Here is a 115,343-nt window from a genome sequence, read left to right as displayed (position 1 = left end):
CACGAACCGATAATATCCGGTCAATCGCGAACACCCGGAAGCTTCTCCGGACGTAACAATACGCCTTCATTTTGCCGTTCGCGAACGAAATCGGCTTTACAATCCGTTGAGTCAGCCTTTGACGGACATCCATGTAAATGATTTCCACCGATTCACCTGTTTCCGCACAACGCATTAGAGATGAAAGCATACGGCTCACCCCGCTTAACAAGAACGTTTGTTCTTATTATATGCGCATGCGGTTTAAAAATCAACCGTGCAGCACGCGGATCGCCCGATCCGGATGGTTCGTGCAAATCGCGATGTTGCCGCTTATTCGGACTACCCTCTCGATATGCTGCGGCTCGTCCGGCGTCCACGCCATGATTTCGATGCCGTTCTCCGCCGCCTCCCTTGCAATGTCGGGAGTAAGCGATGTGTGTGCGATCGACAAGACGGAAGCACCCGTTTCCCGAAAGCGGTCCAAGTTTAGAGCCGGAAGATCGGAATACAGCAGTCCCGTGCGAATGTCGGGCGCCAAGCGGTTCGCTTCAAGCATAACGGGATGATGAAACGAAGTGAAATATACGTCCCGCTCCATTCCCAATTCACGGACGACCCGGATGGCTGCGGCTGCGATTTCAGGGTACAAATTCGCCTTCGTCTTCAACTCAATGTTTACGTGCACACGGCCTTTCATCAACTCCAACGCCTCGCGCAAGGTCGGAACGCGTTCTCCCCTGAACTCAGGCGCAAACCAAGCGCCGGCATCGCACTCTTTGATTTCGGCAAGCGTACGGTCTTTCACCGGACCTTGCCCTGTGGTCGTCCGTTCCAGCGTAAAGTCGTGTATGACAACGGGAACGCCGTCCTTCGTTAGTTGAACGTCCAATTCAATTCCGGAAATTCGCGGTTCCGAGACGGCGAGACGGAAGGCGGCCATCGTATTTTCCGGCGCACTGCCGGACCAGCCTCTATGCGCAACAATCGGGTTCATGAAACTCGGCTCCTTTTAGCTTCCATTGTTTTTTGAAGGGATTCTACACCGGTTTCCTTCTCTCCTTCCCAATCTATGTTAAGAATACATAAATATTTGGAGCAAATTTCGCCGGGACATAGGCGTTTGACCGCGTTTATGAATACCATAAAAGAAAACCTCAAGAAGGGGTGATGAAAAATGATTCGAATTTCGAAAAGCACCACGAGTTTCACGTCCGCGGCGCCGGAAGATGTGACACGGCTGCAGCAAGCGATTTTTCGGGGCCTGCTTTCCCGTCCGGAAACATTCTCGTATCCAAGCGGCCGCGAGCTCAATTTCGAGCTGCGTATGCGGGAACGAACGTTGGAGGCCGCCAGAGCGTTGAATGCAAGCGGAGCCGCTTTCGCCTCGTTTGCAAGAACAAGAGCCAACCCGGAATATTGGACAGTCGAGCCCAACGGAGCGATCCGGCTTCGTCCCGACCGTTCTCCGGCAGCGGCGATCCGCGATATTTTCATTAACGGTCCGCTGTACGCCTTCGAATGCGCCACCGCCGTTGTGATTGTATTGTACAAAGCGGTTCTCGATACGATTGGAGAGGCGGCTTACAACCGATTGTTCGGGAATACGTATCTGTTCCACTGGAACGTCGACCGCGACCTCGGTTTGAGGACGCTGCCGGCAGCGCGCTTTATTCCCGGCGACGTAGTGTACTTCGACAATCCCGAAGTCGATCCCCGCACACCGGAGTGGCAAGGGGAGAATGCAATCTATATGGGTAACGATATGTATTACGGCCACGGTATCGGCATCCGCACACCGGAGCAAATCATCGCCGCATTGAACAATAAGCGCAGGCCGGGCGCCACCATATCCGCATACCTGACGGAGCAGGTTACCCGTCCGAACTATGTTCTTCTGTCACAGAGTTCCGCAAGCTTTACCGGCGGCTCCGGCGGCTATCCGGGGCTGCCCGGGAGCGTATATTTCCGCGCCGCAATCGGTTCCTCGTTATATTTATTCGCTTGACCGCAGGCGAACAATATATCGCCTCCCAAACTGCAAGGCTCTCGATTCACGAGAGCCTTGCAGTTTTTGCGGGATACCGTTCACAGACGGTTTACAGCCTTCTTCAACAACTCCGCTTTATCTGTATGTTCCCAAGTCAAATCAATGTCATTGCGGCCGAAATGTCCGTAAGCGGCCGTTTTCCGATAAATGGGCCGGCGAAGATTCAACATCTTAATAATTCCTGCCGGACGAAAATCGAAGTTTTTGCGCACGATTTCAATGATTGCGTCGTCGTCGATGATGCCGGTTCCGAATGTATCTACGGCTATACTGACGGGATGGGCCACCCCGATGGCATAGGCGAGCTGAATTTCGCATTTTTTGGCGATACCCGCGGCTACAATGTTTTTAGCTGCATAACGCGCGGCATAAGCAGCCGAGCGGTCAACCTTCGTCGGATCTTTGCCCGAAAAAGCGCCTCCGCCATGACGCGCATAACCGCCATAGGTGTCCGCAATAATTTTACGGCCTGTCAGCCCCGCATCTCCTTCAGGACCGCCGATGACGAACCGTCCGGTCGGGTTAATGAAATATTTGGTTTTCTCATCCAACAAATCGGCCGGAATCACGGGCGAAATAACAAATTCGCGAATATCTTTTCTTATTTGCTCTTGGGACGCTTCCGGATCATGCTGTGTTGAAACTACGACGGTATCGATACGAGCCGGCAGATCGTCTTCATATTCGACGCTGACCTGCACTTTCCCATCGGGCCGCAAGTAAGGTATCGTACCGTCTTTTCTTACCTGGGCCAATCGGTAGGCCAGTTTATGAGAAAGAGAGATCGGCAGCGGCATCAATTCTTCCGTCTCGTCGCATGCGAAGCCGAACACCAATCCTTGGTCTCCTGCGCCGATCCCGTCAATCTCGCCGTCTTCCATACTTCCTTCCCGAACCTCTAAAGCTTTATCGACCCCCATGGCAATATCCGGCGATTGATCATTGATTTTTACTAGAACCGAGCATGAATTGGCGTCGAAACCGAGGCCGGATCGTATATAGCCGATGCTTCGAATCGTGTCTCTAACGACTTTCTGGTAATCTACAACCGCATTTGCCGTAATCTCTCCGGTTACTAGAACGAACCCTCGCCCCACGCAGCACTCGCAGGCAACTCTCCCATACGGATCTTTCTCGTAAACCGCATCCAAGATACCGTCGGAAATTTGATCGCAAATTTTATCGGGATGGCCTTCGGTCACTGATTCGGACGTAAAGAGACGGCGTCTTTTTTTCATAGACACTTACACTACCTCCCTAACTATTGACCTTTCATCTATAAATAATCAGAAGAAGTAGTTTTGGTGTTTGAAATCAATCAAAATAGTAAAACAGACTAAAAAGCTAGCATATCTTTCCCGAACTTTGTCTGCGCATATTTTGTACGGCAACGGACAGTTCCTGACTTGCTTTATGCCGCCCCCATATATCCCAAAACTTGACCGTCCCTGAGCTAGGCCGGTACTCCGGCTCCGAAATTTTAATCCTGCTTGGCAGCAAGCAAGAGTCGCCGACAACTATCGCTTCGCCGACACCCAATGCCGGCAGAATATCCTTAATCCCCCCGAGGTTCTCGGGAAGAAAATTTGAAACGGCTGCTTTATCGGATTGATTTGAAAGCCGCAGCGCTATTACATTATTACATTGACTCATAACCGTTGCATTTAGTTCCGACGGCCGCTGACTAATAACCAGCAAGCTGACGCCATATTTTCTGCCTTCCTTCGCAATGCGTTCGAAATGCTCTAATGCGCGCAATTCAGACGCATCGGCACGATTGCTGTTCGGGAGATATAAATGGGCTTCATCGCACACAAGCGCGATCGGATGTCTATTTGGAGCGTCGGACCATTGTTGAACTTGAAAAACCAATCTCGCGGCCAGACTTATGATAATCGGAAGTATATCGGATGGAACCTCGCTGAAATCAATGATTTTCACGCCGGCCCGAGACGGTGAATTATAGTGCATTAACTTATCGACAAGTTTATCGAAATATTCAACCTGCAGTTGTTCGGCCCCCAGACGGAATAAAAATCCATGCCTGCGGTCGCTTCTTTTCGCAGCAAGCCGCGGTAAGAAACGGCTGAATCTTCCGTTGAACGGACCGTTGTTTTCCTTCCCCGTACCTTGATTTAAAACCCTCTCTTTATTCAAAAAATCCAATTCCGCAACAACATGATCCAAATCGTAAGGTACAGGACTATCAATCGTGAAGGTTTGAAGCTCCTCCTTCATTCCCGCTTCCTCCAAAGCTTTACATTTGGCGTCGATAACCGCGGAACTGAACGCCATCGCTTGATTTGGCGCATTATCGTCGGTTCTGTCCAATATTAAAGCCAGCATGTCTTCGTAACCAAGCAGCCAATACGGCAGAAAAATTACATCTTCCTCAGGATTGTCCAAGTCGCCGGGCCCCGCTATACGATATCGTGTAATATTGGGATGTCCGACTAGCGGCGCGTACTCCCCATGTACATCGAAAATCAGCATGTTGGATGAATGAAGGCCTGCGGCTTGCTCGATAATTTTGGCCGCCGCCCACGACTTGCCTGACCCGGTGGAGCCGACAACCATTGCGTGCCGTTGGAAGAATGCATTACCGTCAATGATTGCTTTCGCATCGGGCGCCATGGTGTAATGACCTAAAATCAACGGATTAGCCGTACCGGCAGCTTCTTCAGCAATCATCCCGGCAAAAGCCGTTAAATACGTTCCGGTTAACAAAAAACACTTTGCTCCGATTTCCGGCAATGTTTCGACCGCTCTTGTGAATGAAACCCGATCCCTGCCCCCGCCCGGTCCTTTTAATGTTCCGAGCGCGTTTATGGTTACATCGTTATTCACTCTATACTCATAGACCTCTTCGCCATCTTCCTTATATCCTTGTTGCTCCGATTGCACTCGAATAACCCGATCGATTCTCCCGACCAGCCTTCTGTTAGGATCGGAAGTATTTAGAAGCACATATCCGTTAACATTTATTTTGCGCAGCAATATGTCATCCGGAGCCGTAATGTTAACGCTGTAGGAGTCAACTCTATTAACGGTGCCTGCGAAATAATCCTCGGGCATATTAAACAGGCTTTGCATAATCTTCATCCCCCCATGCCTGACGGAGCAACCCCTTTACAGTCCAATGCTCCGGTTCATCAATGAGGCTTATAGTAACTCTGTCGCTGAAAACTTGACTTTTGTCCCCTGATTGCTGAATTGCGAGATAGTTTCGAATTTCACCGGAATCCGCCATTTTAAAAAAAGACGGGCTAAGACTCTTGGTAATAATCACTACCGGTACGGCAGGATTTCTAAGCTTTGAGAGAAAATTGCTTTGGATATGGATATCGTTAAACCCGAATCCGATGAATATAAGCCCGCTTGCTCTATCAATGGATCGCTTCATTTCCGACAATATATTTGAATACGGTTCAAAGTGGGTTTCTAAATATTTTCCCGTTCCGGGCGTTACGATTACAGGTTTAATTCCAACTTTGTTCAGGTTTTTTAAGTGGTGCGAGGAGATGCCTGTAACCTTCTTTATAGACCCGTCGGGCATTCTGAACCAACTCAGGGATCCATGCGGCTTGTAAATCCTCAGATGTTGAATGATCTCGGCGCTCTGTCGTTTCCCTAGCTTCACGCCTTGCTTCATTCGTGCAGCCAACTCGGCGGAGCTTAACGGCCCGGCAATGGCTCCCTCGTTGAATCCGTCCCAAATATGCCACCCGAAAGCTGCAGCCGACCATTCTATCAGATGATCGTAATTTGTCGTAATTATATTAACGATCTTATTGTTGGAGCCTTTCAAATAGCGAAAGAGTCTGCCGAAACCGGTGGGATCCTCCCCTGCGGCAAAGCGAATAATTAACTCGGCTTCATCCGCTGAAATACAACGCCAGGTCTTATGAACAATCTCCGTTGTAATCTTTAGGCTTAGTTTATCCCCGGCTTCCTGCAGCGCTTGTTCCAATCCCTTCTTCTCAACGACAAGGCGATGCTTTATTTGTTCCCACACAACCGCTTCGGCGGCATCAAAGAGAGCCGTCGATACGTTCTTTACCAAATATTCGGCTAATGCCCCCATCCCGGAGATGCCTGCGCCCGCCGATGATCCGCTTCCTACTATGTATATCGGATTCAAATTTATCGTCTCTTCGATGAATTGGGCGTACTGCTTCATAGAAACCCCTCCCTTGCCTCCGGCATCTTGAGCTTTTTATGCCAAAATGCCCCCTATAACCAATTATCCCCTTTTATTTGCATATCAATTCAAAAAAAGAGTAATCCTCACTGCGATAAAGCAGAGCGGATTACTCTTTTATGGCCTCCAACTGGACTGTATGAATTCTAGCTGAAGTGGACCTTTACGCATACTGGTTTATTCACTACGATAGTTGCATGATTTTTTTGCGGGGGATGTGATTTTTTGGAACGCATGAAAGGAATGTATTACTTGCTCTGTGCTTTTTCACTTGCAGGAACCTCTGTGATTGCCGCTCGGTTCTTTCACAGCGGAAGAAGATCATCTTCTCCCGCGTCTCATGAATTCGTGCTTTTAGCGTATTAATCAGAATCGTAGCGCTGCTCTTTCCACGGGTCGCCGTGACGATACCAAAGCAACCATTCGAGGGATGCTGGAGCTTAACCGGAAACCGGATTCACGCCACGCGCTTCCGCCAGTCCAAAGATTACCTTTAACCCCGCCGCAATATTGGGCTCTTGAGCTCCGTATACAGCCAATGCCGCGCTAACATCGCGCAGAAGCTGCAGCTCATACGGATTGCCCATTGATAGCAGTACATATCGTTTGGACTGGGCGTTCAAGTCGTTTATAAGCGACTGATTGCCAACCCAATCATAAACGCTTTGGGGACTGCGGAATTGGTAGGAGGCTGCGATGACAAAGTCAGCCTCTGCAATGCCTTCCGATATCGCCGTCCGGCTTGATTCACCTTGAATGAACGTATGCGTTGTGAAACGCAGTGGGATGTCGAGAGCCTGCAGGAGGCTCTCAATCAACTCTGCCTGCAAGACATTAGGCGCGACGATTGCAATTACATCATCGCCCATCATTCGGTACGGAAGCTGTCCGCTGCCATCTTGCAATACAGTCACAGCGCTTTCTGCAATACGTTGCTGGGTTGCTCGGTGTGCCGGCGAACTGACGATTCGCCTAACATCTTGAAGCTTCTGCTGCAAAGGTACAGGGGCCTCGAATAATCCGTAGGCATGCTTTAATTTCAGAATACGCTTCACAGATGCATCAATCTGCCGTTCTTCCAGCTCTCCCTTATGGACAGCCTGTATAATCGCATGGAAAGCCGCGGTAATATCCTTAGGCATGAGGATGATGTCCACGCCCGCGGTTGCAGCCATGACGACTGCTTCCTCCTCGCCAAAATGTTCCGATATCGCATTCATCGTGAAGGCATCCGATATGACGACCCCTTGAAAGCCAAGCTCATTTCTTAGCAACCCGGTAACTACTTTATCCGATAAAGTAGCAGGAAGATGAACATTGGAGCCGTCCTTCTTCGAACGCAGCGTTCGGCTCTCGATCGCCGGGAAGGCGACATGTGCGGTCATTATCATATCCACACCTTGTTTAATTGCTTCCCGAAACGGGCGCAGCTCGACCTGCTCCAGCCGCTGCCGGTTATGGGGCACAACGGGCAGCCCAAGATGCGAGTCTTCCGTCGTATCGCCATGCCCGGGAAAATGCTTAGCCGACGCCATAACGCCCGCCGATTGCAGCCCCTTCATGAACGCCGTTCCAAGCTCGGACACAAGATCCGGATCGGAACCGAAGGACCGAATGCCGATAATCGGGTTATCCGCATTCGCGTTTACATCCAGCACCGGCGCGAAATTCAAATTGATTCCAAGCGCTTTAAGCTCCGCTCCCGTCACTTTACCCGCTTCCAGCGACAATGCGGCATCGCGGGCAGCTCCTAGTGCCATCGCGCCTGGAAGGTTCGTTCCGCCAGGAATGCGTTTAATCACACCTCCCTCCTGGTCAATTCCTATGAAAAACGGAACATCGCCGGCAAGCTGCTGCAGCTTATGATTGAGCGTCGTCAGCTGTTCGGTGCCGATGATGTTTTTATCGAATAGGATGAGTCCTCCCAGACGGTGATCCCGCACCGCAGCGGTAATTCCTTCATTGACTTCTACGGTAGGCTTGTTCTGCCACATGCGGATATCGGGCATCAGCATTTGTCCAGCCTTTTCCTCCAGCGTCATCAGCGCCAGCAGCTCGTCCCAATGTTGGGCTGCGATCGCCTGCTGCCGCTTGTGCTGTATCATGCGTGCCAGGAAGACGGCGTATTCCGCCCGATTCACTGCACGGCCAGGGCGGAAGGTACCGTCGGGATACCCGTCCACCAAGCCGTTGGATGCAAGCAACCTGATCGGCGTTTCAGCCCAGTGTCCAGTAATATCGATTAAATTTCCCGGACGGTTACCGGCTGTTATCTTATATGCCCGGGATAATAACGCTGCAGTCTCACCACGGCTGATAGGCGCATCAGGCCTGAATGAGCCATCCGGCAGGCCGCCTGCCAGCCCCTTCTCCGATGCAATTACAATTTCCCGATAGAACATATGCTTCTTCGTCACATCAGTAAAGCTGCTATTGCCGGAAGGATCGGCATCCGGATACAGCTCACGGACGAGATAAGTGACCGCCTGCGCTCTCGTGATGGAATGCAGCGGCTTGTAGATTCCGTTGCCATAACCGACAATTGTTCCCCGGTCGGCCAAATAATGAATGCCGCCCTCAGCCCAGCTTGCCGGCTGCAGGTCCGTAAAGCGGACAGCTTCCGTTGAGCTCGCAGCGCCGGCAGTAGGGTATGCCGCAGCCGCGCCAACTGATACAAACATTGCAATCATCAATAACCAGCGTTTCATTTCCCTCTCCCTTTTATGTTCCTGAACTATTAATAGTACGATTTTGCATGTAATTCCTCCTCTAGAAAACTGCCCGTGAGCTTGATGGATCAGTTGCGGCAAAAACAAAAAAGAAGGGGGATTGGGATTACTCCCCCTTCAGTCAAAATCGTAGCGCTGCTCTTTCCAAGGGTCGCCGTACATGTGGTATCCGTTGCGTTCCCAGAAACCCGGTTTGTCCTTCTCCATAAATTCGATGCCGCGCAGCCACTTCGCGCTCTTCCAAAAATACAGATGCGGCACCACCATCCGAACCGGATAGCCGTGCTCCGGCGTCAGTTCCGTTCCGTTATGCTTTATGCCGAAGAACGTCGTCTCACGCAGGAAATCCTCCATCGGCAAATTCGTCGTCCAGCCGTGTTCGGCATGAAGCAATACAAATTTCGCTTCCGGTTTCACCTTGACGCGTTCCATAACGGTCGCGACCGAAACGCCTTCCCAGACGTTGTCCAGCTTCGACCATGTCGTCACGCAGTGGATATCGTTCCCGAATTCCCGGCGGGGAAGCGCCATAAACTCTTCGTAAGAAAAGCGAACATCCTCCTCCACGAGGCCGAACACGCGCAAATCCCATTGCGTGCGAACATCCGAATACCGCGCCACGTCGCCATGGTGAAGCACGGGAAAGCCTTCCGTCAACGTCTGACCCGGCGGGACTCGGTCGTTTGCCGCTACCGGCGCCTTCTTAATGAACATGAGCGATTCCTCCGTTTAGTTCCTGATGATGAAATTATATAAGATTTTTGCTGCGAACACCAAATTTCGCGGTACGCTGTCCCCACCCCACCGATAAAAACCGAGGAGCAACGAATACCGCAAGCACGAGCAGCAAGGCGCCGACCGAAGCGTTGTAACCGTAAGTCTGCACCCATTCCGGCGCAACCTTCAGCAGCTTGTAGATTTGTCCGCCCAGAGTGGGCCCCAGAAAACCCGTAACGCCTGTTACTGCCGAAAACATCGCAAAATACGTAGGCCGGTCCGCTTTGGGAGTGTCCCCGATTACAAAGTTGAACGCCAGCTGGTTGAAACCGCCCATCCCGATCCCAAGCAAGATGTGCACGGCCAGAAGGGTGACAAACGCCGGAATCCAGATAAGAGCGAGCCAACCGAAGCACGATAAGGCCAAAATCGGCATCGTCCAAAGCAACAGCTTCTGCGCAGGCCATTTGGCGTTCAAATTGCCCCACAGATAGAAAGCGAACATCATCGATATGTTTTGCACGGTTGTAATGACCGATACGTGCGGGAAGTAATTAAGCTTCATAACATCCAGCATGACGTAGGAAAACAACGGAATAACGGCATTTTGCAAAAAAATCCAACCGGCCAAAAATAATGTAGCGCGAAAAAACATCCGGTCCTGCAACGGCTTCATCAGCATTGCCCGGTCCGAAGCCTCCGCCGATTTCTCGAACGGCAAATCCGGGTACAAGAACAAATGATATATATTCACGACCGTAAGCAGCGAGCAAACGCCGTAAATAATCGCAAAACCCGTATCTCCCGGAAAACGTTCCAGCAGCAGCCCCCCGCCGATCAAGGCGAGACAGCCGGCGGCCCAAAGGATCGTGTTTCGGATTCCGAAATAGCGCCCCCTCACCCTCGCCGGCACCAAATCCGAAACGAGGGAGCTCCAAGCCACACTGCCTATTGAACTTAGGGAAAACGATAGCAAGAAAAGCGCAATGTACGTGCCGACCCACCACTCTTTGGGCAGCAAGAACGGAATAAGCCCCGTCAGCATCCAGATGATTCGATGGAAACCGGCAGTGTAAACGAGGAACCGTTTGCGGGATTGTATCCGCTGAATATATAAAGCCGCAAAAATCGTTAATACGTTCGCAAGAGGCGGAATGGCCAGCACAAATCCGATCTGTCCGGAACCGGCTCCCAGATGAATCAAATAGCCGGTTAAGTAAGGACCGGCCAATAGTTGAATAATGACGATCGCGGAAATGCCCTCAACTGTCACGATCCGCAGTCCGCTGCGAGCAGATGACGCTTTAGCCGATGCTTTGGCGTTCCTCTCCGATCGGTGAGGTTTCATGTTTGTGTGCGCCTCCAATGATGTTCTTCATTAATTCTGACGGCGAAGGAAAAGACGGCGGCTCATCCGCCTAGATGAGCGGCCGTCTCTTGTATCGTACGTTGCATCGGCAAATGGTATGGACATTTTTGTTCGCAAAGCGGTTTTTCCTTGCAAGGTTCGTAATCGGCGCATGACAGTATTTTGCTCTTGTGCTTCTCATAGAATGCGGCGCCTCTGGGAAGCAGCCCGAACTTTTCACGAACGGCGCTTGAGATCATAACGTCTGGAATCGGGATTTCGAGCGGGCAGGAACAATAGTTGCATCGGCGGCAGTTATGCTCTCCGAGCTCTGCCGACAGCGCCTCCAATTCTAAGCGTTCTTCCGGCTCCACTTCCCGTTCCATCGCGGCCAAATTTTGTTTCACTTCGGCTGCGCTCGTCATTCCCGAAATTATCGTATGAACGTCTTGGCTGTACGGGTACCGGATCGCCTTATCGACAGGCTGCACAAATCCGCCGGACAGCGGCTTCATCGCCGTCTTCCCCATATTCAAGCGCGTCGCGGTCGGAACAAGATCGTCTTTGGCGAACGGCTGCACAAGACTCAGGTGGAATAACACTTGATCGAACTTCCCGTCGGATATCCACTTCGCAAGAAGCTCCGGACGATGCCCCGTAATTCCGATCCAGCGCACCTTCCCCGCTTCTCTCGCTTCGAGCGCTGCCCGGTAAGCTCCGTCTTCCTCCATGACCTTATTGAACTCTTGCGGATAATTTACATAATGAATCTGAATCACATCGATGTAGTCCGTCTTCATGCGGCTCAAGCTGCGTTCGATCTCCGACCTCGCGTCTTCGTATTTGCGCTGGGCGGTCTTTGTCGCCAAGAAAAATTCGCTTCGCCTGTGAGAAATACATTCACCGAGTATTTCTTCGCTGTTGCGGTATCCCGCAGCGGTGTCGATATAATTTATGCCGTTATCCAAGGCGTAGTTCAAAGCCTCGCGCGCTTGATCAAGAGGCACGCCCGGTAAATTCATCGCTCCGAATCCGAGCGCAGATACGCGGAAGCCGGTTTTTCCGAATTGCGTATAACGCATATGCCCCAACCTTCCCAACAAGAATACCCTACTATTCTAACACAAAGAGCGGATTTTGGATGAAAGACTTCACATTTTGCATGTTTCAATTATAATTAAAGAAAAAATAATCGGACGTGAAGCACACGCCTTTTTTCCGTTGATCGGGATAGCCCGCGAACGGAGACAGGCGTGTTTTTTGCGTTGCAGGAGGTTGTCCGCTTCCTCTATTCGTTTCATTTGAGGGTCGTGGGAAAAATAAAGGAAGTGTAGGGCTCTATTTGCACCGAATGGGACCATTTCCACGAGAAAATGGCCGCATAAGACCCTATACTTCCTCTATAAATCCAGACACCTCAAATACCGCCAAATAAGACCCCGTACTTCCTCTATTTCGAATTACCCTTGTCCTTATCCTGCTTCTTCGCTTCGTTTTCTTTGTTTTTGCCATCGGCTCCGGAATCGTTATCTCCTTGCTTGCCCGACTTTCCGTTTTTTTCAACGCTTAAACCGCGATCGTTTTCGTTATCGCGGTTACTGTCATCGTCATCTGATTTTGTATTCTGTTCCTCGTCTTTTTTTTCTTTGTCCTCTTTATCCTTCTTATCCCGAACGTCATCGGCATCCTCATTGTTGTCGATAACGTCGGGATCTTCTGTAACATCTTCAATAACTTCTTCAACTTCATCTATACTGTCTTCAGCTTCGTCTTCAATGTCTTCCGCATCCTCTACCTCGACTTCAACTCCGGTCTTTTTATCTGCCTTAACTCCCTTGGATTCCTTATCCGGCTTATTTCCCTTGCCGTTATCCTTCGGGTCTTTTCTATCCTCATTGCCCTTTCCGGCATTGCCGGAATTACCGGGTTTATCAGCTTTATCAGCTTTATCGTCCTCGCCGTCTTTGTCATCTTCGCCGTCGTCGCGTTTCTCTTTATCCTTCTTGCGGGCCGCCTTTTCTTCCTTGAGAAGGGCCTTTAATTCTTCCTTCGTGACCTTCCGGACGGAATCCAGAAGCTTCTTCTCTTCGTAACGCTCCGCCGCCTCATGTATCGAAATATTCTTTAGATCCTCGACAGTAACTTCCGCCCCGTCCGCTTTCGCTTTCAAATAAAACGCCATCTTGCCCATCGACAATCCCTGCGAATCCGCTTCCTCCTTCAGTTCGCTCGGAGCGGACCAGACGGTGACGCGGAACGCTTCGATCTTATCCTTATGATGCTGTTCCAGCACATTATGGACTTCTTGCTGCAGCCCGGCGGTCAGTTCCTCTTCAACCAGCTGCGTCTTCTGATCGACGATCACGCTTGTAATGACGATATCGGCCTCGTCGCGGCCTTTTAACACATACAACTCGGCCCGCTCCATTATAAGACGAACGGCCGCGTCAATCGGTTGGCCTTCCACAGACAAGCTTTCCATCAGCCGTTCGCCGTCGGCGTTCAGCTTCTTCACTTCCACTACCCGCTTGTCTTCGTCGATTCCCAGCTCAATGCTCGGATTGATATCAATGGAAACGTAAGCAACCGGCGTGTCCGGCGGAACGGGTTTCGTACCGGGCGAGAACAAACCTCCGGGCAGCAAAGAAACCAGGAACACGAGCGCAAACAGTGCGGCAGCCGACGAACTCCACATCCAAGCCGAACGGCGGGGCAATGATCTGCGCGCTTCCGGGAGGGTAATTTCATCGCCCACCGCAATCGATCCGCGTTTGCGCGTGCGGACGAACGCGCCGGAGTCCGTCAGCACGATCGCTTCGCGCTCTCCGACCTCCATCACAATCCCTTTAGTCATGCTCCCCACTCCCCGTGTTGTTGCGACGCGTTCTCATCCTCGTTCGCTCCCCCTAAGACGAAAGACTTCAGGTGCGGGAACGATCCCAGATAGATTAGCGTTACGGCAATTATATATTTTCGGCCGCGTTCGAGCGTCTTGCGGGACACATCGACCAGCTCCGTCAATTCTTTCAATGGCAGCGATTTCTTCGCAAGCATGGTTGCGGACAATTCCGGGTGACGGCTCAGCAGTGCGCCGATGCCGATCAGCATCCGCCGTGAATCCTCGTGCTTCGGCGAACTATCAACCAAATCCGCGAATGTTATGCCGAAATCCGCAAGCTGTGAGCTCAGCGTTTCAATCTCAAGCCTTCTTTCATCTGCGGCCTGATCCCGCTCGTACCGCTGCACCGCTTCTTTCGCATCAATGGGATCGAAATGCTCGTCGTCGTCATTTTCGATTTCAAAGGCGCTTTGCGGAATTTGGACGGCGAACCGCTGCTCTCTCCTTACGTGGTCGATCAAACGGCGGCGAATGACCCCCTCCGCAAAGCCGAGAAACGATCTTCCCGCTTTGACGTCGAATCCGTTGATCGCTTCGTTGAACGCGGCAAGCGCTATGCTGAATTCATCTGCATCCGGTTGTATATACCGTTTGCAAAATTGGCCAGCTGTCTTGGCGATGAATGGTTGATATTGCCTGATTACATCGTTGCGCAAGACTTCGTCACCGGCTTGAATGCGCTCGATCGCCGCTTCGAGGTCGTGTCGTTCCGTAACCTGAGACAGTGAATCCCGACCTGAGAACCACCGTTTGATTAGTAACAGGATCAACCGTTTCACCTCAGTACTTTAGTATTCGGGCAAACTCCGACGTTTCTGGGGGTGATGAACTCAAGCGGTGAAAAAAAACGTCCCTTCTAGAAGAGACGTTTCTTTCATCCGTTTTGTTGCCGGTAGCCGCCCATCATCTTCTTTCGGCGAAGCTTATCTCTTCGGCTGCTCATTACGCGGAGCCGGTTTTTCAATTGATTCTCCCACTCGATGTCGTCGAGCTGTTTCGCCACGCGCAGCAAATCGAGCGCCATGTCGATTTGATTCGTAACGAGCTCAAGCGGATCCTCGTTCTCGTGGCTTACGCAATTTTCAAATAAATAATCACGCGATTGCGTGTCGGAATATTCATCGAAATCGACTTCGCTCGCACCGTCGCCATGCGCATATTCGGCCAAAATCTCGTATTCGTCTTCTACAAGATGATGGACTTCGATACGGTGACATACCGGGCAAAACAAAATGGGTACATTGTGAATTTGCGTACGAAGGTGCCGCAGCGTTCCTTTCGTACCTACCATACTAGCACCGCAGCAAAAGCTCATGCGCATATCCCCTTTCAAACCGCGTTACTCTTTTCTTATTCGCGGCGTCCTTGTACAATTCCTTTTTCCTCGGACAAGCAGTTTTTAGCAGCCTTAAATTTCTTGAATATGCCAAGTCCGATACGCATAAATGTGAAACATTAATAACTAAAATGGAGTGAGCCGCTAATGCAATCCGTTTCGCTTGATCACAAACAGATCGCATTCGTCACCTTCGATCCGAGCATCGATGCGTTAATCATTCATTTCCATAAAGGGGACTACCGGTCCATCTCCCCCGTGCTGTCGGAAGAATTCGAGACGCTCGCGGCCGCCGACAACAAAGTCGACGTCCTTTGCAAACTAATCGCCGGACGCAACGGTTGGCCCGCGTGAGAAATGTGTACACTGATAATGCGTGTCCGTATAATTATCGATATACTTAATAAAGAAAGAAAAGTTTCTTTTCGAAAGCTTATACTTTCTGGCATTATTAAAAGGATCGGATAGGACGTGGTGCAGTGCCAAGACATCTGGTGACGGGCAACGGCAAAATGCTTATCAATCTCGACCGGAACTGTTACATTAGAGACTTGTATTATCCATATGTCGGACAATTGAATCATGTGAGCGGATACCATTGCCGGGTCGGAGTTTGGGTCGAAGGCCAGTTCGCGTGGCTCGGCGACGACGAGTGGGAACGAACGCTTGCCTACGAAGAAGACTCTCTCGTGACGCGGGTGAGCGCCTTTCACCCCCGGCTTGGAATAACGCTAAACATAAACGACGGCGTCCATCAGCGGGAAAATATCTTTATTCGCCGTTTCACGGTGGAGAACGGAAGCGACAGGGAACGGGAAGTGCGCCTGTTCTTCCATCAAGATCTCGTCATCAGTGAAACGGAAGTCGGCGATACCGCAGCCTACTATCCTGCGAATCATACAGTGTTCCACTATAAAAGAGACCGCTATTTTATGTTTGACGGCACATCCGGTCAAGAAGGCATTTATCAATATACTACAGGCGTTAAGAGATTTCATCAAGCCGAAGGAACTTGGAAAGATGCGGAGGACGGCCATCTGATGGGCAATCCGATTGCCCAAGGCTCGGTGGACAGTACGATTTCTTTCCGGCTGTTCGTTGAGCCGGGCGGCTCCCGGACGATGTACTATTGGATGACCGCCGGCGAAAATTTGGAAGAAGTAAAGAAGTTGAACACATATGTGAGAGAAAGCGGCGCGGGCAACTTGCTCGACCGCACGAAAATATATTGGCAGCGGTGGGTGACGAAACAGGAGCGCGATTTCGCGAACTTAAGCGACGAAGTCGTGAAGATGTACAAACAGAGCCTCCTTATCGTCCGCACGCAAATCGACGAGCACGGCGCGATCATAGCGGCGAACGACACCGATATTCTAAATTACAACCGGGACCATTACAGCTATATGTGGCCTCGCGACGGAGCCCTCGTCGCCTACGCAATGTCCATGGCGGGATATCAGGGCATGATCGTTCCTTTTTTTCACTTTTGCGCGAAAGCGATCACGGACGAGGGATACTTGCTTCACAAATATAACCCGGACGGCACGGTCGGCTCCTCATGGCACCCTTATTTAAACCAAGGGCAACAGCAGCTGCCGATTCAAGAGGACGAGACCGGTCTCGTTTTGTTCACGCTATGGCAAGATTACGCCAAGCACGGAGTCATTGAGCTTCCCCAATCGCTATACCCGAACTTGATCAGAAAAGCCGCGAGATTCCTTTATACATATGTCGATCCGGAGCTGCAGCTGCCGATGCCGAGCTATGATTTGTGGGAGGAACGGTACGGTATATATACGTTCACCGCATCGGCCGTTTACGGCGGCATGATCGCGGCGGCAAACTTCGCCCGGCTGTTCGGCGACGATAGGCGCTGCGCCCGTTACGAGCAGGCGGCGCTCCGCATCAAGAACGGCATTCTAAAGCATCTATGGGATGAGGAAGCCGGGCGCTTCGCGCGCGGACTGTACCGCAAAGACGGACGTTGGCATAAAGATATGACGTTGGAAAGCAGCGTGTACGGGATTTTCGAATTCGGCGTTTTGCCGGCTTCGGACGAGCGGGTCGCGAAGACGATGAATGCGATTAAAGAAGGCCTGTCGATTAAGACGCCGGTTGGCGGTATTGCCCGATATTTTCAGGACTACTATTTCCAACGATCGGCGGATTTGTCGGCGGTCCCCGGCAATCCTTGGATTATATGCACGCTGTGGATGGCGGAATATGAGATTGAAACAGCGGCGTCGCTTGACGAGCTGAGATCTCCCCGTGAAACATTAAATTGGGTCGTTCGTCACGCGTTGGAGAGCGGTATTTTATCCGAACAGCTTGATCCGTTCGACGGCAGTCCGGTTTCGGTCGCGCCGTTGACCTGGTCGCATGCGACGTTCGTGCTGACGGTGTTGAAATATCTCGATAAATACGAGAAGTTGACGAGACATGTTTATACATAACGAAAAGCCGGGCGAGGTGCACCTCGCCCGGCTTGCCGGTTATTACCCTGGAATTAACAATACTATTCGCCGTATGTTTCCTTATATTTGTCGGCGGACCACAGTTTGTTTAACTCGTCGGCGTTTTCAATCTCCACAACGATCATCCATCCGTCGCCATAAGGAGATTCATTGATTTTTTCCGGCGCATCGTTCAAGCCGTCGTTCACTTTGACCACTTTGCCTGTGACAGGCGCATACAGCTCGGATACGGTTTTTACCGATTCGACGCTGCCGAACGGATCACCGAACGTGATGGTATCGCCTACTTGGGGCAGCTCGACGAAGACGATGTCCCCCAGCTCGCTCTGCGCAAAATCGGTAATTCCGACCGTCGCTTGACTGCCTTCGGTCTTCACCCATTCGTGCTCTTCGCTATAACGCAACTCTGCAGGTACGTTCACAATATCGCGCCTCCTTCTATCATAATCAGCCGAGAGGATTCCCACTTCTATAAGTGTTGAGATGAATCGGCTTTTCTTGAATTTACCCGAAAAATAGTGTTGATGTTGTGGGTAAAAATTACAGTGGGAGTATTCATGTATGGAAGGTCAAGCGCTAAGCCTGAGTCCCTTCGCTCGTTCCCAAGATCTTATGCAATCGCTGCTCGACCATGCTTAATCCCTTCTCTCCGGCTTGGAAGTGCCGCAGCTGGGAATTGCCGTCGAACAAGTAGTACGCCGGCACATATTCGTTCTGGAACGCGTCGGTTACGGCATGCTCGTTGTCAATGATGACCGGATGCTCGAGGTTGTATTGCTTGATTGCATCCTTAACGGCGCCGATGTCCGTATCCGCTTCCGAACGCGGCATATGTACGCCGATGACCTGAAGATTGTACTGCTGTTCGTACTTCTTCCGCCATTCATTGATGAGCGGCAAACCCTCCTTGCACATATGGCAGCTTATCGCCCAAAAGTGAATAAGAACCGGTTTGCCGGCGAGATCCGCCTTGGATGCTTCTCCGTTCACCCATTCGGATACTCCTTGAAACTCCGGCAATTCCGTTCTAAGCCTCATCGGCATATGCGTCACCCCTGTTCAAGAGTTAATTTTGTACCATATTATGCCGAAAATCAAGTGAAAAAAACCCTCCGCCCGGCTCGGCTTGAAGCCGCCGTACGGAGGGTCCGTATTCGCGATGGCTCTTACTTTGCAACGAGGGTTTTTTGGCCCGGCTTCCAGTTCGCCGGACAAAGTCCGCCGGATTGAAGCGCCTGGAGCACGCGGATCGTTTCTTCCACGCTGCGGCCCACATCGTTGTGCGTTACGACTTGATACTTCAATTCGCCTTCCGGATCGATGATGAACAGACCGCGGAACGCGATGCCTTCGTTCTCGTCAAGCACGCCGTAATCGCGGGCCACCGTCTTGTTGATGTCGGACGCGATCGGGTAGTTCAATTGGCCGAGACCGTTCTGGTCGCGCGGCGTGTTGATCCATGCGCGGTGAGAGAACTTGCTGTCTGTGCTGCAGCCGAGTATTTCGCAATCCAAGTCCTGGAATTGATCGTATGCTTCGCTCAGAGCGATGATTTCCGTCGGGCAGACGAAAGTGAAATCAAGAGGATAGAAGAAAAACACGAGCCACTTGCCTTTGTAGTCGGACAAAGAAACTTTGCCGAAGTCTTTCCCGTTGCCTAGTGCCGTCTCCATCGTAAATTCCGGAGCTTTCTTGCCAACCAAACGTTCTGCCATGGTTTTACCTCCTATACCTTCATCGCTTATGTATTTTCCCCTTTGTACTTCCCACGATTTTCATATTATCACCAGAAATTAGTGAAGTCAAAAAAGCACACCCCGATCCCGTCAGGATCGAAATGTGCTTCGAAAAATCAAACCGGTTCTTATTTGGTCATTGCCGCTACAATGAGATCGCCCATGGCGGACGTGCCGATCGCAGTCTCATTCTCCGTGGCAATGTCGCCGGTGCGATGCCCTGCGTCGAGCACGTTCTTCACCGCTTTCTCGATAGCGGCAGCGGCATCCTCCCATCCGAAGGAGAGGCGGAACATGAGCGCGACGGACAAAATCGTCGCAATCGGGTTCGCGATGCCTTTGCTGGCGATGTCGGGTGCGGAGCCATGCACAGGCTCATACAGACCCAGGCTTCCTTCGCCGAGCGAAGCGGAGGAGAGCATGCCGATCGAGCCGGTAAGCATCGCGGCTTCGTCGGACAGGATGTCGCCGAACATGTTCTCCGTAACGATAACGTCGAAGCTCGTCGGGCGGCGAAGCAGCTGCATCGCGCAGTTGTCGACGAGAACGTGCTCAAGCTCGACCCCGGGGTAATCGGCGGCGATCCGGTTCACCGTTTCGCGCCATAGACGGGACGTCTCAAGCACGTTCGCCTTGTCGACGGAGGCAAGCTTCTTGCCTCGCTTCAATGCGATTTCGAACGCTTGGCGCACGATGCGCTCCACTTCCATCACGCTGTACACGCACGTATCGACGGCCTCTTGTCCGTTCGCGCCCTCTCGGCGGAATTTCTCCCCGAAGTAGATGCCTCCGGTCAGCTCGCGCACAACGATCAAGTCGGTGCCTTGCAGTACTTCCCGCTTAATGGTGGAAGCGTCGATCAGGCAGTCGAACACAACGGCGGGACGGATGTTGGAAAATAGGCCGAGCGCCTTGCGGATGCCGAGAAGTCCGGTTTCCGGGCGCAGTTCCTTCGGATTGTTGTCCCATTTCGGTCCGCCGACCGCACCGAGCAGCACAGCGTCCGCGCTTTGGCACATGGCGAGGGTGTCGTCAGGCAGCGGCGTTCCGCGCTCGTCGATCGCGATTCCGCCGAACAGGCCGTGCTCGAGCTCGAACTGATAACCGAACAGCTCTTCGGATTTGCGTATGACCTTGATCGCTTCCGCCACCACTTCCGGTCCGATGCCGTCGCCGGCGATTACCGCGATCTTTTTCTTATTCGTCATGTTGGTGTCTCCTTCGCTTAAATTACTTATTATCCTTCTTTGTAACACAAATCCCGTTATTTGAGAAGAATATGAATCCTATTAACTCTATAGACGGTGCCTATGGTGGCCGAGAAAAAATAGCCGCCGAACCATCCATCGGACAGCTCAGCGGCTACATCTTTTATTAATTTCGGATTAAATAATCGAATGCTCCTAACGCCGCAGTAGCGCCTGACCCCATCGAGATGACGATTTGCTTGTACGGACTGTTGGTGCAGTCGCCGGCGGCAAACACCCCGGGTATGCTCGTTGCACCGTGGCTGTCTACGACAATCTCGCCGAAGCGAGTTCGTTCAACCGTATCGGCTAGCCAATCGGTATTGGGTACGAGACCGATTTGGACAAACACGCCTTGCAATTCGATATGATGCTCCGAACCTGTTTCACGATCAACGCAGGTGATGCCGTCGACCTTGTCGGTGCCGGTAATTTCCTTCGTTTGAACGTTCTTGAGAACCGTTACATTCGGCAGACTGTAAAGACGCTTCTGGAGTACGGCGTCGGCTTTCAGCTCCGGCATAAACTCGAGAACGGTGACATGCTTGACAATGCCCGCGAGGTCGATGGCCGCCTCAACGCCGGAGTTCCCGCCGCCGATCACCGCAACGTCTTTTCCTGTAAATAAAGGGCCGTCGCAATGAGGGCAGTACGCAACGCCTTTGTTCTTGAACTCGATTTCGCCGGGCACGCCCACATTGCGCCAGCGTGCACCCGTTGAAATAATGACGGTTTTGCTCTTAAGAACAGCACCGCTTTCCAGTTCGACTTCAATCAGATCCTTCTTCTCCAGACGCTTGGCGCGCTGTAATTTCATCACATCGACGCCGTACTGCTTCACATGCTCTTCAAGACTTGCCACCAGCTTCGGACCTTCGGTATATTTCACGCTGATGAAGTTCTCAATGCCCAGCGTATCCATCACTTGTCCGCCGAAGCGTTCGGCGACAATGCCTGTGCGAATTCCTTTGCGCGCTGCATAGATAGCCGCGCTTGCGCCTGCGGGGCCGCCCCCGACGATAAGCACATCGTACGGATCTTTATTCGTAAGCTCCGAAACATCCGGTCCGCTGCCGATCTTCGCAAGAATCTCTTCAATCGTCATCCGGCCGCTGCCGAAAAATTCTCTGTTCAGGAAAACCGTAGGAACGGCCATCACTTCTCTGCTTTCCGCCTCATCTTTGAACGCCGCACCGTCAATCATCGTATGTGTAATGCCCGGATTGAGGATGCTCATCAAGTTCAGCGCCTGCACGACGTCGGGACAGTTGTGGCAGGTAAGGCTGATAAACGATTCGAAATGATATTCGCCGCTTATGCCTTTAATTTGATCGATTACACTCTGGTCCACCTTCGGCGCTCTTCCGCTAACCTGCAGCAAAGCTAAAACCAATGAGGTGAACTCATGTCCGAGCGGAACACCGGCGAAAGTTACGCCGGTATCTTCGCCCACGCGATTCACGCTAAAGCTCGGCGTTCTCGGCAATTGCGTTCTCTCGACGGAGATCCTGGACGACATGCCGGCGATTTCATCCGCCAGCGCCAGCATGTCGTTGGATACGGCGTCAGTGCCCGCGCTTACTTTGAGCACCACATCGCCTTCCAAGAGTTGAAGATACTGCTCTAGTTGCGCCTTAATATCTGCGTCGAGCACCATCTGTCGCTCCCTTAAATCTTTCCTACGAGATCAAGGCTCGGCTTCAGCGTTGCGGCGCCTTCCTGCCATTTCGCCGGGCAAACTTCACCCGGATTGTTGCGGACATACTGTGCCGCCTTGATCTTGTTGACAAGAATGCTTGCATCGCGGCCGATGCCGCCGGCGTTAATTTCAACGGCTTGGATGACGCCGTCGGGATCGATGATAAAAGTACCGCGGTCTGCAAGACCCGACTCTTCGTTCAGCACTTCGAAATTGCGGGAGATCGTGTGCGAAGGATCGCCGATCATTACGTAGGTAATTTTCCCGATCGTTTCGGAGGTGTCGTGCCATGCTTTATGTGTAAAATGGGTGTCCGTAGAAACGGAATACACTTCAACGCCAAGTCCCTTCAGGGCCTCGTATTGGTTTTGCAGATCTTCGAGTTCCGTCGGACACACGAACGTAAAGTCCGCCGGATAGAAGCAAACTACGCTCCACTTCCCTTTGAAGTCGACTTCGGTAACCTCGACAAACTTCCCGTTGTGGTACGCTTGAGTTTTAAACGGCAGCACTTCTTTTCCAATCAAAGACATACAAATTTTCCTCCTTAGTGTGGTTAAAATATTAATGGGGTTAAATTAGAATTACTCTAAAATAATTATAATTATTATATAATGAGTTTATTTTGTCAAGAAGCAGATTCATATATCCGGAAAAAAGTTAGCGCTTCAGTATAAACTGTGAACCGCAGCATCTACTTGCTCGACTTGTGCGCACACTCTCCCCCGGCTTCAGAACGTCCGATTTTCAGTCCTCGCCTCTCCCCGGCCTCATGTTTCTTAACCTCTTGCGCACATTATCCCATTGGCTCATACATTGAATATTTATCCCTATTATATATTAATGCAGTGGAATCTTCACTGCGTTTCGGACGCAATCCCCGCTATTTCCGAACAGCGGGGATATTGCGGGCTTATCTGAACCATGGGTATAGCGCAAGCAAGGAGTTCGAAAGGGGATACCCCCTTTCATAACGAAACGTTGTCGCGTCGGTCGGCGCCGGAGCGGCGTTTGTCCGCGATCCAACGCGCCGTTGCCGGACGCTTCAGACTCATCCCGACTGCATAGTTTAATGCCTTGAGGCTGCGGTCATATTGTTGACGGCGCTGAAAAGAGCTTTGACGGAAGAGGTCATAATATCCGCGTCCACTCCGGAGCCCCAGTGCTCCTTACCGTTCGCGTCGGTAATCCCGATATAGGAGATGGCTTGGGAACCGGAGCCGATTTCCAAGGCATGCTCGTTATATATTAAATTCGTAAACGAAACGCCCAAATTCGTTTGAAGCGCGTTGCTGATGGCATCCAATCTTCCGTTGCCGTTCCCCGCGAGTTCCTTGACCTCGCCGTCGATCCGAACCGTCACCATTGTCCGATAGTCGTCGCTCTTTTCGAAATGGTATCTGAGGAAGGAGATCGGTTCATTCACATTAACAAACGCTTCCTTGAAGATCGTGAAAATATCTTCCGGCAGCAGCTCCTTCTGCATTTTGTCGGACGCATCCTTCACTCGATAACCGAACGTTTCGCGCATGCGGGCCGGCAGGTCGAGTCCGTACTTCTGCTGAAGGACGTACGCGACGCCTCCCTTGCCGGATTGGCTGTTGATGCGAATGATGTCTCCTTCGTACTCCCGGCCGATATCCATTGGATCGATCGGCAAGTAAGGCACACTCCAATGAGGAGGATTTTGCTCCTCCCGCCACTTCATGCCCTTCGCGATAGCATCCTGATGGGAACCGGAGAACGCCGTAAATACCAGCTCTCCTCCGTAAGGATGACGCTCGCCGACCCGCATTCTAGTCAATCGTTCGTAAACTTTCAAAATCTCGGGCAGATTGTGGAAATTCAGCTTTGGATCAACCCCGTGCGAGTACATGTTGAGGGCAAGTGTGACGATATCTACATTCCCGGTGCGCTCGCCGTTGCCGAACAACGTGCCCTCTACCCGTTGCCCCCCTGCGAGCATGCCGAGCTCCGCGTCCGACACGCCCGTGCCCCGGTCGTTATGCGGATGAAGGGACAAAATGACGCTGTCCCGATAGCGCAAGTTCTCGCTCATGAACTCGATCTGGCTGGCGTACACATGCGGCATCGACATCTGCACCGTCGACGGCAGGTTGATGATCACCTTGTTGTCCGGCGTCGGCCGCCATACGTCGAGCACCGCGTTGCAAATCTCGAGCGCGAAATCGATCTCGGTGCCTGTAAAGCTTTCCGGAGAATACTGGAATTGGAAATTCCCTTCGGTTTCGGACGCGCATTCCAGGAACAGCTTCGCACCTTCCACGGCGATATCGATAATCTCCTGCTTCGTCTTGCGGAACACCTGTTCGCGCTGGGCTAAGGAAGTGGAGTTATAGAGGTGAACGACCGCTCGCTTGGCGCCTTGGAGCGATTCGAACGTTTTTCGAATAATATGCTCTCTGGATTGGGTCAAAACTTGAATGGTGACGTCGTCCGGGATGAGATGTTGTTCGATCAACGTCCGAAGGAACGTAAATTCCGTTTCCGAAGCGGCCGGGAACCCGACCTCGATTTCCTTAAACCCGATGTCGACAAGCATCCGGAAGTACTCCAGCTTCTCTTCCAGATTCATCGGCACGATAAGGGCTTGATTGCCGTCCCGGAGGTCGACGCTGCACCAAATCGGCGCTTCGGTAATATACTCTTTCTGCGCCCACTTCAAGTGCTGTTTGGGAGGCATAAAGTATCCTCTGGCATATTTCTCTGCGTTTTTCATTGGGTTTCCCTTCCTTTCACATTCCGGATCATTAAAAAAGTCTTCCGCCTCCTATAACAAGGAGACGAAAGACTTATCATCTTACGCGGTACCACTCCGACTTCATATCCGCAGGGGGATATGCGCTCAGCGGATCAGGACGAAACTATCCTGCATCCTCCTGTACATAACGGTCAGGCTCCGGCTCCGCCTACTTCGAACGCGTTCAGCGGGCAACTCCGAGGCGAGTTCGGACGATTCCCGCAGCTGCTTCACACCGTCCAGCAGCTCTCTGAGCGCAAGAAACCTCTTACTGGTCCTCTTCAACGTATTTCATTTTTTTTTGATAACTATAGAATGTATAAGTTGTCACGAAGTGAACAGCAATTCTATAGTTGCAAGAAAAACTTCAGCTTAAGGACGTACCCTCTTCTTTGAATGTACTTCGATAAAAGTTTTTCTTATTTTACTTCATAGGATGCAGCGTTGCAAGCGTCCAATCACTTCTTGATCCAAGCCATCATCTCGCGAAGCTGGCGTCCGACTTGCTCGATTTGGTGCTCCGATTCGCGGCGGCGCGTCGCAGTCATGAACGCTTTGTTCGACTGGTTCTCAAGTATGAAGTCGCGCGCGAAACGCCCGGATTGGATGTCGTCGAGAACGCGCTTCATCTCTTTCTTCGTTTCTTCCGTTACGATGCGGGGACCCGTTACATAATCGCCGTACTCAGCCGTGTTCGAGATGGAGTCGCGCATCGTTGCGAGGCCGCCTTCGTAGATGAGGTCGACGATCAGCTTAAGCTCGTGCAAGCACTCGAAATATGCCATTTCCGGCGCGTATCCGGCTTCCACCAACGTTTCGAAACCGGCTTTGATCAAATACGACACGCCGCCGCAAAGTACCGCCTGCTCGCCGAAGAGGTCGGTTTCCGTCTCTTCTTTGAAGGATGTTTCGATGACGCCCGCGCGGGTGCAGCCGATGCCTTTCGCGTAAGCGAGGCCGATGTCGTGAGCTTTGCCGGTAGCGTCTTGATGAATCGCGATCAAGCCCGGAACGCCGAAGCCTTCCACATACACGCGGCGGACAAGGTGACCCGGCGACTTCGGAGCGACGAGAAGCACGTCAATGTCGCTCTTGGGCACGATCTGGCCGAAATGAATGTTGAAGCCGTGAGAGAACAGAAGCGCTGCGCCGCTCTTTATGTTCGGTGCGATTTCCTCGTTGTACACTTTCGCTTGCGTCTCGTCCGGCATCAATATTTGGATGACGTCCGCTTGGCGCGTCGCCTCGGCTACTTCCAAAACTTTGAAGCCGTCGTTTTCCGCCTTTTGCCACGATTTGCCCTTGCGAAGACCGATCACGACGTTCACTCCGCTGTCGCGAAGGTTTTGCGCTTGCGCGTGGCCTTGGCTGCCGTATCCGATAACCGCAACCGTTTTTCCTTTCAATACGCCTAAATCCGCATCATTTTCGTAAAACATTGTTACCGCCATGTGTATGATTCCTCCTTGGATATATAACTGCTTTATTTTTGAAAGACCCGAAAATGGGGTCGAATTCACAACAACGACGTTCTTGCGCTACACACCCCGCGCCATCGCTGTCACGCCTGTGCGCGACAGCTGGACAATTCCGTACGGCTTCATCAGCTCGACGATCGCGTCGATTTTCGCCGTGTCCCCAATAGCCTGTACGATCAGCGTGCTGGGCGAAATGTCCACCACGCTCGCCCGGAACGTATCGACGACGCCTAAAATTTCCGGACGCGCGGTCGGTTCCGCATGAACTTTAATCAAAGCGACTTCACGGGACACCATCGGATTGGCGCTCAGGTCGACCACTTTAATGACGTCGATGAGCTTGTACAGCTGCTTTTGAATTTGCTCCACCGTCGAGTCGTCGCCCGTCGTCACGATAATCATCCGGGAGAGTCCCGGTTCTTCCGAGACCCCCACCGTAATGCTTTCGATATTGAATCCGCGCCGGCCGAACAAGCCCGATACCCGCTGCAGGACGCCGGGCTGGTCGTTGACAAGAACGGAGATCGTATGCCGTGTACTCATTCGTCATCCCCCATTAACATTTCGTGGATGGCCGTGCCCGCTTGAACCATCGGGAATACATTCTCATCCCGGCGAACTACGAATTCGACGAGGACCGGACCCGGATGCGCCATCGCTTCCGCCCATGCGCGGCGCGACTCTTCTTTGTTGGTTGCGCGCAGCCCCTTGACCCCGTACGCTTCCGCAAGCTTGACAAAGTCCGGGCTTCCCGCCAGGTCGATGTGGCTGAACCGTTCGCCGTGAATAATTTCCTGCCATTGGCGAACCATGCCGAGCACCTGATTGTTAATGACGACGATTTTTACGGGAATATTATGAATGGCGCATACCGCCAACTCTTGCGAGCACATCTGCATGCCGCCGTCTCCGTTGATCGAAACGACGAGCTCGTTCGGGTGGGCGACTTGAACGCCGATCGCCGACGGGAAACCGAAGCCCATCGTTCCCAAGCCGCCGGAAGAAATCCATCTGCGCGGCTTGTTGAACCTGTAGTACTGCGCGGCCCACATCTGATGCTGGCCGACGTCGGTCGTTACAAATGCGTCGCCCCGCGTTGTTTCGTTAATCAATTCAATAACCCATTGCGGTTTCAACTCGGTATCCGAATCTTTGTACCGCAGCGGCTGCTCTTGCTTCCATTTCTGGATTTGCGTGATCCAATCCTTGGACTTCGCCGGCTTCGCCTTCTGATTGGCGATTTCCAACACCGCCTTGATGTCGCCCACGCACGGGATCGCCGTCGGGACGTTCTTGCCGATTTCCGCCGGGTCGACGTCGATGTGCGCGATCTTGGCGTGCGGCGCGAATTCGGACACCTTCATCGTCACCCTGTCGTCGAAACGCGCGCCGATGCTGATCAACAGATCGCAGCTTTGCAGCGCCGTGTTCGCCGTCCATGTGCCGTGCATGCCCGGCATGCCCATCCAGAGCTCGTGTCCGCTCGGGAAACCGCCGAGTCCGAGCAGCGTTGTCGTTACCGGAATTTGCGTCTTGTTTACGAATTCGAGCAGCTCTTCTTGCGCCCCGGAGTACACGACCCCGCCCCCGGCCAATATGACCGGCCGCTCCGCTTCCTCGATCGCCTGCAGAAGCTTATTGACCTGCCCCTTGTTCGGCATCACGGTAGGATTGTAGCCGCGAATGCTCACCTCTTTAGGGTAGTGGAACTCCGTCAAGTGCGCCGAAACATCCTTCGGAATGTCGACCAGCACCGGCCCCTTGCGGCCCGTGGACGCAATGTGGAACGCTTCGCGAATGGTGCGGGCCAAATCCCGCACGTCTCTCACCAAATAGCTATGCTTCGTAATCGGCATCGTGATGCCGGTAATGTCCGCTTCCTGAAAGGCGTCCGTACCGATCGCCGTAGTGGCGACGTTGCCGGTAATAACGACCAGCGGCACCGAGTCCATATATGCGGTTGCGATGCCCGTCACGAGGTTCGTCGCTCCGGGACCCGAAGTTGCGATACAGACGCCTACTTTGCCGGTCGAACGGGCGTATCCGTCCGCCGCATGGATGGCCCCCTGCTCGTGCCGCGTGAGTAAATGCTTGAAATCGGGATTGCCGTGCATCGCGTCGTAAATGAATAACACCGCGCCGCCCGGGTATCCGAAGACGCACTCGACACCTTCCAGCAACAAGGAACGAAGCAAAATTTCCGACCCGGATATGCGGTCGGGTTTCAACAGACGGCTGCGCAGCTCTTCACTATCCAGTTTCGCGGCACTGAGTTGTTGTACGCTCACAAGATGACCCTCCATTCGTGGATATAAATTAAAAAAACCCCTCTCATCCCACTACACCGTAACGGTGAGCATATGGGACGAAAGGGGTTGTTCTTTCGCGGTACCACCCAAAATTCGCCGCCATCTTGCGATGACAGCCTCGGCAGGTAACGTTGGCGCGCAAGCGCACAATCGTATCTGCAGCACGGTAACGTGTGCCATTCCGATTCTCCCTAATAAGCAGGCATACAGGCTGGCCGGCCGGCAACTTGCGTTACCGATGTTAAGCTTTACAGCCTTAAAGCGCCGCCTTGCGTTTCAGGAGAACAGCTCCGAGGTGAGCTCGCCTATACGGGAGTTATGGCGCAGGTTTCAGCCGTTCCTATCGCTCTCTGTTCATAAGAGCCCGTATCGCTTCGTCCTCTTCATAGCCGATCAAGGTATACAACAACAGTGTGTACAATTTTCTTACAGCTTATTATATGTTCGAGCAAAATATGCGTCAAGGGCTTTTTCAGAAATCTTGAACAAGGAAAAATGTTCCGCAAACCCTCACAACAGCCACACTATTGAAGCAAAACACTTTGAATAGTTTCAAAAAATGAAGTTATTCCGCATAATCACCCAGGTTCGCTTGAAATAACTTCAAAAAATGAAATTATTCATCCAAAAACGGGCCATTTTCCAACAAAACGGGCAAAATAACTTCAAAAAGTGAAACTATTGCGCTGAACCAGGCAGCCTCGAGCCGAATAACTTCAAAAATTGAAGTTATTTTGTCCGGAAAGCAAAAACCGCCGTCCGTAAGGCGGCGGCGGCTCGTTCGCGCAAGCCGTTCCTTACGCGTTGATTTTCTCTTTCGCTTTGCCCGCAAGCGTGTTGAACGCGTTGATGTCGTTGACCGCGAGGTCGGCGAGCATCTTGCGGTTCACTTGAACGCCGGCCAATTTCAAACCGTGCATCATACGGCTGTAAGACAAACCGTTCATGCGTGCGGCAGCGTTGATCCGCACGATCCACAGCTTGCGGAAGTTGCGCTTCGTCTGGCGGCGGTCGCGGTATGCGTAAAGCAAGGATTTCATCACTTGCTCATGAGCCTTCTTAAACAGGCGGTGCTTCGCGCCGAAGTAACCTTTCGCGAGCTTTAAAAACTTTTTATGACGACGGCGAGTAACGAACCCGCCCTTAACTCTTGCCATGGTAAAACCCTCCTATATAATCTCTGGAAATGCTTGTGTCGAATCTTACTTGATGTTCTTCAATTGCTGCTTAAGGCGCGCATAGTCGCCTTCATGCATAAGCGGCTGCGTGGACAAACCGCGCTTTTGGCGCGCGCTCTTGCCCGAAAGCAAGTGGTTCTTATATGCTTTGTAACGCTTTACTTTGCCTGTGCCCGTCACTTTGAAACGGTCTTTCAGGGAGCTGTGCGTTTTCATTTTCGGCATGACAAATGTTCCTCCTAAATATAGTCAAGATGCTTCGTAAAAGTTATTGTTATTTCGGGGCCAAAATCATAATCATGCTTCGGCCTTCGAGCTTTGGACGGCGCTCTTGCACGGAGATTTCTTCGACTTCTTTCGCCACGCGCTCAAGCACCTTCTGTCCGACGTCGGCATGTGTGATTTCACGGCCGCGGAAACGGATCGTGCATTTCACTTTGTCTTCGTCCTTCAGAAACTTAACCACATTTCGTAGCTTGGTCTGGTAATCGTGCTCGTCGATCGTCGCGCTGAAGCGCACTTCCTTAAGGTCGACGATCTTCTGGTTTTTCCGGTTTTCTTTGTCCTTCTTCTGCTGCTCGTAACGGAATTTCCCGTAATCCATAATGCGGCAGACCGGAGGCTTCGCCGTAGGGGCGATGTTCACCAGATCCAGATTCATATCGACCGCCATTTGGAGCGCTTCACGGAATTGCTTGATTCCGATTTGCTCGCCGTCCGGACCGACGACGCGCACTTCCCGCGCACGAATTTCTTCGTTAATTTGATGTTCCCTGCTAATCGCTTGCCACCTCCAACTAAAATAACGTACCATTGACAAAAATAAAAAGCGAGCACTGCAATCAGTGCCCGCGTTCTGCCGAATAACGCACTTACGTAATCGGGTCGCAATCTCGTGTAGCGGCGATACCGGCCGATTAAACAATCGGACAGGTGAGAAGCGGGCGCTTCTGCTTTGTGCCAAATAAATAAGAAAAACAAAACTCATCCAAAAATATATCACGCAAACGCAAGGTTGTCAATACAACCCGCCCGAATCTATCCGAAACAGTTGCGGCCTAAAACTTCTGCACGTCGTCCAACCGCAGTACCCGTGTATGCTGCGTATGGCTCCACCTCTTGTTGTTTTGGGTAAAGAACGCATGGAACGTAATCGGGTACCAGGACAGCAAGAACAATGGGAACAGCAGCAGCGCGATGTACGGCTTCCACGATTTGACCCCTTCCAGCGCGAGCGCCAACGGGAACTGCATATAGATCAGCAGCATGAATAGCACGCCGGCCGAGGCCGGAACGAAATTGTAAATCGAGATGAGACTCGGGTCCCCCGGACGAGCTTGGTCGATCATCAAAATCACCGTAAATACGAACGCGATCAAGACGTTGTATACCGTAACAGAATAAAGGGCCGTGTCGATTTTCGTAAAGTTTCTCTCCTTCAATCCGGACCAAAGCAGCGGGAAGAAATATCTGCGCGCGACGTCGAAATGCCCCTGCATCCAGCGCAGCCGTTGCCGCGCCGAAGCGTTGAACGTTAGCGGCTTTTCGTCGTAGACTTTAGCGTCATAGTTGAATGTCGGATATACGCCGCGCTGTACGCAACGCATCGTAAATTCCAGGTCTTCGACGAGCGACGTCGCTCCCCATCCCATCTCCTTAAGCAGCTTGGACTCGAAGCACATCCCCGTGCCGCCGAGGAAGTTGGCCATCTTCAAGTTGCGGCGCGGCATTTGCCAAAGCCGGTTGCAGAACCAATACGTGATGCCGTATGCGGACGTAATCCAGGAATCGACGGGATTTTTCGTATCCAAATACGCTTGTACGACGCGGGAGCCGTTGCAAAGATCGTCGTTCATCTCCCGCAGGTAGTTCGGATCGACCAAATTATCGGCGTCAAACATGGCGACGGCGTCGTATTTTTTCGGCATCGCCCAAAGTTCGCGAAGCATCCACTCGATGGCGTAGCCTTTGCCCCGGAGCACGGCATTGAAACGTTCCATCGCATAGACGCCGTGAGCTCGAGCGATATCCGCCGTTCCATCGGTGCAATTGTCGCAAATGACAAAGATATCGTACATTTCTTTCGGGTAATCCATGGCCTTCAAATTGTCGATCAGCGCGCCGACGACCTTCTCTTCGTTATGGGCCGCGACAAGCACCGCAAAAGTTTTCTTCGGCGCATGGCGCACCTTGTCCTTCTTCAATTTCAAACCGAAAAAAGATAACACCAGCTGGTACAGCCCTATCAAAAACAATCCGATCTGCACGGTTAAAACGATTCCGTTCAGCATCATTCTCCCCCTCATATCTTTATTCTCTCTTTACTAACGGAATGGAGACCGGAAATGTTTGTGCATTTGTCCGATTCGCGCATTCCTTCTCCGGGTATTAACTGATTTTGCTTTACATTCCGAATCAAGTCAAAAATCGTATGCATAGCTGTAGACAAGCATAGGCTTAAAAAAGGGGAGCCTCGAAGCCAGGCTGCTCCGGCTCTCCCTTTTTCTCTGGATATGTACTTATTGTATCGTTTTTCTCGCTTTTTATGTCAAATGTATGACGAAATGTTACAGAAATGTTACAAAAGTCGCATGAACAGCGGTCAAGGATGAGGAGAAGGTGCGAGGCGAATAAGAAAAAAGCGGCAAATTTTGCCGCTTCATTTGTCGATAATTATGAAACTTTAGTCCGGCCGGAACCGTTTAAATAATTAGCGCCGCTTGTGTTTGTTCCGCGTGCGGGACGCTGCGGTAAGAGTCGAGCAGGCGGCTGAAGACGCGGTCCCATGACTGGGACATTGCGTATTCTCTGCCGGCTGAGCCGAGCCGGGCTCGAAGACCCGCGTTCCTATACAATTCCAGGAGCGCGCGGGAGAATGCCCCGGCATCGCCAGGCGGGCACAACAACCCAGTGCCGCCGTGCCGTACATTGTCTTTCACTCCGCCGGCGTCTGCGCCGATAACCGGGGTGCCGCTCGCGAGCGATTCGAGCACGACGTTGCCGAACGTTTCCGTTGCCGACGGAAACAGGAATACGTCCGAGGCGGCGTACAGCTCGCTCAGCCGTTTGCCGTGAACGAAGCCGAGCAGCCGGACGTTGGATTTGCCTCCGTCGCCGGCGTATTTCGCGGCGAGATCTTTATATAGCGGACCGTCGCCCGCAATGATCAACTCCATGTTCCGGCGCACATGCTCCGGAAGGCGACGGAACGCTTCGATCAGAACGTCGACGCTTTTCTCCGGCGCGAGGCGCCCCACGAACAAAACGACGAATTTCCGCGGGTCGACGCCGTGCCGTCGCAACACCTCGTCGCGGTCTACATCCGGATGAAACCGCTCGGAGTGTATGCCTCGGCCCCACACTTCCAAGTTGGGGATGCCCCGGCCCTTCAAGTGCTCCAATGCGGAAGGCGACGGCACGTACACCTTGCTGCAATCCGCATGAAACCACGTCATATATTTCCAGAGCATCGGCTCCATCCAATGGAGCTTATAGTACGCCAAATACTGGTCGAAATGCGTATGGTATGAAGCGACCAACGGCACGCCGTGTTTTCGCGCGTAGTGGCTGCCGTACAGCCCTAAGTTGAACGGCGTCGCTACATGGATGATGGTCGGTTTGAATTCCCGCAGCGTTTTCTTAATGTTGATCGGGTTGGGGATGGCGATTTTGCACTCGGGGTATAGAAAGAACGGAATGCTGAAGAAACGTTCGACCACATTGCTTCCGGCGCCCGGTTGTTGCTCTCCGGTCGGCGCGAACACTTTGCACTCAATGCCTTGCGATTCCAAGTAGTTTGCCCAACGCCCCAGCGTCTTGGCAACGCCGTTCACATCCGGTAAAAAAGTGTCGGTAAACAAAGCTACTCTCATGAAGCATCCCCTTTCTCAACCGAATCGCTTTCCTCTACTCGCGGACTGGCTTCTTAGACTGTACTGAGATGAAGATTTTCTCACTACTATATATTGTAGCGAGATTTGTTATCGGAACGTAAGAACACAATTAATTCCTACATAAAATTTTATGAAAAAAATTTATATCCAATTAACAAAAGCAATTTACAATGGATGATGTTATACCTTTCTGTTTAAGGCATTATCGTATACAATTAGTACAGACATGATGAGGAGGAGCTCCTAAGTATGAGCCGTGTGATGGCCTGGTTAAAAACAAGCGACCAGCGTATGTTCTTTTTCGTTAATCATAAATTTAAGCACGCTTTGATCGGAATGATTCTGAGCCGAATCACCCATTTGGGCGGGGCGACCGCTACGATTGCGGCGACCCTGAGCACTTGGTTGTTTGCCCCGCAGCCCTGGTCCAGAATCGGACTGCAAGCATTCATTGCGCTTGCGGCCAGCCATATACCGGTAGCCGTGATGAAGAAGATGTATCCGCGCCTGCGTCCGTATCTGGTTTTGCCGGAGACCATCACTTGCGAGAAACCGCTGAAGGACCACTCCTTTCCGTCCGGTCATACGACGGCGATTTTCTCGGTTGTAGCGCCGTTCGTGGTCGCTTTCCCGCTGCTTGGATTCATCCTGATACCGATCGCTATGATCGTCGGCATGTCCCGTATGTATCTTGGGCTTCACTACCCTTCGGACGTGGCTGCTGGTTGTTTGGTCGGATGTTTGACGGCGTTCGGCACTGTTGCGTTTTTTGGATGATAGTCGTGTATGGCTTCCATGATTTTACTTCATGCACAGTTTTTTTAGACCTTCTCCGGGTCGCAAGAAAAACTTTTTGACATCGCTCCCATGATTTTACTTCAAGAAAAGTTTTTCTTTAGACAATCGTCAGTGTCGCAAAAAAACTGTATGATTAGACTTCCATGATTTTACTTCATGCACAGTTTTTTTTTTAGACCTTCTCCGGGTCGCAAGAAAAACTTTTTGACATCGCTCCCATGATTTTACTTCAAGAAAAGTTTTTCTTTAGACAATCGTCAGTGTCGCAAAAAAACTGTATGATTAGACTTCCATGATTTTACTTCATGCGCAGTTTTTTTTATAATATCGCTATAGTTTAATCATATACTTGTACCGATAGAGCACTAATAGTATAGGTGAGGGTCAGGTGAACTGCCTTGCGTCGAAAGAAACGAATACTCATTCTTTCCGAAGGATTCGGTGCCGGACATACCCAAGCTGCTCACGCGCTGGCGGTCAGCTTGAGGCGGTTGTCGCCTACGGTGCAAACACGGGTTATGGAATTGGGCACTTTTCTTCATCCCACCATTTTCCCGCTCATTTTTAACGCATACAAGAAGACGGTCACATCGCAGCCGAGGTTGTACGGCATGGTGTACCGCTCCCAATACAAGAAGAAAATCGGCCGGTTCTCGCAGCTCGCTCTGCATCGTATATTTTACGCGCACACGGCGCAAATCATCCGGCAGTTGAAACCGGACGCCGTCGTTTGTACCCATCCGTTCCCCAATACCGTCGTGTCCCGTTTGAAACGCGCCGGATTGGAAGTGCCGCTATGCACGGTAATCACCGACTACGATGCACACGGGACGTGGATATCGTCGGAGACGAACAGATACTTGGTATCGACGCCGGAAGTAAAGATGAAACTGATATCGAGGGGCATCCCGAGCAACAAAATTTGGGTGACCGGCATTCCGGTTCACCCGAATTTCTGGCATAAGCACGATAAGGAAGAGATCAGGGCATCGTTCAAGCTGAAAGCGATGCCTACCGTGCTCGTGATGGGCGGCGGCTGGGGACTCGTAAATCAGGAAGACTTGATGCGATACATGGTACAGTGGCGCGACCGGATCCAGTTTATTTTCGTTCTCGGCAATAACCAGAAAGCGTTAAACCGTATGGCGCAAGACCGCGCTTTCCAGCATGAGAATATCCGGCTTCTCGGCTTCACGCGGGAAGTGGACAAATTAATGGAAATATCCGACCTGCTGATTACGAAACCCGGCGGCATGACCTGCACGGAAGCGCTGGCGAAAGGTTTGCCGATGCTGTTTCACAAACCGATCCCGGGACAAGAGGAAGAAAATGCTCAATACTTCACTGCTAACGGCTTCGGCGAGCAGTTGAAATCGCATGACACGGTCGACTACTGGTTCAACCGCCTCGTCACGCAGTACGGCGATGTCGTGCAGCGCCGCGAAACGCTGTCGCGCATGCTGCGGCGGTACAATCCGGAAGATTGCTCGAAGGCGATATTGCAGATAGTGGATTGACGCTCCTGTGGGAGCGTCTTTTTTATATCGTCTCCTGAGTTTCCCACGACGAAATAACATTATTAAGGAAAAAGGTTGTGTGTAAAAGAGCGTCCGATTGCAATAATTGTAACGAATTCCGACGATCCCGCTATGTTATGGCAATTCACTGTTCATAAGCGGTTGTTTAGACGACACATTATGAACATACTATTGCCATACTTGCACAGGCGGACTAATATATCGTCCCATAACATTCACAACGACGACCATTTATGTACATTCCGTTGCCATAGTGATAAAAGCGTTGGACAAACTTACCAAAGCTTAGTAAAATATATCTCGTGAAGCACACATATTCGGACAATTATGTCCGCATACGTGTGCTTTTTCTATTTTGAAGAGGAGGAGTCGAATAATGCACTTAGCTGTCGCCAGGTTTATCGAGAAAGTGGAGGCGGATGCTCGCAGTATCGGAAAGAAGCGATTTAAAATAAACCACATTGAAATTGCGTTTCTGGAGGAGGTGTTCGGTCCGGAATTCAATTATGATTTTGAAGGACTTGAGCCGCAATTCCCCTTTAAAGATTACAAAGACGGCAACCGATTTGTCGACTTCATCTACAGAAAAGGGGTGATCAAGATCATCATCGAAATCGACGGTCTCACATGGCACGTTACTCACATCTCGACGGAAGAGTTTGACGATCATCAAGAGCGGCAAAACGACCTTCTTCTATCCGGGGGATATCTCCTACTGCGCTTTACGGCAAACATGGTCCAAAAGAAGCCGATGTTATGCCGAAGACAACTGATGCAAGCAGTCGGGCGATGCTACACTTCAGCGACAAGCTCTGTTCCGCTTGATGTGAACGATATTTGGTCCTACCGGAAGCACGCAGTCAAGCAGCTTGCAGACAAAACCACCCGGCTTATCAAACCGGCGGACCTCGCCGCAGAATTCAACATCACCCGCCGGACAGCGGTGTATTGGCTGCAACGGCTGAGTAAAGAAGGTTACGTATTACCCGTGAAAAAAGATAAACGGATCGTCGGGTACAAATGGGTGAACCGTTAATTCCGGGGTGCGCCGTCGACGCGGATGACGCTTTTCGCCCGGCGCCGGCCGGCATCCCTACTCGCCTGCTTCGATCCGGGCGCCAACTCGGCGGCGAATTCGGTGTCGCCGGAGACGGAGGCCGATGTGGGTACGAGCTTCGACTCAGGCACCGCCACCGACGCCGGCCCCCCGGCCGCTTCCGCAGCGCGCTTCTCCCGGCGCTCGCGCAGCTCCCGAAGCTCCGCCTTCCGCCGATCGATCGCACGCTCGCCAACAATCGCCTCGCAGCGATGAATGTTCACGCCTTGATTGTGAAATTTCATCTCGTATTCGGTCATGACCATATTCGGCGCGACGCCCGACCCGTGCAAATCGAGCGAGATGTTGCGGAGCATCATCTCCATCTCGGAGAACGAGTTCAACGAAAACTCAAACAGCGAGCGCGAATCCGTCTTCAAGTGAATTTCGCCGTCCTCATTCAAGACATTCCGGTATTTGGCCAGGAACCCCGGATGCGTCAATCTCCGGTTCGCATGGCGCGTCTTCGGCCACGGATCGCTGAAATTCAAATAAATGCGCTCGAGCTCCCCCGGCGCGAACATTTCCTCAATGCCTTCTATATTGCCGAGCACGAGCCGCAAATTGTTCGTTACCGCGTTGCCCGCCGCCGCATACTCCTTGCGCGCCTCCTCCGCCTTCTCGCTTGCTTTGCGGATGAGCTCGTCGTACATATCGATACCGATAAAATTAATATCCGGATACAGCAAGCTCATCCGGCTGATGAACCGCCCTTTGCCCATGCCCAATTCCGCGTGAATCGGACGGTCGTTGCCGAATACTTCTCTCCACCGCCCCCGAAGCTGTTTGGGCTGCAGAATCACTCTGTCTTCCAATGAATGAAGGAGTTCTTTCGTTCCGGATCTTCTTCTTAATCTCATGGCCAATCCCTTTCCGTCATTCTTTCCGCCGTCATTTTGCAATATAATAAGAGCGACCGCGATCATCGGGCGACTGCGGCGCCAAAACCGGCAAACAATGTATATTGTGCCCAATCGGATAAGTTAAAGCAAGCAAGCGGCGGAAAAAAACAAAAAAGAAAGGAACTCTCCCCATACAGAGGAAAGTTCCTGAGGAACCGTTTCGCGATTAATGCTCCAAAACTTTCGATTCGATCGTCTTCTTGACCTTCTTGCGAGCTTCCGTCAACAGATCGGGCTGCTCATTGAAACGGATTCCCGTCAGAGCGATCGCTTCTTTGACCGTCAATTCGACAGTGATCTTCTCTTCACCGTGCGGTACGGCGATTCCTTGATTCATGATCGTCACCTCGTCCATGCGTATTTTTGGGAGGTAATCCTATTGTGCCCTCCCCGCACAAACTGTAAAACTAGAGGCAGGAATAGAGAGAAAAATGTTGTCGCGACACACTTTTAATTTAACACGCCATGTTAGGTTTGTCAAGTGCGAAACCGCTATTATATATAAATCGGGAGGTGTTGGGCTTGGCCGATTTCATGGTCGAAACGCGTGATTTAACGAAGCGCTTCGGCGCAACCGCCGCGGTTGACAAAGCAAACATCCGCATACGTACCGGCGAAGTATACGGATTGCTCGGTCCCAACGGCGCCGGCAAGTCGACGACGATCAAGATGCTTTGCACATTTCTGCGCCCCACATCGGGAACGGCGGCGATCGAAGGATCGGACACCGTGCGCGAAGGCAATCAAGTACGCCGGCGGATCGGCATCATCTTCCAAGATCCGAGCCTCGACGACCGACTGACTGGCCGGGAAAATCTCGAGCTGCACTGCATGTTTTACCACGTTCCGAAGGCCGAACGCCAAAAGCGGATCGAAGAGCTGCTTACGATCGTCGATTTGTCGGCTCATGCGGAAAGAGACGTTCGCACATATTCCGGAGGGATGAAGCGGAGATTGGAAATCGCCCGCGGTTTGCTGCACGAGCCGCGCCTGCTCATCCTCGACGAACCGACGATCGGCCTCGACCCACAGACGCGCAAATCGATTTGGGAATACATTCACGCATTGCAGCGGCGAACGGGTCTCACCATCCTTATGACGACGCATTACCTCGAAGAGGCGGAAGCTTGCCACAATATCGGCATCATGGACAAGGGAAAGATCATCGCCGAAGGCTCCCCCGAATTTCTCAAGCTCCAATCGTCCGTCACCCGCATAACGGTGGAATCGTCCGAGGCGGATCGGATCGTTGCGAACTATGTGCAAGACCGTTCCATCGTGTCGCTCAAACGCGAGCAGCGAAAAATCGTATTCGAAGTCGGGCATGCCGAGAGCTTTCTGCCGACGTTGTTCGCTCTCGGACTGCCCATTGACTCGCTCAGCGTGCAAAAACCGTCTCTCGACGACGTATTCCTCAAGCTGACCGGCAGGCAAATCCGCGAAGAAGAGGCCGATGCGAAAGAGCAAATGAGGAATGTCATGAAAATACGGGGAAGGAGGACGTAACGATGCTGCAGACTAGCGTGTTCGGCACTGCGGTATACGGCATTTGGCTGCGGGACATCAAGAAATACTTCCGCGTTCGTACGCAGCTGCTCGGCGCACTCATTCGCCCCCTGCTCTGGCTTGTCATTATGGGCGGGGGCCTGCGCCCGATCGTTTCGAACGTGCAAGGAGTCGATTACCTTCACTTTATTTTTGCAGGGATCGTATCGATGACGATCATCTTCAGCGCGATGCAGTCCGCCGTGTCCGTCGTCTGGGATAGAGAATTCGGCTACTTGAAAGAAATTCTCGTCGCCCCGATTCCCCGTGTCGCGATCGTCATCGGCAAATCGCTAAGCGCGGCGACCACGGCAACGCTGCAGGGCGTCATCACTCTGGTGTTTCTGCCCGTTGTCGGCGTGCCGGTCGCTTGGTGGACGATTCCGGTGCTCATCGCATGCATGTTCCTCCTCTCGTTAGTCATCGCCGCGCTCGGTCTCGCCATTGCAGGACGCATGACGAGCTTCGAAGGCTTCGGCGCCATCGCCAACTTCCTGCTCATGCCGATGTTTTTCTTGAGCGGCGCGATTTACCCGGTCGATACGGTGCCGTTGTGGCTGAAGCCGTTAATTTTTATCAACCCGTTGACGTACGGAGTCGATCTGATGCGGGAGGTGCTGGTGTCGGCGGGACATTTTTCCGTGTGGGTCGACTGCGTGGTGTTGTTCGGGATCGCCGCGGTGTTAACCGGCATCGCCATTCCTATGTACGAGCGGGAATAACCCTTCCGTCTCCTATCCTTCTCCCCGGAAATTGGGTACAATGGGGAAGAAGGATTTTTTCAATTCAACAAGGAGCACTGTCAAAAATGACGCAATTTACCGAAACGCCCGCCGCCAAACCACTGCAGTGGGGCGACAAGCGGTTTCATACATGGAACTACGAGATGCGCGAGCAATTCGGAACGAAGGTGTTTAAGGTGATGCTGGACGCCGGGTTTACGTGCCCGAACCGCGACGCTGCGATCGCGACCGGCGGCTGCACGTTTTGCAGCGCGCGCGGATCCGGCGATTTCGCCGGCAGCCGGCGGGACGATCTCGTCACCCAGTTCAACTCCGTTCGCGACCGGCAGCATCAGAAGTGGCCCAACGCCCGGTACATCGGTTATTTCCAGGCGTATACAAACACGTACGCTCCGGTGGAAACGCTGAAGGAATACTACGAAGCGATACTGGAGCAGCCGGGAGTCGTCGGACTGTCGATCGCCACGAGGCCCGATTGCCTTCCGGACGATGTCGTGGAATATTTGGCGGAGTTGAACCGGCGCACGTATCTATGGGTGGAGATGGGGCTGCAGACGGTCCACGAGCGAACCTCCGAGCTGGTGAACCGCGCGCACGACACGGACACGTATTACCGCGCGGTGGAGAAGCTGCGCGCCCACGGCATCCGGGTATGCGCGCACATCATCTACGGCTTGCCGCTGGAGACGCATGAGATGATGCTCGAGACCGGGCAAGCCGTCGCGGAGATGGACGTGCAGGGCATCAAGATCCATCTGCTGCACCTGATGCGCAAAACCCCGATGGTGAAGCAGTACGAAGCCGGACTGGTCCGGTTTTTGGAGCGCGACGAGTATGTCGGATTGGTCGTCGACACGCTGGAACGGCTGCCGCCGGAAATGATCGTCCACCGCGTCACGGGCGATGCGCCGCGGGAGCTGCTGATCGGGCCGATGTGGAGCTTGCGCAAGTGGGAAGTGCTGAACGCGATCGACGCGGAGCTCGTGCGCAGGGACACGTGGCAGGGCAAGTATCGGCGGGGAAGGTGAGGCTGCAATAGGCTTTCTATCGATACTATCGTTTGCTCACTCGCTGGTGAAAGAACGGGTGCGCCCCGGAGACATCGCCGTCGACGCCACGGTCGGCAACGGTCACGACACGCTCTTCTTATGCCGGCTTGTCGGTCCCGGAGGGCATGTGTACGGCACCGACATACAGGCGGAGGCGGTAACGTCGGCTCGGGCGCGGTTATGCGAAGAAGGCGTGGCGGCCGGCACATTCACGCTTTGGCAGGCCGACCACAGCCGCTTGGCGGAGCTGCTGCCGGGCGAAACCCAACGCCGGGTCGCAGCCGTCATGTTCAACCTCGGCTATTTGCCCGGCGGCGATCACGCGACGATTACAACCGCGGGCACAACGATTCGCGCGTTGGAAGCGGCTGTCGAGGCGCTGCGCGCCGGCGGCATCGTTACGGCGGTCGTTTATCCCGGACATGCAGGCGGAGAGACGGAAGCCGCCGCCGTCGATGCTTGGATGGCCGCGCTGCCGCAATCCAAGTACCAAGCTTTGCAGTACCGGTTTACAAATCAGCGCAACGCACCGCCTTATGTCGCGGCGGTCGAAAAGCGCGGATAATAAGTTTCATCGTCATGGGAGGAAGAGAGAAGATGTCCGTACAACCTTATCCGCTGAAATTTCGCCCCGAATTTAAAGAGCGCGTCTGGGGAGCGCGCGAGTTGGAACGATTCGGCCTTACGCTGCCTGAAGGAAACATCGGCGAAGCATGGATGATCGGGGAGCATCCGAACGGCACGACGGAGGTCGTTAACGGCGAGCTGGCAGGCAAAAGATTGAACGAGCTGCGCGAAACATTCGGCGTCGAATGGTTCGGCTCGAGGGGCATCTCCCCGAAAACCGGCCGCTTCCCGCTGCTGGTCAAGCTGCTCGATTGCAGCGACGACCTGTCGGTGCAGGTGCATCCGAACGACGATTACGAGCGGCTCGGTCCGGGCGAGCTCGGCAAAACCGAGATGTGGTACGTGCTTGATGCCAAGCCCGGCGCCAAAATCATCTACGGTCTTCGCGAAGGCGCCGACCGGAACGCGCTCGCCGCCGCCATCGCCGAAAATCGCATTATGGACTGCCTGCAGGAAGTTTCGGTACAGCCGGGCGACACGTTCTATATTCCGGCAGGCACCGTGCATGCGCTCGGAGCGGGCGTGTTGGTGGCGGAAATCCAGCAAAACTCGGACACCACCTACCGCCTGTACGACTACAACCGACCGGGTCTGGACGGCAAACCGCGGGAGCTTCATATCGAAGACTCGCTCAATGTGATCGCCTACGACGGCTCCGGGGCGTCGCGAGGGACGACCGTGCTGTCCGGCGACAACAGTTGGCTTACGCTGGCCTCCTCCCCTTACTTCAAGGTGGAGAAAGGCCGCTCCGGCAGCGAATGGAATTTGTCCACGGACCCCGGCAGCTTCCAGATTATTATTGCTTGCGAAGGCGCCGGCGCCATTCATTGGGCCGGGGGCGAAGCCGCGTTGAATCCCGGAGATTGCTATCTGCTCCCCGCGAATCTCGGCGGCTATGCGTTAACCGGCGCCGTGACGGTGCTTCGGAGTTACGTTCCGTAAGATCCGAAAAGCTCATCCCGACAGTTTGGCAAAGCGGTGAAACGCTCCGGCGTTTCGCCGCTTTTTTTTGTCGTCTTCACTTTTATTCTTTAGTAAAATTGAACTTTATTAATCATTTACAAATACGCTTCTTATTGTTCATTTACTAGAATAGACGCAACGTTTACAATAGATACATAACTTTCCAAGAGGGGATTTTGCACGTGATAGCTACTTTTGTGGTAGATCTGGCGTTGTATGTCGCTATCACTCTAATCTTATTAAAAATGAGAGATTTGGCAGCCAATTATCCGAATATAAATTGGAGCTGGTTTCCGACTCTTTCCGCCAGTTTTTTATCTTTTTCCGCCATGCTGCATCCTTATCGGATCGAAGCCCACTACTTCGACTTGAGATATATTCCTCTGCTGCTTTTGTCCTATTTGAAAGGATGGAAAGCGGGACTCGCGGCCGCTCTGCTCCCCGCCGCTTACCGCCTGTATATGGGAGGAGACTCCGCAGCGGCGGAAAGCGTCGTTACGATGGTTCTTCCCGTTTTGCTCGGGGCCATGTTTCACGATAAATCTGAAAAGTCCGAATATAAGTTGCCTCGAATGGCCGACGTATTAATATCCGTCAATTTGTTCTACTTTGTTCATTGGTTCGGCGGTCTCGTATTCACCCAACTGCCTTTGTATCAATGGACTGAAATTTCGATCATCAGCTCCTTGTTCGGCAATTTGTCCGCTATTGCCATCACTTGGATTTACAACGATTACAGCCGAAACAGGATCATCAAGCGCGAATACGAGAAGCTGTCCAATTACGATTCGAAAACCGGCCTGCCCAACATTCGCTTTTTCCACGAGAAGGCCGCAACTCTCGCATCCAATCAACCGATATTTTTGCTAATGATCGATATCGACCACTTCAAGCATTATAATGACGCCCATGGCCATATCATCGGAGACGGCCTGTTATCGCATTTCGGCACAACGATAAAGCAATCGATCGGGGAAAAAGGATTTGTCGCCCGGTACGGAGGAGAAGAATTTGTCGCCGTGCTGCCGGTAGATTCGAAGGATACCGCTTGCGCCATAGCGGAGTGGGTACGGTCGGATATCGAACACACGTCTTTCTCCGGCAGCGAGAAGCAACCGTACGGCAAATTAACGGTATCCATCGGGGTCAGCGGCCCCTCCAACGATCTGTCCACGCTTATTCAGCATGCCGAAGAAGCGTTAATCGTCGCCAAACACCAAGGAAAGAACCGGTATTGCTTCTACGGCGATGTCTCCGCTTTCGTCGATCGCACCCAGCTGGAACAAGAGCGCGACTTCTTCAAGAACCATTACGAATCGATCTTGGAGGCGTCGGGCGACGGCATCTGCGGATTGGACAGCCAAGGAAAAATTACGTTCGCGAACCCCGCGGCCGTGCGTCTTACGGGGTATCCTCAAGATGAGCTGGTCGGCAAGGAAATCCATATGCTGTTTGCGGACGATCCATCGGCAGCCGCGGCCGATTTTCCGATAACGATGACGCTTCGGGACGGCGTGCTCCGCCATCAATTGGATGCGCCGCTGTACCGCAAGAACGATCTCCCGTTGTCCGTCGAATATATTTGCAGCCCCATGATTGATCGCGACCGGGTGTTGGGCGGCGTCGTAACGTTCATAGATATTACGGAACGAAAGAAACTGCAGGAGCTCGCCAGAAAAGCCGACCGCATGGATGTGATCGGAAATACGGCGGAAGGCATCGCTCACGAAATTCGAAATCCGCTCACGACGCTCAAGGGATTTCTCCAATTATGCAAGCCGAAGCTGGATCCGAATCATTTCGAAACGATGCGCAGGGAATTGGACCAAATCGAATTCGTCGTCCGCGAGCTTCTCATCGTATCGAAACCTCACGAGCTGCAGCTGCGGGAGACGGATTTGCTCGATTGCGTCAAGCAGTCCATTCATTCGGCGAAAGGCCAAGCCTTCTTGCAAAAATCGGAAATCCATTTCGATCATACCGACGGAATACCGACCGTTTACGGAGATCCCAACCGGTTGGCCCAGCTTGTCCTTCATCTCATCCGCAACGCGCTGGATTCATTGGAGGAGCAAGGTGACGTCGACGTCCTGTTGACCGCCGATCGCGATGAAGACACCGTTATACTTACAATCCGGGACAACGGCAAAGGAATGCCCGAAGATATCGTTCAGAAGCTCGGGGAACCGTTCTATTCAACCAAGACAAACGGGATAGGCCTGGGGATGACGTTATGCAATCAAATCGTCCAGCAGCACAAGGGGGAATTGATCGTGGAAAGCGCCATGAACGAAGGGACGACGGTAATCGTGAAGTTTCCTTCTTATTCAAAGATATCGGCAATGAATTAGAAAAAAAAAACCGTTCGTCAACCGACGACGGCTCTTTCCATTGGCATAGTAAACACATCGGCATAGGCGGAAGAATCCGGAGAAAACCTCGCGATCAGCAGCGTTTCGCCCGACCGGTCCGCCTGCCCGGAAGCCAACAGCTTTCTCAGGTCCAGAGGAACCTTCTCGATCATCACCTGCTTGTGCAGCTCCCGCTCGCTAAGCCCCAGTGCGGCAAACTCGGGCGACACGTCTTCAGGACACTCGCTCAGCCGGCGCATCCAATGCGAATGCTCCTCTTCCGAGAGCAGCACGTTCCACCAAATTTTTCGCGGTTTGTACTTGTGCTGCGTGAAATAATCGTACTTCATCAGCCCTTCGGCCGCATCGAAATCGTTAATCCGCCGATGCAGCAAAAATTCCCGCAGCCGCAAAAACAAATCCTCCAGCTGGTGACCGATCCGCTCCCACCCGCGCTCTTCCCAGAACGTCCCGAACTGCTGGAAAAAATCGAACGCCGATTCAAACTGACGATCGATCAAATACCGGACGGTGCGGTCCATCCGGTGCGCGTTCCAGTACTTTTCCAACACGTCCTCCGCTTGCTTGATCCGCACGATGTCGCTGAACGAGAGCACGTTGTTCCCCAAAATTTCGTAAGGCGCACGATCCGTGTATACATAACCGTGATCCGCCGCCCTCGCTCGCACCCCGGTTCCGCGCAGCATTTTCAAAAAACCGAGCTGCAGCTCTTCCGGTCCCAACGCAAACACATCGTTGAACGTCTTGCGGAAGGAGGCGTAATCTTCTTCGGGCAAGCCCGCGATCAGATCCAGGTGCTGCGCGATTTTGCCGCTTTCCTTGATCTTCGTAACTGTCCGCGAAAGCTTGGCGAAGTTTTGCCGGCGTTGGATAATTTCGTTCGTCTCGTCGTTCGTCGACTGCACCCCGATTTCAAATCGAAACACGCCCGGAGGCGCATGCTCCGCCAAATAGTCGAGCACCTCGGGGCGCATAATGTCCGCCGTTATTTCAAACTGAAACGTGCAGCCGCCGTGGTTCGCAATAAGGAACTCGAAGACCTCCATGGCATAGTCCCGCTTGATGTTGAACGTCCGGTCGACGAACTTGATAAGCTTCGCCCCCGACCGGATCAAGTGCAGCAAATCCCGCTTCGTCCGCTCGATATTGAAGTAACGGACTCCTACCTCGATGCTGGACAAGCAGAACTGGCAGGAGAACGGGCATCCGCGGCTCGTCTCGAAATACACGACCCGCTTCGGCAGCGACTCCGTGTCCCCGGGAAAATAATGCGGCGAAGGGATGTCGTCGAGCGCGAGCTTCGGCCGTCCCGGATTGACGACGATCGCGCCCTCTTTGCCGCGGTACGCAAGCCCGAACACGAGATGATACTTCCGCGCGCCGTCCGGCGACAGCTCCCGCAGTAGGTGGTCGAACGTCTCCTCCCCTTCTCCGACCACGATAAAGTCAACCTCGGGAATGCGCTCCATCCAATATTCCGTGTCGTACGAAACCTCCGGTCCGCCGAGCACGATGCGGATATCCGGACGTATTTTCTTCAGCATGCGGATGATCGGGATCGTCTCTTCAATGTTCCAGATATAACACGAAAACCCGACAATGTCGGGTGCGCGGCGGAACAAATCCGTCACCACGTTCAATGCGGGATCTTTAATCGTGTATTCGGCGATGTCGATATCGAACCGGCTGCCGCTGAACGCCTTCAAATAACGCAGCGCAAGCGACATATGGATATATTTGGCGTTAAGAGTTGCTAGAACCGTTTTCATGGCAAAATGCTTCTACCTTTCTATGTCCGTCCTTCCCTCTATTGTAGCCAAACCGCGGTCCCCTTACAAAATACGATTTTGTTTGCGCGACTATATGCCGGTTTCCGCTTATCCGGCTTGTATGCGGAATTGCGAGACGAGCGCCTTCATCCGCTTCGCCATTTCCGTCAATTCCTCCGCGTTGGAGGCGATTTCCTCCATCGAAGCCAACTGTTGTTCGGTGGCGGCGGATACGTTTTGCGTGCCGGCCGTCGTTTCTTGAGCCACTAGAGCGATGCCGCGGATCAGCTCCGACAACCGGTTTACGTTAGCCGCCATGCGTTCCATTGACGATCCCGTCTGTTCGACGCCGACGGAAACTTCATTCAAACCGCTCCGGATTTTTTCAAACGATATTTCCGCCGTCGACATGGAGGCGACGCCTTCCGATACTTCCGCCCGCGTCTGTTCCATTACGTCAGCCGCGCGGTCCGTTTCTTCGCCGATGTATCCGATCAGTTCGGTCACAAGCTTGGAAGCGGCCTCCGATTGTTCGGCAAGCTTGCGCACTTCACCGGCGACTACGGCGAAGCCCCGCCCGTGTTCGCCGGCTCTGGCGGCTTCAATCGAGGCATTGAGCGCCAGCAAGTTCGTTTGGGTGGAAATGTCCGTAATGGTTCGGGCCATCTCCCCGATTTGACCGGAGCGTTCGCTCAACCGTTCCAGCGTTTGCCCTAACGCATCCACCGCCCTGCGAATCGATTGCATCTGTATCGAAGCCGCGCTCATAAGGGCCGCCCCTTCTACCGCTTCTTTCCCGGACATCTCCGTAAATCCGGCCAAACGCTGCGATTCTGCCGCCACGTCCTCCGCCGCCGCGCTAACCGTATCGATCGCCTTAACGCATTCGTCCACACTGTTATGCTGTCTTTCCGTTCCGTTCGAAACATCCTCCATCGTAGCGGCAATATGCTCGCTCGCCTGACTCGTCTGCGACGAGCTCGCCGTTAATTGCTGCGAGAAGGACAGCACATGGTCCGACGAGGACTGCAATTCCGCTACCGCGGCGCGCCACTTTTCGGCCATCCGGTTCATCCCGTCCGCCAAGCGGCCGAATTCGTCCGTTGACCGGCTCACAATCGATTCTCCGGTCAGATCGCCGTCCGCCATTCTTCCGATCATCTCCACGGTTTGCCGGAGCGTGCCGGCAACGCTGCGCGTAAGCAGCGCCCCTACGGCTATAACCGCTGCGGTCAATATCGCGATTGCGGCCGCCGTCCAGGCATCGATCCGCCTCTTCGACTCCTCTATCGATCGGATGGTTTCGACAGCGTACGAGTCGATGATCGCCTCCACCAAATCCAGGCTGTCCCTCGCTTTCATGACACTCTCGTCCAACGCCTCAAGCCGGCTTACGGCCGACGCTTGATCGGTAATTTTTCCGGATGCAAGCTCTTTTTCATACGCCGCGCTATCTTGCACCCATTGCTCGAAGTGGAGGAAGAAAGTGTCCAGATGTTCGAATGCGTTCATCGGAGATTCTTGCAAGCGAATGGCTTCCAGCCGCTCCCGCTGCGCTTCGAGAATCGTCCGGGCTTGTCCGACCCGCTCTTTCGTTTGTCCGGCGTTCTCTTCAAACGACTCCCGCCATTGCCCGGACTTCGCGCCGTCAGCCGAAACGTATAGGAGCGTACGCTGGGCGGTAAGCGCTTGGTACAAATCGCGGTCCGCATTCAGCAGCAAATTGTTTGCTTGATACGCCTCTTCATATAGCGTTTGAATGAGGCGGTCCGACGCCATCTTGTTGTAAATCATAAGTCCCACCCCGCTTGCTATGAGGGCAACGATCGGCACCGTCAGAAGTAGGACAAGTTTCATAGAAAATCGTAAGCGCTTCCACATATGTATTCTCCTTGCCTTATAGTTAATCTGATTAACAGTGTAGCGATTGGCGGACGAATAAACAATGAACATTGGCGCGTTTGAAATTTTCGAGCAGTCACTAACTCCGGTTACAGCGCTCATTTTCGGCACGCTGCGCCCTCCTAACCGGAGTAACTCCGGTTACAGCGCTCATTTTCCGCCTGCTGCGCCCTCCTACCCGGAGTAACTCCGGGTACAGCGCTCATTTGCGGCACGCTCCGCCCTCCTAACCGGAGTAACCCCGGTTACAGCGCTCATTTTCCGCCTGCTGCGCCCTCCTACCCGGAGTAACTCCGGGTACAGCGCTCATTTGCGGCACGCTCCGCCCTCCTAACCGGAGTAACTCCGGTTACAGCGCTCATTTTCGGCACGCTCCGCCCTCCTAACCGGACTAACTCCGGTTACAGCGCTCATTTTCGACTACTAGCGCCCTCCTAACCGGAGTAACTCCGGTTCCAGCGCTCATTTTCGACTACTAGCGCCCTCCTAACCGGAGTAACTCCGGTTCCAGCGCTCATTTTCGACTACTAGCGCCCTCCTAACCGGAGTAACTCCGGTTCCAGCGCTCATTTTCGACTACTAGCGCCCTCCTAACCGGAGTAACTCCGGTTCCAGCGCTCATTTTCGACTACTAGCGCCCTCCTAACCGGAGTAACTCCGGTTCCAGCGCTCATTTTCGACTACTAGCGCCCTCCTAACCGGAGTAACTCCGGTTACAGCGCTCATTTTCGGCTACCTGCGCCGTCCTAACCGGAGTAACTCCGGTTACAGCGCTCATTTTCGACTACTTGCGCCCTCCTAACCGGAGTAACTCCGGTTACAGCGCTCATTTTCGGCTACCTGCGCCCTCCTAACCGGAGTAACTCCGGTTCCAGCGCTCATTTTCGACTACTTGCGCCCTCCTAACCGGAGGAACTCCGGTTACAGCGCTCATTTTCAGCCTGCTGCGCCCTCCTCACCGGACTAACTCCGGTTACAGCGCTCATTGTCGGCCTGCTGCGCCCTCCTAACCGGACTAACTCCGGTTACAGCGCGCGGTGAAACGTAGGCTACAACGGGAACACAACTCCATTATCAGCGTTTAATGTGTAAACGTGAATTCGCTGCACGCCAACCGGGGAAAACACCTTTCTGTTCACTAATTCTTTCATAAGTTTCCTAGCAGGCTTGTCAGTTATGGACAGAAGTTTCATGACCTGCGAAAGATTAATCGCAGATCCCTGAGAAAGCGCAAGTTTTACAATTTCTCTTTCCTGTAGATTCAGTTCAAACGGGGAGGCCGGCGAGATCGTCCAACGCCCCATCCAATGCTTCAGAAGATGCTGGCATTCCAGCGGTTTCTTCTTTACGTCGTCGAATGAAAAGCGAATCACGTTCCAGCCTAGGATCTCCAATCCGGGATCCCGTCTGCGTTCATCGGAAAAGTCCCAGCGAGATATATCTCTCAGATGCGGCCCGTATCCGTCCACTTCCATATCAACCAAAAGAGGATAACGGACCAGCGCCTCGTCTAAAAAACGAGTTTTTCCAGCAAAATCAATAACCTCATATTCGGGATGGACATGTTCGAGCGAGCCGTAAAGCGGCCACCAAATATTGCGTAAAAATAGCTTCTCAGGGTAATCTTCATTCCCCTGCTCGTCTTTCTTCTCGGATTTCTCAACGAGACGCCGCTTTCGCTCGCCCGAACTCTGATTAAGGTGCCTGGAAAACCAGCTCTCATAAGCCTGATCGAACGTCACATTCATCTCCTCCAAATAGACCGCAAAAACAAAAACGCCGCCAACCCTTGCTAAGGGTGAGCGGCGCATGCTTTGCGCGTTATAACAAATTTATTAAATTATAACATACTCAACCGGTTTGGGCGAGCAGCTTTTTAATTTCAGCATATAGATCGTCGGGCGACGCGGCGCATAAGTACGATCCCTTGCCGACCTTGGCGATGGCCCCTTTCTTGCAAGAACCGCACCGGCCTAGGCAATCTTTCTTCTTCTGCTTTACATCCGGAAACTCTTGCTTTAACGATTTATACACGGTTTTGCCTTCGCACCGCTTTAAGTTTTTGCAGCAATAATTGATCTTCATGCCGTCTATTCTCCCGTACCTTATCGCTGCTAACAGAAGGACATTGAAGCAGCAGCCCTGTAAGGCAGTATAACTAACAATGATTTTACTGATAACGATTCTCATTGTCAATGAAAATTTATTGCAAAATGGACAGACGCTCGGGAACAGTGTGGAGAATGATCTGCCACCACCGCCAATCACCGACTTTCAGCACGAACAAACGCCGTTATTATGCACAATTGTGTTGCTGAAAGTCGGTGATTGAACATAGCGAATCCTTTATGCTAACACTTACCTCATAATCCACCCTCGCCGCTAATCGCCCCTCCCCCAAATACGAACTAACTCTCCCTCCGGACATTGCAAATCCCGCCGATAAAGTCTACGATCAACTTAACCAAAATGTGCACGGAACAGGAGAGATTTGGAATGCCGCCGGAAACGTTCCATCCGACCATAAAAGAGTGGTTTCGCCGTTCGTTCGGACAGCCGACGGACGTGCAAACAAAAGCATGGGATGCGATCCTCACAGGCGCACACACGTTGATCGCCGCTCCGACCGGATCCGGCAAGACGCTGGCCGCGCTGCTTCCCGGTCTTGATTCCATAGTAAAAAACAAATTGCGCCAGGGCGCCGGTGCCGGTGTAAAACTGTTATACATAACGCCCCTTAAAGCATTGAATAACGACATTCACCATCACATCGTCGGTTTCGCATCGCGGCTGAACGACATTGCGAACGACACGGGCTGCAGCGACTGGCCCGGCATCACCGCCGCGGTAAGAACCGGAGACACGCCCCAAAGCACGCGCGTCTCGATGCTCAAGCGTCCGCCGGACATGCTCGTCACGACGCCCGAGTCGCTCTATCTGCTGCTTCTGTCGGAGAAGAGCCGCGATATACTGAAGACGGTCACGCACATCATAGTCGACGAAATACACGATCTTGCGCCCGATAAACGCGGAGCTCATCTCAGCCTGTCGCTGGAACGATTGGCGGAGCTGTGCTCATTGTATACCGACGGCCGCGGACCGCAGCGCATCGGCGTGTCCGCCACGCAAAAGCCGCTTGAAACCGCAGCGCAATTTCTTGCAGGGTGGAACGACGCCAACGAGCCGCGCAAAACTGTAATTGTAGAGAGCACAATGGACAAAACGTTCGACGTGCTCCTCACCATGCCCGATCCGACCGTACCGGCGCAAGACCGGGACGCGGTGTGGCTGTCGCTGACCAACCGCCTGATGCAGCTGATGGGGGATGCCCGCACGGCCCTCATCTTCGTCAATAACCGCCGTCTTTGCGAGCGCCTCGTCATCCGCCTCAACGACCGTTTCGGGCAAGGATTCGCCCGCTCCCACCACGGCAGCGTGTCGAAGGAGCAGCGGCTCGAAGCCGAACGCATGCTGAAAGCGGGCGAACTCCGGTGCCTCATAGCCACTTCATCGCTTGAGCTCGGCATCGACGTCGGCCACATCGAGCTTGTGCTGCAGATCGACTCGCCGGGAAGCGCCGCTTCCGGCATTCAGCGCATCGGCCGCGCCGGTCACGGCGTCGGCGACGTCAGCGTCGGGCGGATCGTCGTGCGATCGCGAACCCAGCTTCCGGAAGCCGCCGTGCTGTGCCGGCTCATCCGCACGCGCGATATCGAGCCGATCCGGCTGCCGGACGCTCCGCTCGACGTGCTCGCGCAGCAGCTGACGGCGATGGCGGCCGTTGAAGATACGGACGCGGCACGCATCGAATCGATCGTGCGCCGAAGCGCGGTCTACCGCAGCCTCACGCGAAGCGCACTGGAGAGCATTCTCGGCATGCTGTCAGGCTATTATCCGTTCGTCCGCCCGGTGCTCGACTGGAACCGCGATACCGGCGCCGTCACGGGCAGAAGCAATACGCGCATGGCCGCCGTAATGGGAACCGGAACGATTCCGTCCAACGCGAATTACCCCGTCTATCACGCGGACTCACGCATACAGCTCGGCGATCTGGAAGAAGAGTTCGTTCACGAATCGAGAGTCGGAGACGTGTTTCAGCTTGGCGCGCATTCGTGGATGATCCGTGAAATCAAACAAGACCGCGTCATCGTCAACGAAACCGTCAACCGCTTCAGCGAAATACCGTTCTGGCGGGGAGGCGGCGGCGGTCGGTCTTTCTCGCTGGGCGAACGGATCGGCCGTTTCGTGGAGCAGCTTCAAGAGCGAATCGAACGAAACGAGTCCGATGAAGAAACGATCGAATGGCTGCATGACGAATACGGCATGGACTCGCTCGCAGCGGAGGAAACCGTCGATCTTGTCCGGCGTCAAAACGCCGTCTCCCGCATGCCGACCCACCGGACGGTCGTCGTCGAAATGTATCGCGACATTACGAATCAGACGCATCTTGTCATACATAATTACTGGGGGCGGCGAGTCAACCTTGCGTGGCTCATGGCGCTGCAGCACGAATGGGCGAACGTTCTCCCCTACGTTCCTTACGGCAACGCAAAGGACAACGGTATCGAAATCATCTTCAAAGACTGGGAGTCGTCTTGGATTCACCGGCTGTGGAACGTCACCCCCGACAAAGCGAAAAACGCGCTGATCGAAACCGTGCCCTCCTCAGCCATGTTTGCCGGCACGTTTCGCCGGATGGCGGAAACCGCGCTGCTGCTCCAGCGGGGCTTCGCCCGAGTTCCGTCGTGGCAGAAGCGGGTCCGGGCCGAGGAGCTTCTGCGGGAATCGCTGCCTTTTGCTTCGGAGTTTCCATTGTTCCGCGCCGCGCTGGACGAATGCTTGACCGAGCATCTGGACTTGGACAGCTTGCAGCTTTCGCTGCAGCGGCTTCTGGACGGCGATACCGCTCTCGTCACCGTGGAGAGCGATGCGCCCTCTCCCCTCGCGGCGCAATTCGCGATCGATTACGTCGGACAGATGATGTATGAAGGCGACGCGCCGAGTGCGGACCTGCAGCGGCAGCTCATCGGCGTAAGCCGGGAGCTAGCCGGCAGCGTGTTCGGCGACGACACGGGCCGGCGCATCGAGCCCGAAATCGTGGAAGCCGAGAAGAAGCGGTTGGAACTGGCCGGGACGACCGGAAATAAGGCGGATGAGCTTGTTACGCTGCTAAAAAGGCGAGGAGATTTAAACATACAGCAGCTGACGGCATGGGCCGGAAATGAAACAAACGGCTGGCTCGATCAAATGGAAAGAGAGCATCGCATCGTTCCCGTCACAATTGCGGGAGAAACCCGTTGGATCGTCAGAGACGAATCCGACACCTATGAACGGTTCCCTCGCGACGATCTGTCGGTAATGTTTGTGCTGCTGCGCTGGATCGATCAGCAAATCGCCTTTACGGAAGAAGATTTGCGGAGCCGGTACGCATTGAACGGCGATTTCACGCAAAAGTGGATGAGGCGTTGGAAAGAAGAAGAGAGAATCGTGCCTGCGCCGTTCGCCGAACCTGGGGAGACGACGCTTTGGTCCAGCGGCAAGGTTGCCTCCCGCATCGTCCGGATGTCGCTCTCTTCGGTCCGCGATGCGGCAAAGCGCGTGCCGGCACAACGGTGGGTACGGCACCTACTTGCCAAGCACGGTCTGGCCGTTGTGCCTCCTCTTGCCGGAGCCGATGCGTTGAAGCGCGTGATCGGGCTGCTGCAAGGGCTCTTCCTTCCGGTCTCCCAATGGGAGAGCGTCGTTCTTCCCGCCCGGCTGCCGGGATTCCGCAAGGAAGATCTCGACTACCTGTGCGCGTCGGGCGAGCTCGTCTGGGTAGGCCGGAAACCGCACGGGGAGAAAGAAGGCCGCATCGCCTTCTTCTTAGCGGAGAACGCGGCGCTGCCCGGCGCGCTCCCGCAGCCCGCGGACGACCCGGCCCACCCGGAACTGCTCGCGCTGCTGCGCGAACGCGGAGCGTCGTTCTTGACGCGGCTGTCCGCAGACGCCGGCCTCCCTCCTTCGGAGCTTCTTCCGAAGCTGATCGACCTTGTCTGGGAAGGGCGCGTCGCCAACGACAGCTTCGCTCCGATCCGCAACTTCCTGCTCGCCAAGGGCAAGCTGAATCCGAAGCTCGGATCGGGTCTCGGCCGCTGGTACGCAATCGAGCGAGACGCCGGCCATGTGCCTGCCGACGAATGCGCGCTCGCTTGGGCGCGCCAGCTGCTGCAAAGCCACGGCATGCTTACGAAAGACATCGTAGCTCACTACGCTCCATATGGTTGGGACGAGCTGCTGCCCGTATTGAAGCGGCTTGAGGAATGGGGCATGCTCGTGCGCGGCTTGTTTGTCGACGGCGTCCCGGCATTGCAGTTCATGGAGCGCGAAACGATAGAGTCCATCCGCAGGACGGGGGAATCCGCAGCTTCTTCCGAGTCGGCTGACGTCGTCATCATCAGCGCCGCCGATCCGGCGAACCCATACGGCATCGTGCTGCCTTGGCCCGATCTTAAAGGCGCAAACTTCGCCCGAAAGCCCGGCAATCAGTTGATTATTCAAGGCGGATCTTGGGCGTATTGGTTCGAATCGAACGGCAAGCATATCGTCCGGCTCGCCGAAGCAGGTCCGGAGCTCGATCTGCTGCCCGTGTTCCGCCAGCTTATCCGCCGCAACGGCCTGAAACGCATCGTGATCGACACTTGGAACGGTCGGAAGGCGGCCGAAGCATCGGACGCCCTTCCGCTTGTCGAACGGGGCGCCGAACGCGACCGCGGCTCGCTGGTCATCTGGCCGAGTACGCTGAATTGACGAAAGTGCCCTGCGTATAGGGTCAATAATTCACCCTATTGCCGTTACAGCAACAAAAAAGCGAGCAGGCAATGAACCGCTTCCTGCTCGCTTCGTTACTTCGATTCCTCGGCAAAACTCTCCGACTCTCTTTTCTGCACTAACGCCAACAACAGATCTACGCTCGACAAACGCTCTCCGGGTATGGCTCGGTCCGCGTCTTTCGCGTCTTTTGCCACCCTGCCTTCTTCGATCAACCGGTTCACTTCATACAATAACATTTCAAACTGTTCCCCCTTGTATTATCTTCCATCTATTCCTCATTATATTGTAGAACCGTCAATCCTATGTAAAAGGAAAGTGAAAGCCGTGTTAAAAATCCGTTGCGAAATTGTGAACGAACCCGGCTGCCGCCGTTTTTTGAGGCTATATAAAGATGTGATAAAGTGATAAAAAGATGATATTGCAAAAAATGGAGAAGTGCGGAATGGCAAACGAGAAAACGTTCAAAGGCAAAAAAGTACATAGCACAAACGAGAGAAGCGGCAAAAGAACGGACAAACCCGCGGTGACCCAAGCTGAGGCTGACCGGTTAAAGGCCGGGGACACCGTCGTCGTAACGATCAAACGGCTCGGAATTAACGGCGAAGGCGTCGGCTATTATCGGCGCAAGACGATGTTCGTGAACGGCGCTTTGCCTGGAGAAGTCGTCAAAGCGCGGGTGACGAGAGCCGAACCGAACCTGCTGTACGGTACCGCGATAGAGGTGGAGCGTCCTTCCCCCGATCGCGCGAAAGCGTTTTGCCCCATATACGAGGAGTGCGGCGGCTGCCAGTTGCAGCATATGTCCTATTCGGGCCAGCTGCGGGAGAAGGAAGAGATTGTGCGGGAGGCGTTTTACCGGTATGCGGGTCTTCGCTCGGAAGACGTTCCGCTGTCTCCGATCATCGGGATGGACGAGCCTCAAGCGTACCGCAACAAAGCTCAGCTGCAACTGGGCAAAACCGGCGAGGCCGTGCTCGCCGGACTGTATTCGCCCGGTTCGCGACGCCTGATCGACATTACCGGCTGCCCGGTGCAGCACGGGAAAGTGAACCATGTGCTGCGCACGGTCAAAGACATACTTGCTTCCCTTCGCGTCCCGATCGCGGATCCGGCCAAGTTTCGCTCGGGACCGGCTGCGGAGCCGGAGTACGGCGAATTTGCGGTGCGCGCCCCCTCCTCCTCTCTGCCGGCTTCCAGTCATACGCATAAATCGGGCGGCTCGTCGCTGCGCACCGTGGTCGCGCGCGCGTCGTTCGCCACGGGAGCGGTGCAGCTGACGTTCGTCACCACGGGAAATGAGTTCCCGTCGGAGAGGGTCCTCGTGCGCGAGGTGCGCACGCGACTGCCTGACGTTGTGTCGATCGCCCACAACGTCAACTCCGCCGACACGCCGCTCGTGTTCGGCGAGAAGACGCGCGTCGTCTGGGGCGACGAGCGTATGGAGGAACGTCTGGGCAGCTTGACGTTCGAGCTCTCTCCGCGCGCGTTCTTCCAGCTGAACCCCGTGCAGACGGTTCGGCTGTACGACGCGGCGAAAGCCGCTGCGGCGCTCACCGGCGCCGAAACGGTCGTCGACGCCTACTGCGGCGTCGGAACGATCTCGCTGTGGCTTGCGGACACAGCGAAAGAAGTGCGCGGCATCGAGGCGGTGCCCGAAGCCGTGGAGGACGCCCGCCGCAACGCGCGGCGCAATAACATCGCCAACGCCTCGTTTCACGCCGGCTTGGCGGAGGAGCTGCTCCCGCAATGGGCCCATGCGGGCTTCAAACCCGACGTAGCCGTCGTCGACCCGCCGCGCTCCGGCTGCGACCGGCGGCTGCTCGACGCGCTCACGCGCACGAAGCCGAAACGCATCGTCTACGTTTCGTGCAACCCCGCCACCTTGGCCAAGGACGTCAAGGTGCTGCTGGACGGGGGCTACACGCTCGCCTCCGTCCAACCGGTCGACATGTTCCCGCACACGGCGCATGTAGAGTGCGTAACCGAATTGAAGCGGACCGACACGTAGAATGATGCAAGCAGAAAGGAGCGCCCTTGCATGAATAAGATCCTCATCGTTGAAGACGATATCGAAATCAACCAACTCATAACGAAATATTTGAAAAAAGAGGGCTTCGACATTCACTCGGCTTATGACGGAAAGGAAGCGCTCTCCTATATTTCCAATCACGAATACCAGCTTGCGATTTTAGATCTGATGCTACCGCACATAGAGGGACACGAAGTGCTGCGTAACATCCGGGAAAAGAAGACGATCCCCGTTATTATTTTGTCGGCGAAAGACAGAGAGATGGATAAAATCATGGGATTGGAGCTTGGGGCCGACGATTACATAACCAAACCGTTCACAATCGGCGAGCTAATTGCTAGAGTGAAGGCTCAGCTTCGCCGCTATACGGAATTTAATTCCGACGCTTCCGGCTCCGAGGCCGTGATCCTCAAGCATGGAGAATTGGAGCTGAATTTGAACACATTCGAAGTGACTGTCGCAGGACGGATCAAGACTTTGACGGCAAAGGAATTCGGCATATTAAAGCTGTTTCTAGCCAATCCCGCCCGTGTATTCACTAAATCGCAAATTTTCGAAAGCGTTTGGCGGGAAGAAAGCATATCCGACGATAACACCGTTATGGTTCACATCAACAGGCTGCGGGCGAAAATAGAGAAAGACCCGTCAAATCCGGTATATATTCAAACGGTGTGGGGATTCGGCTATAAGCTCGGCGAGGGGTGATAAGCGTGTTGGCTCTGATTCTCGTAATCATCCTAATCTTACTTTGTTGTTTTATCTTTCTCCAACACCGCCATTTGATTAATGAAATAAACAGGATAACTCAGACAACGGAAGAAATCCGAACAGGCAATCATAACCTGCGTTACCGGCTGCATGCCCCGCATAGAACTATCGAGAACTTAGGCGGAGAATTAAACCGTCTGATCGATTACTTTCAACAGACGTTCGAGCGTACCCAATTTTTAGAGGAGGAACGCAAGCGAATGATCGCCAGCATTTCTCACGACCTGCGCACTCCGCTGACCTCTTTGCTGGGATATATTGAAGCAATGCGATGCGACCATTCACTTACCGACGAAGAAAAACACAAATTTATCGAAATAGCCGCCGACAAAGGCAACGCTTTGCTTGAAAGACTTCAGGAATTTTTCGAACTGGCGAAATCGGAAGCCGATGATTCGCAACCCGAGCTTCATAAAGTCAACGTAACAGACTTTATCCAGGAAGTTTTGCTCGGGTTTTATCCGGAATTTCAGAAAGCCGCGATTACGCCCGCGATTCACATCCCTGATTTTCCTTGCTTTGTCATGGCCGACCGTGCACAGCTGCGCCGTGTATTGGAGAACCTTTTGTCCAATGCGTTGCGTTACGGTCAGGAAGGTAAAGAGATCGGCATTGCCGTTCGGGAGGAGACGGATTTTGTTTGGGTGGATATATGGGATCGCGGCCAAGGAATACCTGCACAAGACTTGCCCCGGGTTTTCGAGCGCTTTTATACGGGTGAGACTTCAAGAAACGCCTCCCTCCGAGGCACGGGCTTGGGACTTACCATTGCGAAGAACTTGGTCGAAAAACAAGGCGGCCGGATTACCGTATCCAGCAAGCCGGGCGAGATAACCGTATTTTCATTTGGGCTCAACAAAGGCTGACCGGCTTGAAAATTAAGATCTTTGTTAGAAATATTAAAAAGGCATGTTAGATCGCGGCTGTATATTGGACTTCAAAAGGAGGAAGTCAAATGAGAGAATTTGAAGCCGCGTTGCTTGTTATGAACTTGCTTGCCTTGTTTGTAGGCCCAAGCAGAAAACTGTCCAAGTCCGTTTTGTTAGGAATCGCAGGTCTGAACGGCGTTATGCTTTGCCTTCACGGCGTAATCGAAGGATTCCGCTATCAAATGATGTTCGCCTACATGTTTGTCCTTCTGTTTGCTGTTTACGCTGCAGTAAAAGCAAAGATCCGATTTTCGGAAACCAAATTCACCAAAATCCTCAAGGGAACCGCCGTCGGCATGTCCGCCCTGCTCCTTGCCGCCACGTCTCTTGCGGCTTACGCCCTTCCCGTGTTCAAGCTCCCTGCACCCACAGGAGATTATGCCGTCGGCGTTCAATACGTTTACCTTACTGATGAAACGCGTGAAGAGCCTTTCTTGGACGGATCGACGGCCAGGAGGGAGCTGCCGGTCAAAATATATTATCCGGCAATCGAAGATAAAACTAAGCCGTATACCGCATATTTTCACGATTCTCCTGCGCTTATAGAAGCATTCGCTTCGGGCTATCAAATGCCCGCCGGCATATTCAGCCATTTGCGGCTCGTCAAGACGCATTCGCGCGAAGGGCCGGCAGTGTCCGATCAACAGGCGAGCTATCCGCTCATATTATTTTCCCACGGCGGCGGTACGACAATGGAAGTGCATACGTCCCAATGCGAGGATTTGGCAAGTCACGGATACATTGTAGCTGCCATAAACCATACCTATGTATCGTCGGCAACCGAGCTTCCCGGCAGAATCGTCACGGATCGGGATGCGACGGTACACTTTGAAGGCGACCCGCTAGCGAGCGTAACACAAATCATGGCGGACGACGTCAGCTTCGTAATCGATAAGCTAACTGAAATGAACGACGGGAAGACGGATTCCATATTTGAAAGCAAACTCAATCTGGAGCAGGTCGGTGTCGTCGGTCATTCGCTGGGCGGAGCGGCGGCGTATAACCTGGCGCTCAACGAAAGCAGAGTAAAAGCCGCGATAAATTTGGATGGCGCCGTTTATATCGCTCGCGGCACGAAGCCGATCGCTCCTTTTGTCATGCTGGCGAATGACGAGTACGGTCTTGAGGCGATTATGAAAGGCGAGCCGTTCATGATAAAGCTGGAAGATATGCCTGCCGAAGAACGGGAAGCCGTCGCATCGGCTTATGGAGGCAAAGAAGCCTATATGGACATTTATAAGAAACAGGAACAAGCCATGACCGGACTTGCCGAAACTTTAAAAGCATCCGACAGCTTATACGTAATCGAAGGCAGCGCGCATATGAAATTCACCGATATCGGACTTTATATAGGCGCCGGGTTCCACCGCTTCATAGGAATTAATGGGGACACTTCATCCGAAGAATGTCTGGACATTGCAAAATCCGTGACATTGGCATTTTTCAACCGGCAATTGAAGAATGAAACCCGGGATTCGTTGGAATCCGTGCTTCGCAAATATCCGAAACTGCAAAAAGCCAGTCGGATGTAAAGCAGCTGCAATATTCAACGAGGAGGTTTGCTTGTGAGCTGCATTTTGCGGACCCATCATCTGACGAAACGTTATGGCGAAACAGCGGTTGTCAACGACGTGAATATGACGGTTAAAGCCGGCGATATTTACGGCTTCTTGGGAGCCAACGGCGCGGGGAAAACGACGACGCTTCGGTTGATTACGGGGCTTATTCGTCCGTCGGCGGGAGATATCGAATTATTTGGCGCTCCAGTGCTCGGGAACAAAAAGAAAGTGTTGGAGCGTATCGGATCCATCATTGAGCATCCGGGGTTCTATCTGAATCTGAACGCAAAGGACAATTTGGAAATCCACCGCCGTCTGATGGGCATGGGCAACAAAGAATGCATAGACGATATTTTAGCTGCCGTCGGATTGCTTGATGCAAAGAAGCAAGCGGTTAAAAATTATTCGTTAGGAATGAAACAGCGGCTTGGAATTGCCCGTGCCCTGCTTCATCATCCCGAGCTGCTCATATTGGACGAGCCGACAACCGGTCTGGATCCCGGGGGAATCAAAGAAATACGGCAGCTCTTTTTGGAGCTTGCCAACAAACGAGGCATCACATTTTTGATATCCAGTCATTTGTTAAGCGAAATCGAACAGTTGGCGAATAAAATCGGCATCATCCATAAAGGAAGTTTACTTGAAGAAATAGACCGCGAAACCTTGCGGAAGAAGACCCGCCACTATATCGAAATTAAGGTGACCGACGAACGGAAAGCCGCGTTTATTTTGGAACAAAAGCTGGCAACCACCGACTATGTCGCAGCCGGCTCCGGCGTCCTGCGCGTGTACGAGCATCTTGAGCAGCCGGACCGGATCAGTTTTACACTGGCAAACAACGGGGTCGGCGTCAAAGAGATGGTGCTGTCGGGAGACAGCCTCGAGGACTATTTTCTTAAGCTGACAGGGGGCGAAAGATTTGCTTAACGTTTTCCTGACTGAAATAATGAAATTAAAGAACACGAAGATTCATTGGCTCGTTCTTCTTGGCGCAATACCGGCGAACCTGATCACTTTGTCAACGTTCTTGCCGAAAGTTTTGCCCGAGGGCACCCCTATAGGAATTGACTTGCAAGACATGTTTTATCGGCAAGGGATGGCGGTCACCATTTTGGCGCCGTTCATGTTCGCCTTAATGACAGGCTATATTATCTCGCGCGAATATCAGGAACGCACCATCAATCAACTGTTTTCCTATCCCATCCCGAGATTCAGGATTCTCGCTGCAAAACTGGCAACCGTGTTTTTGCTGATCGTAATCACCTCAGCCATATCGTGCGTTTCGGTAACTGTTACCGGACTTATATCGTCTTTCACTCAGCAAAGCGATTTCGCAATCTTTTGGTCGGGAATCCGAATGAATATTTTGGCTTGCCTGCTTTCGTTCGGCACCGTACCAGTGGCAGCAGCTCTAAGCATGGTTGGCAAAAGCGTTATACCTTCGGCAGTATTGGGAGTATTCGCAACCGTCGTCACCCTGATTGGAGAAATGGGACACAGCATGGACAGTGTACTTTTTCCGTGGCTTATGCCTTATTGGCCGGTTCGGGAGCTGGCTCAAGGCTTGGCGCAAACCGGCCCAAACCCTTACGTATGGCCCGGAACGGTAATTCTTGCAACAACCTTTGTTGTGTCACTTATTTTCTGCATCGTTTATTACGAAAGAGCGGACATCCGCAGCGGTTCTTGAAACATCGTATAAACGACAGCATGAGAGGCCGAACCGGCCTCTTTTTTATCGTTTTTGCTTATGATATCGTCTGCAAAATTTGTGCGATTTCTTTCTCAATAACGGAATCGTCACAGCTGTCAAGGTATTCAGGTTTAATCAGCTGATACTTCTTCATCTTGTAAAAATCAACGAGCGCTTGCTTCAAAGTCAGATCGTATTGTATGGAAAACAACGGTTCCATGATGCGCCGAAGGACGGCATCGTCTTGAACCATGAAAAGCACAGCATTCAATCGATTAAATATCCCCCGCTCCATACCGGATTCAAAAAAATCCTGCAGGTTTTTATTGCGAATTTGTTGGGCCGCCGCAAGATTTTCATATAGGTCGGGATACGAATCTTTAAGATCCTGCAAAAACATATCCGATACATAAATTACGCATTTCAATGATTGTTCGTACGTTTTCTGGAAACGTTCGATGAAAGAGACGGAATCATCCTTCACAATGGTGTCGGCCTCAAGCAAGTATCCGGTATAATGCTCCACAACCGCCCCGATCACTTCGTCTTTGGATGAAAAATGCTTATAGAGCGTCACTTTGCTTATATCCATATACTTCGCTATATCATCTATCTTTAATTGACTAAATTTGATTTTTCTTAATACAGGTTTAATTTTCTCAATGTATCTCTCTGCGCTTACCGCTTTTCTCACTAAGAGGAGCCTCCCTTGCCGGTCTTAAAAACATTATATCGTATTTGCGGATATGCCAAACAATATTTATAAAACATAATATCTTTACTAATTTAATTAAATTAGTTTACTTTATTAATCCCGCGTTGTATAATTTTCCTGTACCTGCTAAACCCGAGGGAGGAAAAAAGATGAAAACCATTTTAATCACAGGCGCTTCTTCCGGTATAGGAAGAGCAACGGCAAATTATTTTTCAGAGCAAGGATGGAATGTGATCGCAACGATGCGCACTCCGGAGAAGGAAACGGAATTGAATCGACGGGAGCGCGTATTGGTCACGAAGTTGGATGTCGTGGAAAAGGATACGGTTCAAGACGCTATTTCCAAAGGCATTGAACATTTCGGCAAAATTGACGTTCTGCTGAACAACGCCGGTTACGCGGCATTCGGCGCATTTGAAGCTGCGTCCGACCGGCAGGTTAGAAGGCAATTTGATGTAAACGTGTTCGGCGTCCTGCATACGATCCAATCCATTCTCCCCCATTTCAGAAAAAACAATAAAGGCATGATCATTAACATTTCATCCGTCGCCGGAAGAGCAGCCTTTCCGCTTCTATCCCTGTATCATGCAAGCAAATGGGCGATTGAAGGGTTTTCGGAATCGCTCTTCTATGAACTTGCAGCTCTAAATATCAAGGTGAAAGTTGTCGAACCCGGAAATGTCGCAACGGATTTTACCGGCCGGTCGCTCGATTTCATAACGGATGATTCCTTGGAAGTATACAGAGCTTATACTGAAACGGTAATGAAAAAGCAAATGGAGCTTTTTCAAACGAACGTCTCCTCCCCCGGTCTGATTGCTAAGACGATTTACGAAGCCGCTGTCGATCCGTCGAACCGCTTTCGATACGTTGCCGGAGAAGACGCTAAATTTCTGATGAAGACGAGAGCAGAAAACTCCGATGACAATTTTATGGCCTTTATTGCAAACAGCTTTCGTTGAAGTAAAGCGCGCAGCCATCCCCGCGTCCGCAGCGGTATTTTTTGCCGCTATACAAGACAATGCAATTTTCTCCACTCTCTAGTGGCAACTTTTGCCTCTGTAGAAGTGGCTAACTGTAGTTTGCGTACAATCCGTCGAATGCAGAGGTACTTTTTGCCGCTACGGTCCAACGAATATCCGAACTCGTTCCCCAGCGGCAACTTTTGCCGCTTCATTCACCTCATCAATCGGCACAAAGAAGCCCGATCAGCCATAAGAGGCTAATCGGGCTCGTTCTTTTTCCTCCGGCTTATTTGCCTCTCGCCTGCCTCGGCCACCGAACCGGTTCGACCCGCTCGATCATCGTATGGAATACTACTCCCCACTGATTTTCGTTCAATGTGCAGACCGGTTTATTCCGGTGGATCCCCAAGCTGCCGAACAAACGCTTCATCTGGGGCGGGGTAAAAATGCCCGCGAAAGCCGCATGCACCGGTAATTCCGGAACCTTCAGCGAATACCCGGCCAACGCCGCAAACCGATACAGCTGACGCGGCTCGATGATGGAAACCTTCCTCCTCTTCACCGAGAAAACGGCAGCCTCCACGCTCGGAGGCGGAGAGAACCGGTCTCTGTATACGGGCGCAACCAACTCCAACCGAAACGCCATCCGCCATACTAAAATGCGGGGATTTTTGACGGGATTGTCGGTGAACCGTTTGGCCGCACCTTTTTCCAGGATTAGCACAGCGCTCTGAAAACCATGGCATGTCGGATCGAGAAGCTTCTCCAGAATCGGCGTCGTAATCGCGAACGGGATGTTCGAAACGACGCAGAACGGTTCTTTTGGGAGCCGTATTTCCAGCAAATTTTTCTCTATAACGGTTACATTGGGATGCTCCTCCGACTTTACTCGAAGTATCGCTGCAAGCGCCGGATCATTTTCGACTGCGAGAACTTTGCCCGCTTTCCTAGCCAGAGAAAAGGTGATAAAACCTTTACCCGCTCCTAAATCCAGTACTGTATCCGTGGGACGAATGCCCGCGTGCCGGATCATTTCCCGCACAACCCGTTTGTCATGCAAGAAATGCTTTCCGGAGAAATTGGGCTGACCGGACGCGCGGGACCCCTCCCGCTTCAGGCACCGTTTATATTGTTTTTTCATGAAATGAGAGTCCTCCGTGTTCATTTATCCTGAGTCCCTCTGTACACAGACAGAGACTTTGAGCATGATTACAACGACAAGCGCAAAGTTCTTAACCGGATAAAATGTTGTGCCACACGAAACTCTCCTTTCATGAATTTGCCAACCAGGCCTTACGTTTGAACCACGAACTTCCGATGCTTCACATAATCGACCTTTTTGCATTCCAGCGTCAGTTTCGTACCGTTCTCCACATAGCTGGTGGCCAGGACTTGCGCATGGTTATTGAAATAAGCGAGCAGCCTTCCTTGATCGAACGGAATCAACATCTCGCATTGAACATAATCGTGAAAGATGCGTTCGCGGATCAGCCCGGCCAGCTCATCGATCCCGACATGTTGTTTGGCGGACATGTACACACAGTTGTTTTGAACAAACGGCAATTCCAGATCAGCCCTTACCTCCGCCTTGTTGTAGGCATAGACAACGGGAATCCCGTCAGCACCCAATTCCTTCAGCGTCTCTTTGGTGACGGCAATCATCCGCTCATAGCCGGGATTGGAATAATCGACGACATGAACGAGCAAATCCGCTTCCGACACTTCTTCCAAGGTGGAACGGAAAGCCTTAATCAGATAGTGGGGCAGCTTGCTGATAAATCCTACAGTATCGGTTAACAGGAACATTTTGCGATCGGGCAGTTCGATGCTTCTTACCGATGTTTCCAGGGTAGCGAACAGCATGTCTTTCGCAAACACTTGCTTATCGCCCGACGGACTGAATGCGTCAAGCACGGCGTTCATGATCGTCGATTTCCCCGTGTTCGTATATCCGACCAAGCAGACGACGGGCACATCGTTTCTCTTGCGCCGTTTCCTCTGAATCTGACGCTGGGATACGAGAGCTTCCAGCTCCTTGTTCAATGCGACAATCTTTTCTTCAATCCGTCTTCGGTTCAGCTCGAGCTTCGTTTCGCCGGATCCCCGGTTTTTCGTGCCTACACCGCCCCGTTGACGTCCTAACGATTCCTTAAGACCGACCAGACGCGGGAGCATGTACTGCAGCCGGGCGATTTCCACTTGAAGCTGGGCTTCTCTTGTTTTGGCGCGCTCCGCGAAAATATCGAGCACCAGCAGCGTCCGATCGATCACCTTGCATTCCAACGCCGCCTCCAGATTGCGGATTTGGGACGGGGACAGCTCGTCGTTGAAAATCGCCATCTGCGCATCGTGCTGCTTCAACATCGCCGAAAGCTCCTGCACTTTGCCGGTTCCGATGTAATGCGAGGCGTTCACGCGGTTCATCCTTTGCGTAACTTCGCCGACGGTCTCCACGCCGCACGCCGCCGCCAGATTGCGCAGTTCCTCCATCGAATACTGAAATTGATGCTCATCGTTTAAGTCGACGCCGACGATGACGGCGGTTTGTTTTGGTTCCATCATAGTTGAATCGTCCTCCTTCGTTAGATAACACAAAAAAACACAGGCGTCTGCCTGTGTTTTGGATGTTCCGATATTTCACGACAAAATAAATGAACTTAAAACCGCACGTAAAGACGATGGATCAAACCATCATAATACGAGGGGGTCCAAACGGTTCATTCATCCGTTATGAAATGTTAGGGTTACCGTGTGATCGGGCATACCTATCCGGTGTCCTCTGCCACAGGCAGAGCTTTCGCGCTATTCAATTAGCCGCGCAAAGACCTAATCCGGATAGAATGCAACATACGTAACCCTCCGTTCCTCAAATGTAAGCCGATCATAACATAACCGTTTCTGTCATTCAATGGAATGGGTCGGTAAAGTTTGATTATAGCCGATCTTTCCGTCTGCTCATTCGCCGTTTATTTCACAATGATTTTATCGGATATTTGAATATGAAACGGGATCAATCGAACAATTTATCAATCCATAGGGATCTTCATCTTTCGAGCGCGCTTTTGCTTACCTGCCGCTTGGCACAGTAAAACCGATCATGCCGTTGGGGATGGCGTCCAATTCCGAAACTTGCATGCAATAGATATAAGTAAATGCCACCTCGTTCGAAAAATGTAAGCACACATACTCACTATCATTTACCATACATTGAATCTCGTTTCTTCTGTCCATGAACAACCGGTTCGCTTCCCGAATTCCCTTAACGTTTTGAAATGAAGACGTTACAGCGACTCCGACGAAATTTTTCCGTTCCAGACTAGCGATTTGAACATAATTGTCGCTCATTATCACATTATCCGTCGGATGCCCCTCCTTATTGCCTCTAATTACTTTCACCAAGCAAGCAATTTGTCGCACCGAATGTTATGAACATGAGCGAACTGTTTGGCGGGAGTGCCTCCGCCTCGTTTGGACAACGTGCATGCCATGCCTTCGTCGCTGATCCGGTCAATCAGAAAAAGACTGATCCGATTGTTCGTGTTCCATGTTTCCGCCAACTGCTCGGTCCAATTGATTTGCTCCATTTTTTACAAGTCTCCTTTGTCTATTTATTCGTTCGAGAGACACTGCATCTTCTCATTGTAAACCATCTTCACTGACAATATCGGTCACTCAACGTTTCAACTTCACTGACCGCGGATGTCAGTGAAGTCTTTTTATTATTAAACATGCAGATTAATGAGTGATTTGGGAGGAATACGCATGTTTGTGAAAATCGGAGATTTTATTTCGGAATGGTCCCGGGAGGCCGAGCTTACGGAGAAAGTGCTGGATGCATTGACCGATGAGTCGTTGGAGCATAGGATCGGAGGGGAATACCGGAAGTTGGGACAGATCGCTTGGCACTTGGCGAAGTCGATTGAGTATATGTCAATGATGGGACTTTCATTTGAAGGATCCGGCAAAGACGATCATGCCCCCGCATCGGCCGCTTACATTGCGCAAGAATATCGCCGCCTCAGCCGTTCCATGCTGCAAGCAATGGAGACGCAATGGACGGACGCAACGCTGCAAGAATCAATGTAAATTAACGGCGAAGATTGGACTAACGGCGCTTCATTGAGATTTATGATTTTGCATCAAGCGCACCACCGCGGGCAAATGACCGTGCTCATGCGCCAGGCCGGATTGCGCGTACCCGATGTGTATGGTCCGACATTTGATGATTGGATCGATAAAGGACAGCAACCTCTGGTTTGATTTTCTGCGGCGCTATTGTCATGATAGAGTTAAACCCGTGGAGAAGGCAGGTATAGGCGAACTATGTCCAAAGCGGATAACATGCTTTCCATCCTATGGCTGTTGAAGTCGGGCAAACGAATGACCGCTCAGCAGCTGGCGGATGAACTGGAGGTACATATTCGAACCGTATACCGCTGCATCGATTCGTTGTGCGCCAGCGGAGTTCCGATTATTGCGGACCCGGGGCATTACGGCGGGTACAGCATACTGGGCAATTTTGTAGAAGCGCCGTTATTTTTCGATATGGACGAGCAGAAGGCGCTTATTCACGCTTCCGTCTTCGCTAAAGAGGCGGGTTATCCATACACGGAAGCATTGAACCGGGCGATCGGCAAATTAAAGCGCTATACGAATGAAGAGCAGCTTGATCATATCGAGCGCCACGCCGACGGTGTGTCCGTCATACATCCGCCGGTTGATCCGGCTCAGCAATCTCTTCTTCAATTATTGGAAGACGCTGCGGCGAACGGCCGGTCGATGGAGATGGAATATAACAAGCGTCAAGAAACCGGTTCCCGCACGCGCGTCATCGATCCCTACGGCATTGTGTACTGGAAGGGCAGCTGGTATGTCGTCGCGTTTTGCCATCTTCGGAAGGAGGTGCGCAGCTTCCGCGCAGACCGAATCGCGCGTTTGGACGTGTCCGAACATCGTTTCGAACGGCCCTCCGATTTTTCCGCGAAACAATTTCTGATGAACAGTTTGCTTCCGGAGTCTCTTCATGCGGAGTCTCCGCTGACCGTAACGATACAAGGACACGAATACGCGCTTAACGAATTGTGCAAGCACTGGCTGTTCGGTCATGCGCTCGCGGAACGAACGGCCCGGGAGGCGCAATTCAAGCTGGGCGTGCAATCATTGTTATCCTACGTTCCGTATTTTCTTCTCCCATACGGAAAGTCGATAACGATTCTGGAGCCCGACATATTAATCGACAAGATGGCGGAGGTTGCTGCCGGGATGGCGGATCACTACCAAAGCATGCATAAAGGGGCCTTATAGGCCTCTTTATTGTTCGAAGGCGCGAAGGCCGATCCTCGCGTCTTCTTTGTCGTTCCGGGGAATAAAAAGCGCATTGTTATGCATAATAAGCCAAACGGTTTCAGGAGGTAAAAGATGCTAAATAAAGTGATACTATGGTCAATGATCGTCATCCCATGGCTTTCGCTTCTATTGTTGAGACGAGACGTTGTTAAACGATATATGCCTGTAGCGATCTTCACCTCTCTGTTAATGACCATATATAACGAAATCGCTTTTACGCAAAATCATTGGCAAATTAAGGTGAAAATAATTCCGCAGCTCGTTTCTATGGCTCCATTCGTATACGGCGCTTTTATCCCGCTGGTCATTTGGATTTTCTGCTTTACCTTCCATCAATTTTGGTTGTATTTAATAACGAATATCGGTTTGGACCTGTTGTTTGCCTTTCCGGTCGATTACTTCTTCCAGGCTCGAGGGATATACGAACTGGTCAACATCACCCAAACTCAGCGGTTTATGCTTTTTGTGACGCTCGCGATCGTGATATACGGGTATCAACGTTGGTTGGAGAGTGTTTTGAAAAAAGCGGAACACCATGATAAAAGCATGTTTGATATAGATCCCAGAAGATGGTTTGGCGCAAGAGAGCGTACAAGGTAGCCGCCACAACGCGGTGCGACCGTTAATGACGGTGTTTCAGTGTGTAACAAATGTTTAGCAACCGGATGTTCTCGTAAGGGGACGTCCGGTTTCCGTTATAAGAATAAGAGAAAAAAGGGGACATACAATGGCTGACACCTACGTTTACACTAAGCGCGAGGAAATCGCCAACGCCGTCACGCACGGCGTCGGAGCGGTATTCAGCATCGTGGCTTTGACGCTACTCATTGTTTTCGCCAAATTGAAGGGAACCGAATGGCACGTATTCAGCTATACCGTCTATGGGGTAACGATGCTGCTCCAATATACTTCGTCGACGCTGCTTCACGCCTTCCCCGAAGGCAAAGTGAAGGATCTGTTCGAGAAGCTCGATCATTCCTCGATCTATCTGTTCATTGCAGGCTCGTATACGCCGATTTTATTGACCGCGATGCGCGGTCCGCTTGGTTGGACGTTGTTCGGAATCGTGTGGGGAATGGCGGCGGGAGGAATTGTATTCAAGGTGTTTTTTACAAAGAAGTTCTTATACACTTCAACGTTTATTTATGTCTTTATGGGCTGGCTCATCGTATTCGCATGGGGGCAGCTAAGAGTCGTCTTGAGCGAAGAGAGCATCCGTCTGCTCGTTGCGGGAGGACTATTTTATACGTTGGGAACCGTCTTCTATGTATGGCGCGGATTTCCGTTTCATCACGCCGTGTGGCATTTATTCGTGCTCGCCGGATCCGCGCTTCATTTCTTCGCGATTCTTTACATGCTTTGACTGGGTAATTTTTAGAGAAGGGGGAAAAAATATCGCGAATCATTACATGCTGCAGAGGAAAAAATGGAAAGCTATAACGGATGTTCGTTGACGTTTGTCCGAAAAGAATAGAAGAAGTTTTTTCTTGTTCCATGTGACTTGCTCGCGCAAGGGGGTTTGAAGACATGCCGTACATATTCGAAATATCCGCTATCATCTTGCTCATCGCCGCAACCGCATTTTTCGTCGCCACCGAGTTTGCCATCATCAAGCTTCGGCCGAGCCGCATCGACCAGCTTGTCGCCGACGAGAGACGCAACGCCCTGTCATTGCGCAAAGTGACCACCAATCTGGACGGCTATTTGTCCGCTTGCCAATTGGGGATCACGATGACGGCGTTAGGGCTTGGCTGGCTCGGAGAACCGACAATCGAATCGGTGCTGCACGGCGTATTCGTCAACGTTCCGCTGCCTCCGGGCGTTACGGATACGGTGTCGTTCGTGCTTGCTTTCGCGATTGTTACTTTCCTGCATGTGGTGGCCGGCGAGCTGGCGCCGAAGACGCTGGCCATCCAAAAAGCGGAGCCGGTAGCTCTCGCCACCGCCCGGCCAATCATTGCGTTCTATACCGTCATGTATCCGTTCATTTGGTTTTTGAACAGTTCCGCCACCTGGCTGGTCCGCCTGTTCGGCCTTCGCCCTGCGAGCGAACATGAAGAAGCGCATTCGGAAGAAGAATTGCAAATCATTCTTAACGAAAGCTATAAGAGCGGCAAAATCAATCAAGCCGAGTACGGTTATGTGAGCCGCATCTTTGCCTTCGACGACTTGGTCGCGCGCGAAATCATGGTGCCGAGAACGGACATGTTTTGCCTGTATGCCGAAAAGCCGCTTGAAGAGAACATCGCGATCATGAAGCGCGAGCAATACACCCGTTTCCCCGTCGCCAAAGAAAACAAAGATCAAATTATCGGCTTCGTCAATACGAAGGAATTTTTCTTGGGCTTGGACGACGACCCGAATGTGAAGCTGGAGTCGTTCATACATCCCGTGCTGACGGTTCCCGAAATGACTCATGTGCAAAGACTGCTGAAGATGATGCAAGCCAAGCGCGAGCATATGGCCCTCCTGACCGACGAGTATGGCGGCACATCGGGTTTGATTACGATTGAAGACATCCTCGAGGAAATCGTGGGTGAAATTCGCGACGAGTTCGACGCGGAGGAGAAGCTGGAAATCGAGTCGCTCGGCAGCGGCCGGCTGCTGGTGGACGGCAAAGTTTCCTTGACGCACCTCAGCGATTTCTACGGAATCAGTATCGATTACGAAGATGCGGATACGATCGGCGGATGGCTATTAAGTCAAATGACGGAACCGAAGAAAGGATCGGAGATCCAGTACGAAGGGAATAAGTTTATCATTCGGGAAAAGGACAGGCATCGAATCCGCAGGGTGGAGATCGTAATCGACGCTACTGACGGCGAGCCCAATTATGAATCTCTTCAATAACCGGCTTTAACGCGACCCCCTTGTCGGTAAGGACATATTCGATCCGGACCGGCGTTTCAGGATATACGTAACGCCGGACCACTCCCGCTTCCTCCAGCTCTTTAAACCGTTCGGACAGCATCCGGTCGCTCACCCCCGGGACTTTGTCCGCGACTTCCTTAAACCGCCGGTGTCCATTCAACAGTGCATGAATAATTTGTCCGGTCCAACGTTTACCCAACAATTCGAATGCTGACTCCAGTTTCGGCGATATCTCTGTATCCTGCTTCAGCATCGGCCGACCCTCCCGTTTCAAGCGCCCTGCAAAGAAGGGCAACGTGTTGTTCCGCCAACGGCTTCACCTCTTCGAAGCTTTGGCCGAAATGAATGCAATACGATATGAATCCGTGCAGCGCCATGAACAAATTCCACGGCAATGTAAATTGCAGATGTTCCCGGTTCGGATGCTTCGTTACGGCATCCCTCACGACTGAAGCGAACAAATCCAAACTTTTCGCCTGCTCGCTGCGGGAAAACCGCTGAAGCTCGCTGTCGCGTATGAGGAACATTATCTCGTAATGATGCGGGTTCTCCAGTCCGAAGCGGATAAATTCGAACATGAGCTGTTTCAGCGCGTCCATGTCCCGCCTCTGTATACGCAATAAGAGTTCGGATTGCTTCGAGATCAATAGATTGAAATCTTCGACGACCAATGCATAAAACAAATCCGCTTTATCCTGAAAATAATAATAAATCGAACCGTGACTATACCCGAGTTCTTGCGCGATCTTCCGCATGGACACGGCACGGTACCCATGCGTTACAAACAACTCTCTCGCTGCAAATAAAATGCGCTCCCTGCTCAGTTCTTGTTCAACCGCTCTTCTGGCCACTGTCATCCCTCCTGTTTGTATAATTATACGGTATGACGCATTAACGCTTCAACACTTTTTTGCGTAAACGCATTAATGCGTTATTTTAGCGAGGGATTTCTTCATGCGTGCGGTATTCCGGTTCCAACGTCCGAACGATGCCTTGCCCTTGTGTCAAATCAGTCATCCAGGCGATAAAACGCTCCGCATCTCCCGACACCGGCATACATAAAATCGTAACTTTATCCGTAAATCGGGTATCTTCTACAAGCACACCTCTCCCTCGAAGCTCGTTATCGACCTTTCCGTGCCACGTATAGTCGATTTCCACTTCAACCGGCGTATGCAGGACGCGGTATACAGGCTGCGCTGCGGCCAACCCCGCAACCGCTCCGTCGGTATATGCCCGTACGAGGCCGCCCGCACCGAGCATAATGCCGCCGAAATACCGGGTTACGACTACGACGACATTTTTTAGCTGCTGGTTTTTGATCACTTCCAATATCGGCTTGCCCGCCGTTCCGCTCGGTTCCCCATCGTCGGAAGCTTTCTGATGCTGGTCGCGCTCCCCGACGACATAAGCCGAACAGTTATGGGTGGCCATGCGGTGACGTTGTTTGATCTCCTCGATGAAAGCGGCGGCTTCCTCTTCCGTCTCGGCCCCCTTGGCGTAACCGATAAATCTCGACCGCTTGATCACGATTTCAGCTTCTCCGTATGAGCGGACCGTCTTGTAATAAGGCAGCATGCTGGCATCTCTCCTCTTGTGAAAAAAGCAGCCCACCGTATTCGATGAGCTGCGTGTCGTTAATATTATGCTATAACATCAGAAAGTTAAAGTTTTATGACAAACACGCCTTTCTGATGTTGCAAGAAAACTTCCTCTAATCGCCGTCTTGCTTTTAATCTTACATATCGCGCAGCCGGGCTTCCAGCTCCGCCTTCTTCGCTTCGTAGCCAGGTTTGCCGAGCAGCGCGAACATATTGACTTTGTACGCTTCCACGCCGGGCTGGTCGAACGGATTGACGCCTAGCATGTAGCCGCTGATGCCGCACGCCTTCTCGAAGAAGTAGACCAAATGTCCGAACGTGTAGGGCGACAGATCGGCGAGCGTGACCACCGTGTTCGGCACTCCGCCGTCCGAATGAGCGAGGAGCGTGCCCTGGAACGCTTTCTTGTTCACGTAGTCGATCGTTTGCCCGGCAAGGAAGTTCAATCCGTCCACATTGTCCGGATCGGTCGGGACGGTCAGTTCGAGCGGCACTTTGCCGACTTGGAGCACCGTCTCGAACAGGTTGCGGGCGCCTTCTTGGATGAATTGGCCCATGGAGTGCAGGTCCGTACTGAAATCGACGGCTGCCGGGAAGATGCCCTTGAAGTCCTTGCCTTCGCTCTCGCCGTACAATTGTTTCCACCACTCGGAAACGAAGTGGAGGCTCGGTTCGTAATTGACAAGAATCTCGATCGCTTTGCCTTTGCGGTAGAGGGCGTTTCTTACGGCTGCGTATTGGTAGCTTTCATTTTCTTCGATGCTCGGGTTTGCGTAGAGCCGCTGTGCATCCGCCGCGCCGGCCATCATCGCTTCGATGTCGACGCCCGCGACGGCGATCGGCAGCAAGCCGACGGCGGTGAGCACGGAGTATCGTCCGCCTACGTCGTCCGGGATGACGAACGTCTCGTAGCCTTCGGTGTCTGCGAGTTTCTTTAATGCGCCTTTGCTTGCGTCCGTCGTTGCATAAATTCTCTTGCGAGCTCCCTCTTTGCCGTATTTTCGCTCGAGCGCTTCTTTGAAAATCCGGAACGCCACCGCCGGCTCGGTCGTCGTTCCCGACTTGGAGATGACGTTGACGGAGAAGTCCTTGCCTTCCAGCGCTTGCAGCAGCTGCGCCATATATGTAGACGAGATGTTATTTCCTGCATAAAAAATGTTCGGCGCGTTGCGGGTTTGTTTATCCAGATGCGCTCCGAACTGGTGCGTCAGCATTTCGATTGCGGCGCGCGCACCCAAGTACGATCCGCCGATGCCGATGACGACGAGCGCGTCGGAGTCGTCTCTGATGTTGCGCGCCGCCGCTTGAATGCGTCCGAATTCCTCTTTGTCGTAGTTGGTCGGCAGTTCCACCCAACCGAGATAGTCGGAACCGGCTCCCGACCCGTTGTGAAGCATGTCGTGAGCGAGACGAACCGCACCGGCCGCATAATCCAGCTCGTGCCGCCCTACAAATGGAAGCGCGGGTTTATAATCGTATCTAACAGGCATAGTCACGTATGATCCTCCTCCGTAAGGTTCTTTCTGAATCTTTTTCAAGCATACTGTAACGCTTTGTTACATTGCAAGTATTCGGACGGCCCGCCGTTCACCCCTCTTTCGTCTCACACGCTTTTTGTTAGTTCGCCTCTCTCTCTCTCTCTCTCTCTCTCTCTCTCTCTCTCTCTCTCTCTCTCTCTCTCTCTCTCTCTCTCTCTCTCTCTCTCTCTCTCTCTCTCTCTCTCTCTCTCTCTCTCTCTCTCTCTCTCTCTCTCTCTCTCTCTCTCTCTCTCTCTCTCTCTCTCTCTCTCTCTCTCTCTCTCTCTCTCTCTCTCTCTCTCTCTCTCTCTCTCTCTCTCTCTCTCTCTCTCTCTCTCTCTCTCTCTCTCTCTCTCTCTCTCTCTCTCTCTCTCTCTCTCTCTCTCTCTCTCTCTCTCTCTCTCTCTCTCTCTCTCTCTCTCTCTCTCTCTCTCTCTCTCTCTCTCTCTCTCTCTCTCTCTCTCTCTCTCTCTCTCTCTCTCTCTCTCTCTCTCTCTCTCTCTCTCTCTCTCTCTCTCTCTCTCTCTCTCTCTCTCTCTCTCTCTCTCTCTCTCTCTCTCTCTCTCTCTCTCTCTCTCTCTCTCTCTCTCTCTCTCTCTCTCTCTCTCTCTCTCTCTCTCTCTCTCTCTCTCTCTCTCTCTCTCTCTCTCTCTCTCTCTCTCTCTCTCTCTCTCTCTCTCTCTCTCTCTCTCTCTCTCTCTCTCTCTCTCTCTCTCTCTCTCTCTCTCTCTCTCTCTCTCTCTCTCTCTCTCTCTCTCTCTCTCTCTCTCTCTCTCTCTCTCTCTCTCTCTCTCTCTCTCTCTCGTCGGTTCACACGCTTTCTGTTAGATGGTAGAATGGAATTATTTGATAGCGGAGGTGTCTTTATGCGCGCAGTCGGTTTCATCGGTTTAGGAACCATGGGGTTTCCGATGGCGGAAAATTTGCTGAAGAAGGGTTACAGCGTCATTGCTTATAATCGAACAAGCTCCAAAGCGGAGAAGCTTGCCGGACTTGGGGCCGAGACGGCTTCGACGCCTCGGGACGTGTTGCGCGACGCGGATGTTGTCATTACGATGCTTGGCGACGACCGGTCGGTCGAAGAAGTATACTACGGTTCCAACGGGATATTCAGCGGCATCCGGCCGGGCGTTACCGTAATCGACAGCAGCACGATCTCGCCCGGACTGGTTCGCAGAATCGCAAGCGATATGGAGGATCATCTCGCCGATTTCTTGGATGCTCCGGTAACAGGCAGCACACCGGCCGCCATTGACGGAACGCTGCTGTTTATGGTCGGCGGAAAATCCGAAGCGCTGGACGGTGCGCGGGACATATTGTCGGCCATGGGCAGAAAAATCATCCATATGGGCGTTTCCGGCTCCGGAGCGTACGCGAAGCTGGCGCATAACGCGATGGTCGGCATTCATGCGGCGGCGCTTGCAGAGGGACTTTCGATTGCGGCGAAGTCGGGGATCGATCCGGAGAAGTTTTTGGAAATCGTTCGCGGAGGCGGCGCAAACAGCCGTCAAGCGGAGCTGAAGGGCGACAAAATATTGGATCGCGATTTCAGCATTCAGTTTTCATTGAAATTCATGCTTAAGGATTTGATTCTCGGCTCGGGATTGGCGAACGATTTAAGCGTGCCGGCGCCTATGCTCGAGAACGCGAAAAGCCTGTTTCAGATGGGTTACAGCAAAGGGTTGGGCGACTTGGACTTGAGCTCGGTCATTCAATGCTACGAGGACTGGATCGATCTGAAGGTGGAGCGGCGGAAAGCGGATGATCAGGCGGCGGCGTCCTCGACTGCGGGCGCGGGTGCCGCCGGGGCCGATGCCGGAGAGCAGGATCGGCGCAAAAAACCACGGGTTCCGATCAATATCGATCTTCAAATTTCCGTGTATCAGTGGGAGCAAGAAGGAGCATTCTCCGGACAGCAAATCGACGCGCAGATGTATGACTTATCCGAAGGCGGGCTGCAGATCCGTTCGAAATTTCCGCTGGCTGCCGATATGTTCGTCGTCATCCACTTCCCGCGCGAAGCGGAGCTGCCGCCCATCACCGCCAAAGTGATCCGGGTGACGAACGACGGGGACATGTTCCGGTACGGCTGCATGTTGTCGGGACTGCCGCCGTACGTACGATTGAAGCTCGAAGATTATTTGCGGCAGAAAGCGGCGGCGGCGGCGGATGTGAGATAGGCCTATTCAACGCCCGAGAGGAAATAAAAAGCCCGTCCTCCCGTCGCTAGCCCCAATAGGGCTGCGGAATGGGATGGACGGGCTTTTCTTTGGCGTTATTCTCTGAAGACGACGAACATTAAGTCATTCACAACGTAAATCTGAGAATTCTCAGTTTTCTTCACGCCGGAAATGGTAATGCCGTAGCTTCCAGATTGCCGCAAATCGCTTGCTTGGATAACCAATGAAGCCGATTGATAAACAGAAGATGTTACTGTTGCAGGCGATCCTCCGGCAGGCGTTATTGTGACCGTTGCTTGACTAAAGTCGAGCGTACCGTTCACTGTGTTGCTTCCTACAGTATCGCTAAGCCGTACTACTAAATAACCTAGGTCAGAGTCAAGAACGATTGCAGGAATTACATATTGATCGTTTCCATTCTTGGCAAGAGGACCGTATACGCTTTGCGTAACGGATGCGTCACCCGATGTAAGGGCGCTGTAAACGTTCATCGTTACTGTCGGGAATGCGTTAACCGTAACATTGAAAGTGGCTGTCAATCCGCCGTACGTTGCCGAAACTACCGTGCTGCCGTTCGACACCGCGGTCAACAATCCGTTGCTTTCATTAACCGTCGCTACGTTCGCCGCACTGCTGGTCCACGTTGCCCAATTCGTCACATCCGCGAACGAACCGTCGCTGAAGTTGGCCGAAAGCGAGAACTGATAAGTGGCGCTCGTTACGGTTACAGAACTGTCATACACCAGCCCGGTTACCGTAGCCGGCGGAAGAACAGTTGCCACTGTGATCGTATACGTTTTCTTCGTAATTCCGTTGGCAGCCGTTACTATCACTTTATCTCCTGAGGCGATGGTTCCTGTTTTCACCGTAACTCCGTCACCCTCGAATACTTGGAATGCCGCTGCGTGAGCAGGGGTCAATCCCAGTTTGAAGGATTCAACTGGCGTTCCGGCAGGAACATTGGAGATGGAGCCGGTCGAATGGTTTACCATATAGATGCTCGAATCTACCGTAGCCACATTGACTTTCGGACCGCGAGCTTCCGTCTCCGTGCCGAACAATTGATTGATCTCGGTAAAGGAAACGCCGGAATCGCTCACCGTCATTTCAAATACGGCCCAGTAACGCTCGGAGCCTTCTCCGGCGGGTACGCGATACGTACGAACGGGCTCCGTGCTGTTTCCGCGATATACTCTTACCTCGGCTCCTGATGTTCTTGTAGTTTGAGAGCCGGAATAATGATGAACATAGAAACGATAAGTACCGTTCACATCATGACGGATGGTTGTCGTTTCCGGTCCATATGAGCTGACGTCATCAAGATCTAAATCATCATATAGAACCGAGTTATAAAAATACTTTTCGTTGCCATACCACGTATGGAATTCATCCGCAGCGTCCGGCCGAGGGCCGACCAAGTGAGAATCCAAATCCCGTGGATTTTCGCCCCATACAAGTACGATGCGTGTTTCTTCCGCAGCGGCGATACGGATCGCAGTCGCGTTTTCGGACATATTATACGCATTGGTTGCCGCTACGCCGACTAAGTACGTTACTATGAATCCATCTCCCGAAATTTCGCCGGTGTAGGAACCAGGAGGAAGCGTTACTTTGTAACGGCCGTTGGCATCCGTAGTCACAGCAGAAACAACCGGTCCAACCGTACTGCCGATACCTGCTCTGAATTTGATAGTCATTCCGATAACCGGTCGGTGGTCGACGTCGGTAATCGTACCTTCAAAACCGGTAATCGTTATTTCCGCTGTTTTGGAACCGAGGAACTTCGTTGAGCTCGGAGCCGGTGCAACCGTTATCTTCAACAATTTCAAAGCATGTTGGTCCGCCGGAAGCGATTTGAAAGTGAATTTCTGCTCCACGCCGTGATATACCAAATCTTCTAACTGATAAGCTTGTCCGTTTAATGTTGCGCTTACGTTAAAGTCGCCATGTAGCGCATCTGTTATCGTGCGGTTAAATGTTAATCCGATTGCGCCGTTCGAAACGGTAATGTACCGCAGTTGATTGCTATTCTCAGAAGGTTCCGATTGGCCAGGCCCTTCGACTCCTTCGCCTAAGTGAACTTGATTCGGCATGCGCTCGAAGCTCGTTCCGGAAACATTAATTTGTGCGTTCTCCACAATACCGGTTCCCGTAATTGCGGCAATCGCGTCCAAGACCAAAGAAGCAATTGTGGCATTACCCAAGTCAATGGCAGCATTGGCCGCTTCAGCTCTTACATTAAGAGCATTAACAAATCCGGAAGGGATGCTCACCGCGATATTTGTGGCGTAAACATCTACCGTTTCAAAAGTACCTCGCAGCGTGACAGTAGAGTTCGCAGGCATGTTGTTTGCAAGACTTACATTTTGGAAGCCGCCCAGCGTAAGCGTTTCGGACTCTTCAAGAATGACATCCGATTGGAGCGTTACCTGTTGAACGGTCGTTTCGCCTTCCACAACCAGGCGAACCGCTCCGGTCCGCTTGTCTACGATAATGCTTACCATTACAGTATCTTGAAGATGTATACTGTTCTGACCGCCGCCGCTTACTACGGTTTGTCCGTTAACAGTAACTTTTTTCAGTGTGACGTCACCTTCACCGATCTGTTCGCCTAACACGAGATTACCGGTAATGACCGTATTCTGCAGAACGACGTCCGCAGCTTCGACATAGAGATTACCGTCGATTTTAGCCGTTCCGGAAGCAGGACCGAATGTGCCCGCTTTAGTTACTGTGAAGCTTCCCGTGTAAGTTGAAGCGTCAATCGCAGACAAAGCAGTCGCTTTACCTACGAACGTTTTTCCTGTATCCTCACCGTTATAAGAAAGCTTGTAGGTTTGACCGACGGTTTGAGGGCTGGTAGTTAAAACTACCGTATTCGTCCCAGCCTTCGCTTCAGCGTTTACAATCGACAAGCCCCCGTCAATGCCGAACTCTTTAACATAAACGGTTTTTTTAATGTCTGCATTCAAAGTAACTTCAACCGTACTGTTATCAAGAGCTTGTACCGAATCCACGGTAAACTTCTGGCTTCTGTCACTCGAAGGAATGGTAGACGGCGTTTCATTAGCGGTCTCCTCGAGCTTTTCGCCCGCAATCTCCTTTGCCTTCTCCACAAACGTCGAACCGTTCGTCTTAAACTCGTAAGCAAGACGCGCAAGCGCTTGACGTTCGGCGTATTCTTTAGGACTGAACTTCAGTGCGCCTTCCGTCTCAACGCCATTAATAAAGCCAATCTTGAAAGCGAGCGATACATGAGCCTTCGCCCAATCCGAAACTTCGTTCAGGTCGGCCAACGTAGCGTCGGCTTCCAATTTCCCGGCAGTTTCCTCCAAACCCATTGCCCGAATGAAGAAGACCGCAAGCTCTTCACGGGTCACTTTGTTCTTTGGAGAAAATGTTGTAGGTGAAGTGCCTTGAGTAATTCCGGACTCAACTAATGCACCTACATAACCACGGTGCCAGGCATTAGCTCCGACGTCTTGAAAAGAAGCCGCTTTTTCCGGATTTTCCTTCAGACCCAAGGATAAAACGATAATTTTGGCAAGCTCCGCGCGAGTTATAGCATCGCGGGGCCGGAACGTGTTATCCTCGTAACCGGATATGATACCGGCGTCGGCCAAAGCCTGAATTTCTTGTTGCGCGTAGGAATCGGCTGTGTCTTTAAACTGTGCGGTTTCAACGCCGAATGCCGTCAATGGCATCAGCAGCGTGCACAGCAGCGAAAAGACGAGCAATAAGCTGAGCCTACGTTTTCCTGCTCGTGGATGCATTGTACTCTTCCTCCTAATTATGTAGTTTTCAAAGTGCATGAAACGATATTCCCAGACCTCAAGAACTAATTCTGGAAAAGCACCTCCAGAAATGGAGTATATATTAAATTGCGTGGGATAACCACTACAAAAGTCCCATATCATGTCATTTTTCGATAATTTTATTATCTTTCTTTCACTGAATTCGCATATATTAGGTTAAAATTCGACAAATATCTGCCATTTTCCTTTATAAAATAGGTATATATCAGCAATTGACTTACAACTTATGGCCCACTAATGAGCTGCGGTAGAGTAGGTAGTGTGATGTGTAAGTGCGGCATAGTGCCGGTACGGTCTGTAGAACTCCGCTCATCGCCGGTAGACCTTGCCATCGCTCCAATAAGGTCAAAAATTGACCCTATCTTTCCGAATAAGGTCAGTTTTTGGCCTTATTTCTTCTCTTGCGGCTATTATCTGCGCAAATAGGCTCAGTTTTTGACCTTATCCACTCTGAATCTTCTATTTCCGAAGCTCAAATGAACTTGATAGGGTCAATTTTTGATCCTTTCGCAAACAATAGGGTCAATAATTGACCTTACAGGATGATCTCTCTCCCCATTCGAGTTAATTCGTAGTAACGTATACGGAGCTTCCCGGCGTCAACGGGCTTCACAAGCTGCTTATCCAGCAGTTCTTTAAGTATTCGTACCGTCGTATTTTTGCTGACGTCCAAATATGCGGAGATTTCCACCGGTGCAATCGGCGCTCCTTTCATCCGTGCAAAACGAAGCAGCTCTTTTTCCTTCAGCGACAACTTCGCTCCTTCATGTTTACCCTCGCGTCCCCACACGATTTGCCGAAGCAGCTGCTGAGCTTGTCTAGGCCGATATTTAATCACGTCGGACGAATAATGTACCACCGTCCATCCGTCCGCAATCAGATGGGAGTCCCGGAGCAAGTTGTCGGCGTGGACCCATCTGTCCACATCTCTGATATGAGGGTTAAAACCGTCCGCTTCCAATACGAGTTTCGTTGACAACGGCTTATATGCATGATCCAGATAACGTTTGCCGTCGTTGTAATCGCGCACTTCATACTCAGGGTGTAAATCGTCGAAACTTGTGAACGCGGGCCACCATATGTTTTTCAGAAAAAGCTTCTCCAAATAGTCGTGGCCTTCTTCCAGACGCTTCAGACGGTCGCCGGTTCTCCTCCGCTTGTGCGACTCCAACCACTCTTTATGCGCTTTCTCAAACTGCTCCACTTGTTCCTTGTTCATCACAGGCACATCCTTTCGATTGTTGATCTCGAATAACGGCAACAAAACTTTAATCGCGACAGCTTCAATAGAGCGGGTCCGCCAAAAAAATACGCCGTCCGCCCCATATCAGGGCGAACGGCGTGTGCTTCACGCGTGCGTGATGTTTAATTTACTTCAACAAAGCTTTCACTTTCGCGGCGATGTTCGCAGCGGTGAAGCCGTACTCTTCCACTACCTTCGGACCCGGCGCGGAGGCGCCGTATGTCGTGATGCCGAGCACGTCGCCGGCGTCGCCGACGTACTTGTGCCACCCGAACGGGGAGGCCATCTCTACGGCGAGGCGCGCCTTCACGTCCGGCAGCACAACCGAGTCGCGGTACTCGCGCGGTTGTGCATCGAACAGCCCGGGGCTAGGCATCGAGATCACGCGGACGTTGATGCCTTCGTCAGCGAGCAGCTTCTGCGCGGCGACGGCGAGCGACACTTCCGAACCGGTCGCGATGATTTGCGCGACAGGCTTCACGCCGGCTGGTGCGTCCGATAGCACGTAAGCGCCGCGCGCGAGTCCGTCGCGTGCGAGCTCCGTCGTGCCTGCAAGCACGGGCAGGTTTTGGCGCGTCAGGATGAGCGCGACCGGCTGCTCTTTCTGTGCAAGCGCGTAGCGCCATGCCGCCGCTGTCTCGTTCGCATCTGCCGGGCGCAGCACGGTGATGCCGATCATCGTGCGGAGCGCCGGCAATTGCTCGACCGGCTCGTGCGTCGGGCCGTCCTCGCCGACCGCGATCGAATCGTGCGTGAACACGTATACGACCGGAAGCTTCTGTATGCCGGCAAGACGAATGGCCGGGCGCAAATAGTCGGAGAACACGAAGAACGTTCCGCCGAACGGGCGCACGCCGCCGTGCAGCGCCATGCCGTTCATCGCCGCGCCCATCGCGAATTCGCGCACGCCGAAGTAGACGTTGCGGCCGGAGTAATCCTCGGCGTGGAATGTGCCCGTATCGTTCAAGTGCGTATTCGTCGACGATTCCAAGTCGGCGGAACCGCCGAAGAACGCAGGGAACTTCGGAGAAATCGCGTTCATCACTTTACCGGAAGCGGCACGGGTCGCAAGCGGCTTATCCTCGGGCGAGAACGCCGGAATGTCCGCGTCCCAGCCGTCCGGAAGCTCGCCGGCGAACGCCTGCTCGAATTGCCGCGCCAGCTCCGGATGAGCCGACTTGTATTTGGCGAACAGCTCGTCCCATGCTTTCTGCGCCGCCTCGCCCTTCGCCTTCAATCCGGCGAAATGCGAGCGCACTTCCTCGGGGACATGGAACTCTTCATGCGGCCATTGGTACGCTTGCTTCGTCAGCTTCGCTTCATCGGCGCCGAGCGGCGAACCGTGCGGTCCCGCGTGGCCGCCCTTGCCCGCCTTATTCGGCGAGCCGTATCCGATGACCGTCTTCACCTCGATCAACGTCGGCATGTCGCTCTTCTGCGCCGCCGCCAAAGCCCTGTTGATCTCGGGCAAATCGTTGCCGTCCTCCACGCGCAGCACGTTCCAGCCGTAGCCTTTAAACCTGTCGGCCACATGCTCGGAGAACGCCAGGTTCAAGTCTCCGTCCAGCGAAATATCGTTCGAATCGTACAGAACGACCAATTTGCGCAGCTTCAGATGCCCCGCAAGCGAAGCGGCCTCGCTGGAGATGCCCTCCATCAAGTCGCCGTCGCCGCAGACGACATATGTGAAGTGATCCATAATGTTGAAGCCGTCGCGATTATATACCGCAGCCGTGTGGGCTTCGGCCATCGCCATCCCGACAGCCATCGCAAGGCCTTGTCCGAGCGGACCCGTCGTTGCGTCCACGCCCGGCGTATGGCCGAATTCGGGATGACCCGGCGTCTTCGAACCCCATTGACGGAACTGCTTGATTTCCTCCATAGGAAGGTCATAGCCGAACAGGTGAAGCAAGCTGTACAGCAGCATGGACCCATGGCCCGCAGACAATACGAAACGGTCGCGGTTCACCCAACTTGGCTCGGACGGATTGTGAGCCATAAATTTGGACCAAAGCTCATACGCCATCGGCGCCGCCCCCATCGGCATTCCCGGGTGGCCGGACTTCGCTTTCTCGATCGCATCGATCGCGAGCGTGCGGATCGTATCGATAGACAATTGTTCCACGGACTTGTTGACAGTTGATGTCACTTGGTTTTCTCCTCCTTGATATGCGCATAAGCGGAAACATTTTGACTTATTGTACCACTGGAGCCCCCGCTTTGCCACCACCAGGAGCGCAACAATACAGTCTTAAAGCTCCCCGCGAAAAGCATACAGCGATTCCAATGGACATCATCTTCCTGTTCAGCGGTGCGGAATGACGCGAAAGCTGCCTGTTCCGATCGAGCCGGTCTTGCCGGCATCGTCTTGAACGGTCGCTTGGACCGTCAGCGTCGAACGCGACTGGTGCAGCACCGTAGCGGTCGCAATAAGCTTCCCGGTGCCGAGCGGCGCTACAAAGTGGACGTTCAAATTTGTCGTCACGGTGCTCTCCCCGGGCCTCGCGCTCATTGCGGCGATCCCCATCGCGTTGTCCAGCAGCGACGAAAGTACCCCGCCGTGAACGATGCCGATGCCGTTCAAGTGATGCTGCTGCGCATCCAACGCGACGACGGCGCGGCCGGGTTCGACGGCTTCCACCTTGCAGCCGATCAACTCCCAGAACGTGCCCTTCGCGCGTTCGGCCAATTGCGCAAACCATGCTTCCCGCTCAATGCTCTCTTTATGCTCCAATCCAGTCCCTCCGTTATTATTAGCGATATTTGGATGGCACCATTGTACCCCGGTATGAAAATGCCCCGCAAGCGCTCGCCTGCAGGGCCTCAACACAAAATAAGGGATATGCACGTACTTATTTTGAAGCACGAATACCGGCCGAGGATGCACTAAGGGATTTTTGGCCGCTTATTTTATCGGAAAATGCCCGAAATTGTGTGAATGCGAAGAAATAAGACCTTCAAAATCCCTTATGTGCTAATGATGTGACTGTTATGCAGGCAAATAAGTACGCGAAAGTCCCTTAAACTACCGCTCCTCCTCAGCCGCGGCGGCGGCGTCCTCCTCGGCGATGCGGGCGCGCTCCTCCTCGATCAGCGCGCGGCGCAGCACTTTGCCGATCATCGTCTTCGGCAGAGAATCGCGGAACTCGTACAGGCGCGGAACTTTGTAAGATGCGAGCCGCTGCCTGCACCACGTCTCAAGCTCCGGTCCCGTCAATTCCGCCCCGTCCTTCAACACCACATACGCCTTGACCGTCTCGCCGCGGTATTTGTCCGGCACGCCCGCAACGACGCCTTCCTTGACGGCCGGATGCTCGTAAAGCACCTCTTCGATTTCGCGGGGATATATTTTGAACCCGCTCGCAATGATCATCTCTTTCTTCCGGTCGACGATGGAGCAATACCCGTCCGCATCCATCTTTCCCATGTCGCCGGTGTACAGCCATCCGTCCTTCAGCACCTTCTCCGTCTCGTCCGGCCGGTTCCAGTACCCCGCCATCACCTGCGGCCCGCGGACGATCAGCTCGCCGATTTCACCGGCCGCTTTCTCTTCTCCCGTGTCCGGATCGACGATCTTCGCTTCCGTGTCCGGGAACGGGATGCCGATCGTTCCGATTTTGCGCCGTCCCCAAATCGGATTGGCGTGCGTGACGGGGGACGCTTCCGTCAATCCGTACCCTTCGATCAGCCGGGCGCCGGACAGCTCTTCGAACCGCTCCTGAACTTCAAGCGGCAGCGGAGCCGAACCGCTGACGCACACGTTGACGGACGACAAATCGTATTCGCGGATGCGGGGGTGGTTCAACAGAGCAATGTACATCGTCGGCGCGCCGGGGAAGATAGTCGGCTTCAAGCGGTGAATCGTCTTCAGCACCGTCTCCGTCTCGAACCTGGGCAGCAATATGAGCATGCCCGCGCGAAGCGCCGCTTGATTCATAAGCACCGTCAAACCGAACACGTGAAACAGCGGCAGCGCCGCCAAAAACCTCTCCTTTCCCTCCTCCGCTTTATAGCACCAGTTGCTGATTTGATACGTGTTGGCGACCAGGTTGCGATGCGTGAGCATGACGCCTTTGGCGATGCCCGTCGTTCCGCCCGTGTACTGCAGCAGCGCTATATCTTTTTCCGGATCGACCTTTTCGTCGACGGGGGACGCCGGGGAGCGCGAGAGAAACGTTTTGAAAGATAATACGTCGTCGCTGTAGGGAATATTGACTTGTTGGCCTTCGCGCTTCATTTTGACCGGGTATAACAAGTTCTTGGGAAAAGGTAAATAGTCCGCGATCGAAGCGATAATGACGTGGCGCAGATCCGTGCGCGGCAAAACGGTCTGAACCCGCTTAAACAGCAAATCCAGCGTCACGATCGCTTTCGCGCCGGAGTCGGCGAGCTGGTGCTTCAGTTCGTTCTCTTTATAAAGCGGGTTCGTCTGTACGACAATGGCGCCCGCCAACAGAGTGCCGAAATAGGCGATGACGGCCGGGGGACAGTTGGGGAGCATGACTGCGACACGGTCCCCTTTGCCGATGCCAAGCCTCCTTAAACCGTTGGCAAAACGGTAAGCCGCTTCCCTCAGCCGGCGGTATGTGAGCCTTTTGCCTAAAAACTCCAATGCCGGACGTGACGGATGGCCGTCCGCGGCATCCAGCAAAAATTTCGCGACATTGTGCTTCGGGTAGTAATATGTCGGAGCGATTTCGTCGGGATAGGATGCGAGCCACGGTTTGTACGTTTCCATAACGCTTTCTCATCCCTTTCCGCCGCAGACGGCGTAACAGTATGCATTCGCATTCGCTGTAGGACATTGTTTGCGCCGCTTAACCTTAACCGACGTATTTTTCCGTTTGAATGACGCGTGCCGCAATTTGCCGCTTCAACGCCACCGTATTCACGGGCTGGTAGCGGGAGAGCTTCTTTAGAACGGACAATTGGGTGCGCAGCGTATCGCCTTCGGCCATGGCGGCAAGCGCTTCTTTAGCGATGGACTCGGCGCGGTCGAACGCTTCCTGCACATATACTTGGGTCATTTGGATCGCTGTTTGACTTTTGTCCTCGCCCGCGGCGCCGATGCGTTTCTTTGTGCGCAGCAGCGCGCTTTCTGCAGCGTAGATGAGGATCATGAGGTCCGCCAAGCTGCTCAGCGCCTCCTGCTCTTTCTCCAGATTGACGCCGTATTTTTGCACCGCGATCCCGCCGACCATGAGAAAAATGTTCTTCATCATGTTCACGAGGTGCGTTTCCTGCTGCAGTGTTCCTTCATGCGACGCGGGCGGTGTCAGCGAGAGCAGCTCGCTCTGGAATTGCTGCGCCTTCTGCATGAGGGGAAGCTCGCCCTTCATCGCTTTCTTCAGCAGCGTGCCGGGGATCAACAGCCGGTTGATCTCGTTCGTTCCTTCGAAGATGCGGTTAATGCGGGAGTCGCGGTAGATGCGTTCGATTTTGTATTCTTGCACGTATCCGTATCCCCCGTGGATTTGCACGCCTTCATCGGCGACAAAATCGAGCGCTTCGGAAGCAAACACTTTGTTGATGGAGCATTCGAGCGCGTATTCGGCGATCCCTTTAGCCGATCTCAGGCCCGCGTCTGGAGCGCCGTAGTCCAAGTCTTTGAGGATGCTGTCTATGAGTCCGGCGGTGCGATATACGACGCTTTCCATGACGTAAGTTCGGATGTTCATGTCGGCGAGCTTTTTGCCGATGAGGGGGAAGCTTGAGATCGGCTTGCCGAACTGCGTCCGCGTGTTGGCGTATTTGCTTGCGAGGGTTATGGCTTCTTTCGCTCCGCCGAGGCAGCCTGCGCCGAGCTTGAAACGGCCGATGTTGAGGATGTTGAACGCGATCAGGTGGCCTTTGCCGGGCTCGCCGAGCAGGTTTTCCGCCGGAATGCGGGCGTCCTCGAAGTAGAGCGGCACGGTGGAGGAGCCTTTGATGCCCATTTTCTTCTCTTCGGGACCGGTGGTGAATCCGGGTGTGTTTCTTTCGACGATAAACGCCGAGAAATCCGTGCCGTCAATCTTTGCATAGACGATGAAGACATCGGCGAATCCGCCGTTGGTGATATAAATTTTGCTGCCGTTTAGAATCCAATGCTTGCCGTCTTCGCTCAATCTTGCGGTCGTCTTCGCGCCGAGGGCATCGGAGCCGGACGACGGTTCGGTGAGGCAGTATGCGGCGATCAGTTCGCCGGTGGCGAGCTTGGGCAAGTATTTTTGTTTTTGCTGCTCGGTGCCGAAGAAGACGATAGGCAGCGTGCCGATGCCGACGTGGGCGCCGATCGACAGCGCGAAGGAGGACGCCTTCGCGAGATTTTCGCTGATAACGGTGGAGCTCACCTTGTCGAGGCCGAGACCGCCGTATTGCTCCGGCACGTCCGCCCCGAGCAGGCCAAGCTCGCCGGCTTTGCGCATGAGCTTGACCGTCAGCCCGTAGTTAAGCTTCTCGATTTCTTCGTCGTGCGGGAGGACGTCCTGCTGGACGAAGTCGCGGGTCGTCTCCGCGAACATCATTTGTTCTTCGCTGAAATCTTCAGGCGCGGTGACGAGTTCGGGGGCGACATCTTCAATGACGAAGCTGCCGCCTAGGATACGGTTGTTGTTGGTCATGGGATCGATCCTCTCCTTTGCGGGGGATTACAGATGGTTACTCGGGTGCGGCGGTGTAACGGGAATTTATTCGCTTGCTGCAAACACACACGTATTTCCGTTGTAGTGTGAGTTTTTCCGCTGGCCGTAACCGGAGTTCCTCCAGTTAGGAGGCCATAGTTGACCGAAATTGTGCGCCGTAACCGGAGTTTCTCCGGTTAGGAGGTGATAGTTGGCCGAAATGGTGCGCCGTAACCGGAGTTTCTCCGGTTAGGGGGCGATAGGTGGCCGAAATTATGCGCCGTAACCGGAGTTTCTCCGGTTAGGAGGTGATAGTGGGCCGAAATTGTGCGCCGTAACCGGAGTTTCTCCGGTTAGGAGGTGATAGTTGGCCGAAATTGTGCGCCGTAACCGGAGTTTCTCCGGTTAGGGGGCGATAGTTGGCCGAAATTATGCGCCGTAACCGGAGTTTCTCCGGTTAGGAGGCCATAGTTGGCCGAAATTGTGCGCTGTAACCGGAGATTTTCCGGTTAGGGGGCGATAGTTGGCCGAAATTGTGCGCCGTAACCGGAGTTTCCCCGGTTAGGGGGCGATAGTTGCAGCGGCCACAGCGGCAAGATCGGCCGGCAACCGCCTACTCCGCGCCGTACACTTCAAACACGCCGGCCGCGCCCATTCCGCCGCCGATGCACATTGACACGACGCCGGTCCCGCCGCCGCGGCGGCGCAGCTCGTGCACGAGCGTAGCGGTCAACTTCGTGCCGGTGCAGCCGAGCGGATGGCCGAGCGCGATCCCGCCGCCGTTCACGTTCACCTTCGACTCGTCGATCCCGAGAGCGCGCACAACGTGAACGCACTGCGCGGCGAACGCTTCGTTGATTTCAAACAAATCGACGTCATCCTGCGCGATCCCCGCCATCCGCAGCGCTTTCGGGATCGCTTCCACCGGGCCGACGCCCATAATTTCCGGATCGACGCCGGCAAGCGCGTATGATTTGAACGCTGCAAGAGGCTTCAACCCGAGCGCCTCGGCGCGTTCGCGGCTCATCACCAGCACAGCCGCCGCGCCGTCGCTCATCTGCGACGTATTGCCGGCGGTTACGGTGCCTCCGGCGGCAAAGGCCGGGCGCAGCCCCGACAGCGCTTCGAGCGACGTATCCGGACGAACGCCTTCATCGGTGTCGAACGTAAAGACGCGTTCCCGCACCTTGCCGCCGCCGTCCGCATCTTCCACCTCCGCAAGCCGCGCCGTCATCGGCACGATTTCGTCCCGGAAACGCCCCGCTTCGATAGCCGCAGCCGCTTTGCGGTGCGACTCGACCGCGAACCGGTCCTGATCCTCCCGCGATATCCCAAACCGGCGCGCCACTTCCTCCGCCGTGTGCCCCATGCCCATGTATACTTGCGGCATCGAAGCCACTATGTCCGGATGCGGAGCGGGTTTGAAGCCTGCCATCGGCACGTGGCTCATGCTCTCCACCCCGCCCGCGATCACAATGTCGGCCGCGCCGAGCATAATGCGCTCCGCCGCGAACGCGATCGACTGCAGCCCCGATGAGCAAAACCGGTTAATCGTAATCGCCGGCACCGTCGAAGGATAACCCGCATAAAGCGACATGATCCGGGCGAAGTTCAGCCCTTGCTCCCCTTCAGGCATCGCGCAGCCGATAATAATATCGTCCACGTCTTCCTTCCGCACTCCGACGCCACCGCCGACCACGCCACCGCCGCCGCCAGTCCCGCCTCCGTCGCCGGCCGCAGCACGGTCTATAACCGCGTTCAACACGACGCGCCCCATATCTTCCGCCCGCGTTTGCGCGAGCGAGCCTTTCTTCGCCTTGCCGACCGCCGTCCGGGCAACCGACACGATGACGGCTTCCCTGCGCACATTCGAAAAATAACTCATAACCGGTACACCCCCCTTAATTCCGCAACGGCTTGCCTTTGGCAAGCATGTGCTGCATGCGCGCCTGCGTTTTCGGTTCCCCGCATAGGCTTAAGAAAGCTTCGCGCTCCAAATCGAGCAAATACTGCTCGCTTACCGAAGCGCCGGATGGAACGTCGCCCCCGCACAGCACGTGCGCCAGCTTCCCCGCGATCAGCAGATCGTGATCGCTGATATATCCGCCTTGACGCATCGTATACGCCCCCATCTGAAGCACCGCCTTCCCGTCTCGGCCGACGACGCGAATCTTCTCCTCAGGCGGCAGCGCATACCCGGCGGCGTCGAGCGCGAGCACCATCCGTTTGGCCTCATACACACGGTGCGACTCGTTCACGACAACGCGATCGCCGTCCCGCATATAACCGAGATCGCGCGCGTTCGCGCCGCTCGTCGTCACCTTCGCCATCGCAATCGTCTCGAACGCCTTGTTGATCGCAGGCTGCAAATCGTCCTCCGGAGACAGCGCCGCCGACGAGACGCGAAGCGCCATCTCTTTGCAGCCGCCGCCGGCCGGAATCAATCCGACGCCCGTCTCAACCAACCCGTAATACGTCTCCGCAGAGAACAACACCGCATCCGCCGGCAAACACGCTTCCACGCCTCCCCCGAGCGTCATCCGATGCGGAGCGGCCACGACCGGCTTCTCCAGCCTCTTCAACGCCATCATAGAGTCTTGGAACATCTTGATGATCCGGTCCACCTCATCCCAAGCTTCGTCCTGCGCCTCCATCAACAGCAGCATTAAGTTCGCGCCGACGCAAAAATTGCGTCCCTCGTTCGCGACGACAAGCCCCCGCCAATTGCGGCGAACTTCTTCGGCGCTCTGCGCGATCATCGTCAAAATATCCCCGGCGATCGCGTTGTTCGGCGAATGAAACTCCAAACACGCCACATCGTCACCGATGTCGATCAAGGATGCGCCCGCGTTGGAACGGATCACCCTGCCCGGATCCGACTTGCACTCCCGAAGCGAAATTTCCCTCTCCGACCGCTCCAACCGCGCAAATCCGCCATTCGAAACGTAAAACATTTTGCCCCCGTCGCTCTTATAAAACGTCTCATTCCCCGCAGCCAACCACTCGTCAACCCACGCAGGCACGAACAACCCTTCCGACTTCATCCGCTCCGCGGAAGCACGGACGCCGATCGCATCCCACGTCTCGAACGGCCCGAGCTCCCAGTTGAAGCCCCATTTCATCGCGTTGTCGATGTCGACGACGGAATCTGCGACTTCGCCGAGCTTCTCTGCCGAATACACTAACACCGGAGCGATCACGTTCCATGCGAGTTCAGAGTACTTGTCGCCGCCGCCGAGCAGCGCCTGCAGCTTCGCCCGTGCCCCCTTGGCCGCTTTCGCCGCCTCCAGCGATGCTCCGCCGACCTTCACGCTGTCCGCATACTCGAGCGTTCCGAGCTGAAGCGCCTGAATGACCGATCCCCCGCTGCCTTTTACCTTCTTATAAAAGCCTTGCCCGGACTTCTCCCCGAGCCATCCGCGCCCGACTAATTCACTTATTGCAGGCGGCACTTCGAAAACCGCCTTCTCCGCCGCATCGTTCACGTTGTCGCGGACATTTTCCGCCACATGAATGAACGTATCGAGCCCGACCAAGTCAAGCGTCCGAAACGTGGCGCTCTTCGGCCGCCCCATCGCCGGCCCCGTCACCGCGTCGATCTCTTCGACGGTATAACCCTTCTTCGCCATCTCTTGCAGCGTGACAAGGATGCCGTACGTGCCGATCCGGTTGGCGATAAAATTCGGCGTATCCTTCGCGACGACGACGCCTTTGCCGAGCCGCCGCTCGCCGAACTCCCGAATAAACGCAACGACCGCCGGATCCGTCGCCTCCCCCGGAATCACTTCAAGCAGCTTCATGTAACGGGGAGGATTAAAGAAGTGCGTACCGAGAAAATGCTTCCTAAACTCCATACCGCAGTCCGCCGACATCGCATTGACGGATATGCCGGAGGTGTTCGTGCTGACGATCGTTCCCGGCCGGCGGACGGATTCAATGCGCTGCAGCAGCGATTTCTTGATATCCAGCCGCTCGGTTACGACCTCGATGATCCAGTCCGCTTCGGACAACTTGGATAGATCGCCTTCAATTTCACCCGGCGTGATGTATGCCGCATATGACGGGCGGTATAGCGGGGCGGGGTTCGTTTTGTGCAGTTTGGCGATCGCTTTCTCGGCGTATTCCTTCTTCACGTCGAGCATGAGCGTCGGGATGCCGGCGTTCGCCAGATGCGCGGCAATGCCCGAGCCCATGACGCCAGAGCCGATGACCGCCGCCTTCCGAATCGTAAATGCCATACGTATTAAACCTCCTATATGTTTAACTTTGTTACATTAATTGGCGGGTCCTCCTCCGAACACCGATAGTTCCAGCAGCTCCGCAACGTCCCGCGCTTTCACGCTGTCATCGACATCTTTCAGCTTCGTGCCGTCCTCCATCATGGTGAGACAGTACGGGCACGCCGACGCGATGACGGTCGGATCCGCCGCAAGCGCCTGCTCGGTGCGCTCAACGTTCACGCGCTTGCCCGACGTCTCCTCCATCCACATGCGCCCTCCTCCCGCGCCGCAGCACATGCCGTTTTCGCGGTTGCGCTCCATCTCGGCGAGCTCGACGCCCGGGATCGCCCGCAGCACGTCGCGCGGCTGCTCGTAAACGCCGTTATAGCGGCCGAGGTAGCATGAATCGTGGTACGTAACGCGCTCCCGCACATCGAACCTCGGCTGCAGCCGCCTTTGCGCCAGCAGCTTTGCCAGCAGCTCCGTATGGTGCAGCACTTCAACGTCCGGCGAGAGCCCGAATTCCGGGTACTCGTTCTTGAGCGTGTTGTACGTGTGCGGACATGCGGTAACGATGCGGCGGACCCCGTACTTCTCGAACGTTGCGATATTTTCCGCAGCCAGCTGTTGGAACAGCATCTCGTTACCCATCCTTCTCGGCGTGTCGCCAGAGTTGCGCTCTTCGTTGCCAAGGACGGCGAAGCTGACGCCGGCTTCATGCAGCAGCCTCACCAGCGCCCGCGTCACCTTCTTGCTGCGGTTGTCGTAAGAGCCCATGGAACCGACGAACAGCAGCACCTCGAATCCGGGATTTTCCTTCACTGTAGGGGCCCGGGGCATGCTATCTCCGAGCTCCTCCACCCACTTCGCCCGGTCGCTGCGCGACATGCCCCACGGATTGCCCTGCCGCTCGATGTTTTGCATCGCCCGCTGCCCGTCGTGCGGCATGCTCCCTTGCATCAGGACGAGGTGCCGCCGCATGTCGACGATTTTGTCGACGTGCTCGTTGCCGACCGGACATTGGTCTTCGCAATTGCGGCACGTCGTGCACGCCCATATTTCCTCCTCGGTCATGACGTCGCCGATCAGCTCTAATTCTCCCGGTTGCCGGTCCGCTGTCATGATCCATGACGCTTTCTGCATCGCCATGGAGGTATCGACGCCGGTGCCGGCCGCCGGTGCCGGTGCCGCAGACGGCGTTGGAGTCGATGCCGGAGTCGATGCCGCCGCCTCCGCCGCAGCCACACCCGGTGCCGCCGCCTCGAGCGTCATCGCATGAGCGCCGCCGCTTCCGCTTAGCGCCGGCACCCACGGCGACTTCGACGTGATCGCCGCTCCCTTCTCGGTCAGATGGTCCCGCAGCTTCACGATCAAATGCATCGGCGACAGCAGCTTGCCCGTGTTCGAAGCGGGGCACACGTTCGTGCATCGGCCGCACTCTACGCAAGCGTAAAAATCGAGCATTTGCTTTTGCGTGAAATCCTCGATTTTGCCTGCTCCGAAGCTTTCCGCCGTCTCGTCTTCGAGATCGAGCTTTCGAAGCCGCCCGGGCGGTTCGGTTCGCTGCAGCAGAATGTTGATCGGAGCCGTAATGATGTGAAAATGTTTCGACTGCGGCACATAAACCGCGAAAGACAGCAATATGAGCAGATGCGCCCACCAGGAAAAATAGAAGGCTGCGGTCGCGCCGGTTTCCCCCATTCCTTCGAATGCAGCGGCGATTGCGGAGGAAACCGGAGCCGTCCAAGCCGCCTCTTCGCCGTAACGCACCCGGTCGAAAGCGAGAGTAAACAAGACGGTAAGCATGAGCGCGTAAATAAACCAAGTGACGATGCTCGGCTTCCATCCGCGCTTGAGCCGCTTGAGCTTCTCGCCGTACCTGCGGTATGTCGCGTATGCCATTGCCAACAGCACAAGGACGATCGTCGTTTCCTGCATCAATTCGAACACTGGATAACCGGGAACCGGCAGACGGATAGCGAACAAGCCCCTTAGGATGATGTCAATCGCTCCGAACTGCAAAATAATGAAGCCGTAGAAAATGACAACGTGCATAATGCCGCTCTTCCGGTCTTTCAGGAGCTTTCTCTGCCCGAACACCTGCGCCGAAAAGTCCCGCAAGCTGCGACCGAGCGCTTCCTTCACCGCATCCTTCAACTCGCCGCCCGGCGCCGCGCCGAGCTTGACGTAAAGATACCGGTGATACACGACCCGCCAGAACAAGTACACTCCGCCGCCGGTCACTAGAAGAAACAGCAATAAATTAACCGTTGTCGAATTCACTAACGAACGACCTCCCTTCTGCTTGGCCCAAGAGTTGACGGACAAGCGATAAAGCGCTTTCATATCGAACGGTGCTTCTTTCAACTATTGTATTTTGCTCTGCATGTCCTTTACGACTGGAACTTCCCGTTGCAGCATTCGATAGCGGACTTTCGTGTACTTATTTCTGCTGCTCAGGCTCCGGTCAGCTAGCGTTAGCGGACTTTCGTGTACTTATTTCTGCAAATCCGCCTCCAAATCCGTTCAAACCCGCTATTTAAGTACATGAAAATCCCTTAAACAACTTGCCGAAGCCTTCTGCGGCGCAAATAAGTACATCAAAATCCCTTAAACGTCCCGACCACCCGAATGTGAATCTGTCCGCCTTGCCGTTCACCGTTCCCACCTTACCGCATACCGTTTCCACCTTACCGCACACCATCTTCCGCCTTGCCGTACACCGTTTCCACCTTACCGCACACCGTTTCCACCTTACCGCACACCATTTCCGCCTTACCGCACACCATCTTCCACCTTGCCGCACACCATCTTCCACCCTGCAATCAGCGCTCCATTTTTCCCAATCCCGTTGACTTTACCCCATCGTTATCCTATGATGAAGAAAATAATGAATGAGTATTCATTCATCCCTTACATGTATATTATCACCGGAGGGATTTCCTTGACAAGGCCAAAAAACGAAAAATACTACGCCATACTCGCCGGCGCGTTGAAGACGTTCGCCGAGCACGGGTACCACAAATCGCAGGTGTCGAGGATCGCAAAAGCTTCGGGAGTCGCTGACGGCACCATCTATCTTTATTTCAAACGCAAAGAAGATATTCTCATCGAGCTGTTCCGCGAAAAACTGGGAGAACTCGTCGCCAAATTTCACGCGAGCATCGGCGATACGGCCGACGCTGCGGAAAGCTTGCGCAAAGTGTGCGAAATTCATTACGGCGAACTGGAAAACAACGTCGATTTCGCATATGTGACGCAAATCGAGCTGAGACAAAGCGATTTGGAGCTGCGGCGAGAAATAGGAGCGTCATTCAAGCCATATATTGTACTGATCGAGAATATACTGCGCAAGGGCGTGGATCAGGGCATCTTCAGAGCCGATCTCGATTTGAAGCTGGCGCGGCTGCTCGTGTTCGGCGCGATGGACGAAGTCGTGACGTCGTGGCTCATTTCGGGCCGAAAGTATAGTTTGAGCGCACAGGTTGACGGGACGGTGTCGTTTTTTCTGCAAGGATTGAAGAGTTAAGAGGTTCTCTGAAAAATGGTCCGCAAACCGCACGGAAGGAGCAATCGCGATGAACATTGTGGTGTTGGTGAAGCAAACGTTCGACACGGAAGAAAAGATCGTCCTCGAAGGAGGCGCGGTCTCCGAGGATGGGGTGAAGTTCGTCATCAACCCGTATGACGAATATGCGGTGGAGCAAGGTATTTTGATGCGGGACGCGGCGGGCGCCGGGAAGGTGACGGTGCTGTCCGCAGGTCCGGCGCGAGCAGCCGAAGCGCTGCGTACAGCTCTTGCGATGGGCGCGGATGAAGCGGTGCTGATCGACGACAGCCGCATACCGGCAGACGAGTATTCCGTATCGCGCGTGTTGGCGGCGTATTTGACCGGGCTCGCGGAGCGCGGCGAAGCAGCCGATGTGGTGCTCGGCGGCAACTTCTCCGTCGACAACGGCGCGGGGCAGGTGGCGGTGCGTCTGGCGGGACTGCTCGGACTGCCGCACGTCGCGTCGGTTACCAAGCTGGAGGTGTCTGGCGGCGTCGCCACGGCGCATCGGGACGCGGAAGGCGACACGGAAATCGTCGAGGTGTCATTACCCGCTCTGTTCACGGCGCAGCAAGGATTGAACGAGCCGCGCTACCCGTCGCTTCCCGGCATTATGAAAGCGAAGAAGAAACCGTTTGCAACGATTGGGCTGGACGACCTCGGATTAACGGTTGAACAAATTGCGGCGAAGACCGAGCGTATAAGCGTGTCGCTGCCGCCGGCGCGGGCGGCGGGCAAGAAGCTCGCAGGCGACGCGGCGGCGCAGGCTGCGGAGCTCGCGCGATTGCTGCGAGAAGAAGCGAAGGTGCTGTAGGCGATTCGCGAATCAGCTGGAGCGGCATTTTTTTCCGCTGCATTCAACATGATCGTCGTTAGACGATCGATACGGAGGGGATATCCATGGGCAAAACATGGCTAGTGGTGGCGGAGGCGCGCGGCGGATCGCTGCGCCAGGTTTCGTTCGAAGCGCTCGGAGCGGCGCAAGCGGTCGCTGCGGACGGCGACACGATCGCCGCCGCGATCATCGGCGCAGGCGCGGGCACGGCCGCCCTCGCCGGCGAACTCGCCGCGCACAGCGCGCGGCGCGTATATGCCGCCGACCGCCAGGACTTGGCGGCGTACAATCCGGAGGCGCACCTCGGCGCCCTCCGCAGCATTATCCAGGCCGCGCAACCGGCCGGGATCTTCTTCGGCCACACGGCGGTGGGCCGAGACTTGGCGCCGCTCGCAGCGGCGGCGCTCCAATGCGGCGCGGTCACCGACGTGACCGCGATCGAACCCGGCGCCGCACCCGGCGGCGGCCCCGTGTTTGTGCGCCCGCTGTACGCCGGCAAGGCGCTGGAGCGTCGAACGGCCGCCGAGCCGTTCGTCGTCACGGTGCGCCCGAACAACATTCGGGCGCCGCAGCGCGCGGAGGGACAACCGGCGGCCGACATCGTCAATGTCGACGCCGCCTCCCCTTCCCTTCGCGCAATCGTAAAGGACGTCGTCAAGAAGACGTCCGGCAAAATCGATCTCAGCGAAGCGAAGATCGTCGTCTCCGGCGGGCGCGGCGTCAAGAGCGCGGACGGCTTCGCGCCGCTGCAGCAGCTCGCGGACGTGCTCGGCGCCGCGGTCGGCGCCTCCCGCGGCGCATGCGACGCAGGGTATTGCGACTACGCTCTGCAGATCGGTCAAACCGGCAAGACGGTTACCCCCGAGCTTTACATCGCCTGCGGCATCTCCGGCGCCATCCAGCACTTGGCCGGCATGAGCGGCTCGCGCGTCATCGTCGCCATCAACAAAGATCCCGAAGCCCCGATATTCAAGGTTGCCGATTACGGCATCGTCGGCGACCTGTTCGAAGTCGTGCCGCTCCTTACCGAACAATTTCGAAAGCTGCAATCCGGCAGCTAGCGGAACCCAGCCCCTCGCATCGCCAAACAGGCGCTGCCGGGGGTTTTTTTTATTGAAGCCGGTACGTTCATTAGCGGAAGCTTTTACTTGAACCATACGTATTTTCCTTTTTTTCCTAAAAAATAATCGGCTCTCATGTTATAAAGTCACATCTTACGTGAAGAATGATAATGAGTCGTGGTTTCGTAACGTGCATAAAGGAGCAATCATACGGTGAACAAAATCCCTCCGTTCCGTTATCCAAGGGCGTATCTCTCTGCTTTTACAACAAATCAGCTGCATTTAAGAAATCCTTGGGTTGTCGCATTTTTCGCTTTCTCTTATCCAGGCTTCGGCAATCTCATGCTCCACCGGTACGCGAAAGGGTTCATCCTTATTTTGTGGGAAGCTTTCATCAATTACATGGCGAAAGTGAATCTTGCGATCATGTATTCTTTGCAGGGACATTTTGATAAGGCGAAACAAGCGGTGGACGAAAGATGGTTCCTTCTGTACATCGCACTCTATATGTACGCAATATGGGACAGTTACCGCTCAACCATAGATATAAACAAGCTTTATTTGCTCGCCGACAGAGAGGACGCCCCCATTATAAAGGTTAAAATCGATGCTTGGGATATGAATTACTTGGATAAAAGAAAGCCTTGGGTCGCCTTGGCATGGTCCGCTTTATTGCCGGGACTCGGGCACATGTACGTCCATAAAGTGATCACGGGGCTGTTCATTTTCGCATACACCATAGCCATCATGTACTTCTCCCGTTTGCCGGTAGCCGCTCATTATTCGCTGATCGGCGATTTCATGCAATCGAAAACGACGGTCGACATGCAGTGGCTGTTATATTTGCCTTCGATTTATTGCTTTATCTTTTACGACGCTTATACCTCCGCAATTGAATTAAATAAACTTTTTGAAAAGGAACAATCGAAATATTTACGGGAGCGGTATCAAGATCCACATTTTGAGATGCCTGTTTGAGGAAGGGATCGCGGATGCACGTTTTCGCAACATTCGAACAATCGATTTTCATAGAATTGGCTATATCGGCATTGGAGCAAAAAGGCGTTCCTAAAAGCGACATTTTGGCTGTTCCCATGGACAAAAGAACGGAGCCGCGGAAGCTGTTCGATACCATCCACCGGGCGGACGGCTTCAGCATGTTCGACGCGTCGGCAATATTAGGAACGGTTTTCATGATCCTAGGCGCCATTTACGGGTTTGAATTGGAATGGGGACCCATTATTTGGGGAATTATCGGAATCGTATTCGGGATGCTTATCGGCCTCCTTTTAAAGCTATGGATCATAAAAAAGAAAGATAAAGGAACAAAGCATATCACGTCGGAAGTTGTGCTCATTATTCGCTGCGAAGACCATCAATGGGAAACGATTGAAAAAATACTATGGGAAAATACCGCTTTGGGAATATCGAGAGTGTTCCGCCGGGTTTGAGCGGTGCGGCAGTGCGGAACATCTGCGATTTCTTGATTATCTTCTGCAGCTTTTCCTTGCCGAACGGCTTCACCTAGACATTTACGATCAATTTTGCATGACTCAAGTTAATTGCTGTAAGAGTTCAGTCCTGAACTCTTACAGCGATTCGTCAGACTATCCTTATACCGCGTTAGACAGCGTTTTGAAATCCTCGTCGCTAAGCTCAATTCTGGCCGCTCCGATGTTCTCATCCAAATGAGCAACTGTCGATGTTTCGGGGATAGGCAGCATGACCGGCGAACGCTTTAGCAACCAAGCAAGTGCTAGTTGGGACGGTTTTGCGCCATGCTGCTTGGACAACGCATCAAGAGGGCCGTTCCTTGGCCAATGCGCCTGTTGCCAACGGGAACCAAGGGATAAATGCAATATTGTTTGCTTCGGCATAATCAAGAACCGGCTCTGCGTCGCGTTTAGCAAGATTGTACAAATTTTGCACAGAAACGATTTTTGCGATTTCGCCTGCGGCTTTCAACTCGTCCACGCTTACTTCACTTAGTCCGATATGCCGGATCTTGCCTTCTTGTTGTAATAGCAACAGTGCACCAAGCTGCTCGGCGAGTGGAACCTTAGGGTCGATGCGGTGCAATTGTAATAAGTCAATCCGTTCCAGTCCAAGGTGGCGAAGATTAAGTTCAACCTGTTGGCGTAAGTATTCAGGACGGCCAACCGGACTCCAATCGTTAGGTCCGGGTCGTGTAAGGCCTACTTTCGCGGCAATGATAACACCGTCGGCATATGGGTGAAGAGCCTTTTTGATGAGATGATCCGTAACGAATGGACCATATGCATCAGCCGTGTCGATGAAATTCACACCAAGCTCCACAGCGCGACGGAGAACTCGTACGGCTTCATCCGGATCGCGTGGGTCACCCCACACATTCGGCCCGGTTAATTGCATCGTACCATAACCTAGGCGATGAACCGGCAAATCTCCTCCAGCAAGCGGCCTCGATGGATTGGATTTGAAAATTCTCACCGGGTCCCACTGAAAAGTTGACCAAAGAGCAACAAGAACAACTGAGGCATACGATCATTCACTCGCTCCCTAGTGATGTAGGGTTCACGGTAAAATTTAATTGGACACTTCAATTGATTGCAGAGTATATCAAACGAGAATTCGACCAAGCGTCGGCAATAGACTCAGACGGTCTGATCCTCAGTTCTGATGCTCTCCCCGACTTCACGTTTCGTTCCTCCTCTTGCGTGCACTCTCCTAGATCCCAGCTTTTTTCGCACTGCCTGCATTTCGTTCTTCGACGCTTGCCTTTCTCTGAACCAGAGGGATAGTGCCCGCAAGAATTGAAAAAGGACCGCCCCTCAACCGAGGAACAGTCCTTCAAGCAGTTTAATGCACTTCCAACCTGCCGGCTCGCGCTGCCGACGGCTCCGGCCGTTCCGCACTCGTCCCGACTTCCGCATCAAGCTTGCGGAATCGTCCGACCGCCGAATAGAGCGCCGGGACAAAGATCAACGTCAACAGCGTGGAAGTCGTCAAGCCGCCGATCACAGTGATGGCGAGACCTTTGGATATAAGTCCCGAAGTCGATTCGGAGACCGCCATCGGTATTAGCGCAAAGACTGTGGCGAACGCCGTCATCAATATCGGGCGCAGGCGCGTCTTGGACGCCTCCACGATAGCCTCATTCAACGTCAAGCCTTCCTTGCGGTTCTCCTCGATGCGCTGCAGCAGAACGACGGCGTTCGTGACAACAACTCCGATCAGCATCAGCAAACCGATCATCGCCGACATGGACAACGTCTGCCCGGCAATCAACAAACCGGTGAACGATCCGATCGGGACGAAGATCAACGACGTGAGAATGACCGCCGGCGTGAGCAATCCGCCGAACGTGACGCTGAGCACCAGGAACACGAGACCTACGGCTGTGACCATCGCCAGACCCAAATCCGCGAAGCCTTCGGCAATCATCTCCAATCCGCCGCCGACTTCCAAGCCGACACCGTCGGGCAAAGAGAGCGCAAGCACGTCTTCTTTAACTTCGGTTGAAACCGCGCGTGTATCGCTCGACTCGATCGTTGCCGACACGCTTGCGTTCATGCGGCCTTTCTCGTGCCGGATGCTGACCGGTGCGGTCGACTGCTCTATATCCGCAATGTCGCCAAGCTGTTTCGGCCCAACAGGGGTCATAATCGCAATGTCTTTGAATTTGTCCAGGCTGTCGATCTTCTCGTCATATTCAATCGACACTTCCCAATCGGCGTCATTCCACCGGTACGTATCGACCGCCGTCGGGCGAAGCCGTTCGCTCACCGCCGCCATAACGGCGAAGGCATTCACGCCCGCCGCTTCCCCTTCTTCGTTCAACCGCACCACCCACTTCGGCTGAACGTCGCTAAGGGAATTGGCGACATTTTTCAATTGATCGTTTGATTTCAAGTAATCTTCAATCTGCCGGGCGGCTTCCGCCAAATGCTCGCCGTTGCTGCCGTACAACATGATATCGACGTTATTCCCGGACGGTGGCCCCTGCTGAGCGACTTCATTGACGCTTACTTCCGCACCAGGGTACTCCTTTGCCGCAAGCTCCGTGAGCTCCGTATTCACACGGTCGATGAACTCCGCGGCTTCCGCGCCTTCCTTCAGTAGAAGCGTGAAAGATGCGGTGTCGTTCGACGCCGGACCGAACATCGCTTCCCTATTGTTGCCGATGCCGATCCGCAAATACGTGGATTCGACTTCATCGACACCGGCCAGATACTCTTCGGCCTTCTCCGCGATCGCCTTCGTCTGCTCCAATCCCGCTTCGGCCGGAAGCTTCACATTGGCTTGAACCGACACTTCCCCGCCAGCCGGCAGGAACGAGACGCCGAGCAGCGGAATGACGGCGAACGAACCGGCCAGCAGCAGCACTGAAAGCGTAAACACGAGCCTTTTCCGGCGCAGCGCCGAGCGCAGCACAGGCTCATATCTCCGTACGAGGAAGCTTTCTTTCTCTTTATGCTTCACATTTCGGAAGAACCGGCTTCCAAGCACCGGAATTAATGTTACCGCCACCAGCAGCGAACATAGAATCGATGATACAACCGCAATTGCGAACGGGGTGAAAAATTCGCCGATAATGCCGCTGACGAACGCCAACGGCAGGAATACGACGACCGTTGCGATGGTGGAGGAGGCAACCGGGCCGAGCACCTCTTTGGCCGCGCGATACGCCAGCTCTCTCCCGCTCATCGATGAACCTTTTTCCTGACGCCATCTGAAAATATTTTCTATAATCACGATACTGTCGTCTACAATCCGGCCGATCGCCACCGCCAAACCGCCAAGCGTCATAATGTTCAACGTGTTGTCCGTGATATCCAAGATCGAGATCGTCATCAAGACGGACAGCGGCAGTGAAAGAACGGCGATGACGGTCGCACGGATATTGCGGAGGAAGATGAAGATGACAAGTACGGTGAACAGCGCGCCGTACCCGCCTTCCTTGATCAGCGTAGCGACCGAATGCTCGACTTCTTCACCCATATCGGTGATGACTGCAAACGACAACCCGTCGGATTCCTCGTATTGCGCAAGCGCATCCTTCACTTCATCCGCAACCGCCGCCGTATTGGCGTCCTGCTCCTTCACGACGGTAATCAGGAAGCTGTCCTTGCCGTTGTAGCGCGCAATTTCTTTCCGCTCCGTTACGACATCCACTTCGGCTACTTCGGACAGCTTCACTTCTTTCGGCTGGGGCGCAACGGCTCCTGCGGCTCCTGCCGGCGCTTGCTGCGGCATCACCGTAAACGAAAGGTTCTTCAATTCCTCTATGCCGTCGATACCGCCCGCCAACCGGACCGGGATCGAGACTCCGTCTTCGGTGACGTTCCCAAGCGGCAGCGCGTAATCCTTATTTTTAATCGCGTCGCGTATGGACGACAGCGTCAAGCCTTGCGCTCTCGCTTTCTCTTCATCCAGCCGGATGACGATTTCCGATTCGCCGGCTCCTGCCAGCTCGACGGAGCTCACTCCGGCGATTTTCTCAATGTCCGGAACAACTTCTTCAGTCAACAATCTTTCAAGTTGTTCCGCAGTTTCTCCTTCGGCTGTGACCGCCGCTTCGTAGATCGGCGTCGAATTCGGCGACAGCCGCCTCACGGTCGTCTCCGCTTGCTCCGGCAAATCCGCCTTCTCAATGGCGGACTCCACTTCCGCTATCTTCTCGTCCATGTCCGTGCCGAACGGGTACATAATGAAGATCGCCGAAGAAAACTCGCTCGTTGTGCTGGTCAAATCGTCGTACCCTTTGAGCGGCAGCAGCTGCTCCTCAAGCGGGATGGTCACCGCCGTTTCCACTTCTTCCGTCGAAGACCCCGGATACACCGTCTGCACGAACGCCGCCGGGAATGTGACGTCCGGGAACGTCTCCACACCTATGCGACTCGTGGAAAATACGCCTGCCGCGATCACCAGCAAACAGAGAATCATAACCGCGACCGTATTTTTCAAACTGAATTTCGTCAATCGACTCAAGTACGCTCCACTCCTTCTAATCTGAAAAATGAACAGATTAAACGATAGCGGAGAATTATGAACAAACTATGAATCGATTGTGACATTTCCCGGAATAATTACCGTGAAAACCGTCCCTTCACCGGGAATGCTGCGAACGCGGATATCCCCGCGATGCAGCGCAACGATCCGATGCACGATGGCCAGCCCGAGCCCGTTGCCGCCTTTCGTGCGTTCCCTTGACGGATCCGCGGTAAAAAACCGCTCGAATATGCGGGGTAAATCTTCCTCGGAGATCCCGATGCCGGTATCGGCAAACTCTACAATCGCGCGGTCTCTTTCTGTCTTTAAGGAGATTCCGATCCGGCCGCCGTCGGGCGTAAACCGTATTGCGTTGCCCAGCAAATTCGACCACACCTGCCAAAGCAAATCCTCGTCCGCTTCCACGCTCATTTCGTTTACATCCATATCGACGGCAATATGTTTGCGCTGCCACTGCGGTTCGTGCGCAATCACTACGCGCATCAACTGGTCGTCCAGCTTGAACCGTTTCGGAATGAGCGCCACCCGGTCTTGATCAAGCGCCGCAAGGCGAAGCAAATTATCAGTAAGTCTGGCCAGCCTCCCGCTCTCATCGGCAATGATCGATAAATACGATTTTCGCATTTCATCAGGCAGGTCGTTATCCTGCAGCGCTCCGGCAAACCCTCGAATCGACGTAAGCGGCGACTGAAACTCGTGCGAGACGTTCGAAATAAAATCTTGGCGCATCTTATCAAGCTGTTTCAGCTCACCGGCCATGGAGTTAAAGCTTCGGGCAAGAGTGCCGAGCTCATCCGTCGTCGACACCGGCACCCGGTAATCGAAGTCGCCTTTGGCCAACCGCTTGGTCGCCTCCGTAAGCGCACGAATCGGCCTGACGAGATGACGGGCGGAAACCAAGAACAATAGGCTGCCGAGCGCCAGCACAATGCCCAACACCGTGAGCATCACGGTTCGAAATGCCTCGAACTCATCCCTCAAGCTCGGAAGTAAAAACAACGCGAACCGCTCCTCCCCCGTTTCGAACGGGAACCCGACCCAGCCGTGCGGACCCGGTCTGTCACTGCCGGGCTTCAATCCTCGGTAGATACCGCCTTGCAGCACGCGCGATATTGCCTCTTGCGGAATTGCCGGTATTTCCGCTACCCGTTCCCGCCCGCTAAAGAAAGAGCTTTGCCCGTCGGGGCGGAAGACGACGATATCGTATTTTTCAAGCTCCGCCACAGCGCTTAAAAAATCATTCAAATCTTTGGAAGGCGCCCGTTCATATAAGCTCGCGATCGTTTTGCCGTCTTCCAGCAGCTCCTCTTCGAAATGGTTCAAGATGGTGCTGCTGTGCAAATATAAGGAGACAAAAAAGCCAACCGCCAAAGACACTGCCACAACGCCTAGAAACAACAGCACAATCCTTATATATAGAGTCCGAATCACGGCGAATCCGCCTCCAAGCGATACCCTTTGCCCCACTTCGTTGCAATTTTCACCGTGTCCGTAACGCTGTCGAGTTTCTCGCGAATCCTTTTGACATGAACATCGACGGTCCGTTCGTCTCCATCGAAATCGTACCCCCACACCTGCTGGATCAACTGATCCCTCGTCAGTATTTGACCGGGATAGCTGGCAAGCGTGAACAGCAGATCGAATTCTTTGTTCGGGAGGGACAATCGGCGGTCGCCGCAGCGAACCTCATACGTGGTGCCGGTCGATTAAGAGCTCGCCGACCCGGATGATTTGCGAAGCATTGATGCGGTATCTTTTCAGCAGAGCCTTGGCTCGCATGACGAGCTCCATCGGTTCGAACGGTTTTACCAGATAATCGTCCGTCCCGGTCTGAAAGCCCCGGATGCGGTGAACGGGCTCGCCTTTCGCCGTAACCATAAGAACCGGAATATCCCACGTTTCCCGGATCTTCTTGCACAGCTCGAACCCGTCCAGCTTGGGCATCATCACGTCTATAATGACACCATCCACCTCGGTGTCAGCCAGCAGCCGAAGCGCTTCTTCCCCGTCGCAGGCTTCCGTAACACGAAACCCTTCTTTCGACAAGTAGAACCGTATTAATTCACGTATATGGGGATCGTCATCCACCACCAACCACGACGTTGACAATCGTTTCACCTCGTCTGCTTTTTTGCCGCTCTTTGCGCGGACTCCCGCCACCAACGATTATACCGCTTTCTGAAGTATAAAAAAAAAAGCCGCAGGAGTATATTCATACCCTTGCAGCTTCCGTCGGACAGCATTAGCTGAATACAACCGTTTTATTTTCATGAACGAGAATGCGATCCTCAAGGTGCCATTTCACCGCGCGGGCCAGAACGGTCCGCTCGATCGTGCGCCCGATGCTCTTGAGCTCATCGACGTTGTCGCGGTGCGTTACGCGCTGCACGTCCTGCTCGATGATCGGCCCTCCGTCGAGCTCTTCCGTCACGTAGTGAGCCGTCGCTCCGATGATCTTCACACCGCGGCGGTACGCTTGCGCGTAAGGCTTGCCGCCGACGAACGCCGGCAAGAACGAGTGGTGAATGTTGATGATCCGGTTTGCATGGCTTTCGATAAACTTCGGAGACACGATTTGCATATAACGGGCGAGCACGAGCAAATCCGCTCCGTGTTCCCGCACCGCTTCCAACTGGCGCCGTTCCGCCTCCGGCTTTGTATCCGGCGTCACCGGGACGTAAACGTACGGGATGCCGAACGGCTCCACGATCGGCGCCATATCGGGGTGATTGCTTACCACTACGGAGAGGTCCGCATACAGATCTCCCGACTGCCATTGCCACAGCAGCTCCAATAAGCAGTGCTCTTCTTTGGAAACGAACACAGCGACGCGCTTCTTCACGCTTGCCAGCGTTACGCGCCAGTCCATGCGGAACCGCTCCGCAATCGGCGCAAAATCCGCCTCCAGAGACGGCAAACGCGCCGCCAACCGTTCCAGATCGAACTCGATGCGCATAAAGAACATGCCGCCTTCGGGGTCCATCGAATACTGGTCGGACTGGACGATGTTCGCTCCGTGATCGAATAGAAACTTCGACACGGCGGCGACTATTCCAGGGCCGTCGGGGCATGCGATCAGCATCCGTCCGCGGTCGGGACTTACGATCTTCTTCGTTGACGATTGAAGTGGTAACATGGATGTCTCTTTCTCTCCTTCTCCTATACAACGATAGCGCCTCCCTCGGGAGGCGCACGGTTATGTTTTTTAAGATTCTAGAATTAATAAGTTTTCACGAAGTGAACATCAATTCTAGAATCGCAAGAAAACCTTCCGCTTATCGCGTTCTTGCTTCTTTGAATTGGCCTCGAAAGAGGTTTTCTTACGGTTACGCCGTCGTCTTCACATTGACGCCGGCAAGCCATGCGGTCAGGCGGTGGTTGATCTGTTCCTCCGTCAAGTCGGTGAACAGCTTGCCCTCCTCGACCATATCGTACAAGCGGTCCATCGGTTCGCGAGGATCCGCCTTCTTCGCTTTCGCGTCGTTCTTCAGCGTTTCCCACGTGCTGACAATAAAGTCGCGGTGGTGAACGTCTTTGCCGCTGAAATAGTGGCCGAGCTTCTCCACATGCTCAAGGAAATCGCTGCCGAACCGCGCTTCATGGTCGCCTCGGAGCAGCGCGATTTCCGCCTCGTACATCGGACGCTGATTCGCGTCCTCTTTCCCGATCCACGGAGTCTCCAGCACCATCGGGAGATGAACGAGCTTCTCGTGATCGACGATCCGCTTCATCGCGTCAAATCCGATCCAACCCGCTCCGACCGGGGCATGGCGGTCTTTGCCGGCTCCGCGCGGATTTTTGCTGTCGTTGAGGTGGATCACCGCGAGCCTGTCCAATCCGATGACGCGGTCAAACTCTTCCAACACGCCGTCCAGATCGTTTACGATATCGTAACCCGCATCATGCACGTGGCAGGTGTCAAGGCAGACGGTCAAACGGGAGTTGTCCTCGACGCCTTCCATAATGCGAGCGATTTCTTCGAACGAACGTCCGATTTCCGTACCTTTCCCCGCCATTGTTTCCAAAGCGATCTTCACGTCGGTTTCGGAGGTTCCTTTCAACACTTCGTTCAAACCTTCCGCTATGCGAGCAATGCCGTAGTCAAGGTCCTTCTCCGTGTAAGCTCCCGGGTGGAGCACGATGTTCTTCACGCCGAGGTAGTTCGTCCGCCGAATTTCTTCTTGCAGGAAATCTACGGCGAGCTCGAACGTATTGCGTTTGTACGAGCCGAGGTTAATGATGTACGGTGCGTGCACGATGATCTCATCGATGTTGTTGGCCTTCATCACTTCGCGGCCTTCCTCGATATACTGCTCCTCAATCGGCTTGCGTCTCGTGTTTTGCGGCGCTCCCGTGTATATCATAAATGTGCTCGAGCCGTAGCCCACCGCTTCGTTGGCGGCATTCAGCAATCCCTTATCGGAAAATGACACGTGAGAACCGATCTTCTTCGACATTATTGATACTCCTCCCTATGAAACCGACACTATTTACAATATTGTACCTTAATTCACGATAGTTTGGAAGGAACTTTCGGCTGGCGGGCGGTGGTTGGTTCACAGTGAAACACGGTAGTGCGCGGATGAACCACGTGGTGCCGATGTGAAACAGCGACAGCGTACGGACCGCCTCTAGGTTCACAGTGAAACACGGTAGTGCGCGGATGACCCACGTGGTGCCGATGTGAAACAGCGACAGCGTACGGACCGCCTCTAGGTTCACAGTGAAACACGGTAGTGCGCGGATGACCCACGTGGTGCCGATGTGAAACAGCGACAGCGTACGGACCGCCTCTAGGTTCACAGTGAAACACGGTAGTGCGCGGATGACCCACGTGGTGCCGATGTGAAACAGCGACACGCGTACGGACGGCCTCTAGTTTCACATTGAAACACGGTGGTGCGCGGATGAACCACGTGGTGCCGATGTGAAACAGCGACACGCGTACGGACGGCCTCTAGTTTCATAGTGAAACACGGTAGTGCGCGGATGAACCACGTGGTGCCGATGTGAAACAGCGACAGCGTACGGACCGCCTCTAGTTTCATAGTGAAACACGGTAGTGCGCGGATGAACCACGTGGTGCCGATGTGAAACAAAAACCATGTTCAGACTATGAAACTTACACCGCAGACCGTCGCGCGCTTGCCTATGAGTCCGCAGGATGTTACCATTTTGACTTGAGGTGAAGCGAGCATGAACCAAGGGTTTGCTTGGTTTATTTTTATATGGGTGTTCATATTGATCGGTCTTATGTCGATCGGCGGCTACTTCATGTTCCGCAAATTTTTGAAGGTGCTTCCTAAAGCCGACGGCAAATCGACGCTGGATTGGCAAAATCATTGGGTCGAATCGAGCCGCCATCTGTGGACGGATGACAGCAAGGCGTTTCTCAATCGGTTGGTGGATCCGGTGCCGGCGGCGTTTCGCGATATCGCCAAGCATACGATCGCTGCGCGCATCGGACAATTGGCCATGGAGCGAGGCGCGCATGAGGTTACGCGGGAGCATTGCATCGAGGGGTACATACTCGCGACGCCCCGGCGCGACTATAAATTTTTGAAGAAGTTCCTCGATGACGAAGGAATCGATTACAGCAAGTTCAACCACTTGATGAAATGAACACACTTCCGGTACAAGTTCTTGTTGGATGAACGATAAGAACTTGTACCTGGTTATAATTTTTTGCTTAATATATCCAATTGAATGTTTACCATCTTAATCAAATGTTCATGATAGCTGCCCCAAGTTCTGTTCAATACAATTCCTAGCCTTCTCACCCCTATCCATAATGCCCAGAGGTCAATTTCGATTTGGTCATCGTAAGTGAGAGCTTTAACCTCGTTATATCCTTTTACCAAGGAATGATAACCGGCATATCGCCGGCCGTCATGCATTTTATAATGCCCTAAATCATATAGCGGACTGTTTCCTTCAATCTCCCCAAAGTCAATAATGCCTGTGAATTTCCCGTTATGAAAGAAAATATGCGAATCGTCAAAATCTCCATGGCTTAAATAAGATTGGTGACTTAACATCTGTGCTGTTCCGGTATTCAAAGTGCTTTTAATTCGGGATGTAACATTCTTATTGAAAACATTCTCTGATAATAAAAATAAATCTTCGTCTAAATATTCATAAATGTAATCGTGTAACGAGTTTTTCTCGCCCCGTAAAGCAATTCCATATTCTTCTTTACCTCTTTTAATCGGACCGAAACCATCAACCTTCACTTTATTTAATATTGCAATTTGTTTTCCAGCCTCGAAAAGTATGCCCTCGTATTCGTTCATTGACGAACAAGCTTCAACACTGGAACCATGAATTTCTTTGACAAGCATCACTGACATGCCTATTGCTTCATTATGATGTTCAAAATATATGACTTCCGGAACTTGAACTTCTTTTTCTCTTAACAATGAATGTACATGCACTTCCACGCCAAAACTCAAATTGTGCTCCGGAAGAATCCGAAGATAAAAGATATTCCCGTCAAAATGCACACGATATACATAAGTAGATACGCCGCTTAATACTCTTTCGAGCATAAAGGCTTTGGAATTAAGGCAATCGCTTACCAGCTGTTTTACTAAATCAATATGCGGAGCATCCTTTTTTATCAATAGCATTGTCCTCTCTAACGTTCATATTTAAACAAATTATACACGAAGCGACCTCTTGACAGAAACAGCCAATTGCGATTAACTATTCAATATTTAGATAATTATCTAATTATCGAAACCACAGACGCCGACACTTACCACCCGATAAAAGGAGGAGAACACCGGCATGCCGATCAATCAAGCGTTCAAAGCGCTCTCCGATCCGACACGCAGAAAAATTCTCGATCTATTGAGGGACAGAGACCTGACCGCCGGGGAGATCGCCGAACATTTTGACATGACCAAACCGAGCATTTCCAACCACTTGAACATCCTCAAGCAGGCAGAGCTCGTTTGGGACGAGCGCAAAGGCCAGCATATCGTGTACTCGTTGAACACGACCGTGTTTCAAGATGTGATGAAATGGCTGTTAAACTTTCAAAGCGGAGAGAGGAATGAATCGAAATGAGAAAATGGATTTTACCGTTAGCTTTATGGCTGGCGACGGTCGGCGTAAGTATTTACGGTTACTTTACGCTGCCCGACGTCATCGTTACGCATTTCGGGTTCGACGGCGAAGCCAACGCGGATGGATGAGCAAATCCGCGGCACTCACACTGCTTCCCGCCATCATGCTTGGCGTCATCGTATTAATCCTTGCATTGCCGCGATTTGAATCCGACCCATCCAAGCGCCAACGAATGGAACAAGGCATCGCTGTCATTGCCGGAGCGATCGCCGTCATAATGTTTGTGCTGCATACGGTTCTAGTCATTTATAATCAAGGTTTTGCCGTGTCCATCGATCGGATTATCGCCCTGATTGTCGGCATATTCTTCGCGGCTATCGGCAACGTTGCCCCCAGGCTTCCTCAGAGCAGCATGAACCTTGTAAAACTGCCGGAACCGGTCTACAAGCGAATGTCCAGACAAATCGGGCAATTAATGGTCATCTCAGGCATCCTCATCGCGTTAACGGCGGCGATGCCTTCCGCATGGCTGCCGGGGGTCACCATCGTTTGCATCCTCGTCTCGTCGCTCGCCACGGCGGCCTTTTCCATCTACCACTTATCCAAGGCTTGACCAACCAATCGCGAGACGATCGGCTTCCCGTCCCAGACGATCTCGGAGGCCGATCTCCGCGAACGGATCTGCTCCTCTTCGAGCATTAGGAAGAAGTTTTTCGTCGGCAGCTGTCCAAGGCGGTGCTTCACGCACAACCGGTCCAAATACTTGCGCATCACATCCTGTTTCCCCGATTGATTATCGCCGCCTTTCGCCGCGAACGCGTACAACGTTCCCGCACGGGGCACCTTCTTCACGCGATGCCCTTCCATCACGCGCAATATCCAATCCCAGTCCCAATAGTTCCGCACTTCGACGTCGAACGGTCCGAGCTCGTCGTGCAGCTCGCGCCGGTATAACGAGCCGGAGGCCACGTATGTATTGAACTGTCTGATCAGCGCCGGGTCATGCTCGTATGCGAATAAGAAGCGGGCGGTCGGCAGCCGCACCCCGTCGCGAACGATATAATCGAATATCTCCACATCGCTGTACGCCAAATCCGCGCCGTCTATTTGTTCCGCCATATGCTCCATGTGGTCGGGCACGATCAGATCGTCATCGTCGATCGGCATGATGTATTCGCCGCGAACGTGAGGAATTGCCGCATTGCGCGCCCACACATGGTACGAATTGACAGGCAAGTCGATCACTCGGATATCCAGCTCAGGATACAATGCCGCTACGCCGTCCGCCGGCTCTCCGGCGTCGTTAACGATGATGATTTCGAAATCTTGGAATGTCTGGCGCAATAACGCCTCCAGCAACTCGGCCAAAGCGTGATGCCGATTGAATGTAGGAATAATAACGGACACCATGGGCGGCACTGCATTTCATCCTCTCGTACCATAGTCGGAAAAACAAGTGTTCTCCAAACCATTGTACCCGGACGTCCAAACTTTGCCAACGTATGATGCGGACCGGGGGCGATATTTTTTTACGGTTAAAACGTTCCCCGCCGACACAAAATAACACGAAAGGGGGCGGACTGCGCATGATGCAGCAATATCGGTTTGCGGAACTTTCCGAAGGCGCGATTGATGAAGTTCAACAATTGGAAACCAGGCTTCAGACTGAACTTGGCGAAGAAGTAACCTTGATTGCATATTCGAAAGACGGACAACGCGAAGCTCCGGCCTGCAGAGCCGATCTTGAAGGGGAGTGAAACACATGGGCAAAAATGACGCCGAACAACCTCAAGCGCGCGGGGACGTCGAGTTTCGTCAGCCGGCCGCAAAGCTGGTAGCGGAGCGGCCGGGAGACGACGAGCTGGAGGAAATCAACAAGAAGCTGCAAGACGACGACGGCTTCCCTCATCATTGCGGAGGAGCGTAACCGTTACTGCCGCATCAGCAGCTTCACGCCTTTATATACGTTCCAAATCACGACAATGAGCGACACGAGGCCAAACAGACCCAACACTATGAAGATGCCTGCTAACGCGGCCGGACTCTCGCTGCTGACGGCCATCCAGCCGATGCCGGCGAATGCAATAAATACGGCGATACCGAAACCGACGGGAATACAGTGAGAAATGAATGCAGCCAATGCGTGCCGCCTTACTTCGGGGTGGTTCGTGACAAAGAATAATACCGCGGGAAAGATGAATCCCAAGAAAAAGACGCTGAAATACGCAAGCGCCGATAACGCCCGCTCCGTTTGGTTCATCGTCATGCTTCAGCACTCCTCATTCATTTGATTGTCATATGTTACTGTATACGCAACAAAGCCCCCGCGAGATTCACGCAATCGTGAGTTTCCCGCGAGGGCTGTTCATGTTATGTATGGTGCGGTCGAGAGGATTTGAACCTCCACGAGCTTGCGCTCACTGCCGCCTGAAGACAGCGTGTCTGCCGTTCCACCACGACCGCATGAAAGAAAAGAGACAATGATTATAGTAGCACGCCCGCTTGAAAAAGTAAAGAGACGGTGAAAAGTTCCAGCGGCTAATTGATTTCCGACAAACAAAAAAACCTTGCGTGAAGCGCAAGGAATCGTGTATGTATGGTGCGGTCGGTGGGATTTGAACCCACACGGGT

The 115,343-nt window shown here is 53.3% G+C and carries 98 protein-coding genes, 1 tRNA gene, 4 pseudogenes and 1 other annotated feature (1 of these 104 running past the window's edge); of the genes and pseudogenes, 38 read left to right on the top strand and 65 right to left on the bottom strand.

What is annotated here, in order from left to right; translation table 11 throughout:
• Both JET16_RS09010 and JET16_RS09005 read right to left on the bottom strand, forming a co-directional pair.
• On the bottom strand, nt 1-190 hold the 5' portion of the coding sequence (locus JET16_RS09010) for a WYL domain-containing protein (protein WP_199615497.1). The gene continues 29 nt to the left of window position 1, outside the view; 190 of the gene's 219 nt are visible here — the first part of the coding sequence; the start codon lies at nt 188-190; its stop codon lies beyond the left edge, outside the window.
• A gap of 60 nt (nt 191-250) precedes the next feature.
• On the bottom strand, nt 251-976 hold the full coding sequence (locus tag JET16_RS09005; RefSeq protein WP_199615496.1) for a glycerophosphodiester phosphodiesterase: 726 nt from the start codon (nt 974-976) through the stop codon (nt 251-253).
• Nucleotides 977-1,156: 180 nt separating this feature from the next.
• Here JET16_RS09005 and JET16_RS09000 point away from each other — a divergent pair, with 180 nt between their 5' ends.
• The gene (locus tag JET16_RS09000; protein ID WP_199615495.1) at nt 1,157-1,987 is read left to right on the top strand and encodes a protein-glutamine gamma-glutamyltransferase; all 831 of its coding nucleotides are present in this window, start codon (nt 1,157-1,159) and stop codon (nt 1,985-1,987) included.
• 80 nt (nt 1,988-2,067) lie between these two features.
• On the opposite strand, the gene metK is transcribed toward JET16_RS09000, so the two are convergent.
• From metK to JET16_RS08950, 10 genes are all read right to left on the bottom strand, one after another.
• Nucleotides 2,068-3,267, bottom strand: a complete 1,200-nt coding sequence (metK, locus tag JET16_RS08995; protein ID WP_199615735.1) for a methionine adenosyltransferase — start codon at nt 3,265-3,267, stop codon at nt 2,068-2,070.
• 106 nt (nt 3,268-3,373) lie between these two features.
• Entirely contained in the window at nt 3,374-5,122 is a 1,749-nt protein-coding gene (locus tag JET16_RS08990) for an ATP-binding protein (protein ID WP_199615494.1), read from the bottom strand.
• Nucleotides 5,106-6,209, bottom strand: coding sequence for an SIR2 family protein (locus JET16_RS08985; RefSeq protein ID WP_199615493.1), 1,104 nt, complete (start codon nt 6,207-6,209; stop codon nt 5,106-5,108). Before JET16_RS08985 ends, JET16_RS08990 begins: the two co-directional genes overlap by 17 nt.
• Nucleotides 6,210-6,670: 461 nt before the next feature.
• On the bottom strand, nt 6,671-8,938 hold the full coding sequence (locus tag JET16_RS08980) for a glycoside hydrolase family 3 N-terminal domain-containing protein (RefSeq protein ID WP_199615492.1): 2,268 nt from the start codon (nt 8,936-8,938) through the stop codon (nt 6,671-6,673).
• A gap of 138 nt (nt 8,939-9,076) precedes the next feature.
• The gene (locus JET16_RS08975; protein WP_199615491.1) at nt 9,077-9,673 is read right to left on the bottom strand and encodes a sulfite oxidase-like oxidoreductase; all 597 of its coding nucleotides are present in this window, start codon (nt 9,671-9,673) and stop codon (nt 9,077-9,079) included.
• Nucleotides 9,674-9,707: 34 nt separating this feature from the next.
• On the bottom strand, nt 9,708-11,024 hold the full coding sequence (locus tag JET16_RS08970) for an MFS transporter (protein ID WP_199615490.1): 1,317 nt from the start codon (nt 11,022-11,024) through the stop codon (nt 9,708-9,710).
• A 62-nt stretch (nt 11,025-11,086) separates the two neighbouring features.
• The gene (locus JET16_RS08965) at nt 11,087-12,106 is read right to left on the bottom strand and encodes an aldo/keto reductase (RefSeq protein WP_199615489.1); all 1,020 of its coding nucleotides are present in this window, start codon (nt 12,104-12,106) and stop codon (nt 11,087-11,089) included.
• A 368-nt stretch (nt 12,107-12,474) separates the two neighbouring features.
• Nucleotides 12,475-13,878, bottom strand: a complete 1,404-nt coding sequence (locus JET16_RS08960; protein ID WP_199615488.1) for an anti-sigma-I factor RsgI family protein — start codon at nt 13,876-13,878, stop codon at nt 12,475-12,477.
• A complete protein-coding gene (gene sigI / locus JET16_RS08955) occupies nt 13,875-14,693 on the bottom strand; it encodes an RNA polymerase sigma factor SigI (RefSeq protein ID WP_199615487.1) in 819 nt (272 codons plus the stop codon). The genes JET16_RS08960 and sigI overlap by 4 nt, the downstream gene beginning before the upstream one ends.
• A 104-nt stretch (nt 14,694-14,797) precedes the next feature.
• Nucleotides 14,798-15,238, bottom strand: coding sequence for a hypothetical protein (locus tag JET16_RS08950; protein ID WP_199615486.1), 441 nt, complete (start codon nt 15,236-15,238; stop codon nt 14,798-14,800).
• Between the two features lie 168 nt (nt 15,239-15,406).
• Between JET16_RS08950 and JET16_RS08945 the strand changes: the two genes are divergently transcribed.
• A complete protein-coding gene (locus JET16_RS08945) occupies nt 15,407-15,613 on the top strand; it encodes a hypothetical protein (RefSeq protein WP_199615485.1) in 207 nt (68 codons plus the stop codon).
• A gap of 125 nt (nt 15,614-15,738) precedes the next feature.
• Nucleotides 15,739-17,712 carry a glycoside hydrolase family 15 protein gene (locus JET16_RS08940; RefSeq protein WP_199615484.1) on the top strand — a complete coding sequence of 658 codons (1,974 nt, stop codon included), beginning with the start codon at nt 15,739-15,741 and terminating at the stop codon, nt 17,710-17,712.
• Nucleotides 17,713-17,774: 62 nt separating this feature from the next.
• Here the strand turns inward: JET16_RS08940 and gcvH are convergent, their stop codons facing one another.
• The 16 genes from gcvH to JET16_RS08860 form a co-directional block, all read right to left on the bottom strand.
• Entirely contained in the window at nt 17,775-18,155 is a 381-nt protein-coding gene (gene gcvH, locus JET16_RS08935; RefSeq protein WP_199615483.1) for a glycine cleavage system protein GcvH, read from the bottom strand.
• A 154-nt stretch (nt 18,156-18,309) separates the two neighbouring features.
• Nucleotides 18,310-18,771 carry a redoxin domain-containing protein gene (locus JET16_RS08930; protein WP_199615734.1) on the bottom strand — a complete coding sequence of 154 codons (462 nt, stop codon included), beginning with the start codon at nt 18,769-18,771 and terminating at the stop codon, nt 18,310-18,312.
• 128 nt (nt 18,772-18,899) lie between these two features.
• Nucleotides 18,900-19,448 carry a peroxiredoxin gene (locus JET16_RS08925; RefSeq protein ID WP_199615482.1) on the bottom strand — a complete coding sequence of 183 codons (549 nt, stop codon included), beginning with the start codon at nt 19,446-19,448 and terminating at the stop codon, nt 18,900-18,902.
• Between the two features lie 149 nt (nt 19,449-19,597).
• Nucleotides 19,598-20,677 carry a 3-isopropylmalate dehydrogenase gene (leuB, locus tag JET16_RS08920; protein ID WP_199615481.1) on the bottom strand — a complete coding sequence of 360 codons (1,080 nt, stop codon included), beginning with the start codon at nt 20,675-20,677 and terminating at the stop codon, nt 19,598-19,600.
• 166 nt (nt 20,678-20,843) lie between these two features.
• The gene (gene ahpF, locus JET16_RS08915) at nt 20,844-22,373 is read right to left on the bottom strand and encodes an alkyl hydroperoxide reductase subunit F (protein ID WP_199615480.1); all 1,530 of its coding nucleotides are present in this window, start codon (nt 22,371-22,373) and stop codon (nt 20,844-20,846) included.
• 11 nt (nt 22,374-22,384) lie between these two features.
• The gene (gene ahpC, locus JET16_RS08910) at nt 22,385-22,948 is read right to left on the bottom strand and encodes an alkyl hydroperoxide reductase subunit C (RefSeq protein ID WP_199615479.1); all 564 of its coding nucleotides are present in this window, start codon (nt 22,946-22,948) and stop codon (nt 22,385-22,387) included.
• Nucleotides 22,949-23,484: 536 nt separating this feature from the next.
• Nucleotides 23,485-25,155: a 2-isopropylmalate synthase gene (leuA, locus tag JET16_RS08905; RefSeq protein ID WP_199615478.1), complete on the bottom strand. Its 1,671-nt coding sequence runs from the start codon at nt 25,153-25,155 to the stop codon at nt 23,485-23,487.
• Nucleotides 25,156-25,212: 57 nt separating this feature from the next.
• Nucleotides 25,213-25,470, bottom strand: a binding site (T-box leader).
• Between the two features lie 164 nt (nt 25,471-25,634).
• The gene (gene ilvC / locus JET16_RS08900) at nt 25,635-26,627 is read right to left on the bottom strand and encodes a ketol-acid reductoisomerase (RefSeq protein WP_199615477.1); all 993 of its coding nucleotides are present in this window, start codon (nt 26,625-26,627) and stop codon (nt 25,635-25,637) included.
• Nucleotides 26,628-26,714: 87 nt separating this feature from the next.
• Nucleotides 26,715-27,197: an acetolactate synthase small subunit gene (gene ilvN / locus JET16_RS08895; protein WP_199615476.1), complete on the bottom strand. Its 483-nt coding sequence runs from the start codon at nt 27,195-27,197 to the stop codon at nt 26,715-26,717.
• Nucleotides 27,194-28,942 carry a biosynthetic-type acetolactate synthase large subunit gene (ilvB, locus tag JET16_RS08890; protein ID WP_325176653.1) on the bottom strand — a complete coding sequence of 583 codons (1,749 nt, stop codon included), beginning with the start codon at nt 28,940-28,942 and terminating at the stop codon, nt 27,194-27,196. The genes ilvN and ilvB overlap by 4 nt, the downstream gene beginning before the upstream one ends.
• A 51-nt stretch (nt 28,943-28,993) precedes the next feature.
• Nucleotides 28,994-29,143 carry a hypothetical protein gene (locus JET16_RS08885; protein WP_199615474.1) on the bottom strand — a complete coding sequence of 50 codons (150 nt, stop codon included), beginning with the start codon at nt 29,141-29,143 and terminating at the stop codon, nt 28,994-28,996.
• 617 nt (nt 29,144-29,760) lie between these two features.
• A complete protein-coding gene (gene rplT / locus JET16_RS08880; protein ID WP_199615473.1) occupies nt 29,761-30,120 on the bottom strand; it encodes a 50S ribosomal protein L20 in 360 nt (119 codons plus the stop codon).
• 45 nt (nt 30,121-30,165) lie between these two features.
• Nucleotides 30,166-30,366 (bottom strand): 50S ribosomal protein L35, encoded by a 201-nt coding sequence (gene rpmI, locus JET16_RS08875; RefSeq protein WP_199615472.1) that lies wholly within the window; start codon nt 30,364-30,366, stop codon nt 30,166-30,168.
• Nucleotides 30,367-30,415: 49 nt separating this feature from the next.
• Entirely contained in the window at nt 30,416-30,955 is a 540-nt protein-coding gene (infC, locus tag JET16_RS08870) for a translation initiation factor IF-3 (RefSeq protein ID WP_199615733.1), read from the bottom strand.
• Between the two features lie 244 nt (nt 30,956-31,199).
• The gene (locus tag JET16_RS08865; protein WP_199615732.1) at nt 31,200-32,432 is read right to left on the bottom strand and encodes a glycosyltransferase family 2 protein; all 1,233 of its coding nucleotides are present in this window, start codon (nt 32,430-32,432) and stop codon (nt 31,200-31,202) included.
• Between the two features lie 411 nt (nt 32,433-32,843).
• On the bottom strand, nt 32,844-34,013 hold the full coding sequence (locus JET16_RS08860; RefSeq protein ID WP_199615471.1) for a glycosyltransferase family 4 protein: 1,170 nt from the start codon (nt 34,011-34,013) through the stop codon (nt 32,844-32,846).
• Nucleotides 34,014-34,283: 270 nt separating this feature from the next.
• On the opposite strand from JET16_RS08860, the gene JET16_RS08855 reads away from it, so the two are divergent.
• The 3 genes from JET16_RS08855 to JET16_RS08845 all read left to right on the top strand — a co-directional run bounded on the left by JET16_RS08855 (nt 34,284) and on the right by JET16_RS08845 (nt 37,406).
• Complete coding sequence (locus JET16_RS08855; RefSeq protein WP_199615470.1) at nt 34,284-34,811, top strand: phosphatase PAP2 family protein; 528 nt, start codon at nt 34,284-34,286, stop codon at nt 34,809-34,811.
• 419 nt (nt 34,812-35,230) lie between these two features.
• The gene (locus tag JET16_RS08850; protein ID WP_199615469.1) at nt 35,231-36,349 is read left to right on the top strand and encodes an MGDG synthase family glycosyltransferase; all 1,119 of its coding nucleotides are present in this window, start codon (nt 35,231-35,233) and stop codon (nt 36,347-36,349) included.
• 397 nt (nt 36,350-36,746) lie between these two features.
• The gene (locus JET16_RS08845) at nt 36,747-37,406 is read left to right on the top strand and encodes a DUF559 domain-containing protein (protein ID WP_199615468.1); all 660 of its coding nucleotides are present in this window, start codon (nt 36,747-36,749) and stop codon (nt 37,404-37,406) included.
• Here JET16_RS08845 and trmB read toward each other — a convergent pair.
• Nucleotides 37,403-38,392: a tRNA (guanosine(46)-N7)-methyltransferase TrmB gene (trmB, locus tag JET16_RS08840; protein ID WP_325176652.1), complete on the bottom strand. Its 990-nt coding sequence runs from the start codon at nt 38,390-38,392 to the stop codon at nt 37,403-37,405. The genes JET16_RS08845 and trmB overlap by 4 nt on opposite strands.
• Before the next feature lie 142 nt (nt 38,393-38,534).
• Complete coding sequence (locus JET16_RS08835) at nt 38,535-38,705, bottom strand: hypothetical protein (protein WP_199615467.1); 171 nt, start codon at nt 38,703-38,705, stop codon at nt 38,535-38,537.
• A gap of 185 nt (nt 38,706-38,890) precedes the next feature.
• On the opposite strand from JET16_RS08835, the gene JET16_RS08830 reads away from it, so the two are divergent.
• The 6 genes from JET16_RS08830 (at nt 38,891) to JET16_RS08805 (ending at nt 45,646) form a co-directional block, all read left to right on the top strand.
• Complete coding sequence (locus JET16_RS08830; protein WP_233531300.1) at nt 38,891-39,874, top strand: ATP-binding cassette domain-containing protein; 984 nt, start codon at nt 38,891-38,893, stop codon at nt 39,872-39,874.
• Between the two features lie 2 nt (nt 39,875-39,876).
• The gene (locus JET16_RS08825) at nt 39,877-40,635 is read left to right on the top strand and encodes an ABC transporter permease (RefSeq protein WP_199615466.1); all 759 of its coding nucleotides are present in this window, start codon (nt 39,877-39,879) and stop codon (nt 40,633-40,635) included.
• A gap of 86 nt (nt 40,636-40,721) precedes the next feature.
• Nucleotides 40,722-41,684, top strand: coding sequence for a TIGR01212 family radical SAM protein (locus JET16_RS08820; protein ID WP_199615465.1), 963 nt, complete (start codon nt 40,722-40,724; stop codon nt 41,682-41,684).
• 58 nt (nt 41,685-41,742) lie between these two features.
• Complete coding sequence (locus JET16_RS08815) at nt 41,743-42,270, top strand: class I SAM-dependent methyltransferase (protein ID WP_325176651.1); 528 nt, start codon at nt 41,743-41,745, stop codon at nt 42,268-42,270.
• 32 nt (nt 42,271-42,302) lie between these two features.
• Complete coding sequence (locus tag JET16_RS08810; protein WP_199615464.1) at nt 42,303-43,274, top strand: type I phosphomannose isomerase catalytic subunit; 972 nt, start codon at nt 42,303-42,305, stop codon at nt 43,272-43,274.
• Nucleotides 43,275-43,477: 203 nt separating this feature from the next.
• Complete coding sequence (locus tag JET16_RS08805; RefSeq protein ID WP_199615463.1) at nt 43,478-45,646, top strand: diguanylate cyclase domain-containing protein; 2,169 nt, start codon at nt 43,478-43,480, stop codon at nt 45,644-45,646.
• A gap of 17 nt (nt 45,647-45,663) precedes the next feature.
• Here JET16_RS08805 and JET16_RS08800 read toward each other — a convergent pair whose 3' ends face one another.
• The 4 genes from JET16_RS08800 to JET16_RS08785 form a co-directional block, all read right to left on the bottom strand.
• Nucleotides 45,664-47,436: a B12-binding domain-containing radical SAM protein gene (locus JET16_RS08800; protein ID WP_199615462.1), complete on the bottom strand. Its 1,773-nt coding sequence runs from the start codon at nt 47,434-47,436 to the stop codon at nt 45,664-45,666.
• A gap of 108 nt (nt 47,437-47,544) precedes the next feature.
• A complete protein-coding gene (locus JET16_RS08795) occupies nt 47,545-49,317 on the bottom strand; it encodes a methyl-accepting chemotaxis protein (protein WP_199615461.1) in 1,773 nt (590 codons plus the stop codon).
• A 1,070-nt stretch (nt 49,318-50,387) separates the two neighbouring features.
• The gene (locus JET16_RS08790; protein ID WP_199615460.1) at nt 50,388-51,080 is read right to left on the bottom strand and encodes a DNA-binding response regulator; all 693 of its coding nucleotides are present in this window, start codon (nt 51,078-51,080) and stop codon (nt 50,388-50,390) included.
• A 109-nt stretch (nt 51,081-51,189) separates the two neighbouring features.
• Nucleotides 51,190-51,423: a DUF1450 domain-containing protein gene (locus tag JET16_RS08785; protein ID WP_199615459.1), complete on the bottom strand. Its 234-nt coding sequence runs from the start codon at nt 51,421-51,423 to the stop codon at nt 51,190-51,192.
• A gap of 384 nt (nt 51,424-51,807) precedes the next feature.
• Here JET16_RS08785 and JET16_RS31070 point away from each other — a divergent pair.
• Together JET16_RS31070 and JET16_RS31240 are read left to right on the top strand one after the other, a co-directional pair.
• Nucleotides 51,808-54,273, top strand: a pseudogene (locus tag JET16_RS31070) (DEAD/DEAH box helicase); the annotation flags it as partial.
• Between the two features lie 522 nt (nt 54,274-54,795).
• Nucleotides 54,796-56,127 carry an Lhr family helicase gene (locus JET16_RS31240; RefSeq protein ID WP_456093979.1) on the top strand — a complete coding sequence of 444 codons (1,332 nt, stop codon included), beginning with the start codon at nt 54,796-54,798 and terminating at the stop codon, nt 56,125-56,127.
• A 95-nt stretch (nt 56,128-56,222) separates the two neighbouring features.
• Here JET16_RS31240 and JET16_RS08775 read toward each other — a convergent pair whose 3' ends face one another.
• Nucleotides 56,223-56,387 carry a hypothetical protein gene (locus JET16_RS08775; protein WP_199615457.1) on the bottom strand — a complete coding sequence of 55 codons (165 nt, stop codon included), beginning with the start codon at nt 56,385-56,387 and terminating at the stop codon, nt 56,223-56,225.
• Between the two features lie 206 nt (nt 56,388-56,593).
• Between JET16_RS08775 and rlmD the strand changes: the two genes are divergently transcribed.
• The 6 genes from rlmD to JET16_RS08745 all read left to right on the top strand — a co-directional run bounded on the left by rlmD (nt 56,594) and on the right by JET16_RS08745 (nt 63,126).
• A complete protein-coding gene (gene rlmD, locus JET16_RS08770) occupies nt 56,594-58,159 on the top strand; it encodes a 23S rRNA (uracil(1939)-C(5))-methyltransferase RlmD (RefSeq protein WP_233531299.1) in 1,566 nt (521 codons plus the stop codon).
• Between the two features lie 30 nt (nt 58,160-58,189).
• Entirely contained in the window at nt 58,190-58,885 is a 696-nt protein-coding gene (locus JET16_RS08765) for a response regulator transcription factor (protein WP_199615455.1), read from the top strand.
• A gap of 263 nt (nt 58,886-59,148) precedes the next feature.
• Entirely contained in the window at nt 59,149-59,814 is a 666-nt protein-coding gene (locus tag JET16_RS08760) for a sensor histidine kinase (RefSeq protein WP_199615454.1), read from the top strand.
• Nucleotides 59,815-59,903: 89 nt separating this feature from the next.
• Nucleotides 59,904-61,409: an alpha/beta hydrolase family protein gene (locus JET16_RS08755; RefSeq protein ID WP_199615453.1), complete on the top strand. Its 1,506-nt coding sequence runs from the start codon at nt 59,904-59,906 to the stop codon at nt 61,407-61,409.
• A gap of 33 nt (nt 61,410-61,442) precedes the next feature.
• Nucleotides 61,443-62,363: an ABC transporter ATP-binding protein gene (locus JET16_RS08750; protein WP_199615452.1), complete on the top strand. Its 921-nt coding sequence runs from the start codon at nt 61,443-61,445 to the stop codon at nt 62,361-62,363.
• Nucleotides 62,356-63,126 carry an ABC transporter permease gene (locus tag JET16_RS08745; RefSeq protein WP_199615451.1) on the top strand — a complete coding sequence of 257 codons (771 nt, stop codon included), beginning with the start codon at nt 62,356-62,358 and terminating at the stop codon, nt 63,124-63,126. The genes JET16_RS08750 and JET16_RS08745 overlap by 8 nt, the downstream gene beginning before the upstream one ends.
• 58 nt (nt 63,127-63,184) lie before the next feature.
• Here JET16_RS08745 and JET16_RS08740 read toward each other — a convergent pair whose 3' ends face one another.
• The gene (locus JET16_RS08740) at nt 63,185-63,823 is read right to left on the bottom strand and encodes a TetR/AcrR family transcriptional regulator (RefSeq protein ID WP_199615450.1); all 639 of its coding nucleotides are present in this window, start codon (nt 63,821-63,823) and stop codon (nt 63,185-63,187) included.
• Nucleotides 63,824-63,993: 170 nt separating this feature from the next.
• On the opposite strand from JET16_RS08740, the gene JET16_RS08735 reads away from it, so the two are divergent.
• Complete coding sequence (locus JET16_RS08735; protein ID WP_199615449.1) at nt 63,994-64,806, top strand: SDR family oxidoreductase; 813 nt, start codon at nt 63,994-63,996, stop codon at nt 64,804-64,806.
• A gap of 289 nt (nt 64,807-65,095) precedes the next feature.
• Here JET16_RS08735 and erm read toward each other — a convergent pair whose 3' ends face one another.
• From erm to JET16_RS08715, 4 genes are all read right to left on the bottom strand, one after another.
• A complete protein-coding gene (gene erm / locus JET16_RS08730; protein WP_199615448.1) occupies nt 65,096-65,950 on the bottom strand; it encodes a 23S ribosomal RNA methyltransferase Erm in 855 nt (284 codons plus the stop codon).
• A gap of 152 nt (nt 65,951-66,102) precedes the next feature.
• Entirely contained in the window at nt 66,103-67,371 is a 1,269-nt protein-coding gene (hflX, locus tag JET16_RS08725; protein WP_199615447.1) for a GTPase HflX, read from the bottom strand.
• A gap of 504 nt (nt 67,372-67,875) precedes the next feature.
• The gene (locus JET16_RS08720; protein WP_199615446.1) at nt 67,876-68,154 is read right to left on the bottom strand and encodes a GyrI-like domain-containing protein; all 279 of its coding nucleotides are present in this window, start codon (nt 68,152-68,154) and stop codon (nt 67,876-67,878) included.
• Between the two features lie 47 nt (nt 68,155-68,201).
• The gene (locus JET16_RS08715) at nt 68,202-68,393 is read right to left on the bottom strand and encodes a hypothetical protein (protein WP_199615445.1); all 192 of its coding nucleotides are present in this window, start codon (nt 68,391-68,393) and stop codon (nt 68,202-68,204) included.
• Between the two features lie 154 nt (nt 68,394-68,547).
• Here JET16_RS08715 and JET16_RS08710 point away from each other — a divergent pair.
• The 5 genes and pseudogenes from JET16_RS08710 to JET16_RS08690 all read left to right on the top strand — a co-directional run bounded on the left by JET16_RS08710 (nt 68,548) and on the right by JET16_RS08690 (nt 73,005).
• Nucleotides 68,548-69,069 (top strand): annotated as a pseudogene (locus tag JET16_RS08710) (DinB family protein).
• A 63-nt stretch (nt 69,070-69,132) separates the two neighbouring features.
• Nucleotides 69,133-70,113 carry a helix-turn-helix transcriptional regulator gene (locus JET16_RS08705; RefSeq protein WP_199615444.1) on the top strand — a complete coding sequence of 327 codons (981 nt, stop codon included), beginning with the start codon at nt 69,133-69,135 and terminating at the stop codon, nt 70,111-70,113.
• 114 nt (nt 70,114-70,227) lie between these two features.
• On the top strand, nt 70,228-70,755 hold the full coding sequence (locus JET16_RS08700) for a hypothetical protein (protein WP_199615443.1): 528 nt from the start codon (nt 70,228-70,230) through the stop codon (nt 70,753-70,755).
• 127 nt (nt 70,756-70,882) lie between these two features.
• Entirely contained in the window at nt 70,883-71,518 is a 636-nt protein-coding gene (gene trhA / locus JET16_RS08695) for a PAQR family membrane homeostasis protein TrhA (protein ID WP_199615442.1), read from the top strand.
• A 164-nt stretch (nt 71,519-71,682) separates the two neighbouring features.
• Complete coding sequence (locus tag JET16_RS08690; protein ID WP_199615441.1) at nt 71,683-73,005, top strand: hemolysin family protein; 1,323 nt, start codon at nt 71,683-71,685, stop codon at nt 73,003-73,005.
• Here JET16_RS08690 and JET16_RS08685 read toward each other — a convergent pair.
• From JET16_RS08685 to JET16_RS08665, 5 genes are all read right to left on the bottom strand, one after another.
• Nucleotides 72,968-73,279, bottom strand: coding sequence for a winged helix-turn-helix transcriptional regulator (locus JET16_RS08685; RefSeq protein WP_199615440.1), 312 nt, complete (start codon nt 73,277-73,279; stop codon nt 72,968-72,970). The two genes, JET16_RS08690 and JET16_RS08685, sit on opposite strands and share 38 nt — an antisense overlap.
• Nucleotides 73,218-73,877 carry a TetR/AcrR family transcriptional regulator gene (locus JET16_RS08680; RefSeq protein WP_199615439.1) on the bottom strand — a complete coding sequence of 220 codons (660 nt, stop codon included), beginning with the start codon at nt 73,875-73,877 and terminating at the stop codon, nt 73,218-73,220. The genes JET16_RS08685 and JET16_RS08680 overlap by 62 nt, the downstream gene beginning before the upstream one ends.
• An 85-nt stretch (nt 73,878-73,962) precedes the next feature.
• Complete coding sequence (locus JET16_RS08675) at nt 73,963-74,604, bottom strand: YigZ family protein (protein WP_199615438.1); 642 nt, start codon at nt 74,602-74,604, stop codon at nt 73,963-73,965.
• Nucleotides 74,605-74,764: 160 nt separating this feature from the next.
• Entirely contained in the window at nt 74,765-76,123 is a 1,359-nt protein-coding gene (locus tag JET16_RS08670; RefSeq protein ID WP_199615437.1) for a glucose-6-phosphate isomerase, read from the bottom strand.
• Between the two features lie 121 nt (nt 76,124-76,244).
• Nucleotides 76,245-76,958 carry a hypothetical protein gene (locus JET16_RS08665; RefSeq protein WP_199615436.1) on the bottom strand — a complete coding sequence of 238 codons (714 nt, stop codon included), beginning with the start codon at nt 76,956-76,958 and terminating at the stop codon, nt 76,245-76,247.
• Between the two features lie 22 nt (nt 76,959-76,980).
• Between JET16_RS08665 and JET16_RS08660 the strand changes: the two genes are divergently transcribed.
• Nucleotides 76,981-78,324, top strand: a complete 1,344-nt coding sequence (locus tag JET16_RS08660; protein ID WP_407673111.1) for an NAD(P)-binding domain-containing protein — start codon at nt 76,981-76,983, stop codon at nt 78,322-78,324.
• A 95-nt stretch (nt 78,325-78,419) separates the two neighbouring features.
• On the opposite strand, the gene JET16_RS08655 is transcribed toward JET16_RS08660, so the two are convergent.
• From JET16_RS08655 to JET16_RS30535, 10 genes are all read right to left on the bottom strand, one after another.
• Nucleotides 78,420-82,097 (bottom strand): S-layer homology domain-containing protein, encoded by a 3,678-nt coding sequence (locus JET16_RS08655; protein ID WP_199615434.1) that lies wholly within the window; start codon nt 82,095-82,097, stop codon nt 78,420-78,422.
• Nucleotides 82,098-82,674: 577 nt separating this feature from the next.
• Entirely contained in the window at nt 82,675-83,358 is a 684-nt protein-coding gene (locus tag JET16_RS08650) for a helix-turn-helix domain-containing protein (protein ID WP_199615433.1), read from the bottom strand.
• Nucleotides 83,359-83,509: 151 nt separating this feature from the next.
• Entirely contained in the window at nt 83,510-85,531 is a 2,022-nt protein-coding gene (gene tkt, locus JET16_RS08645) for a transketolase (protein WP_199615432.1), read from the bottom strand.
• A 156-nt stretch (nt 85,532-85,687) separates the two neighbouring features.
• Nucleotides 85,688-86,116: a PaaI family thioesterase gene (locus tag JET16_RS08640; RefSeq protein ID WP_199615431.1), complete on the bottom strand. Its 429-nt coding sequence runs from the start codon at nt 86,114-86,116 to the stop codon at nt 85,688-85,690.
• Between the two features lie 291 nt (nt 86,117-86,407).
• Complete coding sequence (locus tag JET16_RS08635) at nt 86,408-88,120, bottom strand: long-chain-fatty-acid--CoA ligase (RefSeq protein ID WP_199615430.1); 1,713 nt, start codon at nt 88,118-88,120, stop codon at nt 86,408-86,410.
• Nucleotides 88,121-88,205: 85 nt separating this feature from the next.
• The gene (locus tag JET16_RS08630) at nt 88,206-89,984 is read right to left on the bottom strand and encodes an acyl-CoA dehydrogenase family protein (RefSeq protein WP_199615429.1); all 1,779 of its coding nucleotides are present in this window, start codon (nt 89,982-89,984) and stop codon (nt 88,206-88,208) included.
• A gap of 613 nt (nt 89,985-90,597) precedes the next feature.
• Nucleotides 90,598-91,869, bottom strand: a complete 1,272-nt coding sequence (locus JET16_RS08625; RefSeq protein ID WP_199615428.1) for an acetyl-CoA C-acyltransferase — start codon at nt 91,867-91,869, stop codon at nt 90,598-90,600.
• A gap of 16 nt (nt 91,870-91,885) precedes the next feature.
• Nucleotides 91,886-94,222 carry a 3-hydroxyacyl-CoA dehydrogenase/enoyl-CoA hydratase family protein gene (locus JET16_RS08620; protein ID WP_199615427.1) on the bottom strand — a complete coding sequence of 779 codons (2,337 nt, stop codon included), beginning with the start codon at nt 94,220-94,222 and terminating at the stop codon, nt 91,886-91,888.
• 36 nt (nt 94,223-94,258) lie between these two features.
• The gene (locus JET16_RS08615; RefSeq protein ID WP_325176650.1) at nt 94,259-96,487 is read right to left on the bottom strand and encodes a (Fe-S)-binding protein; all 2,229 of its coding nucleotides are present in this window, start codon (nt 96,485-96,487) and stop codon (nt 94,259-94,261) included.
• 407 nt (nt 96,488-96,894) lie between these two features.
• A complete protein-coding gene (locus tag JET16_RS30535) occupies nt 96,895-97,029 on the bottom strand; it encodes a hypothetical protein (protein WP_267908672.1) in 135 nt (44 codons plus the stop codon).
• Nucleotides 97,030-97,148: 119 nt separating this feature from the next.
• Between JET16_RS30535 and JET16_RS08610 the strand changes: the two genes are divergently transcribed.
• The 5 genes from JET16_RS08610 to JET16_RS08590 all read left to right on the top strand — a co-directional run bounded on the left by JET16_RS08610 (nt 97,149) and on the right by JET16_RS08590 (nt 101,101).
• On the top strand, nt 97,149-97,733 hold the full coding sequence (locus tag JET16_RS08610) for a TetR/AcrR family transcriptional regulator (protein ID WP_199615425.1): 585 nt from the start codon (nt 97,149-97,151) through the stop codon (nt 97,731-97,733).
• 49 nt (nt 97,734-97,782) lie between these two features.
• Nucleotides 97,783-98,568, top strand: a complete 786-nt coding sequence (locus JET16_RS08605; RefSeq protein ID WP_199615424.1) for an electron transfer flavoprotein subunit beta/FixA family protein — start codon at nt 97,783-97,785, stop codon at nt 98,566-98,568.
• 86 nt (nt 98,569-98,654) lie between these two features.
• A complete protein-coding gene (locus JET16_RS08600) occupies nt 98,655-99,650 on the top strand; it encodes an electron transfer flavoprotein subunit alpha/FixB family protein (RefSeq protein ID WP_199615423.1) in 996 nt (331 codons plus the stop codon).
• 213 nt (nt 99,651-99,863) lie between these two features.
• Complete coding sequence (locus JET16_RS08595) at nt 99,864-100,628, top strand: hypothetical protein (RefSeq protein ID WP_199615422.1); 765 nt, start codon at nt 99,864-99,866, stop codon at nt 100,626-100,628.
• A 14-nt stretch (nt 100,629-100,642) separates the two neighbouring features.
• Nucleotides 100,643-101,101, top strand: coding sequence for a hypothetical protein (locus tag JET16_RS08590; protein ID WP_199615421.1), 459 nt, complete (start codon nt 100,643-100,645; stop codon nt 101,099-101,101).
• A gap of 162 nt (nt 101,102-101,263) precedes the next feature.
• Here the strand turns inward: JET16_RS08590 and JET16_RS08585 are convergent.
• From JET16_RS08585 to JET16_RS08560, 6 genes and pseudogenes are all read right to left on the bottom strand, one after another.
• Nucleotides 101,264-102,041: pseudogene (locus JET16_RS08585) on the bottom strand (aldo/keto reductase).
• Nucleotides 102,042-102,488: 447 nt separating this feature from the next.
• Nucleotides 102,489-105,620, bottom strand: coding sequence for an efflux RND transporter permease subunit (locus tag JET16_RS08580; RefSeq protein WP_199615420.1), 3,132 nt, complete (start codon nt 105,618-105,620; stop codon nt 102,489-102,491).
• Between the two features lie 66 nt (nt 105,621-105,686).
• The gene (locus tag JET16_RS08575) at nt 105,687-107,072 is read right to left on the bottom strand and encodes a sensor histidine kinase (protein WP_199615419.1); all 1,386 of its coding nucleotides are present in this window, start codon (nt 107,070-107,072) and stop codon (nt 105,687-105,689) included.
• A pseudogene (locus JET16_RS31065) lies at nt 107,069-107,750 on the bottom strand (response regulator transcription factor). The gene JET16_RS08575 and the pseudogene JET16_RS31065 overlap by 4 nt, the downstream one beginning before the upstream one ends.
• A 133-nt stretch (nt 107,751-107,883) precedes the next feature.
• Nucleotides 107,884-108,777: a formyltetrahydrofolate deformylase gene (gene purU, locus JET16_RS08565; RefSeq protein WP_199615418.1), complete on the bottom strand. Its 894-nt coding sequence runs from the start codon at nt 108,775-108,777 to the stop codon at nt 107,884-107,886.
• A 190-nt stretch (nt 108,778-108,967) separates the two neighbouring features.
• The gene (locus JET16_RS08560; RefSeq protein ID WP_199615417.1) at nt 108,968-110,098 is read right to left on the bottom strand and encodes a deoxyribonuclease IV; all 1,131 of its coding nucleotides are present in this window, start codon (nt 110,096-110,098) and stop codon (nt 108,968-108,970) included.
• Between the two features lie 739 nt (nt 110,099-110,837).
• Between JET16_RS08560 and JET16_RS08555 the strand changes: the two genes are divergently transcribed.
• Complete coding sequence (locus tag JET16_RS08555) at nt 110,838-111,263, top strand: DUF2621 family protein (protein WP_199615416.1); 426 nt, start codon at nt 110,838-110,840, stop codon at nt 111,261-111,263.
• A 53-nt stretch (nt 111,264-111,316) separates the two neighbouring features.
• Here JET16_RS08555 and JET16_RS08550 read toward each other — a convergent pair whose 3' ends face one another.
• On the bottom strand, nt 111,317-112,264 hold the full coding sequence (locus JET16_RS08550; RefSeq protein WP_199615415.1) for an aminoglycoside phosphotransferase family protein: 948 nt from the start codon (nt 112,262-112,264) through the stop codon (nt 111,317-111,319).
• A gap of 166 nt (nt 112,265-112,430) precedes the next feature.
• On the opposite strand from JET16_RS08550, the gene JET16_RS08545 reads away from it, so the two are divergent.
• The 3 genes from JET16_RS08545 to JET16_RS08535 are packed head-to-tail and all read left to right on the top strand — an operon-like array spanning nt 112,431 to nt 113,325.
• A complete protein-coding gene (locus tag JET16_RS08545; RefSeq protein ID WP_233531296.1) occupies nt 112,431-112,712 on the top strand; it encodes an autorepressor SdpR family transcription factor in 282 nt (93 codons plus the stop codon).
• On the top strand, nt 112,709-112,840 hold the full coding sequence (locus tag JET16_RS08540) for a DUF1648 domain-containing protein (protein ID WP_199615414.1): 132 nt from the start codon (nt 112,709-112,711) through the stop codon (nt 112,838-112,840). Before JET16_RS08545 ends, JET16_RS08540 begins: the two co-directional genes overlap by 4 nt.
• Nucleotides 112,837-113,325, top strand: coding sequence for an SdpI family protein (locus JET16_RS08535; RefSeq protein WP_199615413.1), 489 nt, complete (start codon nt 112,837-112,839; stop codon nt 113,323-113,325). Before JET16_RS08540 ends, JET16_RS08535 begins: the two co-directional genes overlap by 4 nt.
• Here the strand turns inward: JET16_RS08535 and JET16_RS08530 are convergent.
• Entirely contained in the window at nt 113,304-114,131 is an 828-nt protein-coding gene (locus JET16_RS08530) for a glycosyltransferase family 2 protein (RefSeq protein WP_199615412.1), read from the bottom strand. The two genes, JET16_RS08535 and JET16_RS08530, sit on opposite strands and share 22 nt — an antisense overlap.
• Nucleotides 114,132-114,298: 167 nt before the next feature.
• On the opposite strand from JET16_RS08530, the gene JET16_RS08525 reads away from it, so the two are divergent.
• Complete coding sequence (locus tag JET16_RS08525) at nt 114,299-114,469, top strand: hypothetical protein (RefSeq protein ID WP_199615411.1); 171 nt, start codon at nt 114,299-114,301, stop codon at nt 114,467-114,469.
• Nucleotides 114,470-114,474: 5 nt separating this feature from the next.
• On the top strand, nt 114,475-114,639 hold the full coding sequence (locus JET16_RS08520; RefSeq protein WP_199615410.1) for a hypothetical protein: 165 nt from the start codon (nt 114,475-114,477) through the stop codon (nt 114,637-114,639).
• A 3-nt stretch (nt 114,640-114,642) separates the two neighbouring features.
• Here JET16_RS08520 and JET16_RS08515 read toward each other — a convergent pair whose 3' ends face one another.
• Together JET16_RS08515 and JET16_RS08510 are read right to left on the bottom strand one after the other, a co-directional pair.
• A complete protein-coding gene (locus tag JET16_RS08515) occupies nt 114,643-114,978 on the bottom strand; it encodes a hypothetical protein (RefSeq protein WP_199615409.1) in 336 nt (111 codons plus the stop codon).
• 111 nt (nt 114,979-115,089) lie between these two features.
• Nucleotides 115,090-115,175: transfer RNA gene (locus JET16_RS08510), tRNA-Leu, on the bottom strand.
• Between the last annotated feature and the right edge of the window lie 168 nt (nt 115,176-115,343).

This window comes from Paenibacillus alkalitolerans (assembly GCF_016482785.1).
Classification (GTDB): domain Bacteria; phylum Bacillota; class Bacilli; order Paenibacillales; family YIM-B00363; genus Paenibacillus_AE; species Paenibacillus_AE alkalitolerans.
Note: the sequence above shows the minus strand (reverse complement) of the source record. Positions and strands in the feature narration are given on the sequence as shown.

Excerpts from the sequence above, each read along its gene's own strand:
- JET16_RS08560 (WP_199615417.1), bottom strand. The coding sequence starts at position 110,098 with ATGTCGAAGAAGATCGGTTCTCACGTGTCATTTTCCGATAAGGGATTG.
- JET16_RS08845 (WP_199615468.1), top strand. The coding sequence starts at position 36,747 with ATGCACTTAGCTGTCGCCAGGTTTATCGAGAAAGTGGAGGCGGATGCT.
- trmB (WP_325176652.1), bottom strand. The coding sequence starts at position 38,392 with ATGATCGCGGTCGCTCTTATTATATTGCAAAATGACGGCGGAAAGAAT.
- rplT (WP_199615473.1), bottom strand. The coding sequence starts at position 30,120 with ATGGCAAGAGTTAAGGGCGGGTTCGTTACTCGCCGTCGTCATAAAAAG.
- JET16_RS08765 (WP_199615455.1), top strand. The coding sequence starts at position 58,190 with ATGAATAAGATCCTCATCGTTGAAGACGATATCGAAATCAACCAACTC.
- rpmI (WP_199615472.1), bottom strand. The coding sequence starts at position 30,366 with ATGCCGAAAATGAAAACGCACAGCTCCCTGAAAGACCGTTTCAAAGTG.
- erm (WP_199615448.1), bottom strand. The coding sequence starts at position 65,950 with ATGAAAAAACAATATAAACGGTGCCTGAAGCGGGAGGGGTCCCGCGCG.
- JET16_RS08835 (WP_199615467.1), bottom strand. The coding sequence starts at position 38,705 with ATGAATCAAGGAATCGCCGTACCGCACGGTGAAGAGAAGATCACTGTC.
- JET16_RS08990 (WP_199615494.1), bottom strand. The coding sequence starts at position 5,122 with ATGCAAAGCCTGTTTAATATGCCCGAGGATTATTTCGCAGGCACCGTT.
- JET16_RS08655 (WP_199615434.1), bottom strand. The coding sequence starts at position 82,097 with ATGCATCCACGAGCAGGAAAACGTAGGCTCAGCTTATTGCTCGTCTTT.
- JET16_RS08700 (WP_199615443.1), top strand. The coding sequence starts at position 70,228 with ATGCTAAATAAAGTGATACTATGGTCAATGATCGTCATCCCATGGCTT.
- purU (WP_199615418.1), bottom strand. The coding sequence starts at position 108,777 with ATGTTACCACTTCAATCGTCAACGAAGAAGATCGTAAGTCCCGACCGC.
- JET16_RS08635 (WP_199615430.1), bottom strand. The coding sequence starts at position 88,120 with ATGGAAACGTACAAACCGTGGCTCGCATCCTATCCCGACGAAATCGCT.
- JET16_RS08930 (WP_199615734.1), bottom strand. The coding sequence starts at position 18,771 with ATGAGGCTTAGAACGGAATTGCCGGAGTTTCAAGGAGTATCCGAATGG.
- JET16_RS08960 (WP_199615488.1), bottom strand. The coding sequence starts at position 13,878 with ATGACTAAAGGGATTGTGATGGAGGTCGGAGAGCGCGAAGCGATCGTG.
- JET16_RS08825 (WP_199615466.1), top strand. The coding sequence starts at position 39,877 with ATGCTGCAGACTAGCGTGTTCGGCACTGCGGTATACGGCATTTGGCTG.
- JET16_RS08820 (WP_199615465.1), top strand. The coding sequence starts at position 40,722 with ATGACGCAATTTACCGAAACGCCCGCCGCCAAACCACTGCAGTGGGGC.
- JET16_RS08885 (WP_199615474.1), bottom strand. The coding sequence starts at position 29,143 with ATGGCACACGTTACCGTGCTGCAGATACGATTGTGCGCTTGCGCGCCA.
- hflX (WP_199615447.1), bottom strand. The coding sequence starts at position 67,371 with ATGATGGAACCAAAACAAACCGCCGTCATCGTCGGCGTCGACTTAAAC.
- JET16_RS08735 (WP_199615449.1), top strand. The coding sequence starts at position 63,994 with ATGAAAACCATTTTAATCACAGGCGCTTCTTCCGGTATAGGAAGAGCA.
- JET16_RS08865 (WP_199615732.1), bottom strand. The coding sequence starts at position 32,432 with ATGCTGAACGGAATCGTTTTAACCGTGCAGATCGGATTGTTTTTGATA.
- trhA (WP_199615442.1), top strand. The coding sequence starts at position 70,883 with ATGGCTGACACCTACGTTTACACTAAGCGCGAGGAAATCGCCAACGCC.
- JET16_RS08810 (WP_199615464.1), top strand. The coding sequence starts at position 42,303 with ATGTCCGTACAACCTTATCCGCTGAAATTTCGCCCCGAATTTAAAGAG.
- JET16_RS08625 (WP_199615428.1), bottom strand. The coding sequence starts at position 91,869 with ATGAGTTATTTTTCGAATGTGCGCAGGGAAGCCGTCATCGTGTCGGTT.
- JET16_RS08520 (WP_199615410.1), top strand. The coding sequence starts at position 114,475 with ATGGGCAAAAATGACGCCGAACAACCTCAAGCGCGCGGGGACGTCGAG.
- JET16_RS08675 (WP_199615438.1), bottom strand. The coding sequence starts at position 74,604 with ATGCTGCCTTATTACAAGACGGTCCGCTCATACGGAGAAGCTGAAATC.
- JET16_RS08965 (WP_199615489.1), bottom strand. The coding sequence starts at position 12,106 with ATGCGTTATACGCAATTCGGAAAAACCGGCTTCCGCGTATCTGCGCTC.
- JET16_RS08800 (WP_199615462.1), bottom strand. The coding sequence starts at position 47,436 with ATGAAAACGGTTCTAGCAACTCTTAACGCCAAATATATCCATATGTCG.
- JET16_RS08660 (WP_407673111.1), top strand. The coding sequence starts at position 76,981 with ATGGAATTATTTGATAGCGGAGGTGTCTTTATGCGCGCAGTCGGTTTC.
- JET16_RS08515 (WP_199615409.1), bottom strand. The coding sequence starts at position 114,978 with ATGACGATGAACCAAACGGAGCGGGCGTTATCGGCGCTTGCGTATTTC.
- JET16_RS08600 (WP_199615423.1), top strand. The coding sequence starts at position 98,655 with ATGGGCAAAACATGGCTAGTGGTGGCGGAGGCGCGCGGCGGATCGCTG.
- JET16_RS08630 (WP_199615429.1), bottom strand. The coding sequence starts at position 89,984 with ATGACCAACAACAACCGTATCCTAGGCGGCAGCTTCGTCATTGAAGAT.
- JET16_RS08605 (WP_199615424.1), top strand. The coding sequence starts at position 97,783 with ATGAACATTGTGGTGTTGGTGAAGCAAACGTTCGACACGGAAGAAAAG.
- JET16_RS08760 (WP_199615454.1), top strand. The coding sequence starts at position 59,149 with ATGATCGCCAGCATTTCTCACGACCTGCGCACTCCGCTGACCTCTTTG.
- JET16_RS08545 (WP_233531296.1), top strand. The coding sequence starts at position 112,431 with ATGCCGATCAATCAAGCGTTCAAAGCGCTCTCCGATCCGACACGCAGA.
- ilvN (WP_199615476.1), bottom strand. The coding sequence starts at position 27,197 with ATGAGTACACGGCATACGATCTCCGTTCTTGTCAACGACCAGCCCGGC.
- JET16_RS08720 (WP_199615446.1), bottom strand. The coding sequence starts at position 68,154 with ATGAGCGACAATTATGTTCAAATCGCTAGTCTGGAACGGAAAAATTTC.
- JET16_RS08685 (WP_199615440.1), bottom strand. The coding sequence starts at position 73,279 with ATGCTGAAGCAGGATACAGAGATATCGCCGAAACTGGAGTCAGCATTC.
- JET16_RS08690 (WP_199615441.1), top strand. The coding sequence starts at position 71,683 with ATGCCGTACATATTCGAAATATCCGCTATCATCTTGCTCATCGCCGCA.
- leuB (WP_199615481.1), bottom strand. The coding sequence starts at position 20,677 with ATGACGAATAAGAAAAAGATCGCGGTAATCGCCGGCGACGGCATCGGA.
- JET16_RS08535 (WP_199615413.1), top strand. The coding sequence starts at position 112,837 with ATGAGCAAATCCGCGGCACTCACACTGCTTCCCGCCATCATGCTTGGC.
- JET16_RS08795 (WP_199615461.1), bottom strand. The coding sequence starts at position 49,317 with ATGTGGAAGCGCTTACGATTTTCTATGAAACTTGTCCTACTTCTGACG.
- JET16_RS08705 (WP_199615444.1), top strand. The coding sequence starts at position 69,133 with ATGTCCAAAGCGGATAACATGCTTTCCATCCTATGGCTGTTGAAGTCG.
- rlmD (WP_233531299.1), top strand. The coding sequence starts at position 56,594 with ATGGCAAACGAGAAAACGTTCAAAGGCAAAAAAGTACATAGCACAAAC.
- ahpC (WP_199615479.1), bottom strand. The coding sequence starts at position 22,948 with ATGTCTTTGATTGGAAAAGAAGTGCTGCCGTTTAAAACTCAAGCGTAC.
- JET16_RS08590 (WP_199615421.1), top strand. The coding sequence starts at position 100,643 with ATGCACGTTTTCGCAACATTCGAACAATCGATTTTCATAGAATTGGCT.
- JET16_RS08970 (WP_199615490.1), bottom strand. The coding sequence starts at position 11,024 with ATGAAACCTCACCGATCGGAGAGGAACGCCAAAGCATCGGCTAAAGCG.
- JET16_RS08715 (WP_199615445.1), bottom strand. The coding sequence starts at position 68,393 with ATGGAGCAAATCAATTGGACCGAGCAGTTGGCGGAAACATGGAACACG.
- JET16_RS08540 (WP_199615414.1), top strand. The coding sequence starts at position 112,709 with ATGAGAAAATGGATTTTACCGTTAGCTTTATGGCTGGCGACGGTCGGC.
- JET16_RS09000 (WP_199615495.1), top strand. The coding sequence starts at position 1,157 with ATGATTCGAATTTCGAAAAGCACCACGAGTTTCACGTCCGCGGCGCCG.
- JET16_RS08755 (WP_199615453.1), top strand. The coding sequence starts at position 59,904 with ATGAGAGAATTTGAAGCCGCGTTGCTTGTTATGAACTTGCTTGCCTTG.
- JET16_RS08945 (WP_199615485.1), top strand. The coding sequence starts at position 15,407 with ATGCAATCCGTTTCGCTTGATCACAAACAGATCGCATTCGTCACCTTC.
- JET16_RS31240 (WP_456093979.1), top strand. The coding sequence starts at position 54,796 with ATGAGGCGTTGGAAAGAAGAAGAGAGAATCGTGCCTGCGCCGTTCGCC.
- JET16_RS08855 (WP_199615470.1), top strand. The coding sequence starts at position 34,284 with ATGAGCCGTGTGATGGCCTGGTTAAAAACAAGCGACCAGCGTATGTTC.
- JET16_RS08950 (WP_199615486.1), bottom strand. The coding sequence starts at position 15,238 with ATGAGCTTTTGCTGCGGTGCTAGTATGGTAGGTACGAAAGGAACGCTG.
- infC (WP_199615733.1), bottom strand. The coding sequence starts at position 30,955 with ATGGTACGTTATTTTAGTTGGAGGTGGCAAGCGATTAGCAGGGAACAT.
- JET16_RS08980 (WP_199615492.1), bottom strand. The coding sequence starts at position 8,938 with ATGAAACGCTGGTTATTGATGATTGCAATGTTTGTATCAGTTGGCGCG.
- JET16_RS08785 (WP_199615459.1), bottom strand. The coding sequence starts at position 51,423 with ATGAAGATCAATTATTGCTGCAAAAACTTAAAGCGGTGCGAAGGCAAA.
- JET16_RS08555 (WP_199615416.1), top strand. The coding sequence starts at position 110,838 with ATGAACCAAGGGTTTGCTTGGTTTATTTTTATATGGGTGTTCATATTG.
- JET16_RS08985 (WP_199615493.1), bottom strand. The coding sequence starts at position 6,209 with ATGAAGCAGTACGCCCAATTCATCGAAGAGACGATAAATTTGAATCCG.
- JET16_RS08620 (WP_199615427.1), bottom strand. The coding sequence starts at position 94,222 with ATGGCATTTACGATTCGGAAGGCGGCGGTCATCGGCTCTGGCGTCATG.
- JET16_RS08860 (WP_199615471.1), bottom strand. The coding sequence starts at position 34,013 with ATGAGAGTAGCTTTGTTTACCGACACTTTTTTACCGGATGTGAACGGC.
- metK (WP_199615735.1), bottom strand. The coding sequence starts at position 3,267 with ATGAAAAAAAGACGCCGTCTCTTTACGTCCGAATCAGTGACCGAAGGC.
- JET16_RS08925 (WP_199615482.1), bottom strand. The coding sequence starts at position 19,448 with ATGGCAGAACGTTTGGTTGGCAAGAAAGCTCCGGAATTTACGATGGAG.
- JET16_RS08525 (WP_199615411.1), top strand. The coding sequence starts at position 114,299 with ATGATGCAGCAATATCGGTTTGCGGAACTTTCCGAAGGCGCGATTGAT.
- leuA (WP_199615478.1), bottom strand. The coding sequence starts at position 25,155 with ATGAAAAACGCAGAGAAATATGCCAGAGGATACTTTATGCCTCCCAAA.
- JET16_RS08775 (WP_199615457.1), bottom strand. The coding sequence starts at position 56,387 with ATGTTATTGTATGAAGTGAACCGGTTGATCGAAGAAGGCAGGGTGGCA.
- JET16_RS08650 (WP_199615433.1), bottom strand. The coding sequence starts at position 83,358 with ATGAACAAGGAACAAGTGGAGCAGTTTGAGAAAGCGCATAAAGAGTGG.
- JET16_RS09005 (WP_199615496.1), bottom strand. The coding sequence starts at position 976 with ATGAACCCGATTGTTGCGCATAGAGGCTGGTCCGGCAGTGCGCCGGAA.
- JET16_RS08975 (WP_199615491.1), bottom strand. The coding sequence starts at position 9,673 with ATGTTCATTAAGAAGGCGCCGGTAGCGGCAAACGACCGAGTCCCGCCG.
- ahpF (WP_199615480.1), bottom strand. The coding sequence starts at position 22,373 with ATGGTGCTCGACGCAGATATTAAGGCGCAACTAGAGCAGTATCTTCAA.
- ilvC (WP_199615477.1), bottom strand. The coding sequence starts at position 26,627 with ATGGCGGTAACAATGTTTTACGAAAATGATGCGGATTTAGGCGTATTG.